General features: G+C 41.4%; 98 protein-coding genes and 1 tRNA gene (1 of these 99 running past the window's edge). 34 read left to right on the top strand and 65 right to left on the bottom strand.

Going from position 1 to position 115,343, the window contains the following annotated elements:
* From sufC to ACQK2H_RS15430, 3 genes are all read right to left on the bottom strand, one after another.
* Positions 1-418, bottom strand: the 5' portion of a protein-coding gene (sufC, locus tag ACQK2H_RS15440) for a Fe-S cluster assembly ATPase SufC (protein ID WP_425392275.1). The gene continues 338 nt to the left of window position 1, outside the view; 418 of the gene's 756 nt are visible here — the first part of the coding sequence; it begins with the start codon at positions 416-418; its stop codon lies beyond the left edge, outside the window.
* Positions 419-435: 17 nt separating this feature from the next.
* Positions 436-1,881, bottom strand: a complete 1,446-nt coding sequence (sufB, locus tag ACQK2H_RS15435) for a Fe-S cluster assembly protein SufB (RefSeq protein ID WP_425392274.1) — start codon at positions 1,879-1,881, stop codon at positions 436-438.
* Between the two features lie 104 nt (positions 1,882-1,985).
* Positions 1,986-2,465: an Lrp/AsnC ligand binding domain-containing protein gene (locus ACQK2H_RS15430; RefSeq protein WP_425392273.1), complete on the bottom strand. Its 480-nt coding sequence runs from the start codon at positions 2,463-2,465 to the stop codon at positions 1,986-1,988.
* A 131-nt stretch (positions 2,466-2,596) separates the two neighbouring features.
* Here ACQK2H_RS15430 and ACQK2H_RS15425 point away from each other — a divergent pair.
* The 4 genes from ACQK2H_RS15425 (at position 2,597) to ACQK2H_RS15410 (ending at position 6,597) form a co-directional block, all read left to right on the top strand.
* Positions 2,597-2,743, top strand: a tRNA-OTHER gene (locus ACQK2H_RS15425).
* A gap of 127 nt (positions 2,744-2,870) precedes the next feature.
* Complete coding sequence (locus ACQK2H_RS15420) at positions 2,871-4,559, top strand: AMP-binding protein (protein ID WP_425392272.1); 1,689 nt, start codon at positions 2,871-2,873, stop codon at positions 4,557-4,559.
* Positions 4,560-5,507 (top strand): DUF3078 domain-containing protein, encoded by a 948-nt coding sequence (locus ACQK2H_RS15415; RefSeq protein ID WP_425392271.1) that lies wholly within the window; start codon positions 4,560-4,562, stop codon positions 5,505-5,507. It begins immediately after the preceding gene.
* 88 nt (positions 5,508-5,595) lie between these two features.
* Positions 5,596-6,597 (top strand): sterol desaturase family protein, encoded by a 1,002-nt coding sequence (locus tag ACQK2H_RS15410; protein WP_425392270.1) that lies wholly within the window; start codon positions 5,596-5,598, stop codon positions 6,595-6,597.
* Between the two features lie 96 nt (positions 6,598-6,693).
* Here the strand turns inward: ACQK2H_RS15410 and ACQK2H_RS15405 are convergent, their stop codons facing one another.
* From ACQK2H_RS15405 to ACQK2H_RS15395, 3 genes are read right to left on the bottom strand one after another with little or no spacing between them, the layout of a single operon-like run.
* Entirely contained in the window at positions 6,694-7,596 is a 903-nt protein-coding gene (locus ACQK2H_RS15405; protein ID WP_425392269.1) for a mechanosensitive ion channel family protein, read from the bottom strand.
* Between the two features lie 53 nt (positions 7,597-7,649).
* A complete protein-coding gene (locus tag ACQK2H_RS15400) occupies positions 7,650-9,746 on the bottom strand; it encodes a ComEA family DNA-binding protein (RefSeq protein WP_425392268.1) in 2,097 nt (698 codons plus the stop codon).
* Positions 9,743-10,552 (bottom strand): hypothetical protein, encoded by an 810-nt coding sequence (locus tag ACQK2H_RS15395; RefSeq protein WP_425392267.1) that lies wholly within the window; start codon positions 10,550-10,552, stop codon positions 9,743-9,745. Before ACQK2H_RS15395 ends, ACQK2H_RS15400 begins: the two co-directional genes overlap by 4 nt.
* Before the next feature lie 55 nt (positions 10,553-10,607).
* Here ACQK2H_RS15395 and ACQK2H_RS15390 point away from each other — a divergent pair, with 55 nt between their 5' ends.
* Positions 10,608-11,228, top strand: coding sequence for a toxin-antitoxin system YwqK family antitoxin (locus tag ACQK2H_RS15390; protein ID WP_425392266.1), 621 nt, complete (start codon positions 10,608-10,610; stop codon positions 11,226-11,228).
* On the opposite strand, the gene ACQK2H_RS15385 is transcribed toward ACQK2H_RS15390, so the two are convergent.
* Together ACQK2H_RS15385 and ACQK2H_RS15380 are read right to left on the bottom strand one after the other, a co-directional pair.
* Positions 11,225-12,457 carry a M48 family metallopeptidase gene (locus ACQK2H_RS15385; protein ID WP_425392265.1) on the bottom strand — a complete coding sequence of 411 codons (1,233 nt, stop codon included), beginning with the start codon at positions 12,455-12,457 and terminating at the stop codon, positions 11,225-11,227. The two genes, ACQK2H_RS15390 and ACQK2H_RS15385, sit on opposite strands and share 4 nt — an antisense overlap.
* 25 nt (positions 12,458-12,482) lie before the next feature.
* Positions 12,483-13,511, bottom strand: coding sequence for a PorP/SprF family type IX secretion system membrane protein (locus tag ACQK2H_RS15380; protein ID WP_425392264.1), 1,029 nt, complete (start codon positions 13,509-13,511; stop codon positions 12,483-12,485).
* A gap of 228 nt (positions 13,512-13,739) precedes the next feature.
* Here ACQK2H_RS15380 and ACQK2H_RS15375 point away from each other — a divergent pair, with 228 nt between their 5' ends.
* Genes ACQK2H_RS15375 through ACQK2H_RS15360 form a run of 4 tightly spaced genes read left to right on the top strand, consistent with a single transcriptional unit; the run spans position 13,740 to position 22,637 of the window.
* On the top strand, positions 13,740-18,896 hold the full coding sequence (locus ACQK2H_RS15375) for a PKD domain-containing protein (protein WP_425392263.1): 5,157 nt from the start codon (positions 13,740-13,742) through the stop codon (positions 18,894-18,896).
* Positions 18,897-19,487 (top strand): hypothetical protein, encoded by a 591-nt coding sequence (locus tag ACQK2H_RS15370; RefSeq protein ID WP_425392262.1) that lies wholly within the window; start codon positions 18,897-18,899, stop codon positions 19,485-19,487. It abuts the gene before it with no gap.
* Positions 19,488-19,501: 14 nt separating this feature from the next.
* The gene (locus ACQK2H_RS15365; RefSeq protein WP_425392261.1) at positions 19,502-19,855 is read left to right on the top strand and encodes a carboxypeptidase regulatory-like domain-containing protein; all 354 of its coding nucleotides are present in this window, start codon (positions 19,502-19,504) and stop codon (positions 19,853-19,855) included.
* Between the two features lies 1 nt (position 19,856).
* Positions 19,857-22,637, top strand: a complete 2,781-nt coding sequence (locus ACQK2H_RS15360; RefSeq protein WP_425392260.1) for a FlgD immunoglobulin-like domain containing protein — start codon at positions 19,857-19,859, stop codon at positions 22,635-22,637.
* Here ACQK2H_RS15360 and ACQK2H_RS15355 read toward each other — a convergent pair.
* A complete protein-coding gene (locus tag ACQK2H_RS15355) occupies positions 22,634-22,789 on the bottom strand; it encodes a hypothetical protein (RefSeq protein ID WP_425392259.1) in 156 nt (51 codons plus the stop codon). The genes ACQK2H_RS15360 and ACQK2H_RS15355 overlap by 4 nt on opposite strands.
* A gap of 88 nt (positions 22,790-22,877) precedes the next feature.
* Here ACQK2H_RS15355 and ACQK2H_RS15350 point away from each other — a divergent pair, with 88 nt between their 5' ends.
* Positions 22,878-23,828 (top strand): L-threonylcarbamoyladenylate synthase, encoded by a 951-nt coding sequence (locus ACQK2H_RS15350; RefSeq protein WP_425392258.1) that lies wholly within the window; start codon positions 22,878-22,880, stop codon positions 23,826-23,828.
* Position 23,829: 1 nt separating this feature from the next.
* Here the strand turns inward: ACQK2H_RS15350 and ACQK2H_RS15345 are convergent, their stop codons facing one another.
* From ACQK2H_RS15345 to ACQK2H_RS15335, 3 genes are all read right to left on the bottom strand, one after another.
* On the bottom strand, positions 23,830-24,993 hold the full coding sequence (locus tag ACQK2H_RS15345; RefSeq protein ID WP_425392257.1) for a hypothetical protein: 1,164 nt from the start codon (positions 24,991-24,993) through the stop codon (positions 23,830-23,832).
* Positions 24,994-25,033: 40 nt separating this feature from the next.
* Positions 25,034-26,521 carry a S10 family peptidase gene (locus ACQK2H_RS15340; RefSeq protein ID WP_425392256.1) on the bottom strand — a complete coding sequence of 496 codons (1,488 nt, stop codon included), beginning with the start codon at positions 26,519-26,521 and terminating at the stop codon, positions 25,034-25,036.
* Positions 26,522-26,634: 113 nt separating this feature from the next.
* Positions 26,635-28,074, bottom strand: coding sequence for a BamA/TamA family outer membrane protein (locus tag ACQK2H_RS15335; protein WP_425392255.1), 1,440 nt, complete (start codon positions 28,072-28,074; stop codon positions 26,635-26,637).
* A 71-nt stretch (positions 28,075-28,145) separates the two neighbouring features.
* On the opposite strand from ACQK2H_RS15335, the gene yidD reads away from it, so the two are divergent.
* Positions 28,146-28,364 carry a membrane protein insertion efficiency factor YidD gene (yidD, locus tag ACQK2H_RS15330; RefSeq protein ID WP_425392254.1) on the top strand — a complete coding sequence of 73 codons (219 nt, stop codon included), beginning with the start codon at positions 28,146-28,148 and terminating at the stop codon, positions 28,362-28,364.
* Positions 28,365-28,852: 488 nt separating this feature from the next.
* On the opposite strand, the gene ACQK2H_RS15325 is transcribed toward yidD, so the two are convergent.
* On the bottom strand, positions 28,853-29,134 hold the full coding sequence (locus ACQK2H_RS15325; RefSeq protein WP_425392253.1) for a hypothetical protein: 282 nt from the start codon (positions 29,132-29,134) through the stop codon (positions 28,853-28,855).
* 72 nt (positions 29,135-29,206) lie between these two features.
* Here ACQK2H_RS15325 and ACQK2H_RS15320 point away from each other — a divergent pair, with 72 nt between their 5' ends.
* Entirely contained in the window at positions 29,207-30,031 is an 825-nt protein-coding gene (locus ACQK2H_RS15320) for a hypothetical protein (RefSeq protein ID WP_425392252.1), read from the top strand.
* A gap of 104 nt (positions 30,032-30,135) precedes the next feature.
* Here the strand turns inward: ACQK2H_RS15320 and nadE are convergent, their stop codons facing one another.
* From nadE to ACQK2H_RS15300, 4 genes are read right to left on the bottom strand one after another with little or no spacing between them, the layout of a single operon-like run.
* A complete protein-coding gene (gene nadE / locus ACQK2H_RS15315) occupies positions 30,136-31,962 on the bottom strand; it encodes an NAD(+) synthase (protein WP_425392251.1) in 1,827 nt (608 codons plus the stop codon).
* Positions 31,959-32,684 (bottom strand): ribonuclease III, encoded by a 726-nt coding sequence (gene rnc, locus ACQK2H_RS15310; RefSeq protein WP_425392250.1) that lies wholly within the window; start codon positions 32,682-32,684, stop codon positions 31,959-31,961. Before rnc ends, nadE begins: the two co-directional genes overlap by 4 nt.
* Entirely contained in the window at positions 32,684-33,937 is a 1,254-nt protein-coding gene (gene fabF, locus ACQK2H_RS15305; RefSeq protein ID WP_425392249.1) for a beta-ketoacyl-ACP synthase II, read from the bottom strand. The genes rnc and fabF overlap by 1 nt, the downstream gene beginning before the upstream one ends.
* A gap of 25 nt (positions 33,938-33,962) precedes the next feature.
* Positions 33,963-34,199 (bottom strand): acyl carrier protein, encoded by a 237-nt coding sequence (locus tag ACQK2H_RS15300; RefSeq protein WP_089358163.1) that lies wholly within the window; start codon positions 34,197-34,199, stop codon positions 33,963-33,965.
* A gap of 113 nt (positions 34,200-34,312) precedes the next feature.
* Here ACQK2H_RS15300 and ACQK2H_RS15295 point away from each other — a divergent pair, with 113 nt between their 5' ends.
* Both ACQK2H_RS15295 and pyk read left to right on the top strand, forming a co-directional pair.
* Entirely contained in the window at positions 34,313-34,741 is a 429-nt protein-coding gene (locus ACQK2H_RS15295; RefSeq protein WP_425392248.1) for an IPExxxVDY family protein, read from the top strand.
* A gap of 14 nt (positions 34,742-34,755) precedes the next feature.
* Positions 34,756-36,186, top strand: coding sequence for a pyruvate kinase (gene pyk / locus ACQK2H_RS15290; protein ID WP_425392247.1), 1,431 nt, complete (start codon positions 34,756-34,758; stop codon positions 36,184-36,186).
* A gap of 100 nt (positions 36,187-36,286) precedes the next feature.
* On the opposite strand, the gene ACQK2H_RS15285 is transcribed toward pyk, so the two are convergent.
* The 11 genes from ACQK2H_RS15285 to ACQK2H_RS15235 form a co-directional block, all read right to left on the bottom strand.
* Positions 36,287-36,628, bottom strand: coding sequence for a DUF5615 family PIN-like protein (locus ACQK2H_RS15285; protein WP_425392246.1), 342 nt, complete (start codon positions 36,626-36,628; stop codon positions 36,287-36,289).
* A complete protein-coding gene (locus tag ACQK2H_RS15280; protein ID WP_425392245.1) occupies positions 36,625-36,846 on the bottom strand; it encodes a DUF433 domain-containing protein in 222 nt (73 codons plus the stop codon). Before ACQK2H_RS15280 ends, ACQK2H_RS15285 begins: the two co-directional genes overlap by 4 nt.
* A 323-nt stretch (positions 36,847-37,169) precedes the next feature.
* Positions 37,170-38,354 carry an adenylate/guanylate cyclase domain-containing protein gene (locus ACQK2H_RS15275; RefSeq protein ID WP_425392244.1) on the bottom strand — a complete coding sequence of 395 codons (1,185 nt, stop codon included), beginning with the start codon at positions 38,352-38,354 and terminating at the stop codon, positions 37,170-37,172.
* Positions 38,355-38,565: 211 nt separating this feature from the next.
* A complete protein-coding gene (locus tag ACQK2H_RS15270) occupies positions 38,566-38,724 on the bottom strand; it encodes a zinc ribbon domain-containing protein (protein WP_425392243.1) in 159 nt (52 codons plus the stop codon).
* A 65-nt stretch (positions 38,725-38,789) separates the two neighbouring features.
* Complete coding sequence (locus ACQK2H_RS15265) at positions 38,790-39,164, bottom strand: DUF423 domain-containing protein (protein WP_425392242.1); 375 nt, start codon at positions 39,162-39,164, stop codon at positions 38,790-38,792.
* On the bottom strand, positions 39,164-39,778 hold the full coding sequence (locus ACQK2H_RS15260; protein WP_425392241.1) for a hypothetical protein: 615 nt from the start codon (positions 39,776-39,778) through the stop codon (positions 39,164-39,166). Before ACQK2H_RS15260 ends, ACQK2H_RS15265 begins: the two co-directional genes overlap by 1 nt.
* 98 nt (positions 39,779-39,876) lie before the next feature.
* Positions 39,877-40,068, bottom strand: a complete 192-nt coding sequence (locus ACQK2H_RS15255) for a hypothetical protein (RefSeq protein ID WP_425392240.1) — start codon at positions 40,066-40,068, stop codon at positions 39,877-39,879.
* A gap of 94 nt (positions 40,069-40,162) precedes the next feature.
* The gene (locus ACQK2H_RS15250; protein WP_425392239.1) at positions 40,163-43,114 is read right to left on the bottom strand and encodes a response regulator; all 2,952 of its coding nucleotides are present in this window, start codon (positions 43,112-43,114) and stop codon (positions 40,163-40,165) included.
* A gap of 178 nt (positions 43,115-43,292) precedes the next feature.
* Positions 43,293-44,288 carry a hypothetical protein gene (locus tag ACQK2H_RS15245; RefSeq protein ID WP_425392238.1) on the bottom strand — a complete coding sequence of 332 codons (996 nt, stop codon included), beginning with the start codon at positions 44,286-44,288 and terminating at the stop codon, positions 43,293-43,295.
* 25 nt (positions 44,289-44,313) lie between these two features.
* Complete coding sequence (locus ACQK2H_RS15240) at positions 44,314-44,994, bottom strand: nitroreductase family protein (RefSeq protein WP_425392237.1); 681 nt, start codon at positions 44,992-44,994, stop codon at positions 44,314-44,316.
* Positions 44,994-46,631, bottom strand: coding sequence for a dipeptidyl-peptidase 3 family protein (locus ACQK2H_RS15235; RefSeq protein WP_425392236.1), 1,638 nt, complete (start codon positions 46,629-46,631; stop codon positions 44,994-44,996). The genes ACQK2H_RS15240 and ACQK2H_RS15235 overlap by 1 nt, the downstream gene beginning before the upstream one ends.
* A gap of 97 nt (positions 46,632-46,728) precedes the next feature.
* Here ACQK2H_RS15235 and ACQK2H_RS15230 point away from each other — a divergent pair, with 97 nt between their 5' ends.
* The 4 genes from ACQK2H_RS15230 (at position 46,729) to ACQK2H_RS15215 (ending at position 50,760) form a co-directional block, all read left to right on the top strand.
* The gene (locus tag ACQK2H_RS15230; RefSeq protein WP_425392235.1) at positions 46,729-48,363 is read left to right on the top strand and encodes a M28 family metallopeptidase; all 1,635 of its coding nucleotides are present in this window, start codon (positions 46,729-46,731) and stop codon (positions 48,361-48,363) included.
* Between the two features lie 72 nt (positions 48,364-48,435).
* Positions 48,436-49,008 (top strand): RidA family protein, encoded by a 573-nt coding sequence (locus tag ACQK2H_RS15225; RefSeq protein WP_425392234.1) that lies wholly within the window; start codon positions 48,436-48,438, stop codon positions 49,006-49,008.
* Positions 49,009-49,050: 42 nt separating this feature from the next.
* Entirely contained in the window at positions 49,051-49,671 is a 621-nt protein-coding gene (locus tag ACQK2H_RS15220) for an FISUMP domain-containing protein (RefSeq protein WP_425392233.1), read from the top strand.
* 9 nt (positions 49,672-49,680) lie between these two features.
* On the top strand, positions 49,681-50,760 hold the full coding sequence (locus ACQK2H_RS15215; protein WP_425392232.1) for a BamA/TamA family outer membrane protein: 1,080 nt from the start codon (positions 49,681-49,683) through the stop codon (positions 50,758-50,760).
* Here ACQK2H_RS15215 and ACQK2H_RS15210 read toward each other — a convergent pair.
* From ACQK2H_RS15210 to ACQK2H_RS15200, 3 genes are all read right to left on the bottom strand, one after another.
* Positions 50,757-52,919, bottom strand: coding sequence for a B12-binding domain-containing radical SAM protein (locus ACQK2H_RS15210; protein ID WP_425392231.1), 2,163 nt, complete (start codon positions 52,917-52,919; stop codon positions 50,757-50,759). The two genes, ACQK2H_RS15215 and ACQK2H_RS15210, sit on opposite strands and share 4 nt — an antisense overlap.
* Positions 52,920-53,121: 202 nt before the next feature.
* The gene (locus ACQK2H_RS15205) at positions 53,122-54,552 is read right to left on the bottom strand and encodes a pyridoxal phosphate-dependent decarboxylase family protein (protein ID WP_425392230.1); all 1,431 of its coding nucleotides are present in this window, start codon (positions 54,550-54,552) and stop codon (positions 53,122-53,124) included.
* 38 nt (positions 54,553-54,590) lie between these two features.
* Positions 54,591-55,370: a carboxypeptidase-like regulatory domain-containing protein gene (locus tag ACQK2H_RS15200; RefSeq protein WP_425392229.1), complete on the bottom strand. Its 780-nt coding sequence runs from the start codon at positions 55,368-55,370 to the stop codon at positions 54,591-54,593.
* 145 nt (positions 55,371-55,515) lie between these two features.
* Here ACQK2H_RS15200 and ACQK2H_RS15195 point away from each other — a divergent pair, with 145 nt between their 5' ends.
* Complete coding sequence (locus ACQK2H_RS15195; RefSeq protein WP_425392228.1) at positions 55,516-55,872, top strand: hypothetical protein; 357 nt, start codon at positions 55,516-55,518, stop codon at positions 55,870-55,872.
* A gap of 71 nt (positions 55,873-55,943) precedes the next feature.
* Here ACQK2H_RS15195 and ACQK2H_RS15190 read toward each other — a convergent pair whose 3' ends face one another.
* Positions 55,944-58,775: a M16 family metallopeptidase gene (locus tag ACQK2H_RS15190; RefSeq protein ID WP_425392227.1), complete on the bottom strand. Its 2,832-nt coding sequence runs from the start codon at positions 58,773-58,775 to the stop codon at positions 55,944-55,946.
* Between the two features lie 242 nt (positions 58,776-59,017).
* On the opposite strand from ACQK2H_RS15190, the gene ACQK2H_RS15185 reads away from it, so the two are divergent.
* Complete coding sequence (locus tag ACQK2H_RS15185) at positions 59,018-59,674, top strand: peptidoglycan DD-metalloendopeptidase family protein (protein ID WP_425392226.1); 657 nt, start codon at positions 59,018-59,020, stop codon at positions 59,672-59,674.
* A gap of 143 nt (positions 59,675-59,817) precedes the next feature.
* Here the strand turns inward: ACQK2H_RS15185 and ACQK2H_RS15180 are convergent, their stop codons facing one another.
* The 6 genes from ACQK2H_RS15180 to ACQK2H_RS15155 all read right to left on the bottom strand — a co-directional run bounded on the left by ACQK2H_RS15180 (position 59,818) and on the right by ACQK2H_RS15155 (position 63,941).
* Positions 59,818-60,117, bottom strand: a complete 300-nt coding sequence (locus tag ACQK2H_RS15180) for a type II toxin-antitoxin system RelE/ParE family toxin (protein WP_425392225.1) — start codon at positions 60,115-60,117, stop codon at positions 59,818-59,820.
* On the bottom strand, positions 60,117-60,344 hold the full coding sequence (locus ACQK2H_RS15175; protein ID WP_425392224.1) for a ribbon-helix-helix domain-containing protein: 228 nt from the start codon (positions 60,342-60,344) through the stop codon (positions 60,117-60,119). The genes ACQK2H_RS15180 and ACQK2H_RS15175 overlap by 1 nt, the downstream gene beginning before the upstream one ends.
* Positions 60,345-60,707: 363 nt before the next feature.
* Positions 60,708-61,679, bottom strand: a complete 972-nt coding sequence (locus tag ACQK2H_RS15170; protein ID WP_425392223.1) for a zinc-binding alcohol dehydrogenase family protein — start codon at positions 61,677-61,679, stop codon at positions 60,708-60,710.
* On the bottom strand, positions 61,679-62,167 hold the full coding sequence (locus tag ACQK2H_RS15165) for a YybH family protein (protein ID WP_425392222.1): 489 nt from the start codon (positions 62,165-62,167) through the stop codon (positions 61,679-61,681). Before ACQK2H_RS15165 ends, ACQK2H_RS15170 begins: the two co-directional genes overlap by 1 nt.
* 85 nt (positions 62,168-62,252) lie before the next feature.
* A complete protein-coding gene (locus ACQK2H_RS15160; protein ID WP_425392221.1) occupies positions 62,253-62,834 on the bottom strand; it encodes a Crp/Fnr family transcriptional regulator in 582 nt (193 codons plus the stop codon).
* Positions 62,835-63,089: 255 nt separating this feature from the next.
* A complete protein-coding gene (locus tag ACQK2H_RS15155) occupies positions 63,090-63,941 on the bottom strand; it encodes a hypothetical protein (protein ID WP_425392220.1) in 852 nt (283 codons plus the stop codon).
* A 237-nt stretch (positions 63,942-64,178) separates the two neighbouring features.
* Between ACQK2H_RS15155 and ACQK2H_RS15150 the strand changes: the two genes are divergently transcribed.
* A complete protein-coding gene (locus tag ACQK2H_RS15150; protein WP_425392219.1) occupies positions 64,179-66,290 on the top strand; it encodes a M1 family metallopeptidase in 2,112 nt (703 codons plus the stop codon).
* A gap of 60 nt (positions 66,291-66,350) precedes the next feature.
* Here the strand turns inward: ACQK2H_RS15150 and ACQK2H_RS15145 are convergent, their stop codons facing one another.
* The 16 genes from ACQK2H_RS15145 to ACQK2H_RS15070 form a co-directional block, all read right to left on the bottom strand.
* Positions 66,351-66,701 (bottom strand): SiaC family regulatory phosphoprotein, encoded by a 351-nt coding sequence (locus ACQK2H_RS15145; protein WP_425392218.1) that lies wholly within the window; start codon positions 66,699-66,701, stop codon positions 66,351-66,353.
* A 26-nt stretch (positions 66,702-66,727) separates the two neighbouring features.
* A complete protein-coding gene (locus tag ACQK2H_RS15140) occupies positions 66,728-68,944 on the bottom strand; it encodes a M1 family metallopeptidase (RefSeq protein ID WP_425392217.1) in 2,217 nt (738 codons plus the stop codon).
* A gap of 109 nt (positions 68,945-69,053) precedes the next feature.
* Positions 69,054-69,458, bottom strand: a complete 405-nt coding sequence (locus tag ACQK2H_RS15135; RefSeq protein ID WP_425392216.1) for a hypothetical protein — start codon at positions 69,456-69,458, stop codon at positions 69,054-69,056.
* Between the two features lie 52 nt (positions 69,459-69,510).
* Positions 69,511-71,451: an alpha/beta fold hydrolase gene (locus tag ACQK2H_RS15130; protein ID WP_425392215.1), complete on the bottom strand. Its 1,941-nt coding sequence runs from the start codon at positions 71,449-71,451 to the stop codon at positions 69,511-69,513.
* Between the two features lie 46 nt (positions 71,452-71,497).
* Positions 71,498-72,055, bottom strand: a complete 558-nt coding sequence (locus ACQK2H_RS15125; RefSeq protein ID WP_425392214.1) for a GNAT family N-acetyltransferase — start codon at positions 72,053-72,055, stop codon at positions 71,498-71,500.
* Between the two features lie 15 nt (positions 72,056-72,070).
* A complete protein-coding gene (locus ACQK2H_RS15120) occupies positions 72,071-75,685 on the bottom strand; it encodes a M1 family aminopeptidase (RefSeq protein ID WP_425392213.1) in 3,615 nt (1,204 codons plus the stop codon).
* Between the two features lie 23 nt (positions 75,686-75,708).
* Positions 75,709-76,602: an ABC transporter ATP-binding protein gene (locus ACQK2H_RS15115; protein WP_425392212.1), complete on the bottom strand. Its 894-nt coding sequence runs from the start codon at positions 76,600-76,602 to the stop codon at positions 75,709-75,711.
* A gap of 295 nt (positions 76,603-76,897) precedes the next feature.
* A complete protein-coding gene (locus ACQK2H_RS15110) occupies positions 76,898-77,509 on the bottom strand; it encodes a rhomboid family intramembrane serine protease (protein ID WP_425392211.1) in 612 nt (203 codons plus the stop codon).
* Complete coding sequence (locus ACQK2H_RS15105) at positions 77,506-79,548, bottom strand: penicillin acylase family protein (protein WP_425392210.1); 2,043 nt, start codon at positions 79,546-79,548, stop codon at positions 77,506-77,508. Before ACQK2H_RS15105 ends, ACQK2H_RS15110 begins: the two co-directional genes overlap by 4 nt.
* Positions 79,549-79,867: 319 nt before the next feature.
* Positions 79,868-83,002 (bottom strand): VPS10 domain-containing protein, encoded by a 3,135-nt coding sequence (locus ACQK2H_RS15100; RefSeq protein WP_425392209.1) that lies wholly within the window; start codon positions 83,000-83,002, stop codon positions 79,868-79,870.
* Between the two features lie 32 nt (positions 83,003-83,034).
* Entirely contained in the window at positions 83,035-85,674 is a 2,640-nt protein-coding gene (locus ACQK2H_RS15095; RefSeq protein WP_425392208.1) for a M14 family zinc carboxypeptidase, read from the bottom strand.
* A 97-nt stretch (positions 85,675-85,771) separates the two neighbouring features.
* Positions 85,772-86,191 carry a CBS domain-containing protein gene (locus tag ACQK2H_RS15090; RefSeq protein WP_425392207.1) on the bottom strand — a complete coding sequence of 140 codons (420 nt, stop codon included), beginning with the start codon at positions 86,189-86,191 and terminating at the stop codon, positions 85,772-85,774.
* Between the two features lie 18 nt (positions 86,192-86,209).
* Positions 86,210-87,082, bottom strand: coding sequence for a polyphosphate kinase 2 (gene ppk2 / locus ACQK2H_RS15085; protein WP_425392206.1), 873 nt, complete (start codon positions 87,080-87,082; stop codon positions 86,210-86,212).
* Positions 87,083-87,313: 231 nt separating this feature from the next.
* Complete coding sequence (locus ACQK2H_RS15080; RefSeq protein ID WP_425392205.1) at positions 87,314-89,917, bottom strand: ABC transporter permease; 2,604 nt, start codon at positions 89,915-89,917, stop codon at positions 87,314-87,316.
* Positions 89,914-90,255: a PadR family transcriptional regulator gene (locus tag ACQK2H_RS15075; protein WP_425392204.1), complete on the bottom strand. Its 342-nt coding sequence runs from the start codon at positions 90,253-90,255 to the stop codon at positions 89,914-89,916. The genes ACQK2H_RS15080 and ACQK2H_RS15075 overlap by 4 nt, the downstream gene beginning before the upstream one ends.
* A gap of 351 nt (positions 90,256-90,606) precedes the next feature.
* Complete coding sequence (locus tag ACQK2H_RS15070; protein WP_425392203.1) at positions 90,607-91,107, bottom strand: metallophosphoesterase family protein; 501 nt, start codon at positions 91,105-91,107, stop codon at positions 90,607-90,609.
* A gap of 51 nt (positions 91,108-91,158) precedes the next feature.
* Here ACQK2H_RS15070 and ACQK2H_RS15065 point away from each other — a divergent pair, with 51 nt between their 5' ends.
* From ACQK2H_RS15065 to ACQK2H_RS15055, 3 genes are all read left to right on the top strand, one after another.
* Positions 91,159-91,689 carry a thioredoxin family protein gene (locus tag ACQK2H_RS15065; protein WP_425392202.1) on the top strand — a complete coding sequence of 177 codons (531 nt, stop codon included), beginning with the start codon at positions 91,159-91,161 and terminating at the stop codon, positions 91,687-91,689.
* An 81-nt stretch (positions 91,690-91,770) separates the two neighbouring features.
* On the top strand, positions 91,771-92,517 hold the full coding sequence (locus tag ACQK2H_RS15060; RefSeq protein WP_425392201.1) for a head GIN domain-containing protein: 747 nt from the start codon (positions 91,771-91,773) through the stop codon (positions 92,515-92,517).
* Between the two features lie 63 nt (positions 92,518-92,580).
* Positions 92,581-93,594, top strand: coding sequence for a tetratricopeptide repeat protein (locus tag ACQK2H_RS15055; protein ID WP_425392200.1), 1,014 nt, complete (start codon positions 92,581-92,583; stop codon positions 93,592-93,594).
* On the opposite strand, the gene ACQK2H_RS15050 is transcribed toward ACQK2H_RS15055, so the two are convergent.
* Positions 93,579-94,292 carry a hypothetical protein gene (locus tag ACQK2H_RS15050; protein ID WP_425392199.1) on the bottom strand — a complete coding sequence of 238 codons (714 nt, stop codon included), beginning with the start codon at positions 94,290-94,292 and terminating at the stop codon, positions 93,579-93,581. The two genes, ACQK2H_RS15055 and ACQK2H_RS15050, sit on opposite strands and share 16 nt — an antisense overlap.
* A 73-nt stretch (positions 94,293-94,365) precedes the next feature.
* Here ACQK2H_RS15050 and ACQK2H_RS15045 point away from each other — a divergent pair, with 73 nt between their 5' ends.
* From ACQK2H_RS15045 to ACQK2H_RS15015, 7 genes are all read left to right on the top strand, one after another.
* Positions 94,366-95,007, top strand: a complete 642-nt coding sequence (locus ACQK2H_RS15045; protein ID WP_425392198.1) for an NUDIX hydrolase — start codon at positions 94,366-94,368, stop codon at positions 95,005-95,007.
* 67 nt (positions 95,008-95,074) lie between these two features.
* Positions 95,075-95,224: a hypothetical protein gene (locus tag ACQK2H_RS15040; protein ID WP_425392197.1), complete on the top strand. Its 150-nt coding sequence runs from the start codon at positions 95,075-95,077 to the stop codon at positions 95,222-95,224.
* Between the two features lie 175 nt (positions 95,225-95,399).
* On the top strand, positions 95,400-96,056 hold the full coding sequence (gene fsa / locus ACQK2H_RS15035; RefSeq protein WP_425392196.1) for a fructose-6-phosphate aldolase: 657 nt from the start codon (positions 95,400-95,402) through the stop codon (positions 96,054-96,056).
* A 51-nt stretch (positions 96,057-96,107) separates the two neighbouring features.
* Complete coding sequence (locus tag ACQK2H_RS15030) at positions 96,108-96,311, top strand: fructose-6-phosphate aldolase (RefSeq protein WP_425393141.1); 204 nt, start codon at positions 96,108-96,110, stop codon at positions 96,309-96,311.
* Positions 96,312-96,319: 8 nt separating this feature from the next.
* Positions 96,320-97,030 (top strand): cell division ATP-binding protein FtsE, encoded by a 711-nt coding sequence (locus tag ACQK2H_RS15025; protein ID WP_425392195.1) that lies wholly within the window; start codon positions 96,320-96,322, stop codon positions 97,028-97,030.
* Positions 97,031-97,105: 75 nt separating this feature from the next.
* Positions 97,106-98,347, top strand: a complete 1,242-nt coding sequence (locus ACQK2H_RS15020; protein ID WP_425392194.1) for a DEAD/DEAH box helicase — start codon at positions 97,106-97,108, stop codon at positions 98,345-98,347.
* Between the two features lie 3 nt (positions 98,348-98,350).
* The gene (locus ACQK2H_RS15015) at positions 98,351-99,397 is read left to right on the top strand and encodes a saccharopine dehydrogenase family protein (RefSeq protein ID WP_425392193.1); all 1,047 of its coding nucleotides are present in this window, start codon (positions 98,351-98,353) and stop codon (positions 99,395-99,397) included.
* Positions 99,398-99,410: 13 nt separating this feature from the next.
* Here ACQK2H_RS15015 and dinB read toward each other — a convergent pair whose 3' ends face one another.
* The 8 genes from dinB to ACQK2H_RS14975 form a co-directional block, all read right to left on the bottom strand.
* A complete protein-coding gene (gene dinB / locus ACQK2H_RS15010; protein WP_425392192.1) occupies positions 99,411-100,457 on the bottom strand; it encodes a DNA polymerase IV in 1,047 nt (348 codons plus the stop codon).
* Positions 100,458-100,577: 120 nt separating this feature from the next.
* A complete protein-coding gene (locus ACQK2H_RS15005) occupies positions 100,578-101,873 on the bottom strand; it encodes a TolC family protein (protein ID WP_425392191.1) in 1,296 nt (431 codons plus the stop codon).
* Positions 101,870-104,929, bottom strand: coding sequence for an efflux RND transporter permease subunit (locus ACQK2H_RS15000; RefSeq protein ID WP_425392190.1), 3,060 nt, complete (start codon positions 104,927-104,929; stop codon positions 101,870-101,872). Before ACQK2H_RS15000 ends, ACQK2H_RS15005 begins: the two co-directional genes overlap by 4 nt.
* A gap of 1 nt (position 104,930) precedes the next feature.
* Positions 104,931-106,001 carry an efflux RND transporter periplasmic adaptor subunit gene (locus tag ACQK2H_RS14995; RefSeq protein ID WP_425392189.1) on the bottom strand — a complete coding sequence of 357 codons (1,071 nt, stop codon included), beginning with the start codon at positions 105,999-106,001 and terminating at the stop codon, positions 104,931-104,933.
* 499 nt (positions 106,002-106,500) lie between these two features.
* A complete protein-coding gene (locus ACQK2H_RS14990) occupies positions 106,501-107,085 on the bottom strand; it encodes a hypothetical protein (RefSeq protein WP_425392188.1) in 585 nt (194 codons plus the stop codon).
* 101 nt (positions 107,086-107,186) lie between these two features.
* The gene (locus ACQK2H_RS14985) at positions 107,187-108,545 is read right to left on the bottom strand and encodes a M20/M25/M40 family metallo-hydrolase (protein ID WP_425392187.1); all 1,359 of its coding nucleotides are present in this window, start codon (positions 108,543-108,545) and stop codon (positions 107,187-107,189) included.
* Positions 108,546-108,600: 55 nt separating this feature from the next.
* Complete coding sequence (locus ACQK2H_RS14980; RefSeq protein WP_425392186.1) at positions 108,601-109,263, bottom strand: alpha/beta hydrolase; 663 nt, start codon at positions 109,261-109,263, stop codon at positions 108,601-108,603.
* On the bottom strand, positions 109,230-110,471 hold the full coding sequence (locus ACQK2H_RS14975) for a DUF819 domain-containing protein (protein ID WP_425392185.1): 1,242 nt from the start codon (positions 110,469-110,471) through the stop codon (positions 109,230-109,232). Before ACQK2H_RS14975 ends, ACQK2H_RS14980 begins: the two co-directional genes overlap by 34 nt.
* Positions 110,472-110,552: 81 nt before the next feature.
* Here ACQK2H_RS14975 and ACQK2H_RS14970 point away from each other — a divergent pair, with 81 nt between their 5' ends.
* From ACQK2H_RS14970 to ACQK2H_RS14960, 3 genes are read left to right on the top strand one after another with little or no spacing between them, the layout of a single operon-like run.
* Positions 110,553-110,681 carry a 30S ribosomal protein THX gene (locus ACQK2H_RS14970; protein ID WP_425392184.1) on the top strand — a complete coding sequence of 43 codons (129 nt, stop codon included), beginning with the start codon at positions 110,553-110,555 and terminating at the stop codon, positions 110,679-110,681.
* 51 nt (positions 110,682-110,732) lie between these two features.
* Positions 110,733-111,371 (top strand): outer membrane beta-barrel protein, encoded by a 639-nt coding sequence (locus ACQK2H_RS14965; protein ID WP_425392183.1) that lies wholly within the window; start codon positions 110,733-110,735, stop codon positions 111,369-111,371.
* Entirely contained in the window at positions 111,364-112,434 is a 1,071-nt protein-coding gene (locus ACQK2H_RS14960; RefSeq protein WP_425392182.1) for an alkane 1-monooxygenase, read from the top strand. Before ACQK2H_RS14965 ends, ACQK2H_RS14960 begins: the two co-directional genes overlap by 8 nt.
* Position 112,435: 1 nt before the next feature.
* Here ACQK2H_RS14960 and ACQK2H_RS14955 read toward each other — a convergent pair whose 3' ends face one another.
* Both ACQK2H_RS14955 and ACQK2H_RS14950 read right to left on the bottom strand, forming a co-directional pair.
* Positions 112,436-114,712, bottom strand: coding sequence for a DUF5916 domain-containing protein (locus ACQK2H_RS14955; protein WP_425392181.1), 2,277 nt, complete (start codon positions 114,710-114,712; stop codon positions 112,436-112,438).
* On the bottom strand, positions 114,699-115,115 hold the full coding sequence (locus ACQK2H_RS14950; RefSeq protein WP_425392180.1) for a TerB family tellurite resistance protein: 417 nt from the start codon (positions 115,113-115,115) through the stop codon (positions 114,699-114,701). The genes ACQK2H_RS14955 and ACQK2H_RS14950 overlap by 14 nt, the downstream gene beginning before the upstream one ends.
* Positions 115,116-115,343: the final 228 nt, after the last annotated feature.

Here is a 115,343-nt window from a genome sequence, read left to right as displayed (position 1 = left end):
GACTTAGAAGCGCTTGGTCCATATCGACAAGCTTCATCTTTTCTTTCATCAACTTAAGGAAGTTGACCGCATCCAGGGCTTTTTCACCTCTAGCTTCACGTACCTGATTGATTGCAGTTTTTAAGAAATTGGTCGTAGATACACCCGGAATTTCAACAGGATATTGAAAAGCAAGGAAAATTCCTTTTTGAGCGCGCTCTTCCGGACTCAGTTCTAAAAGATCTTCATTTTGAAAAGTTACAGATCCTTCTGTTATATCGTAATCTTCACGACCGGCTAGAACTGAAGCTAAAGTACTTTTCCCTGATCCATTGGGACCCATTATAGCATGTACTTCGCCTGCTTTTACTTCCAGGTCTATTCCCTTCAATATCTCCTTGTCCTCAATCGAGGCATGTAAATTTTTAATGCTTATCATACGTATGTTGAATTGACTTATCCTACGCTACCTTCAAGGGTAAGCGCTAATAATTTTTGAGCTTCTACTGCAAACTCCATTGGGAGCTTATTCATTACTTCTTTTGCGAAACCATTCACAATCAGTGCGACAGCTGTTTCCTCATCTATACCTCTTTGCTGGCAATAGAAGATTTGATCTTCTCCAATTTTAGAGGTAGTCGCCTCATGCTCTATCTGAGCAGATTTGTTTTTGATGTCAATGTACGGAAATGTGTGCGCGCCACATTTATCGCCCATCAGCAGCGAATCGCATTGTGAGAAATTACGTGCATTTTCTGCACGTTTCATGATCTCTACCTGTCCACGGTAGCTGTTTTGTGATTTTCCTGCTGAAATACCTTTAGATACAATTCGAGAACGGGTGTTTTTACCCAAGTGAATCATTTTAGTGCCAGTATCCGCTTGTTGGTGATTGTTTGTTACAGCCACCGAATAAAATTCGCCTACAGAGTGATCACCTTTCAATATGCATGAAGGGTATTTCCAGGTAACTGCAGATCCGGTCTCTACTTGTGTCCATGAAATTTTAGCATGGTCTCCTGCGCAGATTCCTCTCTTAGTTACGAAATTGTAGATTCCGCCTTTACCATTCTTATCTCCCGGGTACCAGTTTTGTACCGTTGAATATTTTACTTCTGCTTTTTTAGCGGCATAAATTTCTACTACCGCAGCATGAAGTTGGTTTTCATCTCTCTGTGGAGCCGTGCAACCTTCGAGATACGAAACATAACTTTCATCTTCAGCCACAATTAATGTTCGTTCAAACTGGCCGGTGTTTGCTGCATTGATTCGGAAATAAGTGGATAGCTCCATCGGGCATCTCACCCCTTTTGGGATATAACAGAAAGATCCGTCAGTAAATACTGCTGAATTGAGTGCGGCAAAGTAATTATCGTTTACAGGCACAACAGAGCCTAAATATTTCTTTACTAATTCGGGGTGTTCCTGAACTGCTTCACTGAATGAACAGAAGATTACACCAAGCTCTGATAACTTATCTTTAAAAGTAGTAGCTACTGAAACCGAATCAATAACCGCATCTACAGCTACTCCTGTCAATCGCTTTTGCTCCTGCAATGAAATGCCCAATCTTTCAAATGTCTTTAGCAATTCCGGATCTACCTCATCCAGATTTTTTGGCTTTTTATCTTGTTTTGGGGCAGAATAGTATCGAATACCCTGATAGTCTACTTTTGGATATTTGACATTGGCCCAGTTCGGCTCGGTCATTTTCTCCCATTGACGGAAAGCTTTCAGCCTCCAGTCCAGTAGCCATTCCGGTTCTTCTTTTTTAGCCGAAATGAAACGAATGATATCTTCATTGATCCCCAAAGGAGCCTCATCTGCCTCAAAATCAACAGACCATCCGTGCTCATATTCTTTGGAGGTAAACTCTTCTAATATTTGTTCGTCAGTGCTCATTTATTACGCCTTCGTTTCAAGATGCAAAGGTACACCTTATTTATAGTAATTCTAAATAAGAACAATGAACTTGATAGAAGGTTCAGCTTTCGAATAAGAATCTCTTATTGTTCCATAAAATTTTCAAATACAAGGTGCTTATTTACACTTTCTTCGAGTGAGATAAAGGTTTCTGTGCTTTCAATCCCATCCACTTTTTGAATTTTGTCATGAAGAACATCTCTAAGGTGCTGCGTGTCTTTACAGTAGATTTTACAAAAGATGTTATAGTTACCTGTAGTATATCGGATAGTAGCGATTTCCGGTATTTCTTTTAGCTCCGAAACCACTCGATCGTATAAGGAGCTTTTTTCAAGATATATTCCCAGAAAGCATGTGATGTCGTATCCAAGTTTAGCATAATCGATTTTGAGGGTAGTGCCTTTCACAATACCCATCTCCTCAAGTTTTTTCATGCGTACATGTACTGTGCCTCCTGAAACGAATACTTTTTTGGCAACTTCAGTGTAGGGGATCTTGGCATCTTCTGATAGGATGTTTAAAATTTTCAGATCCACATTATCAATATCATAATTTTTGCTCATATCGACCGGGTGTATTTTGGGAATTTTTATTTAAAACGATTTAAATTGAATGAAATGTATTTATTCATCTAAAATATTGAATTAATTTCAATAAAAGTAGCAATCTACTAAATTTGAGTCATCAAACACACTGTAGAGTGGTGAAACTGGCAGACATGCCCTCCTCTCTCGGGGGTGGAGATAAGGGATAAATCCCGGTAAGTTCTCTCTCGGTCATGAATCGGGAGAGAACGCTCGGGGCTAACCGCTCCGTGGAGGTTCGAATCCTCCCTCTACAGCTTTGGGTTAATGTTGTTTATTTTGAGGTCTTGGTAGGGGTGCCAAGGCCTTTTTTTATCTTCAATTCTTTTCCAGTAAAACGCATCCTTTATCTTTATCAGCTTTAAAAAACAACTAAGCCTTAAAATGAAAAAACAACCTTGGCACGATAGTTACCCTGAAGGAGTTCAGACAGCAATAAACCCCGACAAATATTCATCTCTTCCTGAAATGGTGGATGAGAAAATTCAGGAGTATAAGGATTTGGTAGCGTTCGAGAATATGGGTAAGGAAATGACCTTTTCTGAGCTTGGTCAAGCCATTGATCAGTTCGCCTCATATCTGCAGAATCATACAAATCTTAAACAGGGAGATCGTGTTGCGATTCAAATGCCTAATCTTTTGCAATATCCCATTGCCCTGTATGGTGTGCTGAAGGCAGGGATGGTTGTTGTAAATACCAATCCATTATACACGCCAAGTGAAATGTTGCATCAGTTCAATGACTCAGGAGCCAAAGCGGTGGTGATTGTAGAAAATTTTGCCAGCAACCTTGAAGAAGTATTAAAGGAGACACAAATAGAAACGGTGATTCTTACTAAGATCGGTGATATGATTGGTGGTTTGAAGGGTGGCATTGTGAATTTCGTTGTTAAGAATATTAAAAAAATGGTGCCATCCTACAGCCTTCCTGATGCAATTGGTTTTAAGGATGCATTAAAACTGGGAGCTCAAAAACCTGCTACTAAAGTGGCGATTGAGCAATCTGAACTTGCCTTTTTACAATACACAGGTGGTACAACAGGAGTATCAAAAGGAGCGATGCTTACTCATAGAAATGTAGTAGCCAACATTGAGCAGGTATGTGAGTGGATGTTGCATGGAGGATTGGAAGAACGCAAAGAAATATTTATCACTGCCCTTCCAATGTATCACATTTTTGCGCTTACATGTAATGCCCTGATGACTGTGCGTATTGGTGCACGTAATGTGTTGGTCACAAATCCACGGGATATGAAAGCATTCTTGAAAGACTTGGGCAGGCATCAATGGTCTATTTTGACAGGGGTGAATACATTGTTTAATGGCTTGCTGAATCAACCAAAGTTTAAGGAGCTTGATTTCTCTAAAGTGAAATTCTCTTTTGCAGGTGGAATGGCATTACAAAAATTCGTTGCAGATAAATGGTTTGAAGTTACCGGAACACCAGTTTCTGAAGGGTATGGTCTTACTGAAACTTCGCCAGTATTGACTGCTAATCCATTGAGACGAGATGCAGAAACGGGGTTCATTGGTATGCCAATACCTAGTACAGAGATAGTGATACTTGATGATGACGGAAAAGAATTGCCTACCGGTGAACGAGGTGAGCTTTGTGCAAGAGGGCCTCAGATTTTTCAGGGTTATTGGAACCGACCCGAAGAAACGAAAAACTGTTTCCATGATGATTGGTTTAAAACCGGAGATATTGCGGTAATGAACGAACAAGGCTTCTTTAAAATAGTTGATCGAAAGAAGGAAATGATTTTGGTTTCAGGATTCAATGTTTATCCTAATGAAATTGAAGATTGTATCGCACTTCATGATAAAGTATTGGAGGTAGGTGCCATTGGAGTGCCAGATGCAAAATCAACTGAGGCAGTCAAAGTTTACATTGTAAAAGCAGATGAAAGTTTAACAGAAGAAGAAGTGAGGGAGCATTGTGCTGAACACCTGACTGGTTACAAACGGCCGAAATACATTGCTTTCATTGATGAACTTCCAAAATCTAATGTAGGAAAAATCCTGAGAAGAATTCTAAAAGAAAACGATCTGAAAACTAACTCATACAACTAAATGAAATTCAAATTACTCGTCTTATCATTATTTATTTCAACCGCACTCTTTTCTCAAAATACAGCACCTTTAGACACCACTTATTGGAGGATGGGGGGGACCAGTTCACTTACTTTTTCTCAGGTATCTTTAACCAATTGGGCTGCCGGTGGTCAGAATTCCATTGCCATCAATGGAAATTTTAGTGCTTTTGCTAATCGTGTGAAGGGCAGAGGAAAATGGGAAAATTCAATTGATCTGGCATATGGGTTAATAAAGCAAGGAGAATTTGATTTCAGTAAATCAGACGACTTAATTAACGTGGCAACAAAATATAGCTATAAGGTAAATAAGGATAACGGAAAATGGTTTTATACCGCTTTATTAGACTTCAGAACACAGTTTGATGAGGGTTTTGAGACGCCTCTAGAGCTTAATAAAATATCCAACTTCATGGCTCCAGGATACCTTACCGTCGGTACTGGTATCGCATATGATCCAAGCGAGAAGCTAAGTTTCGCACTTCAACCGTTGACAGGGAAATTCACTTTTGTATTGGATCAGGAACTTTCTGATGCAGGTAGGTATGGTGTCGATCCTATTGTTTACAATGCAGATAGCTCAGAAGTGATTTCTGAGGGAAGCAATGTACTTGCAGAGTTTGGTGCATTTTTTAGAGCTAAGTACAAAAACGATGTGTTTGAAAGTAAACTTGAGTTGTTTACTGGTTACACCCATAGCCAGGGAGATATCGATGTGAACTGGCAAAATGCATTAGTGCTGAATGTTACTAAAGCCTTATCCATGAATGCGTTTACGCATCTTATTTATGACAAGGATATTTTAATCGGAGTTGATGATGATGGAGATGGAGAGATTGATGAAGGAACTGAAAAACCGCGGGTGCAGTTCAAAAGTGTCTTGGGCGTAGGGCTCACGTATAAATTTGGAAAACAGAAAAAACAATAATCATTTAATTGTATTGTAAATGGTAAGACCAATATTTTTGTCTTAACCTTGCTATTTATTTTAATTATAACTAAAAGAATCTATAGATATGCCTGAATTTAATGTCGGCGACAAAATGGTTTACATCTTTCCTATTCTTCTACTTTTTATGATAGTAGAATACAAAGTTGCCAAACACGATTATGAATTAAAAGACTCATTAGCAGGGTTTGGAATAGCCTTAGGTGCTGCATTCATTTCCTTTTTTACAAAGGCGTTTACCGTAGTAGTTATATTTCAGGGTGTATTCAATTTGTTTGAACCCTTGAGAGCTGAATACCTTGGATATACAACCATCGGTTGGGCATGGTGGGCTTGGGTGCTAGCAATACTAGCTGATGATTTTAATTTCTACTGGCATCATAGATGGAGTCATACGGTCCGTTTGCTATGGGCAGCTCACGTACCTCATCATTCATCTAAGAATTTCAATCTTGCGGTAAGTATTAGAAACGGGTGGTTCATCTCGTTATACAAGCCTATTTTCTGGTTATGGATGGCTGCAATTGGTTTTGAACCAATTATGATCGGATCGGCATTGATCATAAATGCTACTTATCAATATTTCTTGCATACCAAGCATATTGGTTCTCTTGGCTTATTTGGGAAGATTTTCAACAACCCACATGTTCATGCAGTTCACCATTCCAGCAATATTCAGTATCTGGATAAGAATCACGGAGGAATTTTGCTTATTTGGGATCATTTATTTGGCACTTGGCAAAATACGATTAAGGACGTTAAACCACATTACGGTATTTTGAAAAGCCCAGACACCTACAATCCGATAAAGTTGAACACGCATATTTTCGTAGATATTTTTAATGACGTGAGAAAAGCGAAGAGCTTTAAGGAAGCCTTTATGTACATCTTTGGTCCTCCGGGATGGAGTCCGGACAATAGCTCACTTACAGCAAAGCAAATACAAGAACTGTATTATGCAGGAAAGATTAGCGCAGATATGCAGTTTGAAGGTGTTAGTCTTGAAAAAGAACTTAGCTCGATCAAAGAAGTTAAAAATGATGAGGCAAGTGCTGAGAAAGCAGCTTGATTTATAGTCAATGATATAACAAAGGGGACTTAAGGTCCCCTTTTTTTGTTTTTATCCTATAGTTCTCAATGGCAATGAACTTTCGAACAAAGGCTTTCATTCTTCCATTTTGGTGATTACCGGTTGAGTCTTTAAGTGAATATCTCTTTGAGGGAATGGGATTTCTATTCCTTTCTCTTTAAACAATTCGAAAATGGCAAAGTAAAGCTCCGTTTTTAATCGACGAGGCTTGTCCGTATGCGTGGCAGTCCATACCGCGAGTGTAAAATTCAATGAGCTGTCTCCAAATTCATCAAAAAAAACAGTCGGTTCGGGAAATTTAAGCACGTGATCGTTTTTTTCTGCGACCTTCAAAAGCACATCTTTCACCTCGGCAGGATCTTCTGAATAGCTAACTCCAACCGGAATATCAAACCGGATGTTTCTGTCATTGTGACTCCAGTTTATGACACGTGAGGAGATGAACTCTGAGTTTGGAACAATGATGGATACATTTTCATTGGTGAGAATGGTAGTTGCCCTGACCGAAATGTTAATCACATCACCCTCAATATCCCCAACTACAATTCGATCTCCCACTTTAATTGGCTTTTCAAATAGGATAATAATACCTGAGATGAAATTATCTGTAATATTTTGAAGACCAAAGCCAATACCAACCCCTAAGGCACCTGCAAGGAGGCTGAGTGAGCTCATATCAATACCCGCGCTTTGCACAATGAAGATTGCTCCAATGAAAATGAGCATAACCTTTGCAATGAGCCCAATAGAGTTTCGGGCCCCTTGCTCCATGCCTGCCTTGGCTAGTATTTTATTAACAAGTAAGTTTCTGAATCGCTTGGAAAGCCAGATGAGAATCACAAAGCTGATGATGAAGTAAAGGATGGTACCCATACTTATTTCGCTCTTACCCAGGCTGAATAGCGTAGTAGTGAATATTTCACCCACCTTGGTAAGAAAATCAAACATGCTTTGCCAAATATCTTCTACTGACTCCATTTACATTTTTTGAATCTGAAACTTGAATATAGCAATAAAAATAAAGGCTTTGCTTAGAATTTTACTCGTAGCATAGCCTTTACCTCGGATGAAGTATTACCGATGGCCTCTTCTAAACCTGAACCAACACTATCCCTGTCTCTAAATGAGAAACGGGCATATCTTAACCATAGGGAAATGTTTCTGACTGGGTCATATCGCACCATTGCATAGCTCCTCACTCCAGTTCCGTTGTAGGCGGGTATTGAAAAAGCATAAAGCACATCGCTTTCGTACACATATTGAGCATTATCAAAATTGTCTGTATCAAAAAGCGCCATTCGGGTATTGAATTTTAGTTTCCACCAATCAAAGTTGACATCTTGAATAATCGCAAATCCTTTGGTGAATTCCTCTCCTTCATTCTGAGTACTGCTTTGAACTTTTGTTTTGAGTTTAAGCCATGGTTTCAATTCATAATCCACGTTAAAGATGTAGTTGTACTTCACCTGATCCACTAGAAGGTTCAGGTTTTCATTGGAAATGGTTACCTGCCGTGTTTGCTGTCTTACCTGAGCGTAAAGGGTAATTTGCCTACTTGGGAAGTGTGAGTATCTAGCCAGCCATTCATTACCGATAGAGGGCGCCTCTGTTTGAAATTTAAGCCAGGGAAATTTAAACCTGTCATAATACACATTGAATTTATGTCGCCTGTTGGGCTTGATTGATAGCCCCCAGTAAGTGCCTCTTTCATTGATATTCCTGGAATTCTCCGAAAACGCATTGCCATAAAATGAGTGAAAATCTCTATCGTAATTGCGAAAGATCATTGCCATATCCACGAATCGTGAAAGACTAGCAACTAATCCTCCTACAGCCCCAACGCCTCCACTTTTTGACCGGGCGGTTTCTGTGAAGAACGTAAAGTTCTGCCAGGTGTAGTTTGCAAAAACGGAAGTGATGTAGTTATGATCTCCCTTGAATTCAAACTGGTTGTAGTTATTCGGTCTTCGCTGAAGAGGTCGGCTATATTGACTGTTAAGTCCTGATACTCCGATGGTAAATCTTCGGTTTGGACTATATTGAATCGCAGCACCTATTGATTCTTCAGTGATTTGATCTTTAGCTGCCAGTTCAGAAGGGGTTCTGTGGAAACCCGTGTTCTGAATGGAATTGATGAATTCCTCAAAATCAGAGAAGGTAGTGTCAGTTTGGATATTCCCATCCTGGTTTAGCTTAGAATAGAAAAGTGTCATTTCAAAGTCACCGAATGACTTAGTTAACCCTACCCCTCGAAAAAACCCGGATTCTAAGACGGATGTATAAGGCCTCAGTCCCAGGCTGTTTCTTTTGGTGGTGTTTACCGTTTCGGCACCTTTTCCGGCATTGAAACCTGCTCCAAAAACGATTCCCTGACCAATCTGTGCCTGGAAATCACCCAGCATAATTTTATCAAATCCATATTTATTTTCAAGTAATAAATGATAGGAGTAGAAATCAAACCCTTTCTGTTTTTCTGAAAAAGTAAATGCTTCGCCATTGTCTTTTTCGAAAGTAAAACCCAAGCTAAAGTCATTTCTGTGGCTTGTTCTGAATCTACCGTATATTTTATTAGGTGAGCCGGCATAGCGTGTAGGAGCCGAAGTAAGCGTGTCCATGATTTCACCGCTTTCGCTTCTTACAAACGTTGTGTCCAGAGGAAGGGCAGGGGTGTAGCCTTTCTGTTCTTCTAATCTTTTGGAGTATCTGAGCAATAGGTAGTTATTCTCCTCTTCAATTATTCGTTTGATAAGAGGTCTGTTATCGGTGACTGATTCTTCGACAGTTACAAATGGAAGCAATAGACGTATAGTTTCAAGATCCATTGTAGGAATTGCCTGAAGTTCGTGGATGGATAGAAAATCACCTAATTGATCCCGATACGTAAAAAAATTAGATACTTGAGCCGGATTTAAGATGTACAGGGATGCCAACTCATCAGGTTCTACCGTATTTAGATTCAGTTTATTACTATAAAAAAGGAGAAGAGATTCATAGATGTCTTCATACGCTATGTCCTCATCCTGCACCTGAAATAATCGCTCAGCAAATGCCTCAAGGTCTATTTCTTCATTTTGCGCAATCCCATGGAAGCCGAAGCATATAAGTGCTATGGAAATCCATTTTTTCATCTATCCAGACTGTATGAAACGGAAAGCTCATGAATACTACCAAGTCTTGAGTCATTGGAGAATCCATAATCAAACTTCAGGTTTTTGGGGTGAAACCCTACACCAAAGGCACCCAGAAAAGGCTCGGTACTGATACCGGTTCTTACAAACACATCTTCAATGATCCGATATTCTAAACCTGCCTTAAATACTTCATCAAATTCCAGGTCTTTCTCTACTTCTATGTTGAGCATAAGTTCTTCTGAAGGTTGATATGACATTCCGGCCTTCATGACGGTAGGCGCTTTCTCTCCCGTTTCATTGTTTATCTCCGCTTGATTTAGGTTGAAAATATGTGCTCCAAAACGCAATTGAGAACTTATTTCTGCAATACCACCAAATTGAATTGCCAATGATCGATTGGTTCCTACAGTAGCAATGTTGTATTGCAGTAAATCTATTCCTACCCCCAGGCTTACCATTTGGATCTTGTTGCCAAAAGCTAAATGAATGCGTTGTTCGCTGTATAGGTCATCTCCAAACTTAAAGAAGCCCACTCCGGCATTTCCTATGCCTCCTGCATAGACTGCTCCTGCTCCAATCACCTGAAATTCTTTTACTCCATACCTGTTTTGATAAGCAGCAAAAGCCGCATGTTTATCGTATCTTCCCAGGCCTCCTATGTTATTGAAAAGACTAAATTCATCTCCTAAGGTGAGTGATGCTCCGGCCATTCCTGCGCTCCTTCCTCCCAGATTAAATGAGCTGGTTTGTCCGAAAATTGAGGAATACGCAAATAGTAATGTTAGGAAGGCGATTGGCTTCATGTATGCAAAGTATCAATTTGGCGCATTTAAATCAATAATTGTAAATTAAGTACTAATGAAGATCTTGGCTATTTTACTATTCTCATTATCTATTTCGACTCTAAGCGGGCAAACAAATGATACCTTGTTTTATCAAAATGGGCAGGTTAAGGCAGTTGGGCAAATAGGTAATGATGGTAAAGTAGGTATTTGGAGATATTATTACCCCAACAAAGCGCTCAATGCTTTATTGACCTATAAAAATGGGCAACTAGCTGGCATTCAAAAATATTATTCTTTCAAAGGGAAACTGATAGCACGTGAGCATTATGAAAACGGTCTGTTGGAAGACTCTGCGGCATATTTCTACCCATCCGGTCAACTAGAAAAAGAAGGAAAGTATGAAAATGGCCTATACCAGGGAAAGTGGATGTTTTTTTATGAAAACGGGAACATTAAGAGAATTGGTAACTACGAACAAGGCAAGCCGGAAGGACCGTGGGAATTCTATTTTGAAAACGGTGAACTCAACCAGAAAGGAATCTTAAAAAATGGACTGGAGGATGGTTTTTGGGTGTACTTTGACGAAGGAGGAGATCAGCTTTATGAGGGAAGCTGGGATAAAGGTGAGAAAGTAGGTCAGTGGTACTTTTTCAAAAAGGGCAAAAAGAAGAAATGGAAGAGCTTTGACAATTAAGATTCTAAGGCTTTTACCCTTTCCTTTAATGGTGGATGAGAGTAGTGAACAAAAACATACGCCGGGTGTGGCGTGAGATTTGATAAATGATCGGCAGACATCTTCTTCAACCCTGTGATTAGAGGTGTGGCTGCATACGTTTCTTTCGCGTATGCATCTGCCTGATACTCATTCTTTCTGGAAATGATATTTCCGATGATTCCAAGTATAGTTGAAATAGGGGAGTATAAAATGAAAAAGGCAAGCAGGTTTAAGTGCAAGGCTGATGTCTGCCCACCCATTGCCCAACTTACTTCTCCACTGTAAGCCATTCTGGAGAACAGATAAAGCATAATGCCCATCATAGCTATGCTAAAAATAGTGCTGAATAGGATATGCTTCTTTTTATAGTGTCCTACTTCATGTGCAAATACAGCAGTTAATTCCTGGGTTGAATGTTTTTCGACAAGCGTATCAAATAGCACTACTTTTTTCTTCTTTCCTAATCCACTGAAAAATGCATTGCCTTTGCTGGATCTTTTGGACCCATCCATAATGAAGATGTTCTTTAGCGGAAAGTTCACTTTTTCACAATATGTCTCAATCGATGACTTAAGCTCTCCTTCAGCCATAGGAGTGAGCTTGTTAAACAAAGGCAAAATGAGAGAGGTATAAAATAAGTTAGCAAACAACACAAAGGCTGTCATCACCGCCCAGAAATAATACCAGAAATCACTACCAATGGCATTCACAAAATAAATAAGGACAGCCAGCAATAAACCACCGATGATAATGGTCAGGATATAACCTTTGATTTTATCCAAAATAAAGGTCTTAGCTGTCATTTTGTTAAAACCATACTTTTCTTCAATCACGAAGTTTCGATAGATCGAAAAAGGCATACTAATGATGTCAGAAATAATAAACAGAATGCCAAAAAAGATTAGAGGTGAAAGCAGACTTAACGGGGAAAATGTCCGTATCCATTCATCGAGCATGCCAAACCATCCATTATATATTGCCAGAACGAGGAGCACAAAACTGAAAGTTGCTGAGAAGTTGCTGAACTGTGACACTTCCCTGTTATACGCCTGTGACTTAGTATATTTCTCTTTGTCATAAATTCCTTCAAGCTCCTTCGGAATAGGTTTTTTAGCGCTTTGCCGATTCAGGTAGCTGAGTATGCGTTCAAGCGTAAAGTCGAACGTAATAATCACCAAAAGAATCGTAAAGATGGTTTGCTCAGTCATTCGGCAAATATAGCTTGCCGATTTGCTAAAAAATAAACGGAATTGGACACTTAAGTCTTCTTACATCAGCGGCCGGCTTCAATGGATCTCCCAAACTAAATGAATAAGCAATGCTGATTTCATGAGCACCACCGGTTCCGATTCCCAGATCTGATATCGTATAGTCAAAACTATATCCAAACGTTGCTCGATTAGTCTGCATTCCGATCATGAAAATGATGGCTTCATTGTTTACAACCCCGTCCAGATTTTTAATGGGAATACCTCTATACCACAGTCCCACTAAAATTGGATCTAGTGTAAAGTATGCCCCAAGGTCTAGCTGATCAAAATCTCCTTGTGTTCGGTAATTGAAACTGGGTGTGATACTTCGTTCACCTAAACCGGTCCTTGTACTTCCAGGGTTCAGTGGAATGCGATATCCGCCATGAAGCGAGAATCGCTTTGGAAGGGGGGCGTTTCCGCCTGCTATGCTTTGATTAGGTTCTAATACATGATGAAGTGCCGCTCCTAACCACAAATCCGGATTGTAGAGCACCCCTCCAAAGGAAAGGTCAAAAAACTGTGCATTGAGGCCTGTATTAAACGTTTCACCTGTAGTAGGTCGTACCAGTCCTGTGTTATCAAATTGATCACCAAACGTTAATTTATCAAAATTCAAATCTCGTATGTAATAGGCTGCCTGAACTCCGGGCCGAAATGTCCATTTGTAGTTAAGCTGGAGCTGATAGGCGTATTGCAGACCGATCGATGTAGAATTAAGTCCTGCGATTCCTTCCTGATCCCTTGTGAAGATAATGCCGGCACTGCTGTAGTAGTCTTCAAAATGATAGTCGAAATAAGCAGAGAAGGTTTCAAAATTCGCATCCAGGTTTGGCCATTGCGATCGATAGTTTACCCCCATTCGACCTTTTTGATTGATGCCCACAAGCCCCGGATTCAGATATAAAGGGGCAGCATAATATTGAGAAAACTGAGGGTCTTGTGCCTGCAAGGTGTTTTCCTGAAAGAGAGCAAATGCGAATGTTGAGAGTAAAATAATCTTCCTGACCATTGAAAAACGTAGATTATTAATCGTTGAGCAAATTATACAATAAATACAAATCGGTTTAAGTTTTGTTGAGTTTACTACGTAATGTAACGGCCACTCTAACGTTGGTATTTTGATATGCTTGCATATTGCGATTTAAAATCTTTCGCATAATGTTCAAGTGTCTTTACATTGTTGTTGAATATATCCTGAATTAATTCGGGTTAACCCTATTTTTACAAAGTGTTGTGTATGAACCAGGACATCTCTATGATTCGTTTCCCTTACAGGACTGCATTAGTCAGTTGTTTGCTCATTATCCTTTCACTGGTATCATCATCTTCGCTTTGGGCTCAAAACGTAACAGAGACGCGGTGGTATTTTGGCAACTCATCTGAAAATCTGGTTTTTGACAGAAATGGCAGGGATGTTTATTTACAAACTGATCAGGCCACTCCGTTTGGCAATGCAGGAGCGGTCACCATTACAGATCAATTTACCGGAAACCTACTGTTTTACACAGATGGAGTAAATGTGTATGATGTTTCTCATACAATTGTTCCCAATGGCGCTGGCCTGGCAGGTAATTCAGCTATTAATGTTCCGGCTGTTTCATGTCCGGTGACTGATAGTCCCGGCCAATATTACATTTTTACAAATTCAGGTACTAGTGGCGTCAATGAGATCAGGTATTCCATTGTGGATGCAACTGCTCAGGGAAATGGTTCTGCGCAGTTTCCATATGGAGATGTAACATCTGCAGATAATCCAACCGGATTGGTTAATCCATCGGAAGGCATGCTGATCGTGCCGGCAGGAGATGGAGAGCTGTTTTGGATGATTTCACAGAACAGTGCCAATTTTGAAATTCAGGTTACACAGATTGATGCAGGAGGAGTGGGAGCTACCACCAATAATGATTTTACGGATGGGTCTACTCCCGGTTTTGAAGCATCACATTTTGCATTTAACAGAGACTCATCACAGTTAATCATGGTGCCGAGAAGAGCCAATAGAAATATATGGCTAATGAATTTTGATCCGGCTTCCGGAACTTTGTCTTTTGATAGAACTTTGACTGGTACCGGCTTCAATGATGATCAGGGAGAGTCAATTTATGATATCGAGTGGTCACCCGATGGATCTAAAATCTACTTTTCTCGATTCGGAAGTAGTGGAACAACCGGACAGCTGTATCAACTTGATTTTAATGATTCCACTGAGTCTGTAAACCCAATCTTGCCAGCTCCCATTTTCAGAAGTTACGGGTTGAAACGTGCGCCGGATGACCGAATTTATCATTTATATCAGTCTACCAATGGCGGAAACGTGAATTTAGGGAGAATCTACCGTCCGGATAGTATTTTAGATTCTATTCAATATCAGGCTGTGGTTTTTCCCGAAGACTTTAACTCCAGGCAGTTTTCTGAGCATACACCGGCCTACAATTTCACTTTTGATACACTGAATTTTTACTACATAGACAGTTGTGAAACCAATGTGACCAAATTTTTCCCGATAGTGGAGCCAGTTCCCAACAGCCTCACCTGGGATTTTGGTGATGGAACAATTTCGAATGCCTGGATACCAAACTATCAATACCAATCGGCAGGTGCTTACACAGTAACATTGACGGCTGAGGTTAATGGAATTACACAACAAATTGTAGATTTTGTAGATATTCGAACAAACCCACTGGAGGTAGACCTGGGGAATGACACCACCATTTGTGTGGATGAGATTCTAATGTTGGATGCCGGAACCGGTCAATCTTTTGTTTGGAATACTGGTGAAATCACTCAAACCATAGAAGTAGATACTACAGGTACCTACTGGGTGGAGGTGACTGATGCTTCAGGCTGTACAGACTTTGATGATATAGAAGTATTGGAATATGGTGTTTCTAATCAAACTTCTAATCAATGGTATTTTGGTGAGCAAGCCGGCATTGAATTTACAGGTGGAGCCACTGCAATTCTGGATGGAAATCAACAAGATGCGCTGGAAGGATGCGCTACAATTTCAGATGTAAACGGTGACTTACTTTTCTATACCAATGGATTTACTGTTTGGAACAGAGATCATGATGTGATGGTAAATGGAGACACGATTGGTGGTGAACAGCTATCAGCCCAAAATTCCTTGATCATGCCTTTTGGAGGTGATCAAACCATGTTTTACATCTTCACTACAGAAAGAGTTTATGGTGACGATGAATATGCATTGCGTTATTCCATTGTCGATATGAAAGAAGATGAAGCACGTGGCAAAGTCATTGTAAAGAATGTGAAGTTGATGGAGAATAGCACGGAACGAATTACAGGATCCGGGTTTACAGGTAATGACCTCATCATGGCTCATGAGTTTGGCAATAATTCATTCAGAGCGTTCCAGACCAGTGCTGCGGGATTAAGTGGAGCCATATTTTCTCCTACCGGGGCAGTACACGAATTCATGCAGGAACTAAGTGCTACCGGCTACATGAAAATATCACCAACACTGAATCAGATTGCGGTAAATATACCGGGCACCAACCAGGTGGAAATTCTGGATCTGGATCAAGGTGAAGTATCCAACCCAAGACTAATTGATACCGGAGAGAGTGATCTGTATGGAATGGAGTTCTCACCTGGAGGACTAAAACTCTATTTGACCACCTCATCGGGTGCATCCAAGCTGATTCAATATGACTTAGATAGTTTGAACTCTGCAGACCCAGTGACAGACATCTCTAATACCAAATTTGATGGTTACCCACAAGGTGTTGACTATGGTGCACTCCAGATCGGCCCTGACGGAATTATTTATATGGCAGTTGATAACTCCACCACATTAGGAACGATAAATGCACCGGATGGTGACGATGCTGGTGCTAGCTTCAACAGTACCGGATTTGACCTTGCAGGAAGGATCAGTCGATTAGGACTACCGAACTTTGCTCAGAATAACACGCCCCCTGCACAAGAACCAAGCATGACCGTGACGGAGGGGTGTGCGGGACAACCTTCTACTTTTAGTGGAGTTGGAAGGGATCCAAATAATTCAATCGAAAACTATTTGTGGATATTCGGAGATGGAACCAGTGCAGCGGTTCAGGATACCACACACACGTATGACAGCCCGGGTACCTATACCGTACAGCTTGTTTTAAGTAATCGATGCGATACAGACACCACATTGTCTCAAACCATTACAATCAATAATATTCCGGAAAGCCCGACTGTGCCAACAGATACAGCAATTTGTGATCAACCGATTGTGCTGACTGCATGGCCTACTGATAACCCTGATTTTTCCTATTACTGGAGTACTGGTGAGACTACCAGAGAAATCACTGTTTCAGAACCAGCCGTAATAGATGTAGCTATTATTAATATCGTGACTGGATGTACATCTGATACCCTTCAGGTTTTCCTAGCTGATGCACGTCCTGATGTAGATCTTGGTGGAGATAGGCTGCTGTGTCAAAATGATCCGAGCATAACACTAGATGCACAAGTACCACGAGGTACTTTCTCTTGGGCAATCGATGGGGTAGTTATGGGAAATAACCGAACATTTGATATAGATACTACTACTGCAGGAGTGTTTGAATATACTGTTTCTGTGACCAATTCATTTGGGTGTATTGGACGAGACACCATTCAGGTAAACATTCAGCCTGCTCCTGATGTAACTACAAATCCAGGCAATACATCAGGGTGTGGAAATGATGATGGTACACTTGATATCACCTTTAATGCGTCAGGGAGTTTCTCTTATCGGTTAGCAGGTCCTTCCAATTTTGGACCAGCCAATTTTGATGGACCGGGTAATGCACCCACAATTACCAATCTAGCGCCAGGTATCTATAACCTTACGGTGACTAATCTTGTAACTGACTGTGATTATATAGAATTATTGCAAATTGAAGATCCAGGTACTTTTAATCTGGCAGTATCAAGAACGGGAAATTGTGATGGAAATGTGGAACTTTCAATTACTGGAACAACTCCATCACTGCCGGCAAGTTATAATTATGAGGTTCAGGATGCTTTAGGAAATATTGTAGCTAGTGGAACTGATAATGTTGACCCATTGGTTATTTCTGGTTTAAATACCGGAACACTTTCTGTTCAAGTAACTGATGACAATGCACCGGGCTGTGTTGAAACTGAACAAGTTAGCATACCTCCCGGTCCAGAACCAGTATTTACTTTTGATGCGATTCAAGAGATATGCGCTACCTCGGGTCTGGTGGGAATATCTGACGGTGTTACCGCCGGTGTTACTTATTCATGGTCCACTACTGATGGCAGTATTATTGGATCAAATATTGGGGATTCAATTACAGTTGATCAATCAGGTACCTATACCGTTTTGGCGACTGCTCCAGGTTTTTGTGATCGCAGTGAAGACATTCAGGTAAATCTCAATACACCTCCGACTGTGAATGTCACTGTACAAGGAGATCCATGTGAAGGTGAGCAGACACTTGTAGCTAATGTAACAGGTGGGAGCGGATCATACATCTACAACTGGAATGATGGGGGTCAGGCTATGCAAAATACGGTAACCACATCAGGCACGTATAATGTCTCTGTATTGGATCAATTCACTGGTTGTGAAATTACTTCTGGAGATACAGATGTTACTATTGAAGCTGAATTTACGCTTACACTTAATCTTGAGTGTGACAATAGAGGAAGTGTATTGATAATTGCTACCACCAATTACTTTAATCCTTCAGTCACATATGAATGGCAAGATCCTAGCGGTAGTACCTTAAGTGAAACGGATTCCACTTTAAGAGTTAGCCAATCGGGTAATTATACGGTGATAGCTACTAATGAGACAGGCACATGTATGGCTACAGAATCATTGGATGTAGCAGTGGTTCCAATAAATCCTGAGGATATACTGTTGCCTGAAAGAGCAGCATTTTGTCCAGGGAATCCAACTAACCCTACTGTGGACTTAGATCCGGGTGTTTTTAATACTTATGAGTGGAGGTTAGTGCCGGATAATACCATTATTTCCACCAATCCCGTACTGACCGTATCCACCGTAGGAACCTATCAAGTTACTTTATACAATGGATTTACCTGTGCCACTGCAAATGTGGAAGTGGTTCAGGATTGTCGTCCGGTAATATTTGCGCCGAATGCATTTTCCCCTAATGGAAATGGAGTTAATGATGAATTTTTCGTCTTCCCAAATGACTTTATCGAGGAATTTGAAATATTGATTTATACTCGTTGGGGTGAATTGGTTTACAGATCTACAAATCAGGATTTTCGATGGAATGGTATTTACAGGGGCGCTCTGTTGCCGCCAGGAACATACGCTTACGTTCTTAAATTCTCAAGCTCATTAGCTCCGGATTTAGGAACAATCGAACAATATGGGTCGGTTACGCTTATTAGATAGATGAGTTACTTCGATGACATATATTCCAGAATTTTCGGAAAGCAGGACAAAACCCCTGCTGGCATTTTTGTTAACGAATTAATCAAAAGAAGTCAGTCATTTATTAATCGATTTCAAGAGTGGAAGAATTCTGATTATTCTGCAGAGCTAATCAATGACCTTTGGCAGTCGTATTTCTGGCGAAAACAAGGAGTAGATAAAGACCCTCACATATTGATTTTAGAGTCAACATATAGTAATGGGTTTGCGATCTCATATGAGCCTAAGTATGGTAAAAACAACTTTCATTACCTTTTCGATTATCTTGCTGACCAGGTAAAAAAATTGGATTACAGATTAGTTGTAAGTAGGCATACTATGCAAGAGAAGGGAGATATAGTTGAATCTAAAGAGATGCACTATCTGAAACCAAAAACAGGGTTTGTTGAACCAATTGATCAAAAGTTTGGTAATGTACAGATAGAATATATTGAAGAAAATGATGAGCCAACACGCATCAAACTAATTGCAAATTCGTATCCGGACAGGAAATACAAGCAGGCAGATAGTTTTGAGGATTTGGCCAAGCATATTTTTTCAATTAAAAAATGAAACTAAAAATAAGCATGAGAGTATTAGCACTATTTACACTACTAATGATAAGTACAGGAGTTCATCAGACTGCTGATGCACAATTATTTCCTACAAAACTTAGAGTAACCGTGATTGATGGATTGGGGAATTTTGTAGAAGGTGCAACTGTATCTATATATGATAATGAAGCTGATTATCTGGCAAGTAAAAGCCCAATTGCGACTATGAAAACTGACAGTAAAGGACGTGTTACGTTCAAGGAGGTCAAACCAATCGCATATTTCATAGAAGCCAAATTTGAAGATAAAAACAACAACGGTGAAGGGGTGAAAACGGGTGAACTTTCAGAAGGTCGCATTAATAAAGTCAATACTGTAATCGAGTAGTTTGAAAAAGCTTCTTTGGGCCTTTATACTGTCAGTTTTGCTTAGTAAAACTGACTTTTCTCCATCATATAATATAATTGTCAATGATACCCCTTCGGAAATAGAAGGCAGGGAAGATTTGATGGGCAGGTTGGAGTATTTAAACCTGCTCAGCCAAGACCCAAAGACTGGTGAAGTGCCCCAGAATATTCGCCAGTTAGAGTTGCAATTTGATAAACAGCTTTTACAGGATACAAGAAACCTACGAACTCAACAATTAAGCGTATCATCATTGGGTCCCAACAATGTTGGAGGAAGAACGCGTGCTGTTGCCTTTGATGTCAGAAATGAAAATATCATTCTGGCAGGGGGTGTGAGTGGGGGTATTTGGAAGAGCACAGATGGGGGAAATTCCTGGGTAAGAAAATCTGATCCCGAGAATCGTAACAGTGTCACGTGCATCGCTCAGGATACACGACCAGGCATGGAGGATGTTTGGTATCATGGAACAGGTGAGATTGTAGGAAATTCCACCAGTGGCGGTGCGGCACCTTTCCGAGGAAATGGAATATATAAGTCAGTAGATAATGGTGAGTCATGGCAGCCAATTGCTTCCACTCAAAATGAAACTCCTCAATTTTTCAACAGTCATTTTCAATATATCTGGGATATTGAAATCAATCCTGCAAACGAATTACAAGATGAGATTTTAGTTGCAGCATTTGGTGGTATTCTCAGATCAGTTGATGGTGGTGAGAGCTGGGAAGTTGTTTTAGGGAGAAGCTTACTCGATGAAGTAGACACTGCAGATTTTAATCAAGCCAATGCATCTTATTACACCTCATTGGAGCGATCCGGGAATAACGTTTTTTATGCAGGATTGTCCACAGAGACACCTTTGGGAGATACCTTGGAAGTACCTCCTCCGGATGCAGGAATATTTTACTCAATCAATGGAAACGACTGGTCTGAAATAACACCAGTGACAGATGAGTCAAGGTACCAAAGGATTGTTATTGGTTCTAGTCCATCCAATCCTGATATTACTTATTTTATGATTGATTCCAGTCCAATACTAATTCTGGAACACCGGCTTTCATTATTAGCAGATCCACAGAGAGTTAACGGATTTGATCCTGAGCCTCGCAAAATTCCCAAATTTGATGAAAACCTCGGGATCTTAAATACTCAGAGGTCATACAATATGATGATTCGCGTACATCCTGATGATCCCAACATTGTTTATGTGGGTGGCACCAATCTATTCAGATCTACAGATGCATTTAGAACGGAAGAAAACATTGACTGGATAGGAGGGTACAACCCGGAAGGGGGATCCAGCGTTTACCCCAACCACCATCCGGATCAGCACGATCTGTTGTTCTTGCCTAGTAATTCAAATGTTGCTTTATCCGCGAGTGATGGAGGGCTAAGGTTAACGAGTAACATTGTGGCAGATTCTGTGATGTGGCAGAGTAGCAATAACGGATTTGTAACGTCACAATTCTTCACGATTGCTCAGTCGAAGACCAGCGGTAATCCTACTGTATTGGGAGGAATGCAAGATAATGGTACTGATCTGTCTTCCGGCGATTTAAATTGGGAGGGCATTATTGGTGGTGATGGCAGCTATACCGCTACTACCAAAGATGATGTACTTTGGTTTGCTGCTTTTCAAAGAGGGCAGACACTTCGGTTAACACTCAATGACGAAAATGATATTACTTCATTTGCACGAGTAGATCCGGGGGGTCTGGTTGCGCAGCAAGGCTCCATTTATTTATTCATTAATCCTTTTGCATTAGATCCAACCAACCAAAATCGGATGTTTTTTGCAGGAGGTAGTCAATTGTATTACCATCCGAACGTCTCACAGATCCCCGGGGGTTCTCAAACACCGACAAGTCTGGGATGGAGAAATGTGTATAGTATCCCTCTAGCCAATGGATTGATTAGTGCCATTGAGGTTTCTGCAGACGGACAAAAGGTATACTTTGGTACAAGTGATGGAAAATTATTTCGATTAGATAATGCACTATTTGAACCTGATTTTCAGGTGACTTCCATTCAGTCAAATGTATTTCCTGAAAATGGTTATGTATCTTCAATAGCGGTTAATCCGGAGGATAATGAGCACCTAGTAGTTGCGTTTTCTAACTACAATGTCCCATCCATATTTGAAAGTCACGATGGGGGAGCGTCATTTACTGATATCAGTGGAAATTTGGAGGAAAATGCAGATGGTACCGGAAATGGACCAAGTATTAGATGGGTAGAAATAATCCCGAAAACAAGTACTGATTTGATTTTGGCAGGAAGTAGTGTGGGACTGTTTTCAACAGAAACTACGGCAGGCACAGGGACGCAGTGGGTGAAGGAATCTTCGGATCTAATCGGTAGTGCAGTGGTCACCATGATGGACTACCGCTCATCTGATGGTCGATTAGTAATTGCCACACATGGTAATGGCGTTTATGAAACGTTTATCGATGACTTTAAACCAATCAGTTTTCAGCCGGAGATGGCAAATTTTAATGTATTGTCTACCTATCCAAATCCATTTGTAGAAAATGCAAATATCCAATATTCGATTCCTGAAGCAGGGGAAGTAAGAGTGGATATCCTAAGCACGTCTGGTAAACTTATAAATACCATTTTGTGGGGCCCTCAATTTGCCGGAACAAACACAGTAACATGGGATGGAACAACTCCATCCGGAACTTCACTAACCAATGGAATCTATTTATACCGAATCAGGTACAATGGACAGCAGCAATCAGGAAGACTTTTGCTAAGACGTTAACGGATGCTGAGCACCAGCAAGAAGTAGGCAATTACCATCACCCAAAAGTGATAATTCACAATATTTGGAATAATACCCAAGTCCATCAGGATAACAAGGATGGCTAGCACAATTGAGATTATTCTTAAGGTATTTCTGGTTCTTGATGTCATGGTTACTGTTTTAGACTAAAATAAGTATTTCATTGGCACATGGCAAATTGATCTTGTTCAATCATCTTTGCACATCAAATAATTGATAGTGGCAGAAATTGGATCAGATATCGTTAAAGCCAAAGCGTTTTTGGAGCAAGGGGAGGTAGTAGGTATCCCAACAGAGACGGTATATGGTCTGGCTGGAAATGCATTGAACGAAGATGCAATTCTGAAAATTTATGCTGTTAAAAATCGTCCCAAGTTTGACCCACTCATTGCCCACACCAATTCGATTGAGAAGATCGGTGATTTGGTCATGGATATTCCAGACAAGGCGATGAAGTTGGCAGATAGATTCTGGCCGGGACCATTGACGATATTATTGAAGAAAAATAAACATGTGCCGGATCTGTTAACATCCGGACTTGATCGGATAGCGATTAGAATCCCTAAACATCCATTGAGTATGGATCTATTGGGTAGTATTGATTTCCCTTTAGCAGCTCCTAGTGCCAACCCTTTTGGCTATGTCTCTCCGACTACTGCTCAACATGTAAATGATCAACTCGGAGCAAGCATTCCTTATGTTTTGGATGGTGGTCCTTGTAATATTGGGCTTGAGTCCACCATTGTAGGTTTCGAAAATGATGAGGTGGTTATTTATCGCCTTGGAGGAACGAAAGTGGAGTCCATTGAAGAGGTTGTTGGTGCGGTCAAAATACAAGTAAACGAGAGTTCCAACCCGGCAGCTCCAGGGATGCTCAAATCACACTACTCTCCAGGTAGAAAGATGATCATAGGAGACATAGCAAGCAATTTAAATGAGCTTGCTAAAGAGTCAACCGGAGTACTTTCATTTAGTAAACCATTCGACGTACCCGATAAAAATCTTGCTGTTCTATCACCTTCAGGTGACATAGATGAGGCAGCCCGGAATATTTTTTCTGCCCTTCGGAAAATGGATCAGGAACACATTAAAGTTATTCTAACGGAATTTGTACCAAAAGTAGGATTGGGCAAGGCGATTAATGATCGTTTAAGAAGAGCAGCTGTTTAAATCAGTCTCGATATTCTCTTTTATATACATTCTCAAACGGAGTGAGTTCTCCTGAACGGTTAATGAAAAGCGTATAATCAAAATCTTTACTGGATTTTAACGCTGCATCATCATCGGTGTGCTTAATAAGTGTGGCAGGGTTGACTTTCAAATGTTTTGGGTAGTTAAAATTGAAGTGCTTCAAATCTGTTGAGGTGATCGCTTTATTTAGAAGGGCAGAGATTTTTATGATGCAAACTTTTTTGTAAAGCGGAGAGGATTTCAGATTATTCAATTGATAGATGGAGGAGTTTTTGGTGGCATGACGCATACCTATCACACATAAAATTCCTTTGTCAGGATATTCGTCTGTAAGCGAGATGAATTTATCGTATATCAGACGGTCACGAAACTTGTAGTTTTGGTTTGGGTTTGTATAGTCGAAGGTCAATCCATCATCCATATCTAAAATCATCGTCGCAAACTGGATGAAGTCATCTCCAAAAAAATTGGTATAAGCCTCACTCTTTTGTTCCATCTCATCGATGGTCAATAACACTAAACTTTGGATGACCTCACGATCATAATAGTGCATGACAGATAGTCCTTGAAAACTTTCACGATGTGCTCGGGTATCCTCAAAAATCTGCTTGAAAGATCCAACAGTTTTTTCGAGTGGTTCAGGAATTTCTTTTTCTCCGATGAGTTCGTTGATTACGAATATCGCAGATGCCATTTTGTATTCAATATCGATGCTTTTGACAAACACGCGATCTTCGAATGGGAGAGAAAGGTTAAATGCCCTCAAGTCTTCGAAGAATTTCCAGTTCTCCTTACCCCAAAAAAGAGTATTTCGTGCGATTTGTCTTAGTTTGACAGTATCACCTGATTCCAGATAGGAGTTGATCATATAAGCAGCACTTGCACCCTGCTCGATTGCCAGTATCCTTACACTCGCATGTTTGTGTAAGTACCTGATCATTTTTAAAGTTGCCTCTGGTACTGATTGAATATTGTGCCAATGTTCAGCTAGAACGAAAAGCTGATTTCTATCAATTTCTATCAGATCGTACCCCTCGAAATTACCATCTGCTTCAATGCTAACAGATTGAATATTAGGAGAGGTCTGAGCTTGCACCACCCAAACCGACCATGCAGAAAAAACTAAAATTAAGTACCGGATCATTTCATCCAACAACGTTTATCTCCCCTTCACAATTTTCAGTTTAATACTTTGCGGGCTTAGTTCCCGGCAATGATTTCTGAATAAACTCTCGTAAATGATCATTGCTGCTAATGAGATCTTCATTGCGTAAGTACATCATATGACCACTTCTATACCCTCTAAATGAAAGGCGGTCTTTCATTTTACCACTTGGGTCAATTTGCCACATCGTATACTTTGCATCAAAATATTTAGTAGCTCCATCGTAATAACCACTTTGAATCATGGTATGTAAATATGGATTCTGTGCCATGGCTTGTCTCAGATTTTCACCTGTGTTATTACCATCTCTATTCCAGGGATGAACCGGCCCAAACATGTTGTATTTGATGTCAGTATCATAGTCGAGTACGTTCTTAAAATAATAATTGATCGCTGGGGTAAAGGCATGTAACCAGCTGGTAAGCTCTGAATTGAAATCAGGGCGATCACCTCCATCTGTTCGGTCTATTCCTTTATATCGGGAATCCAGTCTTCCAATCGTATACCCTTCATCTCTCAGCAGTTCTTTCCAGAAAAAGGAGGTTGGCACGTCAAGGTTGTATTGAAGAATTACTTTTTCAGAAATTCCTGAATATCTGGCCATTACCCGTGCAGCTTCTTTCTTTTCCTCTTCGCTGACAAAACCTCCTTTTGCTATTGTTGGCATTAGTTCCTGAATCGAGTAAGTCTCGATTTCATCCAATACCTCAAGTAAGTCTATATTCTGCAAGTCTGCAGGGAGCTTTTCGTGATACCATGCTGCAGCCGTAAAATATGGTACTCTTAGAGCAGCTCCTAATGGACCATCTCTGCGTCCCTGTCCACTGTGAATTCCTAATTCTGTAGGAGAAACCAGAATCACACCATTCAAATACATCCATTGTCGATTCTGAAGCTCTAGGGCTAGTCCGGAAACACGTGTGGTACCATAGCTTTCCCCAATCAGATATTTAGGAGATTCCCAACGATTCATTCGATGTACAAATGTGTTGATCCACTCTGCCAGATAGGAGATATCCTCATTTACTCCGAAAAAGAATTCTCTACTGATATTCTCTTTATCTAATATCCGTGAATAGCCGGTATTGACAGGGTTTACAAAAACAATATCAGCCATATCCAATACTGAATTTGGATTGTCTTTGACACCATACGGCTGAATCGGGAATCCCTCATCATCCACTTTGAGGATTTTCGGTCCGGTATAAGCCAGATGCATCCATACCGAGGCAGAACCAGGACCTCCATTGAAGGAGATAAGTAATGGTCGGCTTGCTTTGTTTTTGACATCCGTCCGTTCATAATAAGTGAAATGAACAGCTGCAACAGCCTTTCCTTCATCGTTCCAAACTGGTTGAGTTCCTGTAGTAGCTTTATAAGGCACAGACTTTCCTTTGATTGTGACCTCATGATTTGTGACTATAGTTTCATCTGCAGGAATTGTTCGTTCCTGGGCAAAACTGTAGGTATAAATAAGAATCGTGAAAATGGTGAGTACACGTCTCATAATCTGATTTTTAGGATTAGTTTAAATGAAAAGTACCAAATAATCTTTAAATCAGTAAATAAAAAGATGTACTCGGTAGGATAAGGTGTTTTGTGGTTCGTCAATACTGAGGCTCAAAAAAGAGACAGTAAGTTGATGAAGAAATGAGTTTCGTCCTCTGCGTTTTTTGAGAGTTCAAACCTGAAAGTGATATCGTTGACAAGTACCAGGTCCAGTCCGGTTCCGAAGCTGTATAAATATTTATCAGTAAGCGGAGCACTTCCATCATAGTTCGGATATCCCATACCATACCCCTGATCAAAATAGATTTTACCATAAATGGTTATCGGGAATGTCTGAAACTGCCGGAGCGGCATTGCTCTACTAATGTCATACTTTCTTCCAAAGAGCTGATGTTTAAATTCATTCCGCTGCAATACGTATGAGCTGGCTTCTATCAGTCGGAGATCATATCCACGTATCACCTCTTTCAAAAAGCCAATGGAGTGATAATTAAAGTAGCTGCGATCATTCGCAGGAAATGTACTCATCGTGGATAGGTTGTTTACCATGAAAAAGTTGTCCTTGAACTCCCAGTATTTAGTTAAGCGAACTCTCGCAATCCAATAGTCGACTCCATCGTCATATAATCCCAAACCAACTTTACTTATGCCACCTCTGTACCATGAACCTTTCGTTGGGTAGTTCACATTATTGCGCTTATCCCAGGTGTAGCTATAGCCCAATGAGAAGTATTGTTGTTGGGTTCGGCTGTCACCAAGGTAGTTTGGGTTTAACTGTGAGATGGTGTCAGCAACATCTACGCGAAGGTGACTGAGACTCGTGCGATGAAAGGAGTAAAACGAACTTCTATACGAATGCACAACAGAGTTGGTATAAGCTCGTCTCAATACATGCTGTCGGGAAGAGGCAAACCTACGAATGTTATCTGAAGTCGTAAATGGAACATTTTTAGCTTCGAAGTAGCTGGAGCTAATCAGCAATCCGTTTCTTTGCTGCTTATCGATATAGGGAATTTGGTAGTAAAGATTCAGTACAGTTTCGAATCCTGTCTGAAGCCATAACCTGAGAACTTCATTTCTTCCTCTGAAATTGTATTGAGTTAGCTTCAGTCCATAATTGACCCGACTCAGGTCTCGATCTCTATTAACCCACCAGTCGTTAAAGTTTCGGTCCGTGAGTCGAAAAATTGGGAAGGGGTATAGGTACCAACGCTCATCCAGGGTGATCTTAACATCTGTCTGACCTTCTGCAATATTTTCAAGCGTCAATGTGACCTCATTGAATAGGTTAGTGTTGTAAATACGGTTACGATCCCATACAAACATGCTATCCAGTTGATATCGCTTATAGCTTTGACCTTTCTCGAAAGAAAGCTCCCGAGTAATGATACGCTCTTTGGTTTTATAGTTGCCTTCAATGATTATCCGATTGATTCTCAATACCTCTGTAGAGTCTGTCTGAGCCAAACAACGAAGGCTTGATAGCATAAATAGCAGAATGAAAGTGAGTCTGTTCGAATGCTTCAACGATATGCTTAATCCTTCAATCATATTTAATCAGAACCGACAAACAGAATGATTTTTTGGTGGGCGTGCAAGTTTTGAGTGATACTTTTGTTTGCGTGAATCGCATCCTTAAGAAGATCTTGATTTTTCCGGTATTGGTGTACCAATACTCGATCTCACCACTGTTTCCTAATAGTTGCAGGTATACACCTACTTGCTCTCAATATACCAAAGAAGCGATTCAGAAACATGGACTCAAAGGGGTTTGGATGGGTATTAAGCGAATTGGCAGATGCCATCCATGGGGTGGCAGTGGCTATGATCCGGTACCATGAATCTTTAAAAAATAAGAGGCAGTCTCCAGGGGTTTATTAATATTCGAATGTCACTCTGACGAAGGGCTCCTCATCATTCTAGGAGCTAGAAATCCATCATAAACCTGCCTGCGGAAGGCAGGTTCAATGTGACTGATCTTATTGAGACAACCTCCTATGTTTATTTTGGAATGATATTTTCTTTTGTCCAATCGCGCAAGGTGTTTCCTTCATGTTCGGAAAGAATCAATCTGAATTTTTTGTATTCTTTCCTAAACAGGTAACGATTAAACGCTACTTTTTGAAGAATTATCTTGCCGTATTCCAGCATTGACGTCTTCATATCAAGCACTAAAAGCTGTTGATATAAAAGCAATTACAAAAACACTAATTGCTATGTACCACATAATTCTAAGTTGAGTATAAATGTGGCTATTTGAATCTTCCTGATATTTCATTTCACTAAAGTTTTAATTTAAAAAAATTGAATGGTGAGCTTTAGTGTTGGTCTAAAGAAGAAAGGCTTGCACCCATACATATATTCTAATAGTATGGACGAAGGAATAAATAGAGCTTAATGGTTCTGTTACCTTATGTATAGAAACCGGGTGATGTTTTTCTGCTTTCCTAACGATTTTAACCTGTCGTGATTCTACAGTTATTACTTCTACTTTCTCTTCGACTTCACTTTCAAATGCGGAAGGGGTTATCGTAGGATCTCCTAGTGTGAAAGCTGTCAATAAGCCAATCAGCAGAAGGTTAGTATTACATTTATATGATGTAGTAATCATACTATACATGATAGTATTACTATACGATTGAGTCCTCTCAAGGTTGCTGATTAATAGAAATAGTTTCAGGTGATGAACATCTTTAGTAGATATGACCGGTTTGGTATAATAATTGGATTTGTGGGTAAAAAATCACTCACCATGATCCAACGAATAATCTATCTTTTATTGATTAGTGTATTACTATTATCAAATGGCTACTCACAAATAAGGGAAGTAACATCCAGAGCTGAGGCATTTAAAAATTACAATGATGGAAGTAGTCACATCTCAGATTATTCCGGATCTGATGATGGTGTGGGCAGCTTATTTTTAATTGACTTATTTGTTGGAATGATGCGCCCCATGGTGAAAGGGATCCATTTAGCACAGCAAGCCCAACTGCAAAATAGCCCAACAGAATTATGGAGAACTGGTCTGGAACTGAAGCTTGATGGGGGAATAAATTTTTCAGAGGCGGAGTTCTTCGATAGCCAGATGATAAGAGGAAACTACGGCTTGTTCTCCACGCAGCTTAGAAGGTTCAATGTCAATGATGTTTCCGGGGCGTTCACAACTATCGATTGGCAGGTAGTCCAGCTAAATCTAATCAATACGGAGCGTGTAAGGTGGCTTTTTGGAGGAGGTGTTTCGCATGAGTATCAGGTGGATCAGTCGCATTTTGAGTGGGGAACAGAATTCTACGCATCATTTTATCAAAATAAGCTTATGCCCTCTGTATCATATCGTAAGTCAGGTGATGGGTACCCAAGAGAGGAGTTTTCGACGCAGCTGGAATATCGTCCATTCAGGGATAGATCGTCTGAGTTTGCCTTTCGGTCAGGGTATGTGCATCAGATGTTGTATGATGTACGCTTTGATTTTTTTAGTATGGGCATGAGTTTTTATTTGAAGTGAAGGCTCAATCAACTGTCGCAAAATCTGTTTTATTCTTAAAGTGAGGCGAAGGAATTTCTAATTCAGCAAATAGTTGGGTTATTAAACAGGTTTTAAGATTTAAATCATAATTTCTCCAACTCCTCCCGATATCCACCGCTTAGAATTGGGAAGCGATACCAGGAACGAGGATCGATGTTGAAATCATCGAAATGGAAACTTGGAGCATAGCGCTCACGCTTCCACTGGTTGCGAGACCAGAGCTGATAAAATTTCTTGATCCACTCTTTGAGGTGACCATGGTTAAAATCGCTTTTTAATATATCAAAAACCTGCATCGGTGATCGGCCATTCAGTATTGCCTCTCGCTCAATACGCATGAGTGCTTCATACGGCATCAGGTCATCTTCATCTGTTTGATGCTGATCTTCCGGTCGGAGTTCTGCGGTAGGGGTAAGGGCATTGACATGTTTTAAACCATCAAACCCAAGTTCGCTTTCTGCATACTTCAGCCATTGGAGGATGAAATGTTTGTCTACCCCTGCAATTGGAGAAATACTTCCACTGGTGTCACCATCCATGGTGGCATAGCCTACATCACCTTCGCTTCGGTTAGAAGTAGCCATGAGTAACTTATTCTCAAGATTGGCCAGCATCCAAATGATGGGTGCACGTGTACGCGCCTGAATGTTTTGGAGAGTGATATCGTCCTGTTCCCAGGTCAGCTTTCTTCCGATAGCTTTTTCGATCGTAGATCGGTATTCATTTACCTCCGTATCAATGTGCCAGTTGTAAAAAGTTGCACCGAGGCTTTCGGCCAGGTTCTTAGCGGAATTGAAAGTGGCTTCCGATGAGTTTTTGGTGGCCTGGTAGGCGGTTGTTAGCAATTGTTTGGTGATTTCTTCAGGAGTGTCTCCTGTAAGTTGGAATCCTAGAACTTCTTCCAGACCAGACTTGCCTCGTTGCTCTAAGGCTGTTCTCACCGCAAATCCTATCAATGTAGCAATAGTACTGGAATCTGCGCCACCACTAAGCGACAACACAAATCCTTTGCTTCTACTTTTTCTGCAATAGTCGAATAAAGCTAATCCTGCAGCATGCGAAAACTCTTCGTTACGGTTGCTATAATGTGGCTTGATGTTTTCCGTTGCAGTATTTTTTTCAAAATCTACCTCTACCGTTAGCAATCGATAATCGTGATACCACAGTCGGTGGTTTCTGCCAATTAGCTTCCCTTTTTGAGCGATCAGTACATCTCCATCATAGATCATCCGTCCGGCCTCATTGCCGAGAAGATTCGAATAAAGATATACGCAATTGAATTGCTTGGAACTCCTGATGACCAGTTCTTCTCTAAATTCAGACTTACCAAAAGCAAAATGGGACGCGCTAGGGTTTAAGACAAGATCTACTTTTGATTGTAAGTGTTCACATGGTCGATTGGGCTGCCAGGCATCCTCGCATATTTCAAACCCGATACTAAGGTCAAGGTGCTCTACTATGATATGTCCAAAGGGAATGTTTATCCCTTGAAATTCGAACGAATCTTCTTTGCCGGAAGGCCAGGGGGTAAACCAGCGTGACTCGTAATGCACGCCATCATTGGCCAGCTTTTGTTTGGCGTAAATGCCTTTAATTCTACCATTAGCAACGAATGCAGTTGTGTTGTAATTTTTTCCTTCAATTCGGATGGGTAAACCAACACTAACGGCAATATCTTCTGTAAGTGGGACGATTTCAGATAGTTTTTCAAGTGCAGTAGTTGGCAACCATTGACTCAGGAAAAGGTCTTCACACCCATATCCAGTGATGCAGAGTTCAGGTAGGCAAAGAATATTCACGCCATCCTTCTTCGCATCATCAATGGCATTTTTGATGTTGCTGAGGTTGTTTGCCCAATCAATTGGTGTTTGATTAAGACATGCGCCTGCAAGTTTCAGCTTGTGACTCATTCCCCTAAATTAAGCTTCTCGTACGTTTTCTGAGCGGCATCTTGCTCTGCCTTCTTTTTACTGAAACCATATCCTTTTTCCATTGCATCATCATTAAGGAAGACCTGAGCTGTAAACTTTCGGTCTGCTTCTGATATAATCTCGAATCGCAGGTCTTTGTTTTCTTTTTGTGACCACTCCAGCAAGCGACTTTTGAAGTTGGTGGTTTTAGCAATCAGCTCCTCCAGGTCATAATGTGGCTTGATCAGCTTTTTGATGACAAACTGTTTGCAATATGGAAATCCGTGATCCAGATACACTGCACCTATCAGCGCTTCCATACAGTCGCCATAGACAGACCGATGAGCTCGTGAGTTGGTGTTGTATTTGACCAGTTCTTTGAGGCCTATTTTCTGTCCCAATCGATTCAACGATTCCCTGTTTACGATCTTGGCTCGAATTTCAGTGAGGAAGCCTTCTTCTTTGAAAGGATATGTTCGGTAAAGGTATTCTGCGATGATCATTCCGAGAATGGCATCACCGAGATACTCTAACCGTTCGTAGGAGTTTTTGATGCCTTGTTCATTAAGGGATGCGACACTGCTGTGTCGCATGGCTTGTTTGTATAGGGCAAGGTTAATCGGTGAGCGACCTGTAATGAGTCGAAAAGACTGTCGAAGATTTTTTTCAGATTTGAAAGAATTAAGAAACCGGCCCGATAGTCTTTTCGGAATCGAAGACACTAGCCTTTGTATTTTCCGATAATAATGGAGGTATTGTGACCTCCAAATCCGAAGGTATTGCTCATCGCGATATTTACTTCACGCTCCTGGGCCTTGTTGAATGTTAAATTCAGATTCGGATCGATTTCCGGATCGTCCGTGAAGTGATTAATCGTAGGTGGGACAATTCCTCTCTCTATCGCCATCAAGCACGCGATAAATTCAACTGCACCAGCTGCTCCCAGCAAGTGACCAGTCATTGATTTTGTTGAACTAATATTCATTTTTGCAGCGTTTCCACCAAAGACGCGTTGTGCTGCTTTGATTTCTCCTGCATCACCTAGCGGTGTAGATGTTCCATGCGTATTCAGGTAGTCTACCTGATCAGCATTGAGTCCCGCATCTTCCAATGCATTTCTCATCACCAACTCAATGCCTGTTCCTTCCGGATGTGGCTGAGTAATGTGATACGCATCTGCTGACATTCCACTACCTAATACTTCAGCATAGATTTTTGCTCCACGTGCTTTTGCGTGCTCAAGTTCTTCAAGCATGATAGCACCAGACCCTTCACCTAATACAAACCCATCTCTGTCTTTGTCATAAGGTCTAGAAGCAGTCTCAGGCGAATCATTTCTTTCAGACAGTGCCTTCATGGCATTGAACCCGCCTATGCCTGATTCAATAACGCCTGCTTCAGATCCTCCGGTAAGGATTGCATTCGCTTTTCCCAATTGGATATAAGCGTAAGCATCCGTAATGGCATTGTTAGAAGAAGCGCATGCTGAAACGGTAGCAAAGTTTGGACCCATAAATCCATATTTAATGGATAGGAGACCCGGTGTGATATCCGCAATCATCTTAGGAACAAAGAATGGATTGAATCTAGGAGTGCCGTCACCCTGAGCGAAGCTTACTACTTCGTCCTGGAACGTACTAAATCCACCAATACCTGATCCCCAAATAACTCCAACTTTGGATTTATCGATGGTATCCAGATCGATTCCTGAATCCTGGATAGCCTCTTCACCAGTAACCATACCGTACTGGGTGTTGGGATCCATTTTTCGGGCTTCCTTCCGGTCTAAGAAGTCAGTCGGATTGAAGTTTTTTACCTCACAAGCGAATTTTGTGCGGAATTTCTCAGTATCAAAACGAGTTATAGGAGCCGCGCCACTTACTCCTTTGGCCAAAGAATCCCAATATTCATCTTTAGTATTCCCCAAAGGGGTAAGGGCACCAATTCCGGTAACTACGACTCGCTTTAATTCCATAAATTATATAAGCTAAGTGGGTTAATTACTTAACGTTTTCTTCTAGATAAGAGATAGCATGACCTACAGTGGCAATGTTCTCTGCCTGGTCATCAGGAATAGAAATGTTGAACTCTTTTTCAAACTCCATGATCAACTCCACAGTGTCAAGAGAGTCAGCTCCTAGGTCGTTGGTGAAGCTAGCCTCTGGAGTAACCTCAGACTCTTCTACACCTAGTTTGTCAATAATGATTGACGTTACTTTTTGTGCTATTTCAGACATTTTTGTAATGTTTGGTTAAAAATGAGATGCAAAGAAATATATTATCAGACTAAAATCAAATTAGTTAGGTAATACATCTCTGTCGCTAATTTAAGTCCTAGCTTGCACAAAATATGAAGAAAAACAAATTAGATGGAGGCTACTCGTTAGATTTTGATTTGTTTGGGCTTGTTTGTAACAAAAAGGAGTACACACTGGCCTGGCATTTAAATCAGCAATTAGACATCTCACTGGTAAAACAGGATGATATTCGCATTGAATATGCGGATCGAACGGCCATTCTGATTTCTAATTATCTTTTCGAAACCGAGTATGTGCTTTTTGAGCTTCTTCAGAATAAACTGGTCGGAAGTGGTAATTCAAAATTGAAATTGTTAATGCCCGAATTGAAGCAATTTGACTACCTTCTGAAATTCAGAGATATGACGGACGAGTTGACTTCCGAAAACGTTAACGCAATTATCAAGCAGATTCCTATCATTGAGTATGCAATGCGCCTTAATTTTGATAACCTAAAATCAAAGGAAAATCTCCTCTATTAATATTTATCCATTCTATGAGATCTATAAGTAAACGAACGAAGATTGTAGCCACACTGGGACCTGCGAGTAACAATAAGGAAACCATTACCAAACTGATCGAAGCGGGAGCCAATGTACTCAGGCTTAACTTTTCTCATGGAACACATGAAGACCACAAGAAGGTGAAAAATATCATCCGTGAGATCAGCAAGGAAAAAGGCTATCACGTGGGTATTTTGCAGGATTTGCAAGGGCCAAAAATCCGGATTGGGTTGATGAAAGATGGAGGCGTGGAGATTAAAGACGGCCAGAAGCTAATCATCACCACAGAAGAAGTAGAAGGGAATGCAGAACGTGTGAGTACGGTCTATACCGAAATAGTCAACGATGTAAAATCCGGAGACACCATTCTGATTGATGACGGCAATATTGAGCTAAAAACCCTTTCCGTAAATGGCAAGGAGGTAGAGACTGAAGTGGTGCATGGAGGGTTGCTGAAATCCAGAAAGGGTATCAACCTGCCTGATACGATCGTATCGGCACCATCGCTCACAGAGAAAGACCTGGAAGATCTGGAGTTTGGTTTGGACCAAGACGTAGACTGGGTGGCACTCAGCTTTGTTAGAAAAGCGGAAGATATCCGACAATTAAAAGAGATTATCAATAAGTCAGGCAAAGCGACAAAGGTGGTAGCTAAGATTGAAAAGCCGGAGGCACTTGGAAACATCGATGATATTATTGAAGAAACCGATGCTATCATGGTAGCGAGGGGAGACCTTGGAGTAGAAATACCCATGCATGAGGTTCCGCTTTGGCAAAAGAAAATTGTGTTGAAATGCAATGAATTGGCTAAGCCAGTGATCATCGCTACACAAATGATGGAGAGCATGATCGAAAATCCACGACCAACCCGTGCGGAAACCAACGATGTGGCTAATGCGGTGATGGATGGGGCAGATGCGCTGATGCTATCAGCAGAATCTGCAGCCGGTAAATTTCCTGTGGAAGCCGTTCAGGCCATGTCAGAAACAATCATGGCCGTGGAAACTGAGGCGGATTCAATCTACAATAGATACTACGATAAACAGTTTGAGTCGTCTACTCGCATGAACGATTTATTGATTCGTGCAGCCTGTAGATTAGCGGAAAATACGTCAGCCCGGGCGCTGGTTTGCATGACTAAATCCGGCTATACCGGCTTTCGGACAGCCATGCATCGCAGTAGGTCTGAGATTTATTTGTTTACGAATAATGAAAAACTATTGCACCAGATGTGCCTGGTCTGGGGGGTGAAGACATTTTACTTCGATACGATGGATAACATTGATTCCACCCTGGAGCAGATTGAAAAGAAGCTTGTAAGCGAGGATCATCTAAAAAAAGGAGATATTTTCATTAATACAGCTTCAATGCCGCAGCATTGGCACGGACACACCAATATGATGAAGGTGCAGGTGGTGGAGTAACTCATCTCTTTCATGTCAGTCAGGGATTTAGCTTTTGGAAAGTTTCAAACTTTCCAAAAGATCAAGCACAGACAGTGTAGGATGAGAGGCTGAATACTGGTTATGGAGCTTTTAGCAGTTCCAGAATATCGTCAGTATTTGAGTTGAGATGGTGCTGAATTGATAGTAGGTTGTTAAGGATCAGTTCTGATATACTTTTTGTTGTCAGATTTCCTGTGTTGAGGTAAATGATCTTAGGAGGAGTTCCGCGAAGGGCATTCAGGTCTACGAAATCAGAGTCGAATGTTACCACTGCAAATCCATTTGCCTTTGCATATTCAAAAATTTCAAGATCAGTTGCATCTTCGAGTCCAACAAATCTTACTTGTTCACACTCCGAAAATTCTTTGGGAAGTCTATTGAGGATTTTCGGTGAGATATTTTGATCAAAGAGAAGTTTCACTGAACTGAAATCAATCGTCGTTCCTTGTCTGCTGCATACGCAAGACAAGCGTCAATCATTTTATCAGTTATTTCTTCAAAATCAGACTTGATATCTTCTCTACTCATGCCGTTAGAAAGCCAGTTGAGAACATCATAGACTGAAATTCTGGTTCCTTTAATAGTTGGTTTACCGAATCTCTTATCTGCTCTGATTTCTAAGATATCTTGATAATTCATATTGTAAAGATACGAAATCTGTTTTGAGACGGTTCTTTTAATTCAGATGAATATCATACATGGTTCTTAAGATGCGGTTCATTTTCTCAACTCTGCCGCCATGGTTTATGTCTTCACAAAGCAATGGGCATTTTGTCTCGTGAGGGCACGAACCGAGGCTGTTGAGGTGGGACCTTCAAGGTTCATTGAGACTATCTTTTGGAAAGTTTCAAACTTTCCAAAAGGTCAAGCACAGACAGTGTAGGATGAGATGGTTTAGGTATCCTCATTACAGACGAGGACGAGAGGAGGGGGTGCTATGCATACACCTTGTTATCTACAGTCTATTTTACAAAATACATTTCCAGTTCCCCTTTCCCTTTTGCAAAGATTTTTCCACGAGGAAGACATGTAAAGTTGTTTTTAATAATTTCATAAGTAGATGAAGATATATTGATTTTACCTGCCTCACCAGCGGATTCCATTCTACTGGTTGTATTTATCGTATCTCCAAAAAGGTCGTATGCAAATTTCTTTTTGCCTACAACACCTGCTACCACAGTTCCTGAATGTATCCCAACTCTCATTCTCCATGTTATTTCATGGCTTTTATTTCTCTCCTCAAGGTAGGATAGCATCATTTGTGCTGCACTAATACAGTTCGCAGCATGATTTGTCATTTCATCTTCAAGTCCACAGGCAGCCATATATGCATCACCAATGGTTTCAATTTTTTCAACCTCCGCTTCTTCCATTATTTCATCGAATCGACCAAAAATGTCATTGAGTTCATTGACCAAAGTGATTGCCGATATGGATGCTACAAGCTCCGTAAAGCCTTCAAAGTCAGTAAATAGGATTGTGACATTCTTATGTCTTTTAGGAATTGTGGTACCGCTTTCCTTTAAGTCCCTGATGATGTTTGCTGGTAGAATATTATGCAGAAGATCATCTGATTTTTTCTGTTCAGCCTTTAATGATTCCTCTGATTTATCAATTAGAACAGACATACTCGATATGAGTATGAGGCAAATGAATCCAGTAATGCTGATATTAACTATTTGTGATATGTAAGGATCTAATCCGTCAAAATGAGCTAGTATACTGGATTGAAATATTACAGAAGCAATCAATGTTAGGCAAGCTAGAATACTAAAGACATGAGCTAAATACCTTGCCTTTCGAGGGAAAGTCATGTATGGTAGGATAATAATCAGGAAACATACAGCTGCAACACCCGAGGAATACCCTAACAAATAAAGAAACAAGATAACGGACATGTAAGATGCCAGAATAAGCCATACGGAAGCCAGGACCCGCCACCCTTTCCTATTGAATAGTAGCGCCATTAGAAACATCAATCCCAACAAAGTATTGCTCCCATAAATCACTAATGCGTCTGTGAAAAAAATTGCAATTAGTATCCAAATTGCGTTATAAATTACTCCTAAAAAGGATGCGATATTCGTTACGCGCAAATACCTAATTTCGGTCAAGGAAGAGTTATAATTAGCACCAATGTCAACCATTCTTTGAAAGAATCTAGATTTGTTTTTATCATAGATTGACATAAGCTTTTCTCATCTTCTATGGATTATTAATTTTTTTCCTATTGTAGCTTACCATAATGTAGCGCGCACTGTGCGCTTATTTCTGTTATATATTTTGGAGTAAATGTTTGTTGCCGGATAAAACATGAACACAAAATATCTTAAAAAGCTATTTCAAATATATCGTTTTCTAAAACACAACGAGATACAGCAGCAACACCACGATCAGTAGAATGGCTATCCATTTATACCCGGTCTGTGTTTCTGCAAATTCATATTGGCAGATGGGGCATACTTTTGCGGTGGCATCTACTTCCATGGCGCAGGACGGACATTCTTTGGTTTTCATATTCCTAATAAAAATTAAAAGATTCTGAAACAAGTTCAGAATGACTTATCGAGGTATGATTTTGCTCAAAAGGACTTTAATGCTGTCAGCAATAAAAATACCCAGCCTGCAATGAATAGCAATCCGCCGATGGGCGTAATGGCTCCTAGCCATTTCATTCCGGTAAAGCATAAAATATAAAGTGATCCAGAAAATATCAGGATACCGAATACCATGCTGTAGCCGGCATAATTAAGCCACTGGCTTTGTGTCTTCATCATTAGTATGGCAATTCCAAAAAGCGCCAACGTGTGGTAAAACTGGTATTGCACGGCTGTTTGATAAGTATCTAGTGTTCCTTCTGATTGAAGCTTATCCTTAAGTGCATGCGCACCAAAAGCTCCAAATGCTACAGCCAGCATGCCGGATATCGATGAAAAAATGAGAAAAAATTTATGCATTAATTTTTTTGAGAATAATAGTCAGGAATGGAAAATAGTTCCTCCTCCGGAATTACATCCAGGTTAATTTCTGTTGCAGTTGTCTCAATGTTTCGATCTCCCAGTTTGGCTTTGCGCTTCAATACCAACCCATTCCATATCCATAACTCCTGAATGGCTTTTCCTTCAAACGACCATACCTGACATGCGCGGTTGAGTAATTGTTGGTTTTCTTGTTGAGAACCTCCCATCGAGAATAATATGGCCTCTGATACCTGATCCGGTGATTTGTATGAAGCTTGCTGACTCCACTTAAAGTCTTTTCGGGTAATGTATGTCGAATCATCCGGGTTTAAACGATGAACCAAATCTCCATTGGTGATCTCATAGACAGATTGTGTACTGGTAATCCCGTAAAGTTCAAAAGTCATGGTTTGCTGCCTGAGGCTGGTCCATCCAAAGTCGGTGAAGACCATTAGCTCTTCACCTTCAGCATCACCTGTGATTTCATATTTGATCTCTGCGTTGGATATAGCGTATTTTTTTAGATCCTGTGCGCGTAGTTCCTTAGCTGTTTGCGCCTGGGAAAATGCAATAATCGGAATCAGAAAATATAGGTAAAGGAGCTTTTTCATGATAGGGGTGTGGGTTAACCTGGGTTAAAGATAAAAAAATCCCTGACGCTAGCGCCAGGGATGTCAACCAGCTATAGTCAATCCCTCAGTCCCAGGGATTATCTTGAATGTCTTGGCCTGCACTTGTTTAGTTCCAGTACGATCTTTTTTAAGGTCATTTCAGAAGCATCATTGAAGCGCTCAAGAGGGAGTACATCCTGTGGACATCTTTCAACTGTTTGCTTAAAATCAGACCAGGTGCCAAACTGGTAGGTGCTGAGTGAATTGTTATACCAAAGTATTTGTGTCATGATCGTGGTGTGTTTAGAACTTTGATACCTCTAAGCTGCTATGGTTTAATTTTCAAATCCTGCCATGTCACTTTTATTTCCTGCCAACCTTCAATTATCCTTCCAAAATCTGTTTAAATGAATGCCCAAAGCGCTTTTCATATTGACTGGCAAATGAGGATACATTATTCATGCCTATTAGCTGAGCTGCTTCGGTGGCTGTTTGCACCTTATTGTGTTGAAGGTAGTTTTCTAAATATTGCCATCTGACTTCTTTTATCAATTCGTATGGTGTTAAACCGGAGATCTTTTTAATCATCCGGTACACTTTACGCTCACTGGCTGCCATTTCATCTGCCAGGTCAAGTACCGATAAGTGCGGATCATCAATACGCTTGATAATCAAAGACTCTAAGCGGTGCATGATGTTTTTCTCAAATTCCTGAGCGGTCTCGTTGTATAGTTTGGATAGGGCTGTATTGCTATCCCAATCTCTCTGAGTGATGTTTTGAATTTTTAGCATCAACTCCTCCTTGTCAAATGGTTTACTAATGACATCTTCTGCCCCTTTAGAAATAAGGTCTAGTTTTTCCTTTTTATCAGTACGGGCACTTACAATGACAACCGGAATCTTTTTGAGCTCCTTATCTTTTTTCAGATGATCTACCAACTCAAAACCATCCATATAAGGCATCATCAAATCGGTGATGATTAAATCGATTTTTTCTGCTTGCAAGATGTCCAGTGCACTGGATCCATTGGCCGAAAGGTAAACCCTGAATTCGGTACTAAGAATGCTCTGCAGGTAACTCCTGAGCTCTCGATGATCTTCCACGATTAAGATGGCTTTCGCATCTTCTTTTGCTGTCTTTATACCCGGAACCTGAATTCGCTCTTTCTCTTCCTGCAGGTCCATCCACAGTGAGTTTCTGGTAACCACATCCAGTGATCTTTCCGGAACAATAGCTTTTGATATCCAATCGCTTTTCTTGAATGGGAATCGAATGGTGAATACCGAACCATCTTTTCCACTTGCTGCTTTAATAGTGCCACCATGTAGCTCTACCAGTTCTTTTACGAGTGCCAATCCAATCCCAACTCCCGCTTGTGAAGTGGACGCATCGGCGGATTGGTAATAGCGATCAAAGATCAGAATGAGGCTTTCCTGTGGGATACCCGGACCGGAATCTGATATTGCAATTTCTAGGTGAGTCTTATCTGTGTTGAGCTGTACATCTACTACGCCATTTTCCGGTGTAAACTTTATCCCGTTTGAAAGTAGGTTGTAGATGATTTTCTCAAATTGGTGTGGATCTATTTGTAATGTGGTTTCGTCTTCTGCGTGAGAAGTAAATTTCAATTCGATGGATTTGATGTCTGCAGCACTACTAAACATTTTGGTGAGTAGGCGCAGGTACGGAACGATCTTAACGTATTGCAACTCCAATTGTACTTTACCTTCCTCTAGTCGTGTGAGGTCCATGATTTCATCTGCCAGGTAGAGCAGACGCTTACCGTTCTTGATGCCGGTCTCCAGCAGATCTCTGGATTCTTTATCCAGTATTTCATAATCCCTTTCTGTGATCTTGTCCAGCGATCCTAGTATAAGTGTGAGGGGTGACCTTAGATCATGGGAAATGTTTGCGAAAAATCGCGTTTTGGCCTGATCAAGTTCCTTAAGTTTGGCAGCCTGTCCTTTGATTTTATTCAGCAATTGTTTTCGCTCTTTGAGTTGCTTTCTTAAAAGGATGGCAAACACTAATAACAGTAGTACGATGATGATTGCTCCGGCTATTAATATGTTTTGTGTTTTGATTCGCTGCTCGCTAACGCTTGCTTCTTCCTTTAACAGCTGATTTTCCTTTTCTTTTAGTTGATTTTCATATAAACTTTTATTCAATTCAAATTGTGATTCTAACCGACCTATTTCTTGATTTTTTTCCTCATTAAATAAGCTGTCTTTAGCAGCAACATATTCCTTGAAGTAATAAAGTGCTTTAGAATCATTGTTCATCCTTTCATAAACTTCTGTTAGCTCTTTGGATATGCTCTTTACTTCATTTATAAACTTATTTTCATTGGATAATTCGTATCCTTTGAGACCATAGTAAAGTGCTAAGTCATTTTGATTCAGATCGTTATAAATCCTGCATAAGTTGTAATAGCATAGACAGATACCATAGTCATCACTTACGGTATTGAAGAACTTTAATACATCATTGAATATTTCTATCGATTTTTCATAGTCCTTTTTGCGATAAGCATTGAGCCCAAGGTTTAGTTTGGTTACAGCCTTTCCAAATTCGCTTCCAAGTTCTACAGCAATAGCATACCCTTTTTCAAAATAATATTTAGCGGAATCATATAAGTTCAGTCCATCGTAACCCAACCCGATGTTATTATAGATCTGAGCCATTTTTATAGTGGTACCTAGCAGGGCGTAAGTTTCTAAAGCTTCTTTATTGTATCTAATTGATTCTCGTTCTTTTTCAATTTTATCGTAAAAAATGGCCAATGAAAGCTGACTTAAGGCTATTAACTCAGGGTCGTTATACTTTTCAGCGATATCAAGTGCTTTAAAGTTATAGTCAAGTGTTTTTCCATAATCACCGAGAATCTCATAGAAACTAGCCTGCTCAACCAATGATGTAATCATGGCTGATGTATCTTGATATTGCTCTCCTAACTGGTACAGTTGAATTAGAATAGGTTTGACAGAGTCATATTCTTTTCTGAGATTGAAAACGTCAAACTTCATTTTCAATAAATGCAAGAATACTTTGCTATTCTCTGTGCTAATGGCCGTTTTTAAAGCCTCATTTGTAAGTTGATATAGTAAGTCTAGTTTAGATTGATATTGAAGTTCTACACAGTATTCATCATAAATTTCCAGTTTCTCTATTTCATCGTTTGTTTGATCAATTGCTTGATAAAATAATGAGATAGAACTAGCGGAATCCTCATCTACCAATTGAATTGCTTTCTGAAGCAAGGAATCTGGTTCTTGAGAAATAAGGGGGAGGTTAGATAAAAAAAGAAATACGGCTAGAAGAATATTTTTGGTCATGGTGGTACAGCTTGATGATAAAGATATAAAAAAAGCTCCCCTGAATAGATCAGAGGAGCCCTACTTCTACCCACGGTGTTATGCGCGATTAGGTGGATTTCAATGGTGAAGGTATAAGGTCAGCTATTATTAAATCTGCCATCTTACTTCATAATCCTGCCAATCGTTAAAATAATATTTATTCTGTGAATGAAACCATTGGAATATCTGACATGGTGCGAAGGCCGGGGCTACTTTTCAGTAGACTTCTTACCGCGTTAATGGTAATGGCGCATGTAGCGATATCACCATTTACTCCATCACTGATTCGTGATTTAATCGTTGGTGACCCTTCGATATGGACTTCATCATAAGATTCAGCCTCACCGATTGTGGCCTGGAAAACGAGTTCAATCTTTCGAGTACCATCGATGTATCCTGAGCCAATTTGGCAAACGCCCCTGGCATTTCCTTTCTCAACGGATACGCCGTTGCTGTTATATGCTGTTTCAGCAATGACCGGTGAGATTTCATCGGTGACTTTATCAAGTTTCCAACCCAATGCATTCGCTATCAATTGAATGGATTCTGTCAGTCCGACATGCCTCAATGTACCTTCTTGCTTTCTAGCTTCAAACTCCTTAATGGATAGCCCGGCTCCAATTTTCTTTTGAAAAGGAACTCTACGAAAGGAGGCATTTTGAAATCTGGAAACACGAACAGAAGAGACATCCTGGCAAATTCCTGTTAAAAATGCAGGCAAAGCATCCATTAAGAATCCTGGATTAACACCTGTGCCCAAAACAGCAACACCATGTTTGATCGCTTCGTCATTCAGTTCTTTTGCCAGTTCAGGGTTGGCTTCCCATGGAAAGCTCAGTTCTTCACACGTTGAAACCACAGGAATGCCATGCTCGATGATTTCCTTGATCTGCGGGACGATTCCTGTCATACTGGAAACAGTAGTGAGAATTACAGCATCCGGCTTTTGATCTTTCAAGACGGCACTGATGCTTTCTTTTATGATCACTTCAGAAGTCAGATTTTCTTTCAAATCCTGGAGAGCCTTTCCAATCAGTTCAGGGTTTTTATCAACCGCAGCGATGGTCTTTACACCTTTTCTCGACTGTATAAACTCAGCGATTTTAATTCCAAGTGGGCCCATGCCCACCTGACAAATTTTTATTTCATGCATAGTGATTGGTTAGTTTAGGTAAAAGCTATTCATAGAATTTAGCCACAGCTTCGAGTGGTTTCCTTTCCAGATCAGGTACAAACACCTCATCTTTTGGGTAGCCAATCGGCAATAGGAGGTAAGGCCTCTCATTATCCGGTCGGTTCAAAATTTTGGTCAGGAAATTCATTGGAGAGGGTGTGTGCGTCAATGTAACCAGGCCGGCTTTATGTATGGCAGAGATAATCATACCACAGGCTATGCCTACAGATTCATTGACATAATAGTTGTTGTTCTTTTCTCCATCTACCATTTCGAAAACTCGCTTGAAGATGACGATAAGCCAGGGAGCTTCCTCTAAGAATGGCTTGTTCCAGTCTGTGCCAATCGGCTCCAGGTCTTTCAACCATCGCTCACTCATTCGGCCATGATAGCTGTCATACTCTTCTTTCTCTGCCGCTTCGCGTATCGCCTTTTTAATTTCAGGATTGGAAATCGCACAAAATGTCCAGGGCTGCTTATGAGCCCCGGATGGTGCTGTAGATCCCGCCATTATCAAGCTTTCAATCAGCTCTTTACTCACCGGTTTGTCAGAAATGTCCCGGACTGTTCGTCTCGTATCCAGCCATTCGTAATACGTTTTTGCACGAGCCTCAGCCTCTTTCAAATCATACACGTCTCGCTGATAAGCAACATGCGGATGACCGTTGATTTCCCTTTTTTCCATTATAGTCCCAGTACTTCTACTCCTTGTTCAAAAACGATATCTACCGGGATGTTTTGCTCTGAGAGTCGATCCAATTCCGATTGCAATACATCCCCAATTTTTCCCTTTTCAGCTACAAGCTGAGCTACACCTTCATAATCCCCATTTCCCTGAAGTGTCAATATTTTTTCAGAAAGGGCATTCATCGCTTCCTTCATCTTATCAAAATCAACCATATAGGTTCCGGTAGCTTCATCTTTTGCAAATGCGCCATATTCATTAAAAAAGTTGAAGCGTATCATATTCGCTTTGCCATGAGAACTGGCAGCCCCAAATCGAACAGAACGGAAGATGCCTGCCATAAAGGTTACATAATAGTCATTTAGGTCTCCTTCGATTTCTCCTTTCTCGTGTAGCTGGGTGATCATGTAAAGGCCGAGAATATCAGCTTTTCCTTCCTCAAGAGCAGAGGAGTGTTCTTTTAGTGCATTTCGTACCGTACCTTTTCCATTGATGGTATTCTTGATACCCAATCCGTGAGCTACCTCATGAAACATGGTATTCCCAAAGAAAGCATCGAATGTGATGTGCTTGCGTTGGTCAGGGTGAATGAGTACATCAGCAATCGGCATCAAAATATGATCAAACTTGGCTTGCATCGCATTCTTAAGTTGTAGTCTTCTGGAGCCTTTTGCAAGCTGTACTTCTTCGTCGTTTGGTAAGTTGATAGCGATGGTTTTAGAACCCGAATTACAATCACCGGCATAATACACCACGTCATAAGCATTTAGGTCTGCATCTGTTCCCGGGGTTTCTGCTTTGTATTCATCAGCCACCGGTAATCCTACCTGGAGTTCCGGAAGGAAAGCAGCATATTTTGCCAGGCGATCACTCCAACTTTTGTCTTTAACCAACACATAAGCCTCATGTGCTGCTTTGTAATTGTAAAGCTTGTCTTCATAGTTTTCAATAGGGCCAACCACGAAATCCAATCCATTGGTTTTCATATCCATCCATGCCATGTCGCTTGGCTGGTAATCATCTGTTAGTAAGGCATCTGCTCTTAGAGTGAGGTACTTTTTCAGTCCTTCATCTTCTGCCAGCTCAGCACATTGCTTGATGAGGTCAGACACTCGCTGTACCTGCTCAGAAAACATTTCATTGTAAGGAATGGTCACAAGGTTTCCTTCCTCATCCCTTCTTATAAACGTGTATAAGCTGGTCTTTCCCTCAAGGTCTACTGCCTCAAACTCCTCTTTGCTCATATCAGTGGGGTAGAAGTTGGCGCCTTCCGGTTTTGGACCTACTCCATCTATGAAAGGCTCATTATCATCCAGTCGATCCCACGGACCATAATTGATGTAGACATACTTTTTAGTAGCCGGGTCAGTGAGTGTTGCTATCAGAGAATCCTTTTTACCATAGGCTTCATACCAGAACAACTCATCCATGATTTTAGAGGCTTCAATCATCAATGGGATCATTTGCTTCTCATTCTCGCTGAGCTGACTAATGTCTGTCGTCAGTTTTACGTTTTTATAAATGGATACTTTTTTCTGCATAGGAGTGAGCTCCTCGGTAACTGCTTCTTTTTTTTCCGGTGCAGTACATTGGCTAAATAGGAGTGTTATCAAGACAATATTTAAAAATGTTTTCATCATCGTAGTTTAAAGTCTGGTTAGTAACTCCGAAGTTAAGAATATTCTTGTGTTATTGAATTTGAATTAAATTGGTAGACTAGAAAAATACCTGACTATGAAGAAAAATTTAGCATTGCTTTCCATGGGAGCTGTACTTTTTGCATGCCAACCCGGAGAGAAAGCCTCAAAATCACAGATATCTGAAGAATCTCTTAAAGACCACATCGAGGTTTTATCCTCAGATGATTTTCAAGGTAGAAAGCCATTTACAGAGGGAGAGATTAAGACTGTTAATTACCTGGTTGATCAGTTTAAAAGCTATGGATTGGAGCCTGGAAATGGCGATTCGTATACCCAGGAAGTGCCGTTGGTGGAGTTAACAGCTATGCCTTCAGAGACTATGACTATAGAAGGAAATGGGCAGAAGGTGGAGCTTAGTGTGTTGGATGATTTTGTTGCTTATACTGAGCGTGTAGTGGAAAAAACATCGCTGGATGCTTCAGAGCTTGTTTTTGCAGGATATGGAGTTGTTGCGCCTGAATATGGATGGAATGATTACGAAGGATTGGATGTGAAAGGGAAAACAGTGGTCGTGCTTGTGAATGATCCGGGCTTTGCTTCAGGAGATTCCACCTTTTTTAAAGGCGAAACCATGACCTATTATGGTAGGTGGACTTATAAATATGAGGAAGCAGCCAGACAAGGTGCAGCAGGTTGTCTGATCATCCATGAAACTGTGCCTGCCGGTTATCCATGGTTAGTTGTTCGAAATTCCTGGTCTGGCGCCAGTTTGTACCTCGATCAATCTGGAGATAACTATCAGCCAAATGTGTTGGGATGGATCACACGAGATGCTGCTATCAAAATCTTTGAAGCTTCGGGAAAGGATATGAAAAACTATGCGGAGATGTCTCGGAGTGCTGAGTTTAAACCATTTAGCTTAGAGATGAATGCGTCTGTCACTGTTCAGAACGAAATCAAAAAAGATCAATCTCAGAATGTAATTGCGAAAATTACCGGGACTGAAAGACCGGATGAGTACGTCATTTACTCTGCACACTGGGATCATTTGGGTATCGGGCAAGAGATCGATGGAGATAGCATCTACAATGGCGCTCATGATAATGCCTCCGGCACAGCTACCATGCTAGGTATTGCTGAGGCTATGACTAACATGAGTAAGAAACCTAAAAGAACAGTGGTGTTTTTAGGGGTAACTGCCGAAGAACAAGGACTACTTGGATCTAAGCACTATGCACAAAACCCAATCTATGCCCCGGCTCAATCAGTTGCCAATATAAACATGGACGGTATCACTGCCTGGGGCCCAATGAAGGACCTGACCGTGGTAGGTTATGGCCAGTCGGAGCTGGAGGACATTGCCGAAGAAGTAGCTACGAAACAAGGTCGATATATATTGGCAGATCCTGATCCGGGGAAAGGGTATTTCTTCCGTTCCGATCATTTTCAGTTTGCCAAAGTTGGGATTCCGGCGCTTTATGCATCGGGAGGGTATGAACATATGACAAAAGGTGTTGGCTATGTGGATAGTCTGAATCAGGTTTACCTTACATCTCAATATCACCGCCCTCAGGATGAGTACAACCCGAATTACTGGACCTTTGATGGTATGGCTTTAGATGGAGTGCTCCTGATGGAGGTAGGGTTGAAAGTAGCTAACTCTGAAGATTGGCCTGAATGGAAAGAAGGATCTGAGTTTAAGGCTATTCGAGAAAATAGTATGAATTAAAATGATTTACTCTGAGCTTGAAGTGGACAATTACTTCTTCTGGCTCAGAGTTACATCTAAAAATAAGAGCACATGAAAAACCTAATCTTATCCCTATTAATTTTATTGTTTGCCTTTGGCTGCCAGAAAAGCAACGAACACACGCATGATGTACCTGAACAGGAAATTGAAGTGTTGTATGACTATGATGTGGAGGATAAAATTGCTTCGATGGGTATACAGCTGGTAGAGCCTGCTGCACCGGTAGCAAATTATGTGAATGCAGTAAGAACCGGTAATCTGATTTTTATGGCAGGTAAAGGACCAAGCCTTCCAGAAGGAGGGTATGTGACGGGAAAGGTAGGAGAGGATCTGACGATAGAAGAAGGATATGAAGCAGCTAAACTCGTAGCAGCTGCACAGCTATCAGCCTTGAAGGCTGAGATCGGAGATTTGAATAAAGTTGTCAGAATTGTGAAGGTGCTTGGAATGGTAAACTGCACATCTGATTTTGGCAATCAGCCTGAAGTAATCAATGGTTTTTCTGATACGATGGTGGAAGTTTTTGGTGAGCGAGGTAAACATGCACGTGCTGCTGTGGGGATGGGGTCACTTCCTCGAAGCATAGCCGTAGAGATCGAAATGATTGTAGAAGTACAGGATTAGTTTTAAAGGATTTGCTATTTTGCTTTTAAATCACCGGATGCCATGAAAATAAGACACATACTATTTCTTTCCATTGCCGTTTTAATGGGGCTTGACTCTATTGCTCAAAGCCGGGAAGCCAAAAACAAACACTTTTCTCATAAAATGGGAACCTACACGGACCCACGTGACGGAGAAGTTTATAAAACAATCACATTTATTCGAGAACATCACGGAGGCACAATCGAGCGTACATGGTTTGCGGAAAATATTCGCTTTAACGTACCGGGATCAAAAACCTATAATGGTGCACCTGAATATGCAAAAACATTCGGAAGGCTTTATAATTACGAACAAGCGAATCTCGCATGTCCGGAAGGTTGGCATGTTCCTACCATTCATGAGTGGAAACATTTATTCCATTTTTTCGGTGGATGGCATCATTCAGGTAAATACCTGATAGAAGGAAAAGAAAGCGATATGGATATGATGTTTGGTGGTTTTGGACAGCCTGATGGCTCGTTTAAAGGCATTGGCGTTCATGGAAATTGGTGGGATAATGAATTAAAGGATAGCAACTCAGCCGGTATTATCACACTAAAAAAAGGCGATGAAAACATTTACCACTCGAAGGTGGGAGACCGACACTATCTGAGCTGTAGATGTGTGAAATTTCATAATTAAAATTATTGAGTGCCAAAACTCTTAGCGCTACTTCTTTTAGTTCCTTCAATATTATTGGCTCAGGAAGCAGATACGACTAATGGTAAAGGGTCATTTGCTGCCTTTCCGGCAATTAGCTATGCTCCGGAAACTAGCTTACAAATAGGGGCAGTAGGTGTATGGGTCTTAAAAGACAATAGCACACTTCCGAGTGCCTTTCAAAGGCAATCGTCAATTACTCCCTATTTCGTTTATACACTGAAGAAACAGTCGATAGCAGTCGTTAATGTAGACTACTATTTCCCTAAAGGTCAGAATCTGAATACAGCGCTTAGGTATTATAATTTCCCTGATTCCTATTTTGGAATTGGAAATTCAAATGATCCAGAGATTTCAGAAATGTATACCAATCGATTTGTTCAGCTGGAAGGCCAATTTTTGCATCCGGTCAATGAAAAGCTATTCATTGGGATAGCTTACGATGCTCATTTTACCAGTATCAGAAAAGTTATTGATGGAGGCTTACTTGAATCAGATAATCCGGTTGGAGTAGATGGAGGAAATTTAGTTGGTGTGGGTCCGGCATTTCGATTTGACACACGGGATTATACCATTTACCCCAGGAAAGGGTACTTTATAAGTAGCCGATTGATGTACAATGGGTTTGGTGATTTTAATTATTCCGGATTGGTACTGGATGTTCGAAAATACCTATCTATAGTGAATGAACGTAACATCCTGGCTTTTCAATTCAGGTCTCAATTTACCAGTGGTACGGATGTTCCGTTTTACAAACTGCCACAACTGGGAGGGGATGAACGACTCAGAGGGATAGCCAATGCGAGTCTTTACCGGGACAGACAGATGATGTATACGCAAGTAGAGTATCGCAGGCCTTTGTTTTGGCGGTTTGGTATGACGGTTTTCGCTGGGTTAGGAGATGTTGCTCAAACAGTTGATGATTTTGCTTTTTCTGAACTAAAATACATTGTTGGAGTAGGCGGTAGACTTGCTATCATCCCGGAAAGACAATTAAACGCACGTCTCGATATTGGATTAGGTCCGAATGGACAAAATGGAATTTACATTGGAATTAGTGAAGCATTTTAGACGGTGATTAGTCCGTTCCACCGAAGTGTAATGACTCCTTTACTAAACCAAAAGGGTTCGAAATCTCCAAACTGATTCTCAAAAGATTCTTTTAATGCTTGCACAGATTTAATTGGCTGATCAATCGTTAGGTTTTTTAATTGATCTAACAGCCACTTCCCTTCCGGCTCCCGCAAAATGATTTGATGGACAGCAGTTTTTGAGTGGATTTCAGCTTTCAGTTTACCCTTTTTTATGGATCGAATCACTGGTTCATTGCCAAGCCATAAAACCCTGGCATTTGATTTAAGGCTAAAGCTTTCCGGTTGATTAATTGCATCTTCAATGAAATCAGGAGGAATGGTGGTTGGAGGCATTTCCTCTTCGAACCATTCGTGCACCGGCCAGTCAAAGCCAACTCCATGCATGAAGTTATAAAGTGATTTTTTCAACCCATAACTGAAGATGCTGTGATCGATACCTCTCTTATCTGCAAATGCAACATCATTGTTGGCGAAACTTATTTCGTTTAGTTCCGGAACTACTCCAAATGCATCCGGATCCAATCCAACAGGACTATGGGCAGTCATAGCAAACTGATGCCAGAACCCTGACTGGATCACTCCAAGCTCAAAAAGCTGCTTCACCATCTCCAGGCTATTGATGGTTTCCTGGATGGTTTGCGTTGGATACCCGTACATGAGATAAGCATGCACCATGATTCCGGATTGAGTAAAATGATCAGTGACTCTAGCTACTTGCTCTACGGTTACACCTTTATCTATCAGTTTTAGCAAACGATCGGAAGCCACTTCCAGTCCTCCTGAAACCGCAATACATCCACTGGCTTTCAAAAGGAAGCAAAGGTCACTCGTAAAACTTTTTTCAAATCGAATATTCGTCCACCAGGTCACCGACAACTCTCTTCTAAGAATCTCCAACGCCACCTCTTTCATCAAAGCAGGTGGGGCTGCCTCATCCACGAAATGAAATCCTGAAAATCCTGTTTGCTCAATAAGTTTCTCCATTCGATCGACCAGGGTTCGAGCTGCAATGGGTTCATAGACCTTGATATAGTCAAGTGATATATCACAGAAGGTGCATTTACCCCAGTAACATCCATGCGCCATAGTTAGCTTATTCCATCGCCCATCACTCCACAGGCTATGCATGGGGTTGGCTACCTCAATTACAGAGATATAATCATCCAATGGTAATCCTGAATAATCTGGTGTTCCTACCTCACTTTGCTTTACATCTGTTTCAGATGCGTTATTCACAAATTGAACCTCATTGTCTATTCGGCAGAAAGTTCGCTTTAAGTAAGGCGAAGGTTTTGAGGAATTGATGTGAGCCAATAACAGCTGCATGGGTCGTTCTCCATCATCTAAGGTGATGAAGTCAAAGTAGTCAAATACCCTTAGTTCCGATAAGTCTCGGAGCTCGGTATTTGGAAACCCACCACCCATTGTGATTTTAATATCAGGATAGTTGTTTTTTAGATACTGAGCGCAACGGAAAGCACTGTAAAGATTACCGGGAAATGGAACAGAAAACCCAACCACTGTAGGAGTGATGTCTTTGACTTTTTTGTCAAGTAATCGTAATGTTACTTCATCAATAAACGTTGGTGGCTTTTGAAGCTCCACATGCAATTCATCAAATGTATTGGCACTGCGTCCGAGACGTTCAGCATATCTGCTAAAGCCAAAATGTGGATCCACACATTCAATGATCAAATCCGAAAGGTCTTCCAGGTAAAGCGTGGCGAAGTGTTTGGCTCGATCTTGCATACCCATGGAGCCAAATGCCCATTCCATTTCTTCTAATTGATCAAATCTGGATGCCTGCGGCAGATAAGGATCTGAACAAATTTGCCTGGCAAGCGCCGGGTTTTTGCCTTGCAAAAAGGCAATGACAGGATCTATGGTATTTAGGTAATCGCTTTTAAGGTTTAATATCCTTGCTGCATTTTCTGAAGGGTCTAAGTGTTCTTTGGCACTATCGAAAAGTTTTGATAGACCTTCTTTCGAAAAGATTTCCAGAATCACTTCTATGCCTAAATCCTGCTGACTTACGTCAATATCCAGTGTATTGAAAAATCCTTTTAAATACGCTGTGGCAGGATAGGGGGTATTTAACTGAGTAAATGGGGGCGTGATGAGAAGCAGGTCTGCCAATACTTTTTTTGCAAAGATAGAGGTATGCTTTTATTGATTAAGGTTTGATTGGTATTAGTGCTACTTCGTCATGCTTAAAATCAATATTTATATACCTCGACTCTAAGGTTGTCAAAATTGATTTTTTCCGTCTTTCCCTTTAAGGATGACGGGGCAAAATGACGAAGTTTGGCAAAGTAGGATTAGTCTGGAATTAATAAACCTATGCTTGAAGCTGCTTTACTTTCTCCCGAATAATGTTGAGTAATAAATCAATCTTGGATTTATGCGTCCGGAAAACAACAATTGCCACTCTGATCCAAAACTTGTCGTGGATGGTAGTAGAAGATAAGAAAATACGACCATCATCCTGAATGGCTTTTATCAATCGTTCATTGAATGCGTTGGCATCTCCTTCAGCAGGGACGTATCTGAACATTGTAATGGAAAGATCAAGGTACGGGGCTACCTCAAACCCTTCAACGTTTTGTAACTGATTATTAAAATACCTGGCGAGCAGCATCTTTTCTTCCAGCGCAGCACGAAATGGCTTCAATCCAAAAAGTTTGAGTGAAAGCCACATACGCAACCCACGAAAATGCTTGGTTAGCTCAGGAGAAACATCCGCTGCATTTACTTCGCTATCTGAATCCACCAGATCCTGTAGGTAGTCAGCTGTGTATCTGTGTGCCTTATAGAGTGATTTTAAATCTTTTATTAAAACTGCTCCTGTTCCGAATGGGAGGAAAAGGCTCTTATGTGGATCCAGCGTTACTGAATCTGCATTTTCTATGCCTTTTGTTTTGGCCTGTACCTCTGGTACCAGTCGAAAAAATCCACCATATGCAGCATCCACATGAAACCAGATGTGATGTTTTGTCGCAATAATTCCCATCTCTTCAATAGGATCAATAGTGCCTGTATTAGTAGTGCCCAATGATGCATTGATGAAGAAAGGGATAAGACCGGAATCTTTATCCTTTTGTATGGTTTCATCCAGCGTGGAAATGTCTATTCTGAATTCATCATCTATGGGAAGGTACCTTAGCTGAGCCTCACCCAATCCTGCTATTCTAAGCGCCTTTTGCAAAGAGTGGTGCGCTTGATCGGATAAGTAAACGACGAGTTTATCAAAATCCTTTGCTTTCACATCAGCGGCTTCTCTGGCTGTCACCACTGCGATTAGGTTTGAGATGGAGCCTCCGGATGTTAGGTTACCTGTAGCATCCGAAGGGAATCCCATGAGCTCATTCATCCATCGGATGAGCATATTCTCCATGCGAGCCGCACCAGGTGCGGGGAAATAGATGCCTGCATATTTGTTGCTAATAGCAGCTAAGAAATCTCCCAGTGCCGATGGATAGAGCCCACCTCCGGGCACATATCCCATGTGACCTCCCGATGCGGCATTGATGCCATCATACTCCACCCGGGATCTAAGAAACCTAAGCAGTTCGTCGATCTGAGTAGGTTCTTCTGAAAGTTGATCAGTAGAGGCAGGTTCCGGATTTTGAAAGAATGCATGTTCATCTTCCAGTTGGGATAGGAAATGGTCCGTGTGGTTGATTACTTTTTGGGTGAGTTCCTTTTGAGTTTGCTCGTTGGGCTCCAGTTGCCGAGCAATTTCTTCCAGCTCTTTGATTTTGTCGGTCATTGGATTCAAAGGTAGCAACGAGTAAGGAAACCGCTACCCTATGCTCCTGGTGTGTAACGCTCTTTTTTGTTATCCGATTGCTCATTCATATATGCCTCGAAAAGGGTCATCATCCGCAGATGGATTTCAAAGAGTGAAGTATGAGCGAGATACTCAATGCTGAAATCACAAAATGATATGAAGTCAGTAAGGTCATCCCCTTTGAGTTTTGTTTGTTCTGCCACCCATTCCCGGTTGAACTTTCTGTATGCAATTTCTTCAAGCTCTTTTCTGGCAAGAATCTTTTTAAGTTTCCTCTTTTCTTTTCCTCGTTTGGTCAGCGGTTCAAGATCAAAACCTATCCCGATGCTCGGTCCAAAAAATGGCTGTTGAAGATCTTGCTCGGTTACTTCTTCCTGCGTGAAATATTCCATTGGGATGGCATCCATTCCGAATACAATCAAGGATGAATCCACTGGCTGTGTATCAATGATCATTTGTTTGAAATGTCGATATTCAGGGAAGGCCGAAACCTGCACTTCTTCAAGCAGTATTGAATCTTGTGAAAGCAATATCATTACAGGTTCTCCATCTGTAATAGCAATGAATTTCTTTTCATAACCTACATAGGTTATTTGCAGGGTGTCACCCTGCTGTGCAGGTATTGTAAACTTTCCTGACACATCAGAAATGGTAAACTTTTGAGTGCGAAGGTTCACAATATGAGCTCCATGTAATGCTTCATAGGATGAAGCATCAGAAACCAATCCTGTGATGTCGGTTTGTGCAGTGGCAAACGAAAAGGTAATAGCACCTATTATAGTAATCAGAGCTCTCACACTTCAAAAATGAACCGTCTATTTGAATTTTGCGAATATTTAAGATTCTTTAACATAACTGTTGGGGCATTCCGTATGAGCAACTCATTTGCAAGAATTTTAAAATTTTCTGATAATTATTATCTTATAATGAAATTTTTAGATCATGCCGGTAAGCTATGTAAATCATAAAGGGAGGGAGATTCTTTACGTGGATCTGACAGAGTCCAAAACAGAGAAGCGATCACTGGAGCTTCTTGAAGAAACAAAAGAAGCTTATTTAAATGCTTCCGATAAACTTTACGTTTTAGTGAATTCTGAAGGTGCTTTCGTGAATGCGGTGGTTAGTTCAAAAATGAAAGAGTACGGAAGAACCTATTTTAAAGACAGAGCAGAGAAAAGAGCTTTTGTTGGTATTCATGGATTAAAAAAGATGATCTTGAGAGCATATAGCAAAATGGTAGGGGGTAACATCAAAGTGTTCGATGATGTAGAAGAAGCCAAGGACTATTTAGCTAGTTAATCGTTTTTAAAGTAAAAAAAAAGCCTTCTCGATGTAGATCGAGAAGGCTTTCTATGGATTTTGAATTACAATTATTCTTCCGGCATCAACACAATCTCTATGAGATTATCCTCAACCAGAAATTTATTAGCTGCTTTTTGAAGGTCTTCAGCAGTCAGATTTTCAATCATTTCCTCATAGTTGTAGAAAGTAGAAATATCTCTGTCATTTGAATAGTAGCTAGAAAGTCTGTTTAACCAGTACCGGTTTTCTTTCAAACTTTCTTTACGATCGATCCGCTGTGCTTCTTTGATTTCATTCAAGTCTTCCTCAGTGATGCCTTCTTCCTGAATCTTACTAATCTCTCCATAAACGGCGCTCTTCAATTCTTCTACATTCTCAGGGCCACAAGGAAATGAAATTGTGAATGAGTAATTTTCATAGGGGCGTTCGCTCATATACCCTCTGGCACCTACACCGTATACGCCGCTTTTTTCTTCGCGGATGAGGTCAATCAATCGATTGGTCATCACCTCCCCAAGACTGCCTAATACATAAGCATCTTCTTCATTGTATGGAGCTTCTCCTTTATAATTGATAGATACCTGGCTTTTCGGGTCGGTACCTTTGTTGATCACTTTCTCAAGCTTCCCTTCGGGTGGTCGGATACCAAGGTCCTTCCATGTTTCCTCTCTGTCTTTAGAAGGAATACTCGCCAGGTAGGTTTCTAAAAGTGGCTTTATTTCATCCTCATTGAAGTTACCCACAAAGAAGAAGGTAAAGTTTGCAGGGTCAGCAAAACGCTCTCCATAGATTTCAAATGCCTTGTCCAGATCAATGTTCGCCAGCTGTTCGGCTGTTGGAAATCCAACACGAGGGTGGTTTTGACTCAAAATCTTGATGGACTCATTCTGGAAATAGAATTGAGGATTAGACATCAGGTTTTGGTACAACATGGTGTTCCTCATCTTATATGACTCAAAACTTTGTGGGTCTTTACGAGGAGATGTGAAGTACAAGTGTACCATTTGCATCAACGTTTCCAGATCTTTCGGAGCAGCATTTCCATTGAATCCTTCGCTGTAAGTGCCTACATAAGGACTTATACGTACAGTCTTACCTGAGAATAGCTTATCAAGGTCTGTTTTTGAGAAATCTGCCACGCCACTTTCTCCAACGATGTTGCCGGAATAAGTGGCACTTTCATAAAGCTCATCTTCATACAGTGAGTGACCGCCATGACTAAAGCCGGACATCAAAATTTCATCATTCTTAAAGTCAGTGGATTTCAGCACTACCTTCATTCCATTGGAAAGGGTTAACTCTGTTGCGTCAACAGCATCCAGCTTTGAAGTGCTTGAAATGGATCCTTTTGCAGGCTTAGAAGCCATCAGTTCAGATCCTGACATTTCATCCTCGTATGCTTCGATTTTAGCACTTTCTACTTCTTCTAAAAGTGCCAATACATTGTCTTCCGTCACATCCGGATTTTCTCTTTCAGGGCCGGTAATCACAACTACCCGATCGCTCGGCTTGATCCATTTTGGAGCGTATTGATTGATCTCTTCCACCGAGATGTTTTCAAACTGCTTTTTCGCAAACTCATATGCAAATGCAGAAGAAACAACGGTTGATCCGTTTAGGAAGGAAGAGACGTATTTGGATGCCAATCGTCTGCTTTCCGTTTTATCATCTTCTTTCATCTGCTGCTCTAGCTGATTTAGCATTCTTTTCTTGGCTCGCTCAAGTTCACCTTCTGTGAAACCATGTCTTCTTACACGTTCGTTTTCTTCAACCAGTGCTTTCAGGCCATTCATGATGCCATCTTCACCCACCATGGCAAAAGAAGAGTAGGTTTTTTTAGTTCGTACCATGCGTCCATATCCGGTGCTGGCAAAAACAAAAGGAGGCTCTGCCGACTGACGAAGCTCGTTTAGTCGCTGGTTCAGCATGCTATTGAAAAGGTCATACGTAAGCTCTCTTCGGTAGTCTTTCAATGTCTCTTCCTCTGATTGATCGTTTTGCTTGTATACCAGCTGCACCTGGGTGAATGGTGCTTCTTTATCTTGTTCTATTGCAACGTAGGTCTCTTCATGACTTGGTACTTCAAATAGTGTCCGCTCTTTTGGCTTTTCCGGATTGTTTAGCTTCCCAAATCGTTCCTTGATTTCACTCTCCATTTCATCCAGCTCAATATCGCCGACAGCAATGACTGCCATTAGGTCTGGTCGGTACCAATCTTCATAGAAGCTGCGAATGGTCTCATAACTAGCATTTTCAATTACTTCTTTTTTTCCGATAGGAAGCCGCTCAGCATACTGTGAGTTTTTGAACATTACTGGAAACCACTTGTCTCGCATTCGCTGGCTGGCACCCTGTCCCAGTCTCCACTCTTCAATGACCACTCCACGCTCTTTGTCGATCTCTTCCTCTGAGAAATCCAGCCCACTGGCCCAGTCCTCCAATACCTTAAGTCCGGTATCCATCACCTCAGGATCACCTGTTGGGATAGGAAGCATATAGACCGTTTCATCAAAGCTGGTGTAAGCGTTCAGGTCTGCTCCAAACTCTACTCCTATGGATTGTAGGTAATTGATCAGGTCGTTTTTTTTGAAGTTCTTACTACCATTAAAAGCCATATGCTCTACAAAGTGAGCCAGCCCTTGCTGATCTTCATTCTCCAAAATAGAACCTGCATTTACTACAAGTCTGAATTCTACTTTGTCTTCCGGTTTGCTGTTCTTTTTCAGGTAGTAGGTAAGTCCATTGTCCAGCTTACCGATTCGAACACTCTCATCTGAGGGGATGGGACTGTTAAGTGGCTTGTCAATTTCGCCCGAGATGTCTTTCTCTTGAGAGAAAGCACTCAGAACTAGCATAATGCATAGAAAGAAGCATGAAAGCTTCATGAGATTAGGTTTCATAATAAAAATTTAGTGTGATTGAATTAAGTACGATTTTTCAAAAAGAATTATAAGCAATAAATATTCCAAATAATTGAAAGGTTATGTTTTGATCTTAACGGATGACATTGTGATTTTGACAGATGAAACCGTAATGGGCTGTATTAATGAAATCAGAATCTTTAGTAGTATAAACGAGCGCTTGTTCAAGTTCTTACTTTGAATGTTGTACTTTTCAATTTTTATTCGAAAACCGGATCAGAATGTTAAAAGAATTATTGGATCAACATCAGATCAAACCTGGAAAAGTAGTTGAATACAGCAAATTTCAAACTGTTGAGCTAGATCTCAGTAAGAATAATGAGGCGTTAAACAAGGTGGATCTGAATAATGAACAGGAATTTACTCGGTTCATATTTGACCAGTTGCCTGAAGGTTTTATTGGCATTGGTGGCTATAAAGAGGAGCGAAGTTTTTACCGAAGAAGTGAGCTTTTTACTGAAGGTGAACCTAGAACCATTCATTTAGGCGTTGACCTTTGGGCCGAGGCAGGTACGCCTGTTTATGCCCCGATAGAAGCTAAAATACATTCATTTGATAATCGTGCGTTTTATGGAGATTATGGCCCGGTGATTATTTTGGAGCATAAATTGGGTTCTAAAAAATTGTTCAGTCTTTATGGACATTTATCATTGAATTCATTGGCGGGTAAGGAAGTTGGACAAACGATTAAACGAGGTGAACAATTTGCCTGGCTAGGAGACTATTCTGAGAATTTTCACTGGCCACCTCATCTTCATTTTCAGTTAATGTGGGACATGCAAGGTAATGAGGGAGACTATCCCGGCGTGTGCAGGGCTAGTGAGAAGGAGGTGTACCTTGCAAATTGTCCGGATCCGGGGATAGTATTGAATCCTTGATCCAATAACTAAAAGCCATTGCAAAGGAATGCGTTTTGAAAAATCAAATCCAGAAGCAAGTTACTAGGAGGGCTTTGAAGGTCAGATGAAGTTTGCCAATAGCACTCTGGTGCATTAGTGGCAACTGTTACCAACTAGTTAGATCAATCTAGTTTATGTAAGTTTTCCAGTCGGTCTTGTCGACCAATAATTGTCATAATTTCTACAACCTCGTTGTTAATGCGGTAAAATATGGTATCTACTCCGCACACACATTTTCTGTACCCTTCTTTTATGAAGTCAACAGATTCAAAAGCAAAAGGTCTTTCAGCAATTAGTTCAAATTTGTCAAAGAAAGCGTTAAAATATCTATCAGCCTGGTCCATACCGTATGTGGAGGTTCCGTATTGATGAATTCTAATCAAGTCAGCTTTGGCAATGTTGCTGATTCTGTATTTTGCCATTAAGATTTAGCTTGTTTCAGAATGTCAGCCTGAGAATCGCTGGTAAATCCAGATTGTTCAGCTTTTTCTAATTTCATGCGGATATAATCAATTCTCTGTTGCTGTTTTCTTGCCTGCCGTATCAAATCGTTTACGAGTTCGCTTTTACTTGAATATTCTCTGCTTTCAATTTGAGCCTTAAGCCATTCATCGTTAGGATCTGTGAATGATATACTTTGTCTTCCCATGTTTCTTTGTTTGGTGCAAATTTACACCAAAAAATATAAGAAGTTACGGTTAGAGTCCTTAAACTGTTTAAGGAAAGCATCATTGATAAAATCTCTGGTTTCATTTTTAACTGTGTATTGAAGATAAATTAAAAGGCCTGAGTTTATTACCCCAGACCTCACTTACACAGTTTTCTAGATACTACTAAACGAGGCTACCAATCCCTTAGTGAACACTACTAAAAAGTATCTCCATTCTTTAATGAACCGCTGATACGTGACCCGTACGTACGGTGGTGTGAGATCGGAAAGATGCTGTATCGATGCGTCAGCAGGCGCACCGTGGGCTTATGGCTCACGGCCGTCTACTCGATTGTATGGCGTTTAACCCACTTCCACAACAATCTTACCTTTTGCCTTGTTATCCTCCATGTATTGATGTGCTTCTGCAACTTGGTCAAGACTGAACACTCTGTCAATGTTTAATTTGATTGTTCCTCTCTCTACTTCATCAATAAACTCTTGAAGAAGCTCTTTAGATAAATTCTTCGATTCTCCCATGTAAATGGTTAGCCTTCCTAGTGAAGGAATGTCTCCCATTGGGGTAAACTCCTTCATGGTCCACTCGTTTCCGAGAATGCCAGTCATGCAAACCATCCCTTTTGGGGCAATGCACTTTAATGAATCCTTCAAAGTACGTGTTCCAATGAGCTCAAGCACTTTATTCACTCCATTAGGAAATATATCTTTGACCTGTTCTTTTACATTTCCAGCATCAATCACTACATGATCTGCTCCATTCTCAAACAATGCCTGTTTCTTGTCTGGATTTCTGGTTGTTGAGATGACAGTCAACCCCTTCGTTTTTGCGAGTTGACAAGCAAGCATGCCAATGGATGAAGTGCCACCTCGGATTAGAAGAGTTTCTCCTGATTCTATTTCAAGAGCCTGATTAAGAGAACCAGATACGGTTTGAAACATTTCTGGTATTGCCCCGAGAATGTCCCAAGTTAAATTACTTTCAAATGGAAAGATAATGTCAAATGGAACCAATGCATACTCCGCATAACCGCCATCGAAGAATCGTCCCATTCCTCCCATGATTGCTGCAACCTGTTGACCTTTAATATATGTTCCAGATGGATCTTCTTCAATAATTCCCACACATTCGATTCCCTGTATTCGTGGAAACTCAACACCAGGAGACTCACCTCTTCGGGTAAAAATTTCAGACCTGTTCAGTCCAAAAGCCTTTACTTTAATTAGTACCCAACCAGGTTTTACCTCTGGTCGGGATACTTCTTTTATCTCTATAACTTCTGGAACTCCTGCTTTTGTTGTTACTGCAGCTTTCATTAACCTTTTGGTTCTGTTTTGTTAAACATATATCGGGCGATTTTCCATTCACCATTCACCTTTTCAAATACAAATAGTTCTCTATTAGCTTCAGGGATAGTTTCTCCAGTTGCATGAATAAGAGTTGTTCCTTTTGAACTTGTAACTGCGAATGCAAAATCTCCTTCAACGGTAATTTCGTCAATATAGAATTCAATGTTCAATTGAATTTGAGTGAAGATATATTCATAGGATTTGAGGATATTTTCACTTCCAATTGCTGAAGGAGCTTCAGTTGGCATAAAAATCCCGTCTTTGGTGTAAAGGCTTTGGGCTAATTTGGCGTCTGAAGTGTTCAACGACTTTTTGTACGACTTCAGCAATTCTTCGATTGCTTCTTTGTCTTGCTTTTGCATAATGTCTAGGTTTTGATTTTTAAGATTAGATTTCGCTTCCGAGCTGACTACAGATAGAGCCAGTACCATCATCAATAGAGTTAACTTTTTCATTGTTCGTTTTTTTGTACAATGCAAAAGTCTGGATACTTCTGAGGAAAGACCTATAAGGAACTTTAAGAAGGAGTCTTAAACTATCTTAAGATTCACTCAGTTTCTTGCGGATATTGCTTAGGAATTCTGGGGTGATGCCAAGGTAGGACGCCACCTGAACGTTGGAAATCCGATTGAAAAGGTTTGGGTAAAGCTCTATAAATTCGAGGTAGCGCTGTTCGGCAGATGTGCTAATGGTCTGAAGCAACCGATTTTGTAAAAGCACAAATTCATTTTCTACGATAACTCGAAAAATCCGATTGAATTTGATACTGTGCTCATAGAAGTAAATCAAATCTTGCTTGGATATCTGTAAGATTCTAGAAGGTTCAATGGCTTCTATATACAATTGGCTAGGCTGTTCGGAATGAAAGCTCCCAATATCAGTGATCCACTGATTCTCAACAGCGAAATGCAGGTTGTGTTCTTTAGCATTTTCATCCACTTTGTACATTTTGAAGCACCCTTCCATAATGAAACTATAGTATTTGCAGACATCCCCAGATGATAAAATAAATTGCCTTCTCTTGACGGTTTTAGGTTTGACCCTCTTTTCAAGTTCAGCGGTCTCCTCTTCGGTTAAAGGGAGAAAGGTGTTAAAATATTCTATGAGGGATGAAATCTCCATTACATAGTGGCCTACAACGCTCAGCTAGCAGGCGGATGTCCCGAACTGAGCAATTTCTGATAAAACTAGCGAACCTGAACCACACGCGCAACGCTTTCTATGAAACACTGCGTTAACCCAGACATCCGCCAGAACTGCCTACAGTTCTTCAACGAGCAGAAAGTCACAGAAGGGAAGGGGAGCTGTAAGTTCCTGCAATTCTTAGCTAGTAGCAGTCTGACATCTGCATCGCTAGCGCATGTTATAGCCTTTTATTCAGTCGGAATGATTGTAGAGATAGAGTCGTTTTTCAACAATTTCTTCTGCTAACATCGGATTTTTCTCAGTTAAGAATACAATTTTATGTCCTCTAATAAGCTCACCAGATTGAAGGTTGTAAAAATCAAAGTCTCTTGAATGAACAAAGGCAAAGAGTTTGTCATTGTGATACATCAGTGAGATACGATCTCTTGGAGAAGGATCAACCAAAGTGCTCTGGTAAATTATATACTCGCTAACTCCTTCAGCTGAATTATTATTGAAAGGAGTAAAGCCAAAAACCTGGCGATATTGCTTTTGATCTTCAAAGCTCAGTCTGTTTTCAATAATTAGTGAGTTCAGTTGTGCCTCGGGTGTGCAGTTCGGTTCAATGTTATTTTTATATGTATATCCCCAAATAGAACCACTTAGTTTATCATAGGATGTGAATCTTAAAGTATCAAAGGAGTTACCTATCACTTCACCTTCCATGTTTCTCAGTTTCATATTTGGTAAAACGATACCGTTCTGGAGTTCAGTTGAGTCCAATTGAATATCAGTACTGACCATCAACCAATCATTTTCTATCGGACTTGTTTCTACTGACACTCCGTCAAAGAGTTCGAACATTAATTTGCCATTCGGAGAATATCGAACGTTTGCAGGACCGTCGATTTGTTCGTTACACAGAGAATCAATTATAGCATCCTCTGTTGATGTTTTAGGTTGTTCAGTTGGTTGAATCTTAGTTTGTTCTACAAGTTCAGTTGAATCTACTGCCGTTTCCGGTTGATTCACCTTCTTTTCGTTCTTGACAGAGCAGGAAGTTAAGAGTGCGATAGTGGCTAGGAAAATGTACCTCTTGTTCATGAATTAGCTCATAACAACATTGTAACAGGAATTCCTGTTATTAACCTTTCAAATATACCTTATATACCTCTTCGATGCTTTATTCAGGCATCTTAAAACATAAGATGTATTTCATTAGCCGTATTATTATTCGGATATAAACGTTTATATAGAATAAGTGATTACACCAATGGTATACGGCTTCCGGCTACAATTTATTTTCTTTACCATTCATCTTAATCAAATAACTAAATCACTATGAGAAAAATATTTTCACTGTTCGCAATGATGTGTTGTGTAGCCCTCATGGCACAGGAGACGAGCCTGTTTATTCCGAAAGAAATGAAGCAGGCATATGAAAAAGGTACCAGATCGTATGACGGAAAGCCGGGACCAAACTACTGGCACAATACGGTGGATTATGATATTAAAGCTTCTATCGATCCGGAAACTCGTGGAATTAGCGGGAAGTCTACCATTAAATATCAAAACAACAGCCCGGATGAGCTTTCGGCTATTGTCGTTCGTTTGTACAACGATGTTTATAAAAAAGGAAATGTCCGTCTTACTACTATCGATGATCGTGACGTGAATGATGGTATGTCACTGAATATGGTGCAGGTGAGAGGCGATTCAGTTGATCTTGAAGGCGGGTCAGTGACCCGTAATGGTACCAATCTTTTCATCCGATTGGAGGAGCCGGTAAAAAGCGGTGACCAAATCGACTTGACAATAGACTGGGAGACGGTTATCCCATACACGAATAGAAGAACAGGAGTTGCAGATAGTACTTCGTTTTTTGTGGCGTACTGGTATCCGCAGATCTCCGTTTACGACGATGTGTTTGGCTGGGACACCCAGAATTACACGTTTAGAACGGAGTTTTACAACAACCTGGCTAACTTCAATGTGGAGTTCACAGCACCTGAGGCTTTTACCATCTGGGCTACTGGCGTTTTGCAAAACCCGGATGAAGTCTTCAATGCTGATATTTTGGATCGATACAACAAAGCGCTCACAGCAACCGAGCCATTGGATATTATCAATGGGGATGATCTAAAGGACGGATTTGCACACAAATCCGGTACCTGGAAATTCAAAGCAGATGAAGTGCCTGATTTCGCTTTTGCGATGAGTGATCATTACGACTGGAATGCCGCTTCTCAAAAAGTAGATGGTGAGGATGTTTTGATCAGTTCGGTCTATCCAACCGGAAATCCACAGGCTTTTGCTGCTATGACCCCAAATCAGCAAAAGACCATGAAGCACTTCTCGGAGGATGTTCCGGGTGTTCCTTATCCATACCCTCGATTTACAACCTTCATCGGACTTGGAGGTGGCGGAATGGAGTTTCCAATGATGGCCTACAATGGAGGTCCCGGTTTAGGTGTAACTGTGCACGAAATGTTTCACATGTACTTCCCTATGTATGTCCGGGTAAACGAGCGACGATTTGCATGGATGGATGAAGGATGGGCCTCTTATATAACATCATTAGTTACTAACCGGTTTTTTCAAAATGATAGTTCAGACCTTTTCACCACTTTCAAAGGAAGCGTAGGGGGGATGCAAGGGCAATATGAAGACCTGCCACTGTTTGCTTCTTCTCAGTTTATGGATGGAACCAATTACGGCTACTCGGCATATCCGCTTCCTGCTTTTATATACTCTATGTTACATTTTCATCTGGGCGATGAAGTGTTCTTCAAAGCTTATAAAGAATACATCAACAGATGGGCGAAGAAATCTCCGATCCCTTACGATTTCTTCTTTACAATGGAAGATGTGAGTGGTGAGGATCTGAGCTGGCTATGGAAACCGTGGTTTTTTGAGTTTGGGGCTCCAGACGTAAAGATTGGAGAAATCAAAAAGGATAAATTGACCATTGTGAATGCAGGAAGCAGACCGGTACCGGTGAGGGTAGAAGTGAAATACAAGGATGGTACTGATTATGAAATCTCAAAGTCAGCTAAGGAAATCTCAGGTAAGAATGAGATCCAGGTAACTATCCCAGATTATAAGAATATAGAAACTATCTCTGTAAATGCTTCAGTTCCTGATCTGGATGATACCGATAATTTCTATCCATCGCTACAAGAACGTATGGCCGGAGTAGAGGTGCCTGATTACATTTTCGGGACGTATACCATCGCCAATTTCAACATCAATGCTCACATAGACAATGCAGATGGTCTTGTGAAAGTGAGGGTTCCTGCTGCAGGCATGAATATGGTGCTCTTACCTAAAGAAGATGCCTGGGTTTCAATGGATGGTCAGGTGGTGGCCAAGTTTGATGACAGTGGAGATAAAACGGCTATGACGTTGGAGTTGAAGCAGTTTGGAGTGACAGTGCAGGGCACGAAGGAATAATCGTTCACAACAGTTCTAAGATGTAAAAGAAAACCTCACCCGGTTACCGGGTGAGGTTTTTTATTTTGTTACGTAATTGAATTTCATCCCTGACTTGCTCTCCAGGTCTTCGCCCAATTCCTTGTGATCTTCATCACCTTCCTCACTAAACCAGCGCACCATCACCATGGCACCCATTGCTTGTTTTTCCTTTAGCTCTAGCATCATTTGGTATAGGCACTTCATAGTACCTGTATCAAAATGCTCCAGCTTAATTTCGACAATGAATGTAGGCACTGTCGTATTTTTTATCTGCTCGATGAAGGGTAAATAGAAGTCCTGCACATCGCGCATTGCTGATCTACCTTCAATTCGTATTAATCCGGTACTTGGATTGAACCTTATATTAGGTATGATATCTTCGTTTGACATAGGATGGTGGTTTTATTTAGATATTACTAGTCTTTCAGTTCCTCAAATTTATCAGATTGTTTTTCTCTTGGAAAAACATTGTTATCCATATTCACATCAGGAAGTTGTTGTTTTGGATCAATTGCAATATTGACGACTTCTTTGTCTTTAAGGAATGTCTTTGTCACTTGAGCTTCATTGAGTCTCCAGATTTCAGCTGGTAACTGTTGTACTTCTTTTGTTCCATCTGCATAGGTCCACTCAATTATCACTGGCATCACAAGACCTCCTTTGTTTTTGAAGGTCAGTTCGTAAATGTGTTTACCGGAAAGTTGTTTGCGCATTTTAGCCTCATCCAGTCTGCTAAGGAATTGCCCGTATGCGCCATCCGGAGTACTAGCCATTGCAAAAGGCTGAGGGCCATCCGAAAAGTCCATGCCTTTTTCTGATTTGCCTGAACCTGAGATCTTTTTTGTGTTTCCTTTTTGTTGCTTGTTTTCTACAGTGGCTTGGTCTTCCTTGAGTTGATACCACTTGACTTCTGCTAAATCTATATCCACCGTTTCTGTAGTGAAGAACCATCCTTTGAAAAACCAGTCAAGGTCAGTTGCAGTGCCATCCTCCAGGGTTCTAAAGAAGTCTGAAGGATTTGGATGTTTGTATTTCCATCGGTTCGCATATTCCTTGAATGCAATATCAAAAAGCTCTTTGCCAACGATCGTTTCTCGTAGCATCTGCAAGCCTACCGTCGGTTTCTGATAGAAATTGGCTCCCATCTGGAAAAGCAAATCATTGTCTGAATTGGTCATGATTGGACGGAGGGTCTTCTGGTTGCCCATCATGAAAGGAACAATATCTTTAGGGCGTGTACTGCTCCATTGTGGATATCGCTCTGCCAACGTTCGCTGATGCAGGAAAGTATTTAGTCCTTCATCCATCCACATCCACTTGCGCTCGTCTGAGCTCACAATCATAGGGAACCAATTGTGACCCACCTCATGAATGATGGTGCTGGTCATGCCCCTCCTGGCTGCTTCACTGATTTCGCCGTTGACAGGACGACCTCCATTAAAGGAAATCATGGGAAATTCCATGCCTATGTTGGAGGTATTAACCGATATCGCGACCGGATACGGATAATCAAAGGTTGCCTCAGAATATACCTCTAATGCCTGTTTTACTGCATTGGTAGACTCTTCTGTCCATACCGAAAGCCCTTCTTTTGGGTAGAATGACATGGCCATCACAGTGTTCGTTGGCAGCTTCACCGCCATTGCATCCCAAATGAATTTTCGTGAGCTGGCAAAAGCCACATCACGCACATTCTCTGCTTTAAACTTCCAGGTTTTTGTGTCAGAGGCCTTTTTAGATTCGTTTTCCTTTGCTTCCTCGGGAGTAATAATGAAAAGTTGTTCGTCAAAGGAGTTCCTTGCTTTGGCCAGTCGGTCTCTTTGAGTCGTGGTAAGCACTTCTGATTCATTGGTAAGCACACCTGTGCCAGCTACAATGTGGTCTGAAGGAACAGTAAGCTCTACCTCATAGTCTCCAAACTCAAGTGCAAACTCACCCAGCCTTCTGAACTGCTTGTTTTGCCAGCCTTCCGTGTCATTGTAAACGGCCATACGTGGGAACCAATGACCAAGGAGAAAAACTTTGTTGTCATCTTCCGGAAAGTATTCATAGCCTTCACGAGAAAGCAGAAACTTAGCACGATCGGTGATATAGTTTTTCCATTTAATTGAAAAGGTGATGTTCTCACCGGACTTTAAAGGTTCCGGCAAATTGATTCGTAAAAGGGTGTTGTTAATGATATAATCCAATGGCTTGCCGTTTGCATCTTTGATCCATTGAATGTCTGTGCCCGCAGGAAAGTCTATTGGTCGAAGCAGGTATTGCATCTGCAAAGAAGAGATGGAGTCTTTTACTCCACCTAAAACATCACCAAAGTCTTCGTTTCCTTTTTTATTTACATTTTGTTCAATGTTGAGCCAGAGGAATTTCAGGTCATGTGGGGAATTGTTGTAGTAGGTGATGGTTTCCTCACCAATTAGCTCATTGGTATTTTCATCAATGGAAGCTTTGATTTTATAATCGGCGCGCTGCTGCCAGTAGTCCTCTCCGGGAGCACCTGAGGCTGTTCGGTAGGGGCTGGGTGGTTCCAGCAAGCGATCGATTGCATTGAATTTACCGGAGTATCCCGGCACATCCTGACCGAATGATACCCCAACAAGTGATGAAAGGATTATCGCAATAACGAATCTCATGTGATTTAATTTTTGAATGAATAAAGGTAGTGCATGAGAAAGGTGATGAAAAAGAGGTTTACATGGATGGTCAGCATTTTTTCAGATAGCTTACCTTTAAAATTATGGTTTAGTCAGCGGTAGGCCCCTTCATCCAGACAATTGTAAATCCAAGAGTTAGTCCGATGAAAGAAAAGATGACATCATAGGGATCATACACATTGTTCCCTCCAAGATTGTGGAGTTTGACTTCTTGTGTGATTACGAAAATGGCAGCCAGAATGGTTGCTAAGATGTAAATGGTATGATTGCCTAGTTTGGATTTGTTCCATCTTTTGTTGATGTAGAGTCCCATAAAAGAAAGAACAAGCACACCCACTACTCCTTCATACAAATTTGGAAGGGACAGTACAGTGATATCTAAAAAAACCGGAGCATCCCGTTTCAGAACAAAAGGCCTTAACCAACTCTTTGAAAAAACAAATAAGATGATGATAATAATCTGAATTCGTCCAAACCAAATAGCGTTCTTCATATCGATCAAAAAAAGGCAGCCGGAAAAGCTGCCTTAAACTCGTTCGTTGATATTATAGTGAACCTGCCGTTGAATTCTCTTCAACTTCCTCTGCTTCCCCTTTAAGGTACTTGTCCAAAAATTCTTTGATCTGTCCGTATCCCTCAATGGCATTTTCATTCTTACGGAATCCATGACCCTCATCATCAAATACAATGTATTCCACGGGAACGCCACTGGCTCTGACTCCTTCTACAATTTCATCTGACTCTACTTGAAGCACACGTACGTCATTGGCGCCTTGCAATACCATCAGTGGTTTAGTCACATTTTCCGTATGGAAAAGAGGGGAGATTTCATATAGCCTCACTGAGTCTTCAGTGGTAGGATCACCTAGCTCATCATAAAGCGCCTTTCTAAAGCTCTCCCAATACGGAGGAATTGATTTCAATGTTCTCAACCAGTTGGTTACTCCAAAAATGTTCACGCCTACGTCGAAAGCTTCAGGTTCAAATGTAAGGGCTGCCATCACCATGTAACCTCCATAAGAACCTCCAATGATCCCCACTTTGTCCATGTCGATCACTCCTGTATTTGCCAGGTAATTCTTTCCGGCAACACAATCCTTTAAATCTTTGTCGCCATGATTCTTGTCATCCAGATGATTAAACTCTTTACCATACCCGCTACTACCACGGTTGTTTACAGCTAAAACGGCATAACCATGATTCACCAGGTATTGGACCAATGCAAAATAGCTCAACCTGGATTGTCCTCCGGGACCTCCGTGAACCCATACGAGAGCCGGTACTTTGTTGTCTTCAGATGCCCCTTTAGGTTGATAGTAGATGGCCGGAATTTCCAATCCATCAAATGATTCATAGCGAACCACTTTGCCTTCCACCAAATCATCTGCGTTGATTTCAGGGTTCAATGTGTCTGTTAGTTTTTTCAACTCTCCGGTTTCAAAGTTGTAGACATAAATGTTGCTTGGAGAAGCCGAAGTACTTACTGTTAATCGTGCGAGATTCTCACTTTTGGAGATGTTGACGGATGAAATACTGCCACCTTCAATCTCCGGTAGCTGCACTTCTTCCCCGGTTTCCTGATTGAAGATTTTTACAACCGTTTTTGCATCTTCATTGATGCCAATCACCCGGTATTTTTCATTCCAGGAATCGTATGCATACCATACATCCCAGTTGGTTTCAAAAACTTTTTCTACTTCTCCAGTTTCTAAATCTCGCTTGGCCAGATATACAAAGTCAGACCCTTCATCAGTGGTGTAGTACAGACTTTTATTATCCAGGCTAAAGAACTGAGGATTGTACGTTGCGTCTCCTTCATGTATAGATATATCCGTTTTTTCACCGGTTTCACGATCATAGAGATACATTTTACCATCCGCACTGGTGATAGCTTGTGTCAGCGCATAGAATCGTTCATTAGGAGAGATGGCACCTACATCCAGTCCATCATTGTTCTGATAAATGATCTCACTAACGGGCATTTCATCATCAACAGATGATATCTGCATTTCATAAATATCCATGTACCGTGGATCACGTTTGTTGGAGGTTAAGTACATGCTTTCTTCATCTCGGCTCCAACCCCAAAATCCGTTTCTTACGCTATCGCCGGGTGTCAGATCCTTGGGCTGTCCCTCCTGAGACATCATGAATACCTTGTAGTTTTCATTGCCTCCTTCATCAAAGGAAAAAATGAATCGATCGTCATTAGGGAAATATGACTGACCGAAATACGATTCCTCGGTAGAATTGGTCAATTGCGTTTTCTCGCCAGTGGCTATATCTATTTCATAGACATTAAAAATACCTGATTCGTTACTATTTATAAGCATTTTACTTTCGTCCGGTGAGAAGCTCCCGCCACCCACGCTTACATTTTCATAAAACTGAGCAATGGTGTACTTCTGCACCTCAGGAGTCTCCTCTTTGGGTGCTGAACATGCGGCCAAAACTGCGACCGCTATCATTTTGGTAAGTGATTTCATAGTGTTTGGTTGGTTTGTTTTCATACAATTTAAAGGATTTTATGCCTCAATCTGATTTCCACTGATTCTTTCTTAATGTGTATAATTTGATATTTTCCGGATTGTCGGGGAGTCGGATGTATCCCTGATGGGTAAAACCCAGCTTTTCAAGTATTCGGCAGGAGCCAACATTCTGATCTGTGGTAATTGCGTTTATGAATGACTGATTATAACTGTTAAAAGCCAGATTAATCATTGCTTTTGCACCTTCTTGGGCATACCCATAACCCTCATACGATGGGAGCAATGCATATCCAATGTCCATTCCTTCAACTCCTTCTCTATCGTGAAGGCTGCAGGTTCCCACTGCATTTCCGGTCTCTTTTTGAATCATTACGTGATTAACAAATCCCTTTTTGGATAAATCCGGATCCATTCTGTCCTGCATGTATTTCAGCGCATCTTTCTCTGTGTAAACCTTCCGATCTCCAATATTTAAGTGCCATTTATCCGTATTCATTAAGCGCAATAAAAAGCCTGCATCTTCCGGAGCGATAGGTTTTAGATATAGTCGTGATGTCTCCATACTGATAATAAAGAATGCAGCCGGTAGAGCCGGCCGCATTTGCTTTCATTGTCTTCAGGTCGACTCAGCTAAGGACATCTTCTTTGTATTATCATCCGGGTTTCGATCAATTAGTTTATTCAATGGATCTACACCTGCTGAAGATGGTTTTTGATCCACTTTTATTTGAATGGAAGTATCATCTCCGGTAAATTGATGCTTTTTGAGATAGATGAGTTTTTCATCTCCCTCATCATCTTTTGTGTAAACCCCTACATCAATCCAGTCATTGATCTCCACCTGCGTGGAGAATCCCAGGCTGTCAGATTCCATCTTCTTGGTGTTAAGCTCAAGATTCACCAGATACTTTTCGCCAACTTCCTGATAGGTAGCTTCATCCACTTTGTTTTCATAAAGAATGATCTTGTCAAAGAAATCTGTGATTACCCCTTGTAAGCTGTCTGGAGTGACCTCACGCAAATACCCGATCAAATCAATGGTTGTAGCATATCTACCATTTCGTTCGAGGCTTTCGTACCCCCATTCATTGATCAATCTTTGAAGCGCAACATTTACACTGTCTTCTCCAATGTAGTCTTGAAGTGCATACATGATGTTTGCACCTTTCCCATAGTGGATATAGGCCTGGTTTTCTGCCAATGCCAATGGCATCTCTTTTTTCTGCTCTGTGGTTCGTCCTCTCAAATACCTGTTTAGCTCTTCCTTAAGAAACTCTTTGAGGTGTTCCTGTGGATACTCTTGCTTCATCACCATCAATGCCGAGTATTGAGACAGTGTTTCTGATAGCACGGCACTACCCTGCACATTTGCCGGGAATAGCTGATGACCCCACCACTGGTGTGCTAGCTCGTGAGCCGTTACAAAATAGGTGACATCTACATCGTCTTCCTCCTCCACCTTCACCATGAACCCGATGGCTTCAGAAAATGGGACTGTGTTTGCAAATGACTGTGCAAATGACGCATATCGTGGAAACTCCAGAATCCGCATTTGACGATATTGATACGGACTGAAATTCTCTGAAAAGTACTTAAAAGAATGCTTCATGCCCTTCATCATGCTTTCCAGATTGTATTCATGTCCTTTGTGATGGTAAATGCCCAGATCGATTTCTCTATCTGTTGAGTCATTTAATGCAATCGTTGTTTTGTCTTTAACCACCTCATACCTGGCCGAAACGATATTGAAAAAAGGCATCATTTTTTGATCCATCTTGTAATGGAAATACCGTCTGCCGTTTTCTTCCCACTCACTCTGCAGGTAACCGGGAGCAATGGCAATCTGATCCGGTACGGTTCCCACCACAATTTCAAAATCAATGCCATGCGAATCATCACTAATGAAATTTTGACGTAACCCAATCGGGTTGTCACGCCTCATCATTCGATCTTTAGGCTCCAGATCATTATCCTTTCGATCATCATCCGTTCCTAATTCATTACCGGCATTGTAGCCAAGGCTCGGAAAGCTGCTGTTATTCAAAAAAGTACCATTAAACACTATACTGGTATTCGAACCGGACTCTTTGAATCCTTTGGTGTCAAATACATATTTGAAATCCATGGTAATCGAATCACCCGGCATCAATGGTTCATCCAGCTTATGAATGTAGTAGCGATACTCATCGTAACTTTCTACAATGGTAGTGGTTCTGCTAAACGTTACCGTCTCGTAGGTCAGATCCTCGTCTTGACCCAACTGCAAATGGATGCTATCAATTGGCTCATCTTCGAAATTTTTCAAGGTATAGGTGCCCTCCATGCTGTAATCCCGATCATACGGATAAAGCTCAGATTTCACATCCATCCGTGTGATTTTAGGCTGTTTTACAAACTCATATTTTTTAAGTATACGTTCATAATCGGCTTGTAACGCCTCCTGGTCGTCTGAATTTCGGTAGGTATTTTCAATATTGGTATTGTAGAAAATGTAGCACCCTGACATGACGAAGGTTAGGAATGTTGTGATGATGAGGGTAAGAATGGGTCTGGATAACCTCATTTTACCTATGTGCCACCTCCACTTCATGGCAGCTTCTGATCCCCTCACAGCAAAGACAACTGCTACGCCAAAAAGGAAGATGCTGAATGCAAGCCAATACAGATCAAACCAGGAAAAGCTTTTCACGAAATGACCATAACCGTTCATTTCAGAATAGGTGCCCAGGCTGGCGCTACCAAATTGGAAAAGACTGTGTTCCAGCCCAAGGAGATCTAGCACTCCTGTGGCAATGAAAAATACAATTACTACTGCATGTCCAAGAAACTTATTGTTGACCATCACCTGGACAAAGAATGCCAGCAGCGAGAATAAGATCACAAAAGAGAATGTCTCTGTGAATAGCGTGTAGAAATACACCGGCAGGTCAAACTTATAATATCCCTTGGCTGCCTGTATCACCACTCCAGACCCAATCAGAATTAGATTGAGTATTACAAAGACTAATATCAATCCTATGAATTTGCTAACAAGGCTTATAAAGTCAGGCATTGGTAAGGCATCCTGAATCAAGTTGATTTTAACATCTCGTTCCCTCCAAACCAGTTCTCCGGAATAGAAAACGAGAATTATCAGAAAGAATAGACTAAAGGAATTGGTTATCAATTCGATCATCAAATAGGTGGTAGGGTAGGTGTAGGTACCGAACACCCGACCAACGAAAAAGGAATTCACCACCATCAGGAACATACCAAAGACGATGATGGCCTGAAAAGGCACACTTTTAATCACTGACTTGAAGTAAAACCATGTTTGCTTTCTTAGCTGAAGTAAGTAGGTACTGAATCCAAAATTGAAGCTTACTGTTGGTATTGAAACACTTGTTTTGGAAGCACTTTCTGCTTTGGTGGTCTTTTTCTTAAACCATGACTTTCGAACTACATTGAAGCTAAATGAAAAATACCCAATGATGAGTGTAAGCAGACCTATTCCCATCCACATCAATCGATTCCACATGACAACTCCATCAAATGGGACGACCATGCTATTCTGCTCTGCTACCGTCCAATACTGGATTTTGTTTGCTATCGTTCGGATCGCGAACGGATCGATAAGTGCGGCTAGGTCCCGGTTGTCTACCTCCCTGGTTAGGATCAAAGCAATTTGATACACTGCAAAGAGCAAAATCCACTGCACATATACCGTGACCATTTTTCTGGAAAGCGCGCCTGTCACAAAGAATAGCGCACTGGTGAAAAACAGGTTGGCAAGTACGATGGTAATGAATGGGTGGATGTAGTGATAAAAGTTGAAAGGCAGCATTTTATCCTTATCCGGATTGAATAGCTCACCCAACATAAACCCTAGCATCATTCCCCCGAAAACAAACAATACGATGATGAAAGATCCCAGGAACCGACCTAGCAAATAATCAAACTTTGAAATGGGGGTCGTGAAGAGCATGGACTCTGTGTTGTGCTCAAAGTCTCTGAGAACCGCTACGCCCATTATGGCTGAGGTGATCATCATCATGATGCCCGAAAGAATGGCCATCATATTAGCTATAGTGGTAGGGGAGTTTTCTTTTACAAGACCCGATCCACCACCTACTTGTATGATATCTGTACTCATGGTCAAAACGGCCATGAGGAAGAGAATGGCAAAGTAGATATAGGTCGCCGGTCTCTTTTTACGATACTGAAGTTCGAATTTTAATATTTTAAACCACATGATTTTAAATTTAGGGTTGTGAATTAGGCCGGTACCGCTTCTTGTTGAGTGGAAGATAGAATGTGTGAGAAATACACATCTTCCAGGTCTGCTTCCACGGGCTCGAACGAACCATCAGGTTTAGTATCTGACAATACATGTATCTCCGGTTTCCCTGCAATCAAACGATCAGAGATGACCGTGAAATCATTCTGGTATTGCTCCAGCTCTGCTTTTTCAATCTTTTTCTTCCAAACCTTACCCTCAACTTCTTCAAGTGCTTTTGCAGGACTTCCCTGATAAAGCACTGTACCCAAATTGATAATGGCCATGCTCGTGCACAGCTCCTTCACGTCATCGACGATATGGGTGCTTAAGATCACCACCGTGTTTTCTCCAAGCTCACTAAGCAGGTTTAAGAATCGATTTCTTTCCGCCGGATCGAGACCTGCAGTAGGTTCATCCACAATGATCAGTTTCGGATTTGAAAGTAAAGCCTGAGCAATCCCGAATCGTTGTTTCATCCCACCCGAATAGCCACCCAGATTTTTCTTTCTGGATTGCCATAGGTTGGTTTTGTGCAAAAGGCTCTCTACCAGCTCTTTACGTTCTTTGTTGTTGGCCACTCCCTTTAGCACAGCTAAATGATCCAGGAGGACTTCTGCAGTTACTTTGGGGTAAACGCCAAATTCCTGGGGTAGGTATCCAAGAATCTTTCTTACCTCATCTTTCTCACGCAATACATCCAGCTCTCCGAGCATGATACTGCCTGTGTCTGGTTCTTGTAAAGTGGCGATCGTTCGCATGAGACTAGATTTACCGGCACCATTCGGTCCCAGTAAACCAAACATGCCTGTTGGAATGTCCAGAGAAACGTCGTTTAGCGCCTTCACGCCATTGGAATAAGTCTTTGATAGATTTCTGATAGTTAGATTCATAGTGATTGTCATTTACCTAATGATGCAGTTAGTGCATCTTAAGTATCAATTTATTTTATTTTATTGATCTCAGGTTATACGAAATGATAAATGGTTGATCCAGTATGTTGGATGACTAAAGTTTGGTGTTAAGCTGGGTGGTTGCATAACCCTATTCCCATGCGAATGACGAAAGGAGTGAGACTTGGGAGTCTTCCGCCAAGGTTTGTGTCTTCAGAAACCTTGTGGCAACATTCATTTCGATTTGTGAGGACAGGTGAGGGCACGAACCGAGGCTTGGGTATGACCTTATTTCTTAAGATTTTGGAATTTCCATCGAATCTTTCCAGGTGCTGTAAAGTGTAAAACCAATTAGGGTGGCACTGGCGTGAAATAGGTTTCCGTAGAAAAACGAGTGAAGGAGCGAATGATTAGGATTGAATAGGAGGGGTACAAATCCCATGAAAAGGGTAACAGCTCCCCACATCACGATCAAGATTCCTTTGGACCGGTCGGCTTTTTCCTGATATGCTCCATTTTCCTTCGCCCATTTGAAATGGATCAAAAGAAAGGGACTATACGCCCAAATGATCCCGGAAGAGCCGTTGATCCAAATCCCGGAAATCCATTGAGTGACTATAAAACCTATCCAAGCTACAAGAGATAGGATCAAAAATCGCTTTGTGCCAAGTATTGATTCTACTTCTTTCCCCACAATAGCAATGAGCACCAGGTTCAATCCGAGGTGTAATAAAATAGCCATTGGTTGTCCTGTCGCACCGTGCTGAAAGGCCATGGTGAAGTTTTGCCACCAGTACTCATGGTGAAGTTCGCCTGAAAAAAACTCGAAGTAATCCTGAGAGAACACCCCAGGCAGAGTAATTACCAAACATAATAAAATGAACGTCTTGGAAATGGGTGCTTTCATTCCGGATGATAAATACGCTTGGCGTTTTTCCTTATCTCATCAATATCCAGGGTCATTCGTTTTCTTTCACGATTTAAGAACATGGGTATTTGGTCATCATAGTGTGGACTTTCCGGACGATTCGATGCGCCGAAGACATTGACGGTTTCAATAATGGGTAGTCCATCCTCAGGATACCTTACCATCATGATATAAGACTCGCCCGAACTACCACGAACCTTTCCTTCACCCATGTAATTGTTATTCATTGCTGCAATAACATCTGGAAGACCACCCAGCGGGTACTCTTTATCGCCACGAATCAGCTTTTGATACTCACCGAGTGTTACATCAAGTTTGTTAAAGAAATGTAGTAAGTACCTCCTGACATATTTAACAGCGTTAATGTATTGCTCTTTAGAAATATTTTTAATGTCTATCTCACCGGATTTACTTGCAAGTCTTCGGTAAAGGATGTTTAGGTGAGCAGGACCGATCTTATCAACACGTGCACTTTTATCCCATCTCTGGATGATTTCCAGAACCTGGGCTGCTGAATCAGCATCCGCAGGATCCAAATTAAACACCGGATTCAGGTCAATCCAATATACTAGTGAGTCTGGTAGAGTCGCATCGTATTTGATGTCAAGAAAGTCTTTCCAGCTTAGTTGATCATACTGATCAATCAATTCCATGAACCGATAGCTTCGGTTGTTATCATAAGCACGGTATCCCATGGTTGAGTCAAAGTTTGTAGGGTTAAGATTGTCTGCTGCAGCAGTAGCATTAAACGCACCATTGTTAGTGTTGAATAAATAACCGGAGGAAGGGTTTGTGATTTGAGGGAGATCGGAAAACGGATGGTATCCCTGAGGAATTGTTTCTTCAGTGTTTCCGGGAAGGGTGGTGCTCCAGTCATACGCTGGATTCCTAAAAGGTATTTTGCCATTGCCTACATAAAACAAGCTGTCATACTTGTCAGCATACACGATATTGAAACTAGGAATAGCCGTCATGGAAAGTGCTTCTTTGAATTCTGCCAGGTTGGTGGCTTTATTCATTTTGTACCATTGCTCAATCGCCCGGATCTCATCAAAAACGGCCATATGGAAGGCAAAGAATCCTTTGTCATTTTTCACAACCGGACCATACACTGAGTAATAAGCATCTCTTTTCACTCCAATTTTGATTCCAAGGAAAACTTTGACTTTCAGTTTGATCTTTCGTTTTTCCAGCTCCAGCCACTCATTGTCTACCCGGTACAGGTTTTCTTCTTCCGGGTGCATTTCCAGTTGAAACACATCTCGTTTATCAAAATAATTGACCGTATGAGCCCAGCCCAGATGTTCGTTTGTGCCATGAAAAATCACCGGTCCACCTGGGAATAATCCTCCCAGCATGTTCCATCCTTCATCACTGACCAGGTGCGCTTCATACCATGCAGCTGGGCCTTCGAGTGGCTGATGAGAATTGACCGCCAGAAACACTTCATTACTGGTCGTTTTACTTCGGCTTATCGCAAAGGCATTGGACCCCTTTGTTTCAAAATCAACCGTATCCATGTTTCCATCAAAAAGATTCCGAATCAGGTTATCTGCTCCATCTTGAACGGCAAGTTGCAGCACATACGCTTTGAATATGTCATTAAGTGTAGCAGGAAAAGCCTTTTTTATTAGCACTTCATCCTTATGTGAATCCGCATACGCATTTAATCCTGCAATGTATCCTTCGGCGATTTTGATAAATGCAGGATCTACTTCATCTATGTGCTCCTTGACAATTTCTTCACATCTAAGTAGTCCCACCACGTAATCAATGGGTGCTCCATCAGGCCCCTGATAACGACCCATCATTTGCTTGGCTGCAAGCAGGATTTGCTGGATTGTTTCAAAATCATCTTCTGCATGGGCCCAGGCTAAACCATAGGAAACCTGAGCATCCGTTGGGGCAAAGATGTGTGGCACACCCCATTCATCACGGATGATTTCAATTTCAGACGGGTTGAACTGCCCCTTGCAAACGAACGCAGCAAGAAGCAATATCAGACTTAGTAATCGCATGGTTAATCCTCAGGTCTTTCTGCTGTTAATTTAAGATTTTATTTACGTGCTGTTTTTGGTTCTTAATTAAAAGTGGTCTCTATTTCAATCAGATTCCCATGACTCAAATGATTATCGTCATTTTCCCAAGGGAATAAGGTTGAGAAAGGAACCGAATCCTTTGCGAACGACGAAGGAGTAAGACTTGGGAATCTCGCCCCCCCCCAAATACTAATATTTATCTGCAAAGGTTTGTGTCTTCACAAACCTCTCTTACACCTATCGTTTCGATTCGTGAAGACACGAATCGAGGCACTAGAAGCAATAATAGTCGCATCAATTAATCCTCTAGTATTACCGCCGGTAAGTTAAGATTTTTGTAGAGGTCATTAAAAGCTTTCAATTCCACATTGATCAGCTCATCTCTGCGATCAGCATTCGATTCCCACGCTGTTTTCAGGTCGTCAAAGCGTTCTTTGGCTCCTTGCGTCAAGCGTGGATCAGCTACATCTATGAATGATTTCAAACTCATCATCTGACTGTTCAATTGATTTTGGAAATTGATCACATCCTGAAATGTTTCTTGTTTGGGTTGGATGAGTTCATTTTCCCAATCTTCTATTTTCTGAACCAGTGCCTTTGCAGTGTCAAGCAAGTCCTTGGCTTCTTCATTGCCTTTCAGCCTTTTCTGATAGGCCTGAAGTTGTGCCTTTCCTGAGCGCACGGTATTCACACTTTCGTGCATGTCACGGATCATGTCTTCAATCGCCGTAAGCATGTTTTGCTGTGCCGTCCATGCAGCTTTGGTATATTCTTGCCCAGGTACTTCCAGAATATTTACTTGAATAGCAGAAGTGTCTGTTTCAGTCATCAACTTGATTGTGTATGCTCCGGGTGCAACTCTCGATCCGGTGTAATCACCAAAAGAGAAAACCCCATCTACTGCAGGAAGTGTCTCTCGCTTGAAATCCCAGGTAAATCGGTTGATGCCTTTTTTTGCTGGAAGTACTTGTGGGGCTGGTGGGCCACCTTGCCAGGTTTTGAAAGACTCGTCTTTTTGGTTTGAGTAGCTTAGGATGACCTCTTCTCCGTCTAGTATTTCTACTTTCAATGCTACACTATCCGGTACTTCTTCATTGAGGTAATAATCAAAGGTCACTCCGGAAGGAGGGTTTTTCCCTGCTTCAACCGGTGCACTTCCTCCCAGGATTCGATACTGATTTTCCTTGGCAAACAGCGCACCGTTTTTCTTTTCTTTTCCAAGTGTTCCTTGAATGGCACTCAAATCATCCAATATCCAGAATGATCGTCCGGCGGTAGCTGCCACCAGGTCGTTTTGTCGGATGGTGAGGTCATTGATTGGCACTACAGGCAGATTTAACTGAAGCTTTGACCAGTTTGCTCCATCGTCAGGAGATACATAAAGACCGGTTTCTGTCCCTGCATACAACAGTCCTTTCACTTTAGGATCTTCTCTCACTACTCGAACAAATCCATTCGGATCATTGAATCCGTTGGTGATCTTAGTCCATGATGCACCGTAATCGTTTGTTTTGAAAACCAGCGGCGTAAGGTCATTGAATTTATATCGCATTACGGTGATATAGGCGGTAGCTGCATCATGGGGTGACACCTCAATCGAGTTGATAATGCCTTCCTGAAGTCCTTTTGGTGTCACATTGGTCCAATTGGCTCCCTCATCTTTCGTTACATGAACCAGCCCATCATCTGATCCAACCCAGATCACATCTTTTTCATGAGGAGATGCGGCTAGGTACATGATCGTGTTGTAATTCTCACCTCCGGCAGCTTCGTTGGTGTAGGGTCGGCCACCCGGTCCTTGCTTTGTAGTGTCATTTCTGGTCAGGTCCGGAGAAATGGTGTCCCATGTTAGGCCTCCATCCGTGGTTTTAAAAACCACATTACCTGCATGGTAAATGGTATTTGGATCATGTGGAGAAGCGACTATCGGGGCGTTCCAGTTGAATCGATGACTGAAGTCTTTTGGTATGCCACTCAAGCGTTGTTCTAGGTATTGCATCACCGGCTTTCCTTCTCCGGTCGATTTCTCCCATCGCTCGATTATGCCTTGGTAACAGCCACCATAGACCACCTCTGGATTTTTTGGATCAAAAGCGAGGTAGGCACTTTCACACCCGGCCACTGAATACCAGTCCTTCCAGCCAATGCCCCAGCCATTGGTTCGACTTGGAATGGCTATCGCAGAATTGTCCTGCTGACCGCCGTACACATTGTAAGGAACCAAATCATCGGTGATCACTCGGTAAAACTGAGCGGTCGGTTGATTCTCTTGCGTTGACCAGCTATTGCCCCCATTAAACGAGACATTCGCTCCACCGTCATTGGAGTTGATCATGAGCTGATTATTCGTTGGGTTAATCCACAGGTGGTGGTTGTCACCATGAGGAACAGAGACATTGGAAAAGCTTCTGCCTCCGTCAATGGATTTCATAACAGGTGCATTTAGCACAAAGACTTTATTTTCATCTTGCGGGTCCGCAAATACTTCCATATAGTACCATGAGCGCGTGATTAATACCCTGCTTTTGTTTATTTGGCTCCACTTTTTCCCTGCATCATCCGATCGGTATAAACCGGATTTGGATCCTTCTGCTTCGATGATTGCAAAGACACGGTCAGGGTTTGCTCTGGAAACAGAGACACCTGCTTTACCAAACTCCTCAGGCAACCCTTCTTCCATCTTATCCCAGGTTTCACCACTATCCACTGACTTATAAAGTCCAGATCCCGGGCCACCCGATCTGACCGTCCATGGGTATCGCTGATGATCCCACATGGCTGCATAGAGGATACGTGGGTTGGTCATGTCCATGGATAGGGAAGAAGCACCCGTGTTGTTGTCTACAAACAATACTTTGCGCCAATTGGCACCTCCATCGATGGATTTATAAATCCCTCGTTCACTCGAGGGACCGTACAATGCACCTTGAACCGAAACATAAACAATGTCCGGATTGGTAGGGTGGATGATTACATCTGAAATATGCATAGACTTGTCTAATCCAATATGTTTCCAGGTTTTTCCCGCATCGGTGCTTTTGTACACGCCATCACCATTAGAGGTCATGACCCCACGTACGGCATGTTCGCCCATTCCCACATATATGACATTCGGATCAGATTCAGAAACAGATATTGCTCCGACAGTTCCGGTCTTCAGTTGGCCGTCTGAGATGTTTTTCCAGTTGATGCCTCCATCGATGGTTTTCCAGATGCCACCGCCGGTTGTTCCCATGTAGTAGGTCATAGGGTCATTCAATACACCGCACGAAGCGACGCTGCGACCACCTCTGGTCGGGCCGATGTTTCGCCACTGGAGACCTTCATAGAGGGAAGCGTCTATTTTGTTGGAATCGTTTGATTTGTTTTTTTTCTGAGCATCGACCACCGTAAAAAGGAGTAATGCTGATAGAATGAATACGTATTTTTTCATGGTATTATAGGTAAGGTTTGGTGGGTTTAGTTTTAAAATCCGGGTAAAATCATGACAGCATTTTGCATCATGCGTGATGGTCCCAGCCAGAACATACGATACTGCGTATTATCTCCCAAGAAAACAATTTTGCCTTCACCTATGGAAGTAACACCGGCGAATGCAAGTCCTGCAACATGTTCAAGGTTTTCTTTCGAGGCATAGCCTGCTACCAATAATTTGGATGGATCTTTATGATAGTAGCCCACCGTATGAATTTTATCTGATGGTAAGATTCCATTATTTCCGAATTTCAGTGCATACAAGTCTTTCTTCAGGCCAAATGCAAGTGGGTGAGTCGTGTCAATTTTAGCATTCAAGGCAGATCCCGGAACCCTCCGTTTTCCAAAGTAATCTTCTCGATCAGCATACTTTAAGTAATGACGTGCCTCGCTGCTATCCTTTGGGCTCTTTTTCAGTTCAACTTCAGTGATTTTGGAGTTTTCTTTGGTAAAAAAAACTGCGGCACTTTCGGTTGCAATCAACGTTCCGCCATCATTTACCCACGCTTTTATTTCTTCTTGCTGCTCTTCTCCAAACAATGCTTTTAGTGTGCTTCCACCTCCTGGGAGGATCAGCACATCATAATCTTTGAGGTCAGCACCTCCAAATCGGAATCCCTGCTTCGGAAGGCTGGTTTGCTCCAGAGCAGTCGTCCGGATGCGTTCGATTGGAAGTTGTGTCACCCAATCAAAAAGGAAGTAAATCTGTCCACCCGTATAGGAGCTAAAAGGCGGATCCACCATCATGGCAATTTTCGGTTGCTTAACCGGTCGATTGCCAGTGTTTGCTAAATCCATTCCGGTAAGCATCCTTCCCGAATTAAAGCCTACGATCTTCACACCAGAAGCAATCGCAATTTGTTTGATATCCTCATTAATCGTTTTTGATTTTTCGCGGTTACGACCTTTCAAAATGATTAATGATCCGGCCGGAAATTGATAATTACCATCACTAAAAGGCTTTTCGGCAGCTCTCACATTATACTTCTTGGCCCAAAGCATTGCCAGCGCCTGTGGTGCATTACGCTGCGACCAGTCAATCACATAGGCGTAACCAGCCTCATTATTAATCACCTCTCCTTTACTTTCAGGCATCTCCACCACTTCTTGCATGTCAACGGAATAGCTTCCGGATGTGGACCATGCGTCAATGTTGTAAGCGATAGGTGCAGACCAGGTGGCCATGTCGTACATCACCGAGTCTTCGATGGCCATGTTTCGCTCCATGATGCTGTTTATGAATAGCGCTCGTGACTGATCCGTAGGAACGATGTAAGTACCATCTGGTAGCGATCTTCTTCCGGTTGAGCCCGTTCGGTAGTCTTTTGCTGAAGCTACTTGAAAGCTATTTTTCGCCCGGTATACAGAAACACCATTTCGTTTTAAGACACGCACCAGTTCATCCGCGTACATGTCATTATTCGCAAAGAAGTAAGCTTTAGTGCTTGTTTTACTATTGGCTGGCTTCCATGCATTATAGCTGTATTGTAGTAAGACTTTTCGATTATTAGCAGACGCTTTGATCGTTGCTATGGATGTGGTGTAGTGATCGAAAATGCGTTGACGTAACGTCAGGTGATAGCCATCATCGGTTTCTACGATACGCCCACCGGCAGAGTGACCGCCCTGTTCAGTGAGCATACCAATGGCGCCCATGACACTTGGCCAGCTGGAGCCATAGCCCGGGTAGAAAAAGTCAAAAGCATCTCGTGTGAAGTAGTTGATTTGATGCTTGTCAAACTCAGCAACATTCGCATCACCAAAGACTTTGGACCATGGTTCGTACGCATCCGGAAGCAGCTTATTTCTAGGGGTTGTCCCAGGCATGGTGAAGTAGTTGGAGTTATAGCCTTGCTCATGGTAATCCACATGCACCTGCGGCATCCATTGTTGATATTCTCCGGTATGGCCTCTGGATTCAGGATGCACGCCCCATATCCAATCTCGGTTTAGGTCAAACCAATAATGATTGGTTCGTCCACCAGGCCAATTTTCGAAGTGCTCCACGTCTTTGGGTTCCACTCCGGGTCTGCCCAGTCGTTTCATTGATTTGTACCAATAAACGTACCGATCTCTGCCATCGGGATTGATGCAGATGTACATGATAATCACAGAGTTCTTAAGAATGTCCAGCGTTTCCTGATCCGTGGCAGCCGCCATTCGATAAGCCACCTGCATAGCTGCTTCAGATGAGGATGCCTCATTTCCGTGAATGTTGTAAGAGAAGGAGGTGAAAACCGGTTGATTTTCAATGATGGATTGAGCTTCTGCATCAGATGCTGTTAGCAACTGTAAATGTGTTTCTTTGATCGCATCAATTTTGTTGATATTCTCCTGTGAGGAGATCACCAGATTGATGAGTGGTCTACCTTCATAAGTTGCTCCATATTCATTGTAAAGTACTCGAGGCGAGGCTGAGGCTAATTCCTTGTAGTACTGAACAATATGTGCATAGCCTGTAAAGTTTTCACCCAAAGGATAGCTCAAAAATTGCTCTGGTGAGGGAACGTCTGGATTAACAGAAAGATCGGGCTCAAACGAAAAACGTTCCTGATCTACGACCTGTGGTTGTGCATAGCTAGTAATAACGGCAATTCCTAAAGTCAGGAATGCGAATAAAATTCTCTTCATAATCTAATAGGTTAGGGCTATGAAGATACAAAGAGCTGATCACTTTGCCTTAGGTAAAGTGATCAGCTGAAATTATTCTATTCAAATGGTAAGGGCTTTAGTATTGCTCAAGAAAATATTTGATGATATCTGTGGTGGTAATGATGCCGACCAGCTTTGCTCCATCAACAACAGGCAGAGCGTGAAATTCGCGTTCCGCCAATATTTCTGCTGCTTGTTTTAGTGTGTCTTCTGAGCCTACTGTTTCAGGACTGTGTTTCATTACCTGATTGATAGACAGCATATCGAAGATGGCTTGATCTGAGCCGGATTGTTCATCACCGAAGGTATTCCCAAAACTTATTCGGAGGATATCGGTCTTACTGATAATACCTATCAGATTATCACCGGAAACAACTGGGATGTGCCTGATATTATGTTTGTTAAATAGCGCATTCGCTTCTTTAAGTGAATTATTCACATTTATTGTTAGAACATCTTTCGTCATAACGTTGGATACTTTCTCTCTCTTTTTCATGTTACGGTTGTTTATAAGTTAGTCACTAGAAATTGATGCTCGGTGATAGCGCATGGCTACTTCAGGGTCAGGGTTTAGCGAAATATTTGCTTCTTCTTTTCCTTCATATTCCAAATGGTTTAAAACATATCGAATGGTCTCCAGCCGGGCTTTTTTTTTATTATTTGCTTCTATGATGATCCAGGGGCTATACGACATGTGCGTTCGTGAAAACATCACCTGTTTGTAATGTGTATAAGCATCCCAATGCTCCTGAGCTTTTTCGTCAATGGGGCTAAGTTTCCATTGCTTCAGTGGATCACCTTTTCTTGAATCAAAGCGTTTCTTTTGCTCTGTTTTTGATATGGAAAGCCAGAATTTGATAATCTCCACACCATCTTCATAAAGCATGTGTTCAAACTCAGGTACTTGGAGTAAGAACTTTTTATATTCTTTCTCGGTGCAAAATCCCATAACCGGTTCAACAACCGCACGATTGTACCAACTGCGATCATAGAAAGCAATTTCTCCGGGGTTTGGTAGTGTATTGACATACCGTTGAAAATACCATTGGCCTTTCTCTACTTCGGATGGCTTACTTAGAGCTACTACTCGCATGGAACGAGGATTGAGGTGTTCGATGAAGCGTCTGATATTGCCACCTTTACCAGCAGCATCTCTTCCTTCGAAGATGATCGCTACTCGTCGGTTGTTCATATAAATATCGCGCTGAAGCTTGACAAGTTCCACTTGCAATTGCTTAAGTTCATGCTGGTAATTCAGTCCAAACATCAACTTCTCGATATCATGATTTTTCTCTCGAAGAATTTTCTGAATCCCCTCTTTTGAGTTGATCAGTGCCAGATCCTCCTTCGTAAGTTCAAGTCGTTTATCATTCTGTCCGTTCGACATCCCCATTTTATTGATTCAAGCCCAAGGTAAATTCGACGGACTTTTCGGAATAGGAGGATGGTCAGGCTTACTTATGACTATCATCAGGAGTAGGTTTAGAATGAAAATATTCATGATCCAGGAACACTAACGACCATGAAAGTCGTCCTACCACTTTGAGTGGTGGGACGACTAGACTTTAAGGAAAATAAGCAGTCCTTTGAGCTGCTTTGAAATCATATTTTTTTAATGCTATTCTTCTTTCAATGCATTGGCTGGGTTGGCTACAGCTGCACGATATGACTTTGCACTCACGACCACCCATGTTAGTACTAGTATTAGAATGATCGGAAGCACCAATAGATACCAACTCAGCTCGATCCGGTAGCTATATCCTTCCAGCCAGTCATTTAGCCAGTAAAATGCCGCACCAATCCCTACGATCCCTCCAATTACCACAAGGCGTGTGAAATCTTTGATCATCATGCGAAGGAGGGAAGGAACGGTGGCTCCAAGTACTTTTCTAACTGCTATTTCTTTGTATCGCTTTTGAAGTACGAAGGTGGTTAATGCGAATAAGCCCAGGAATGCAATGATGATTGCAAGAAGAGAGAATGTGGTAAATACCTGACCAAATTTCAATTCACTCTCGTATTGCTTTTGGTAGGAATCATCCAGGAAATTGGCATCAAATGGGTAATCCTGCACATATTGATTCCATTTTTGTTCGACCTGATTGAGAGTAGCCAAAATATCGGATGTCTTCACTTTAGCTAGAATGTAGGCTTGATGAAACATGCCTACCTCATTGTTGATTGGTCCATATCTAAAAATTAAAGGTTTGATTTCACTCTTTAGAGAAGTGTAATTAAAATCTTTCATCACACCGATCACACGGTATGTATGGCCCCCTGGTCGTTGTAGCTCTTTATTGATAGGATCGTCCCATCCCAGTTCCTTCGCTAGCGACTCATTGATTACAACAGAAGCACTGTCCGACACTCTATTCTTTGCGAAGAATCGACCTTTTATCATTTCAATGCCCAGTACTTTTTCCATATCGGGAGAAGCAAATCCGTTATTAGGTGAAACTCTTCGGTTGTCCTCATTTGGAACCTGGTACGTCCAATCACTAGAGCCATGGAAGGGTAGGTGACTCGTTTTAGACATGATCTCTATATCAGCAATACCTTCTAATTCATTTTTAAAGACCTGATACTTTTCTCCAAGTTGTCTACCATTGTTGATCACTAATGTTTGTTCCAAGTTGATGCCCAGGTCTTGCGACTGCATGAACATTACCTGTTTGTAGATGACCGCAGTAGCAGCTACCAAAAAGATGGAAATGGCAAATTGGAAGGCCACCAGCCCACTTCGGAGGCTCTTTTTACCTGCTTGCTGCAGCTGACCTCTCAGTGCTTTTAGAGGAGTGAAATTAGAAATAATGTATGCAGGGTAGCCACCTGCAAGCAGCCCCACTATAATGAGGATTGCTCCAATAGATAACAGGTTTGTGAAAGAGAATAAGTCGCCGAATTCAAATGAGCGACCTGTAAGTTGATTGAAATAAGGAAGTGCAATTGCTGAAATCCCAACAGCGAGAATGACTGCTATAAAGGTGATTAGAATTGATTCAATCAGAAACTGTGCTATAATATTCTGTCTATAAGATCCCAGCGCTTTCCTGATACCCACTTCCTTGGATCGAATGGCTGATCTTGCAGTGGCCATGTTAATGTAATTCACACAAGCTATTAATAGGATGAATAGAGCTACCAATGAAAATACGATTACGTTCTTTTTATCCCCTTGAGCACCCATGGAAAAGTGCGGGCTTTCTAAATGAATTTCGGTTAATGGATGAAGCGTAAATCCATAAAATCGATCAGGATAATCGGACATTAGGTCCTCAAAAGTCGCGTGACCAGAATGTCTGATGAGTTGTGGGCCGACATATTTTTTGTAGAGATTGACCAATTTGCCATTTACTTCTTCTTTAGCAACACCTTCCTGGATTTTGGCATAGGTCCAAAAGTTGTTACCTGTCCAGTTTTCGTTTGCAGATACATTATCCCAAACCCGACCAATAAACTTGAATGGAAAGTGAGTGTTTTTAGGTGGGTCTTCCACCACTGCTGTTACCTGCATATTATTTCCGTCAACAACAATTGTTTTGCCGATGGCAGATTCATTTGGAAAGAATTTTTCCGCCAGCGACTCTGTCAACACCAGGTCTTCCGGATCTTTAATTGCACTCTTTGGATCTCCCTCGATGAAGTTGACCTGAAATACCTCAAATATATTTTCATCAGCCCAGGCCGCTCCATCCTGAAAGAAACTTTGATTACCGACTTTGAAATGAGATTCCCATAGCCCGGATATTCGGGTTGCTTTTTCAACCTGCGGATATTCAGCCATCATGGTTTCTGCGAGAAGCTCTGGTGTCCATCTTCCGCGCTCACCATTGGCTACCCGGTAGATTCTCTCACTATTGGGGTAGAAGTGGTCATAGCTACGTTCGTGAAAAACATACATCATGATGAGCAGGCAAGAAGCCAAGCCGATCGCGAGACCAAGAATGTTGATTCCGGCATATGATTTTTGTCTGAGTAAGGTTCTAATGGCAACCTTTAAGTAGTTTTTGATCATGGCAAGTGTGGTTAATTGTTCAAAATCATCTAGTCCTTTTAAATATCTCAATCGAAAGAATCGGAGGGTATTCCAGGCAAATCTTCTGCGTGAATGGTTCCGTTCAAATAGCTCAAATAGATCTCCTTCGATTTGCTCGAGGTAGTGATCCTTGCAGAAAAAGTGAAGGAAGCGTAACGCCCATTTTGGTGGAGATTTTTTTTTCATTGTGTAAACCCTAAACTGGCTTTTGGAATTTGCTGATACAACGCATTTCTGGTTTGATGCACAAAATCTATGGCTTTACTTCCTTCTGACGTGACTCTGAAAAGCCGTTTTCTTCTGCCACCTCGTTCAGCACTTGCACCACCCATGTAGGAAGAAACAAAGCCTTTTTTCTCCAATCTATCCAGGGTCGTGTGCACAGCACTGATATTCACCTTTCGGTTGATCTGGCTTTCGATTTCATCCATCACTTTCACGCCATAGGCTTCCTCGTTGAGAATAGCCACAATCATCAAGACCAGTTCTTCCAATTCTCCCAGTTGATATGACTTGTTTTTCATATTTATTTCATAAATGTCAATCAAATATAAGCTTGAATAACATCATTACATTCATGATTGTAAATGAAATACAGTTGAAAAATGGAAAGGTTGCATATGGGAAGTTTATTTTAAGTATTCCCTTGCGAAAGACAGGGGAGTGAGGCTTGCGAATCGCCTTCCTTTTCTCTAGAAGGTTCCCATGACTCGGCTTCCTGCTAGTCAGCCTTCCAAGGGAATTGGGTATCTCAAAAAACTGTCATATTGAATGCAATGAAATATCTTTCATTTTTTTAGTTAACCCTTTAAAAGTGATTCTAATCAACCTTTTTTAAAGATTTCTCCTATCGTCGAAAAGACAGTTTTTTTAATTCATTGTTTTGCCCTCGGCCCCATCTCTACCACCTCCAAATTCTTAACCTCACCATTTTCCAGATCAAAGCGTAACAGAGTCTTTACTTTATGAAATCCATGCTTTCCTGCAGCACCGGGATTCATGAAGAGGAGGTTGTTGGTTTTATCCGGCATTACCTTCAAAATATGTGAATGCCCACACACGAGCACTTTTGGTTTGTACTGCTTTACATACCCCAGCACTTTGGAATTATATTTTGGAGGTTTGCCTGCTATGTGTGTTATGAGGACTCTCACACCCTCACGTTCGAAAATCTCACCCTCTTTACACTCCTGTCTAAGTTTACCGCCATCAATATTTCCCCACACAGCAATCGTAGGTTTAAATTTCTGTAACTCCTCAAGCACCTCCATAGTGCCAATATCACCGGCATGCCAGATTTCATCTACGTTTTCAAAGTATTTGAAAACCTTAGGATCCAGGTATCCGTGTGTGTCTGATAGCAGACCTATTTTCATTGAATTATCTTTGTTTGAAACTAAAACCGGTTACATATCCGTTTTATAACCATGCAAGTGCTAAAGTATTTATTTGTGAGTGTAATCCTTATTGGAGTCTCCTCATTTCGTCCATTAGAAAATGAAAAGGTAAACTGGCTCACCTTTGAGGAAGCCATAGCCTTACATGAAAAACAACCTAAAAAACTACTTATTGACCTTTATACTGATTGGTGTGGGTGGTGCAAAGTGATGGACAGGAATACATATAGTCAAGATGATATCGCTACTTACATTAATGAGAACTTCTATCCGGTAAAATTTGATGCCGAGCAGAAAGAACCAGTTGAGTTTAGGGGACATACTTTTAAGTTTATAGCCCAGGGCAGGAGGGGAGTTCACGAACTGGCTGCCGCTTTGACTAGAAATAAGTTAAGTTATCCGACCACTGTATTTATGGACGAAGAGTTGCGAATCATTCAGCCCATCGCCGGATATCTAAAACCTGAGCAGATGGAGCCAATATTACTATTTATTGGAGGCGACCATTTCAAGACTACAGCTTTTGAAGATTTCAAGAAAAATCACAAATCTTCACTCTGATCTGCAACCTTTCGATTTTTTCATAATCTATAGAGTAAATACCGAGCCCAAAGCTCATCCTAACTCTTAAATAAAAAGACCATGAAGAAATCGTTTTTAATAACCATACTCAGCATCCTGATTGCAGGAGTCACATTTGCTCAATCAGAAGAGACCAGAGATTTATCCTCTTTTTCTGAAATTTCAGCTCATGAAGGAATTGATGTTTACATAAAAAGGGGTGACAAAGAAGAAGCACGGATTGTTTCAGACAGCCATGATCTTGATGAAGTGCTTACGGAGGTGAGCGGAGACAGACTAAAGATTCATTTAGAAGGAAACAACCATCGAAATATTGATGTGGAAGTTTATGTGACTTACAGATCGATCAACGGTATTTCATCATCATCGGCTTCATCATTAACCTCTGAAGGCACTATTGATGCCAATGGTTCAGACTTTGATGTGGATGTGAGCAGTGCTGGTGATGTTGAAGTAAGTATTGATAATGCAGATGAATTAACCATCGATGCTTCAAGTGCCGGTGATGCAAGATTGAAGGTATCATGTAATGAAATCGAGGCAGATATTTCGAGCGCAGGTGAAATCGAAATAGAGGGTTCAGCAAGAAAGCAAGATGTTGAGGCTAGCAGTTCAGGAGATTATGATGGATATGAACTGGAAAGTGAAGAAGCTGATGTTAGTGCCAGTAGCGGAGGAGGAATTAAGGTAAATGTTAGCAAGAAATTAGATGCTCGTGCCAGTAGCGGTGGTTCTGTCAGATATAAAGGATCGCCTGCCTATCTTGATGCCAGCTCCAGTAGCGGAGGTTCTGTCAAGAAATCTTAAGACTCATTCAAAAAACACTTCTAAGCCTGCATACATTTGTGCAGGCTTTTTTGTTATGAATAAATGAAGAAATACATTTTTATCCTTTTTGCAATCTGCTTCTCATGTGAATCTTCGGAAGAACGCACAGAACGATTCTTTCAAATGGGTAATAGGGCATTGAATGATGGCGATTATGAGCAAGCCATAGAGCTTTATAATCAATCCTTAAAAGAAACACCTGACTTTGCACCGGCAATAAATAACAGGGGTGTGGCGAGGATTGAATCGGATCATCCGTATGAAGCGATTTTGGACTACAATCAGGCCATTCAAATAAATCCGAATTACCTGGATGCGTTATTCAACCGAGCATATGCGTATGAAGAGATCGGGCAATATCAGAACGCACTAAGCGATGTAGAGACCATTCAAACACTAACCTCAGATTCAGCATTCGTTTATTTTTATCAGGGCCTGGTACAGACTAAAATGAGAAAATATGATGAGGCACTTGAAAGCTTTGCAACAGCAGATAGCCTAAATCCATTAAACCCTGAAACACTGATCAATATTGCGACTATCTTTTATTTCAAAGAGGCATATGACACTGCGGTTTCATTAGTCAATCGGGCACTAGAGTTAAATACTGAGGATGCCAATGCATTTAGCTTGTTAAGTTTGATTGAGTTAGAAAAAGGAAACTATGAATCTGCCTTGGCTGAGGTGAACAGGGCAATGGATGTTGTGCCCGGTGAACCTTATTTTTTGAATAACAGGGGCTACATTTTTTTGCAAATGGATAGTCTTTCAGCAGCAATCGAAGACATCAACAGAAGCATCGTGTTGAACCCTAAAAATGGTTGGGCCTATCGGAATAAAGGCATCTACATGCTGAAAACCGGTAAATATCAGGAGGCAGTGAGTTTGTTTGAACGAGCTGTAAAAACAGGTGAGTTCATTGATGAGCTCTACTATTATTTGGGCCAAGCATACAAAGAAGCCGGAGATGGAGACAAAGCTTGTGAAGCATGGCAAAAAGGAAAAGAATTAAATGAATCCGCTAGCCAGGCAATGCTTAATCAAAATTGCGGTTGATCTTTTTTGAAGATCAACTGATACAGTGCCACCACGTGACTAAAGAATACTGCAGGCACTATAAATGTGGGTAGCAGCACGTATGGAAAGTAGAAAACACCAAGGTTTCCTACTTCACCACCAGTCGGAGTATAAAAATAGGGTAAATAGCCTATTGCTATTGAAACAATATTGACCAAAAGTCCCAGCGCAATCAGGTTCCAGATAATTGCTCCTATCTTACTTTGACTTCTTGCTCCAACCATGAAAACTGCGGCAAAAGGTGCAGATATTCCTGAAATAATGTCCAGGTTCGAACCTTCAAAGGTCATATCCATGGGAATGGCACGTGAAACAGCCAGCCACCAAAGCACCATTTCCACCGGTACACGTACGATGTGGAGATAGTGGAGCGTTGTAATCGGCATGTCCATTAAAATGGCTCTGGTTCTGGGCCATATAAAAAGCAATAGAATACCAACAATAGTAAACCCAACAAATAGAGGAAGTTTTGGAATGCCTGATAAATTGGTGAAGTAACCATTAAACGTTAACACACTTATTAAGAAAATCCACCCGATAAGAATCGTTATTACAAATGACGGAGTAAGATTCTTCCTTCCTGGCGCAGCGGTATTGACCGCATAATATATAAAACCAAGAACAGCTATTACGATGGCGATAAAAGTGCCGGGTACGTATCCGGGAATGTCTTCCATTTTGCGATTAGGGTGTGTTGTTCAATTTAATTATAAAAATGAAATGATTGATACATGCTTTATTTGCAGGTAAATGAATTTCGATGAACTGACCAGATTCTTGGAGAAGCGTGTGCAAAAATCCATGCCGGGGGATGCCGCGCATCAGAAAATGAAGCCCAAACTTCCAAATGGCGCTCCAATTAAGATGACACATGCTACACCTCCGCGTAAAGGAGGCGTATTGATTTTGCTTTATGAGGATGAGGGTGTTGTTCGATTCCCCTTGATTGAGCGGCCCAGTTATGAAGGCATTCATAGTGGACAAATGGCCCTGCCGGGTGGAAGATATGAGGAGGAAGACATGGATCAATATCAGACAGCTTTGAGAGAGTCAGAAGAAGAAATAGGAGTTGACCAAAAGGAGGTTAAAATAATAGGCAGTTTATCAGAGTTTTTTGTTTCTGCAAGTAATTACATGGTTTTGCCTGTCATAGGAAAAATAGAAAGAAAGCCAGCGTTTGTTCCTGAACCACGGGAAGTAGCCGACATTGTGATGCCACCGGTCACTCATTTGATTGATTCGGGACGGTTGAAAGAAAAAGAAATGACGGTCAGAAATGACTTTAAAATGGTATGTCCTTATTTTGACTTGGAAGATCGGGTGGTATGGGGTGCTACTGCTATGATGCTTGCTGAGTTTGTAGAGATCATGAAAGAATACCCGGTTAGGTAACATAACAGTCAAGAAACCATAACGTGATTAAGATCTTTTTACTAAGGTGTAAAGCTAGTTTTGGGGTATGGACGCAATGGAAAGAGACTATCACGATTATTCTTCTGATTTTAATGATCGAATAGAGGATTTAGAGGAGCTTTTTTTCGAAGAAAAAGAAGAATCCCAACCAATAGAATTCGAAGAAGAATTTTACCGTCACCTGGAAGAATACTAATCTTAAATAATCCTTAGTTACTAGTAATCTATTTACTAATTTTGCAGCGGCAAACGGGTACGACCAGCTCCTGCTGAATCCCCCAGGACCTGACGGTAGCAAGGGTAGGCGGTCGTAGCGGTGCGATGCTTCGTTTGCCATTTTTCTTTCCTTACTTCACATTAACCCTTACCAGATGAAATTTTTCATTGACACAGCAAACCTTGACGAGATCAGAGAGGCGCAAGATTTAGGCGTGCTTGATGGCGTAACCACCAATCCTTCACTGATGGCCAAAGAAGGCATTACAGGAGAAGCGAATATCCTGAAACACTACAAAGACATTTGCGACATTGTAGATGATAATGTTAGTGCAGAGGTGATTGCAACGGATTTTGATAAAATGGTTGCTGAAGGGAAAGAGCTTGCAAAAATCGATGATAAGATTGTGGTGAAGATCCCAATGATCAAAGATGGAGTGAAGGCGATTTCAGCACTAACTGCTGAAGGTATCAGAACGAACTGCACGCTGATTTTCAATGCAGGTCAGGCAATTTTGGCTGCCAAAGCGGGAGCAAGCTATGTCTCTCCATTTATTGGACGACTGGACGATATATCCATGGATGGATTAGCGTTGATAGAGCAGATTGTAGGAATATATGATAATTACGGATTTGAGACAGAGGTACTCGCTGCTTCAATTCGTCATAATATGCACTTAATTCAATGTGCCGAAATAGGTGCAGATGTGGCGACTTGTCCATTAAGTGTAATTACAGGATTGCTTAAGCATCCGTTGACAGACAGTGGACTTGAGAAGTTTTTGGCTGATTATAAAAAATCAAACAAATAAGTTAAACCTTAGTTGATGATGGAAGCATTAGATTTACTTAATTTAGAAGAAATGTACATCATCAAGGTGAAAGGGAAAGCTAAAATCCCTGACTATATCCAAATCAGGGACCAGAATTTTGTTTTGGTAGCATATTTTAGAACAGATCGTCCATTAAAAAGAATGGATAAGTTTGGCCTTGAGGGTAAAGATCAGGAACTTAAAAACCTGATTCAGGAGCTACCGTATGGTAAGCTTCAAAAACTTGAGCTTTAAGTAAACAAATGTCTTTTTCTGAAGAACCAGTTGTACGGGTTTCAAACGCATCAGTTTTCCAGGAAGACCACACGGTCTTAAGTGATATCAATTTCACTATTGATAAGGGCGAGTTTGTATACCTCATCGGTCGTACCGGTAGCGGAAAATCATCATTGCTAAAAACGCTTTACGCGGATTTACCATTACGGTTAGGACATGCTGAAGTGGTTGGTTATCCTATAGGTAGTGTTAAATCTAAGGACGTTCCTTTTTTGCGTAGAAAAATCGGCATTATTTTTCAGGATTTTGAATTATTCTATGATCGCTCAGTAGCCGAAAATTTAACCTTTGTGATGAAAGCAACCGGGTGGAAAGATCCGGCAAAGATGAAGAACCGGATCGCTGAAGTATTGATGCGAGTTGGGTTAGGAGCTATTTCTGCTAAGATGCCTCATCAGCTATCAGGAGGAGAGCAACAACGGGTGGTAATCGCGCGTGCAATGATCAATGAGCCTCAAATTCTTTTTGCAGATGAGCCTACCGGTAACCTTGATCCGGATGTGAGTGATGGGATTCTCAAGCTGTTTGAGGAAATTAATAATAGCGGAACAGCTGTTTTGATGGCAACCCACAATCATAAATTCATAGAGAAATTCCCACATCGTGTGCTCAAATGTGAAAAGGGAAGGATTCTCGATTCATCGAAAGAAAAGTTCGAATTGAGCGGCTGGTATTAAGCACCATTTTTTTAGTCGTACCTTTGCAATCAATAGGATTGGCATAACGTACAGTCAATCCATCAAATAATTTTTATGACATTTAATTCATTGGGCCTATCCGAGCCCCTGCTGAGAGCGATCAGCAAAAAAGGATATTCTGAACCTTCGCCCATTCAGTCAAAGGTTATCCCTGTTATTTTAGAAAAAAATGATGTCTTGGCTTCCGCACAAACCGGAACAGGGAAGACAGCAGGGTTTACATTACCCATCTTACAGCTTTTAGGAAACGAAAGACAATTAAGTAATAGACCTGTCAGGGCACTTATTTTGACACCTACACGAGAGTTGGCTGCACAGATTTATGATAACGTTCGTGCTTATTCCGCTTATATGGATATCAAATCAGCGGTGATATTTGGTGGAGTAAAAGCAAACCCTCAAATAGCAGCACTTAAAAAAGGAGTAGATATTCTGATAGCTACACCGGGACGATTATTGGACCTTCATAATCAGCATTTTCTATCATTACATAAAATAGAAGTGCTTGTACTGGATGAAGCAGATCGTATGCTGGACATGGGCTTTCAGCGAGATATCAATCGAATCCTGAACTTGCTCCCACCAAGAAGACAAAATTTGTTGTTTTCAGCTACTTTTTCAAAGGAGATCAAAAGACTTGCTCATGGATTTATGGATAGACCAAAACTGATAGAGGCTACTCCTGAAAACACCACAGTAGAGAAAATAAACCAAAAAGTATATCGGGTTGATAAAAAGAAAAAAACAGATCTAATTCTTGATTTGATTGCCGGTGGCAGATGGCAGCAAGTGCTGGTGTTCACACGAACAAAGCATGGTGCAAATAGGCTCACTGAAAAAATGGTGAAAGCAGACATCAGTGCCGCGGCAATTCATGGAAATAAAAGTCAGGGAGCCAGAACGAAGGCTCTTGATGGATTTAAGAAAGGAAATGTAAGAGTTTTAGTCGCAACTGACATTGCGGCACGGGGTTTGGATATACCTTTATTACCACATGTCATCAATTATGAGTTACCGAATGTCCCTGAGGATTATGTGCATCGGATTGGAAGAACAGGTAGAGCAGGTGCTAGTGGGATAGCACTATCATTGGTAAGTCTGGATGAGGTGGAATATTTAAGAGATATAGAGAAGCTAATTGATATTAAGATACCAAAAGAAACAATAGATGGTTTTGAACCGACTGAAAAAGAAAGTGATTTGCCACCATCACCAAAAAAGAAGAACTTTAATCGGTCACAATCGAAATCATCGTCCAAACAATACCGAAGGAACAAAAAACCTAAACGCAAATAAACAATGAATAACCTCCTTATTTATGGTGCATATGGCTATACCGGCCGATTGATTGTGGAAGAATGCCTGAAACACGACATTAAACCAATCATTGCTGGAAGAAATCCTGAGAAAGCCATGACCTATGCAAATAAAATGGGGTTAGAGTATGATGTGTTTGAAGTTTCTGAGCGTGACAAGCTCGAAAAGTGGTTAAGTAGGGGCGAGGTAGTCATTCATTGTGGAGGGCCGTTTGTACATACGGCAAAGAATATGGTCCATGGATGTTTATCGACCAATACACATTACCTGGATATTACCGGAGAGTTTCAAGTATTTGACCTGGTCAAAGAATATGGCGAAAAGGCTAAAGAAAAAGGGCTCATGTTGCTTCCGGGAGCCGGATTTGATGTGGTTCCTTCTGATTGTTTGGCAAAGCACTTACACAAAAAACTACCTACAGCCACAGATCTAAAGCTGGCTTTTGTAAGCAAAGGAGGAAAGCTGTCCAGAGGTACTGCCAAAACAATGATCGAAAATCTGGGAGAGCCTCAGACCCGACGCAGGGATGGAGATTATGAAGGAGTACCAATGGGTAAATCTGTACTGGAAGTTGATTACGGTGATTTTAAACAAATATCGATGGGAATATCCTGGGGAGACATTTCCACAGCATATCATAGCACTGGTATTCCAAACATTGAAGTTTTTAGCGGCACCACCGAACAGCAGCTGGCCAAAGTGAGAAAAGCTCTGCGACTTTCTTTTATGCTGAGATCCAGCATGATTCGGAATTTTTTAATGCGTCAGATGGATAAACGCCCGGACGGACCAAAAGAAAAGCGACGGAAAGAGTCTGATATGTATCTCTGGGGACAAGTTAGTGATGAAGAAAAATCCATTGAGGCTCGATTGAAAACACCCAATGGCTATACGCTCACTGCTAAGGCATCTGTACTGATCGCTAAAAAAATATTTTCCGGTGACTTTAAACCAGGCTTCCAAACACCATCATCAGCGTATGGAGAAAAGCTGATTTTGGAGATTGATGGGTGTGAGTTTTCATCATAATGGGGATAGGAAACTAAAATTCCAATGTTAGCTGGCTTTGTTGTTCAGGCTCCTCATCTTTCCTGAAATTAGAAATACCAACTCCAATTAATCTAACACCGTGCTCATCCAGTAAGTCCTCTGTCATCAGCTGTCTGGCTATTGCCACAAATTCTGATTCATTATTTATCGCCTGCTCCAGGGTTTTGCTTCGAGTGATTTGTCTAAAGTCACCGTATTTTAGTTTGATGGTGATGGTGTGACCATCAGATGCTTTGCTACGCTGATACCGATCAAACGAAATATGAGCGATGCGATCAACTTCTTCGATGGCATCTTCCAATTCGTAGATATTGTCTTCAAACGTGCGTTCTGCACTAACCGATTTTGTTTCTCTGGTTGGTTGTACCATGCGGTGATCAATCGCCCGGCAGATGTTGTAGTAGTATTGCCCAGACTTTCCATAGCGTAGTTTTAGGTCTTCCAGCGACTTCTTTTTAAGGTCTTTGCCGGTAAAAATGCCAGCTTTCACCATCTTTTCTGCGGTGACTTTACCTATTCCATGAAAGCGATGGACCGGAAGCTTCGAAACAAAATCTTCTGCTTCATCCGGGAGGATGACGTACAGTCCATCAGGTTTATCCATGTCTGATGCAGTCTTTGCCAAAAATTTATTGTAGGAGATTCCCGCTGAGGCAATGAGTCCGGTACGCGCTTGGATTTTCTGTTTGATCTCTTTAGCTATGAGTGTTGCCGAGTTTAAACCAATCTTGTTTTCTGTAACATCCAGGTATGCTTCGTCGAGTGAAAGTGGCTCTACCAGATCCGTATATTCAAAAAACACTTCGCGTATTTGACTTGAAAGCTCCTTATATCTTGGAAATCGAGGCTTTACGAATATGAGGTTAGGGCATTGCTTTGCGGCTTTAGCTGAAGGCATGGCGGACTTCACACCAAACTTTCGCGCCTCATAGCTGGCTGCTGCTACAACTCCTCGCTGAGAGTTTCCACCTACAGCTACAGGCTTACCTTTAAGCTTCGGATTATCCAACTGCTCTACCGATGCATAGAATGCATCCATGTCGATATGTATGATCTTACGATGATCCACGCAACTTCTCTATAGCTGTAAAAATAGAGAGGAATATGTGCCATTGAAGGATATATGCAGAATGGCATTGAACGACTCAGCCAAAAGCAATTATTCTTTAAGGAGATTTCCTGTTAATCGCAATAGTTCAATCTCTGCAATCTTCGCGGTATTGAGTGCTTCGATGTATCTAATCTGAGCATCCACCGCATTGTTTTGTGCTTCCCTGATTTCAATTGGGTTTGATTTTCCAACGCGATAACGTTCCAAAGCAATGGTTACATTTTCTTCAGCTACGGCCAGGTTTTTTTCCTCTAACGCTGCAAGGGTTTGGGCGTTTTGTAAAGTCAGTATTCCTGATTTAACAGCGGTGCGTAATTGAGCCTCTCCCTGCTCATATGCGGTATATGATTGCTCACTTAGAATCTTTGCGTTTTGTATGGTTCTTGTTCTGTTCAGTCCATCAAAAAGAGTCATGGTGGCTGTAAGACCATAGGTGAGGCCACTAGAAACATTACTTTGTAGAAAGCCTGCTTCCGCGCTTAAGTTCGAATAATTGTAGCCCAGGTTAAAGTCCAGCGTAGGCAGCCTGTCACTTTCGTTTTCCTTTATTGTTAGCAGACTTACTTCTTGCTGACTTTTGAGCTGCTTCAAAAATGGATTTTGCTGAATTGCTTCGGTCTCAATGTTAGCAAGATCTGTCAGGTATTCGGATTTTTCATGCGTATAGGACAACTCAAAAGAATCATAACCTTCCTGTATGCCAATGAGTTGCAGTAACTGCAGTTTTTGAATGGCTATGATTTCCTTTTGGCGTACCAGGGCCGATTGATCGGAGTTATAGTCTACCTGTGCTTGTAAATATTCCAGTTTACTTGCTTTACCAACTTCGTATTTTTCTTTGCTAATCGCTACCCGTTCTTCAGATAGCTTCAGCGTGCTCTCCAGCAAAGCCAATCTTTCCTGCTCCAGTGCTGTATTATAGAATGCTTTCAATACATCAGACATGGCATTCTGTACCTGACTTTTAAAAGCCATTTCGTTTAATTGACTGATCTCTTCTAACCTATCCTTGGTTGCGAACATGCGGAAACCATCAAATAACGTCCAACCCAGACTAGCTCCTGCATTGTAAACCGTTGTTTTTGCCCCATCTCGGTTTTGACTATCTCCGTTTACAAATTCAAGTTCGGTATCCTGAATGGTCTTGCTTCCATTGGCGTTTAGCCCAACGGTTGGTAGCATACCTGCATTCCCAACAGTATTATTGTTTTTAGCAATCTCCAGGTTGTACTTCTCCAGTCTGATGGCGAAATTATTCTCTAGCGCAAGTTCGATCGCTTTCTCTTCAGTTAGAATGGTGTCACCCGGTTGAAAAAGTGTGAATATTAAAAGAAGCTTTATCATACCCTTGCCAGTCTTTTTTCTTTACTCGTTAGAAATGAATAAATCGCCGGGATCACAAACAAACTCAGGAAGGTGGCTATGATCATTCCCCCGATAACTGCTATTCCCATTGATACCCTGCTTTCAGATCCTGCACCCAATGCCAGAGCAATAGGAAGAATACCTAAAATGGTAGAAAGACTCGTCATAAGAATTGGTCGGAAACGCATTTTTGCTGCTTTTTTAATTGATTCCATGATATCCAGCCCGGCAGCTTTCTGCTGATTAGCAAATTCTACAATCAGAATTCCATTTTTGGTAATCAGGCCAATTAGCATGATCATCCCGATTTGAGAGAAAATATTAAGTGTTTCATTGAAGTACCACAAGCTGAACATAGCACCTAAAAGCGCCAGCGGTACCGTAAACATGATGATGAGTGGGTCTCTGAAGCTTTCAAATTGTGCAGCCAGTACCAGGTAAATAAGGATTAGCGCTAAAGCAAAAGCAAAGTAAAGGTTGCTGGAGCTTTGTTGGAATTCCAAAGACGATCCGGAAAGTGCCGTTTGAAAACGGTCATCCAATACTTGATTGGCGATGACATCCATTTGTTCGAGCCCTTCACCTAACGATACGCCTTCGCTTAGTTGTGCACTCACTGTGGCAGAGGTAAATCGGTTGTAATGAAATAGCTGAGGAGGGGTGGAGCGCTCTTCAAGGGATACCAAATTGTCTAACTGTACCAGATCTCCATTACGTGATTTCACATAAATGGATTTTAGGTCAAGCGGCTCATTTCGATTATATCGATCCAGCTGACCGATGACATAATACTGCTTTCCATTCATGATGAAATACCCAAATCGGTTTCCACTCAGACTAAGCTGAAGGGTTTGTGCTACATCCCTTACCGAAACACCCATTGATTGTGCCTTCTCCCGATCAATACGGACACCCAGTTCCGGCTTATTAAATTTTAGATTGAGGTCTATGAAGCTGAATGCATCATTAGATCGTGCTTGTTCTAAAAACTCAGGAAGTACTTCTTTTAACTGCTCCAACGTACGCGCCTGAATTACAAAACTCACAGGCAGTCCTCCAAAGCTTCTACCTATGGATTCAGGTTCTGAAATAAATGCGCGTGCCATCGTGTTTTCAGCCACTTTAGGACGAATCGCTTGTACGATCTCATGTTGGGAGCGCTCTCTATCCTTACTGTCCTTCAGTTTTACGATGACAAATGCTGCATTGGTAGCCGCTGATGATGAAAATCCCGGACTGGTAATAGATATGATGGATTGAGCTTCGGGGATGCTTTCTAAAAGCATGCTCGTCATCTCTGTGGCATACTCATCCATGTAATCGAAAGTCGCTCCTTCGGGTCCGGTAGCAAAGATTCGAAACTGTCCACGGTCTTCAAGCGGGGAAAGCTCGGTAGGAAGCACCAGACTAAATACATAGATCAATCCGGCAGCAACAAGGACGATAACACCCGATATCCAGCGATTGCCCATGAATTTATCCAGCGCCTGATTATATCCTTTATTGAGCCATACGAAGAAGGGCTCGGTTACTTCATAAATCCACTGCCTTTTTTCTCGTTTTTTCAGCATTCTGCTGGAAAGCATTGGGGTAAGCGTGAGAGCAACAAACGAAGAAATGATAACCGCCACTGCAACGGTAATTCCAAATTCTCTGAAAAGACGACCAGTAAGTCCCTGAAGAAATATGATCGGAAAGAATACGGATGTTAATGCCACTGTAGTTGAGATTACAGCAAAGAATATCTCTTTTGTACCTTTTTTACCGGCTTTTTCCGGATCCATCCCATCTTCAATTTTTGTGTAGATGTTTTCGAGTACCACAATGGCATCATCCACTACCAGTCCAATGGCAAGCACGATTCCCAACAATGTCAAAACATTAATGCTGAAGTTCAGCAAGTACATCACAAAGAAGGAACCAATCAGTGCAATTGGAACGGTTATGACCGGAATAAAAGTGGTACGCCAGTCACGTAAGAATGCGAAAATGATTAGGACCACTAGGCCGAAGGCAATGAAGATGGTTTGTTTTACTTCGGCTATAGACTCTTTAATGTATTCGGTATTGTCAAAAGCGATCTCTGTCTGGATATCCTCCGGGATATTTTTCTTAAGTGATTCTAGCCGTTTATAAAATTCCTCTGCTATATCAAGGTTGTTGGATCCCGGTTGTGGTACTATGGCGTTTAATACCAATGGGATTCCATTGTTTCGCAAAGCTGTTCGCTCGTTTTCGGGATAAAATTCAGCTCGGCCAATGTCTCTGAACCGTACAATGTCATTTTCAGATTCTCGAATGATCAGGTCGTTGAATTCTTCGGGAGAGGAGAGGCGGCCAAATGTTCTAACAGTCAATTCAGTGGCACTCCCTTCAATTCTTCCGGACGGTAGTTCAATGTTTTGATCTCCAACCGCATTTAGAATGTCTAAAGGAGTGAGTTTATAAGCGGCAAGCTTGTCAGGATCCATCCACAACCGAATGGAATATTTCTTTTCACCCCAGATCCGTACCTCACTAACCCCGGGAATCGTCTGAAATGTTTCTTTGAAGAGGTTATCCGCAATCTCAGACATTTCCAGCAAGTTTCTTTGCTCGCTGTATATTCTCAATGCGATAATTGGGCTACTATCCGCATCTGCTTTGGTCACAATCGGTGGGTCAGCATCAGGAGGAAGGTTTCGAATAGCTCTGGAAACCTTATCACGTACGTCATTCGCAGCGGTCTCCAGGTTTATTTCCAGATTAAATTCAACAGTAATTGTGCTGCGACCATCTGCAGATATGGAAGAAAGTGTTTTGATGCCGTCAATCCCGTTGATCGATTCTTCAAGTGGTTCTGTGATTTGCGTTTCTATGACATCAGCACTTGCACCTGTATAGCTGGTGGATACAGTAATTACAGGTGGATCCACACTGGGATATTCTCTGACACCCAGGTAGTTGAAGCCGATCACTCCAAAGAGGATAATGACAATCGACATGACGATTGCCAGAACCGGACGATCAATGCTGATATTGGAAAGACTTGCCATATTACTTGATCGTTACATTTATTGACATTTCAGGTCTTACCTGCAAAATACCTGTTGTAATTACTGTGTCGCCTTCATTTAAACCAGACGTTACCTGTATACGGTCTTCTGTGCGGATGCCGGTGGTAATTTGCGCCGTACTTACCTTTCCATTTTTATATAGAAAGGTCTTTTTACCATTCAATTCCGGAATGACAGCTTCAGTAGGTATCATCAAGGCATTGGGAATGGTCTCGAGTGTTAGACTGACCCGTGCAAACTGACCGGGATATAATTTATTCTCGTCGTTTGATGCTTTTGCTCGAATGCTGATGCTTCGGGTTTGCGGATCAATCAAAGGCTCCACAGCATAAATCTTACCGGTAAACTGTTCTTCATATCCATCAACCTCGAAAGTTAATTGATCACCATTATTTACTAAGCTGATGTATTTACTAGGAATTTTAAACTCGAGTTTAATCGGGTTGACTTTATACAACTCCGTGATGCGAGCTCCGGGATTCAGGTAGCTGCCTTCAGCAACATCCCGAAATCCAGTGATACCTGAGAATGGCGCTTTGATGTAATGCTTGGAAAGTCGTGCCTGCAGGACTTTAATTTCGGATTTCACCGTATTAAGGGTGGTCAGTGCGGTTTCATATTCTTCCCGACTGATTGCCTCCTTTTCAAGGAGGATCTTTTGTCGGTATTCATTGTCTTCATTGAGTTTCTTCGTAAACTGAAGCTTCTCGATCTCTGCCAGTATCTCATCATCATTGAGTGTTACGATGATATCGCCTTTCTTCACTTTCTCACCTTCCCTGAAGGAAATCTTCTCTACTTTGCCAGATAGTTCTGAATTCAAAACAACAGATTCATCTGCGATGAGCGAACCCGTTACGTTCACTTTGTTTTCCAGGGATTCTGTGCCAACTACCATGGCATTAACGGTAAGCTCCTGACTCTGAGGTGAAGCAGCCTGTGAATTTTCTGTCTCACTGTCGGTACTCATGGGGAGCTTAGGGTAAGCGATGAGGCCAATAATAACCAGTACGATAACGATATATAGAATTCTTTTTACTGATTTGTTCATTGCAGGACTTGATTACCATGTAGACCCAATTCAGCGTTGATTGTTTTAACAACGAGGTAGTTCTACAACTTTTAATTGAAAGCAAAGGTCAATAAATTTCTTTTAGAAGTACATACATGAAATCTTCATTTTGATGAATGGTATAAAGGGAATGTGAGTTCACTGATGCATGATTTATCACAATTCCTTGAGTATTTTATTTAAAGATGCTTGTTGCGATTTCATCCCAACATTTAAAGTGACCTTTTGGAAAGTTTTAAACTTTCCAATACTTGATGCCTAACCTTAGTGTCGCTGGAAGTAAAAAAGACCTTTTCGTAGTTCCCACGACATGGTTGTGTCTTCACAAACCACTTACCTTTCTTTCTTGTGGACACGAAACCGAGGCATTAACACCAACGAGGGCTGAATCTAGTCGTCACGCCACTCAAAGTGTTAGGACGACTTTCATGATATAGGTGTACTTGGATCATGAATGTTTGTTTACCCTAGATATTAACTAGTCATTATCCTTTTGTCTTGCTTCCTCAGCTTTTAGTTGCAATTGTCTGTTTTCTGGGTTCTTAGCTGCCTTTTCATAAGCCTTTATGTATTCAGGATTATCTCTGAAAAATACTTTGACCAGGGTTGTTCCAGGAGTTGCCATTAAAACTCCGGACAGTGCTATGACTATGGTGGATCGAACGATCATATTCTTAAGGAATCTACTTCCACCCTGAGAGAAATATTTAATTAGAATTATTATTAAATAAAATACTCCTGCAGTTAGACCAACAGTTAACATAAGACCTGAACCTGGGAGTTGCAATAGTTTAAAAAGTGAGCCAATAGCTAGAATAGAGAAAATCATCCCCCCTCCAAAAGCGCCTAAACCGCGCACGAGCGTTATTCCTTTATAAGATTCTTTTTTGAATATTTCCCTCATGGGGATTGAATTAAAGTAGAAGAATCCGATAGGGTAATAAAGAATGGCTAATGCTGTCATCGAAATTCCCAGTATCATCGATCCTCCAGGCATAAGTAAGAGCATCATAAGAATTCCGATGGCGGTTATAGCTGCAGCGATTAGTTCAATTTTTTTCATTTAATAGATAAAATAGATGTTAACTATAGAATAAACACGATGTAGTGTTCACTGACCATTCAAATATAGGACACAGCTATATGTGAGCTTAACGTCCTTCTCTATTTTATACCCTCTCGGTCCAGTAAATACACCATTGCACTCATGCTGGCAGCACCCAGTTCCAACTCACGTTGGTCTACTGCTTCAAACACATCAGCTGGGGTATGGTGGTAGATGAAGTATTTCTGCGTGCTGGGTCTTAAACCAATCAGTAATGTTCCTTGTGAACGAAGAGGTCCTATATCAGCGCCTCCGCCATTTTGATCAAAGTCCCAGACACGATAGGGAAGGAAGTAGCCCCTCCAGGCTTTGATCTTCGCACGCTGTTCCTCAGTTCCTGAAGTGGAAAAGCCCAATGGTTGGAATCCACCGGAATCCGACTCCAAAGCAGCAATGTGCTTTTCTCCTTTTTCTTTGGCTACTCGTGCATACTCTCGACCACCCCTCAATCCATTTTCTTCATTCATCCACATGACTGCTCGAATGGTTCGTTTCGGAGTAATGTCTAATGCCTTTATAAGCCTCACAGCCTCAATGGCTTGCATGCAGCCTGAGCCATCATCATGTGCGCCTTCACCTACATCCCAGGAGTCCAGGTGTCCTCCCACCGCGATAATTTCATCAGGGAACTCAGTACCTCTCAGCTCACCGATAACATTATAAGAAAGCACATCGGGTAGCTGCTTACAATGGGTTTCTATGTAAACCTTCAGCTTCTGTTCTTTCAAAATCTTGCTGAGTTTATCAGCATCGTTTGTGCTGATAGCCACCGCAGGTATTTGATTGATGAGTGCTTTATATCGGAGTGATCCCGTGTGTGGAATGTCATCCTGTCGGTTAGTGACTGAACGAATAATGATGGCTTTTGCACCAAACTTTGCTGCTTCTGAAGCACCCGAAGATCGCTGAATAACCGCACCTCCGTACGCACCAAAGGTGTTGATGATGGTAGGATCCATCGCTCCATTATAGAACACGATTTTGCCTTCTACTTTTTTGCCTAGCTCATTCACCTCATCAATGCCACTTACTTCCACTACTTCCGCCAGTACTCCCTCAGATCCAGTGCCAACAGAGTTTCCAAGGGCTAAGGCATTCATTTCAAATGTTCCATGTTTGTTGGAATCGATAGCCCGAACGATTTCTTTCTTGCCACGCACCCAGTGAGGCACCATGACCGGTTGCAGATAAACCGTATCAAATCCATATGATTCCATTAGCTGCTTGGTGTATTCTACAGCAGCAGCTGCTTCCGGAGACCCGGAAAGTCTATTCCCAATTTCTTTACAAAGTACACGTAAGTCTTCGTATACACGTCCATTGGTCAACGCTTCATCATAGATTTCTTTGATGGTTTTCTCGTGTTGTGCTAATGAAAGAATCGGAATGAGTAATAGGATAGTAGCTAATTTCTTCATGGGAATGAAGTTAATTCAGGTATTTTATATCTGAAAAAGTTAATTGATGAGTGGCTTAAATTTTGGTCAGGAGTTCGGGAATCACCCGATGACCCCCATCATACCAGTGAAGTTCCGGTTCTCTTTCTAAGGCTGTTTTTACTACTTCATTTTGTTTAGGAATCATTTCGTCTTTGAAGTAGATGTCTTCTTTGCTGGTATAATAATGAATTCCTTCTTTTCCGGTTAAGTATCTCCAGTCCTGAGGATCCGTGTCTGGAGGAAACGTACCTGCCCAGATGATCATTTTGCTGAATGGAATTTTGGCGTGAGCAGCGTATCTGCCCATGGTGGCTGTACCTTGTGAGAAGCCGAAGTAAATCAGCTCTTTGTCCGAAAAATCGAATTGCTTAAGTACCGCATCAATGTACGCGTATTGGTTTTCAATTTCAGTCAGCCGATCTTCTTTGGTCATCCAGGAAGCACCCACTCTCCCATAGACGCCATCCAGGTAGTATTTAGACAGACCTTGCGGAGCAATGATGAAATTCTTTTTTGGATCCAGCCCCTCAAATTTCTTAATGAAGTATTCAGCAAGTTGGCCATACCCATGAAATACCAACCAGACACGCTCAGTATCCTCAGTAAGTTTATTGAGTGTATAGTAGGAGGCCTTGATTGATATAGGAATGTGATGCTGTACACTCATCCCGCCACCATCTGCATCATCAATCCACACAAGTAAGCACCATATGTTCCTAAAACATATCCGAGCACGGCCATCAATACTCCAACAGGGGCAAGTGATGGATGAAACTCTGAAGCAATAACAGGTGCAGAAGCGGCACCACCCACATTTGCAGTGCTGCCTACAGCTATGAAGAAATAGGGTGCTTTGATCAACTTAGCTACGATAGCCAGCAGTAGCACATGGAACAGTATCCACGTAATGCCTAAAAAAAAGTATCCCGGATTTGAGAATATGGCCAGAATGTCCATTTTCATCCCAATGGTTGCTACCAAAATGTAAATAAAGGCTCTCCCTATACGAGAGGCGCCTACTCCCTCAAGTTTTCTAACTTTTGTAAAAGATAATATTACGCCTAAAGTAGTTGCAATTACTACGAGCCAGAAAAATCCGGAGGTGAGGCTGTATTGCTCCAGCGCAGGGAATTGCTCTAAGTAAGGAACGATTAGATCCGAACAGAAATGGCCAACCCCTGTGCAGGCGAATCCAACCATTAATACTTTCATCAGGTCTGTGAGATTCGGAATTTTAGCTACGCTCGCCTGATAGTTTTCCATTTTTACTTTTAGCGATTCAATAGCAGAGGAGTCAGCTTTTAATTTTCTATCAATCAATTTTGTGACAGCTACTCCGGCAATAAGTACACCAAGCCAGGCATTGCCAACGATGATGTCAACAGTGACCATTTTTGAAAATAACTCATCACTTACCTCAAATACTTCCTTCATTGAAGCTTGATTGGCTCCTCCACCGATCCATGAACCGGCAATGGTTGTCATGCCTCGCCATACTTCATTTGGAGCTACACCTCCCACCAAATCAGGCGCTAGATAAGAAAAAATGATAATTGTAAGTGGACCTCCGATCATGATGCCCACTGTACCAGTCACAAACATGATTACAGCCTTAGAGCCAAGCTTTGCAATTTCTTTAAGGTCAACGCTGATCGTTAATAGCACTAAACTCGCTGGTAATAGGTATCGAGAGGCAACAAAATAGAGGTTAGATTGCGAAGGGTCTATAAGTCCGAAAGCCTGTAGCAGTGAGGGGAGGAAGTAGCACACTAAAAGAGCTGGAACATATGAGTAGAATTTTTTCCAAAATGGGTGGTCTAGTGAAGAAGTGTAAAAAACCCCACCGAGCATTAGCATAAGGATGCCAAAAATTACGGCATCATTTGTGATAAGAGGTTGATCCATAATGTTGTGAATTAGCTTCAAGGATAATCATTTCCCTTGAGCATATCCATGATTATTTTATTTTTGGGAAAAAATATAATTATGGGAAAAGGAGATAAGAAAACCAGAAGAGGTAAGATTTCTAAAGGTACTTACGGTGCATCCAGACCCAGAAGTGCCAATAAGAAGTCCAACTCTGAAGCTGGTAAGAAATCATCAAAAAAGAAGTAGTTAATGAGGTTTATTTGGCTTGTCTGCTTCGCATTGTTATTCAATGTGGGGATGGCACAAAAGACATATGTAGGAGTGAAGGCAGGCGGCCATGCTTCATCGGTGTTCATTGAGCATACGATTTTCAATTTGAATGTAAATACCACCTTTCTACCGGGTGCAAACGGAGGGGTATTTTTAAAATACTTACCCAAACCGGGTGATTCATTCCTCAATTCTGGCATCCAACTTGGCGTTAACTATGTCCAGAAAGGCTGGAAGCAGACGTTTTTAACCGATGAGCCATCGTATACCGCGAGGATGAACTATTTAGAAATACCTCTAGAAGGGATAGGGTACTTTGGAGGAAAGAATAAATACTTCATTTCAGCGGGGTTTTACACGGAGTTTTTAATTGATACTGACCTGGATAGAACACCAAACGTAGATAATTTGGGTGGATCAGACTTCTATACTTATGATCCGGCCAGAGACAATCAATTTGGTTATGGGGGTAGAATTGGAGGTGGTACATTCAGAGATTTATCGATAGGTACTTTTCAATTAGAAGGTTTTTTTAGCTACAGTTTCAGTAATTTTATAGACCCTGGTGATCTCACTACTGAAACCCCCGACCTTTCCAATCATTGGGTTGTTGGTTTTACAGTGGGGTATATGGTCTCACTTGGAGGAAATAGAGACAATGAATAGAAAAAAATTAAATGCCCTGCGCTATATGAACGTGCTGATACTTCCTGTATTGGCATGGGTAAGCTTTAACTCCAAAGGGTGGCTTACATATCTTCCTTTGATCGAATCTTTCATGTTCATTCCACTTATGGAATTGGCATACAAGCCTAATCCAACCAACCTGACTCCCGAGAAGGAGAAGCAGAGAAAGGATGATCCTATTTATGACTGGCAGTTGTACATCATGGTTCCGATTCAATTCGGTTTATTAATTGTATTTCTGTTCTCCATGCAAGAAACAGGGCTCGCCCTTGTGGATAAGATCGGTAGAATATCAGGAATGGGATTGCTGTGTGGTGTTATTGGTATCAATGTAGCTCATGAGTTGGGTCACCGAAGCAAGAAATACGAGCAGTTTTTGGCCAAGGCATTATTGCTTACTTCCTTGTATATGCATTTTTTTATAGAGCACAATCGGGGACATCATAAAAACGTAAGTACCAAAGAGGATCCATCGTCGGCAAGATATGGCGAAATGTTATACTCTTTTTGGATTCGATCTGTGGTTTTTGCATACCTCTCTGCCTGGAAGCTGGAAGCAAAACGTTTAAAGAAAAAGGGAATTTCTCCATTATCCTTTCAAAATGAAATGATTCAATTTCAGTTGATTCAGGCGGCCTTTACATTGGCTATTGGTTGGTATTTTGGATGGGTGGTAATGGGATATTTTGTTATCGCAGCGGTGATTGGATTCCTCTTACTGGAGACTGTTAACTACATTGAGCATTATGGCTTGGAGAGAGACAAAAAGGGAGATGTATATGAGCGTGTGATGCCTCATCACTCCTGGAATTCAGACCATAAACTGGGACGTATAATTCTGTTTGAACTATCCAGGCATTCGGATCATCATTACATTGCGAGCAGGAAGTACCAAATACTGAGACATATAGATGAAAGTCCTCAAATGCCTACTGGTTACCCGGGGATGATGATTTTAGCAACTATTCCTCCACTTTGGTTCGCCATTATGCATCCTCGTATTAAACGAATGAGGGAGCAGGGACTCGCTCAGGCTGCATAAATCATAGGTTTAACCAATAATTTACTTTGAACACGATTGCTCTGTTACGGGTTTGGAATCCGTCAGTTATGTAATTGTCTGTGTAGACCAGGAAAATATCTGAAACAGGTTTGAATCGCCACTGAAACCGTGAATTATGGCCAAGATTCTCTCGTTGAGAATTGTATTGGATAAAGGTGGTAAAAAAGACATTATTGCTCAACGTCAAATCTATTCTTGGACCAATGAGGTATAAATCAGCGTCATTGAAAGGATCAGGTAAATTCACCCGATTGTACTCGCCGTTCAGCTCAATTTGAAGTGTAGGTGGTAGCCTGAATACAAGTCCTAATTCCGCATTGAATCGTCTACCATTGAAGAAACCTCCGTTGCTCACTGAAGATCTGACTATAAAATTTTTCCGACGATCTGATCGATAGAATATCCGGTACCGATACCATTCATGTGTAGTGTTCTCCTGCAGTTCTCGTCCATCTGTACCTGAGGGATCAAATGGAGATGTGAGAGATACGAAGTTCCACCCGGACCCAACTTCGAGGTAGGAGGTATTAAGGAAGGAAATTCGATATTCCATGCCGGCATCATTATCCAGTCGATCCCATTCGTTGGTGAGCACACCACCAAAATTGATTGCAGGTCCGTGACGCTGAATAATATTTCCATCGGAAGGGAAAATATTAAATTCAGTCCCTAGTCCATAATTGGTAACTCCCGGTCTTGGCACAAAACCTACTTCTGCATTATGATTTTCACCAATGCGCTGAAAATTTACACGAGCGCCAAATGTTGGTTTTTGATACCTTAAGAATGCACCTGTTGCATATTTTTCGTCTGAACTTATCTCTGGATCTAACGAGCGATGATAAAAGAAGTCTCCCTCCCAGCTATTGTCTATGTTGGCAAGATTGTAGTCAAGTCCGAACACATAATTATACTCACTGAGGGTGATTAAGGTATCTTCCGCATTAAGTTCATTACCGAAATTATCTCTCAGCTCCCCGGTTTGTGCCAGCCTGGTGGAATCATAAGTCACTGCGGCATTACCAAGATTATTCCGGCCTACGAAAATGGCACTCAATCGTGAACGGCTGAAGATTTGTCTTTCAAGAACTGCCACCGAATAGTTCTGTGCAGGCGATATTTCTTCCGATGTTTCATCACGATTGGTGGTCATATTCAAAGCACCGATACGCCATTTACTGCCAATTTTACCACTCAGACGAGCTCCTGCAATAATTGGCACATTTCTTCGGGTATCACCGGATCCCTGAATGCCTATCCTTCTGGAGAAAAACGGTCTGGATCTTCCAAATCCACCATCAGCAAACAGGTCTTGATTTTCAAGGAAAAATTGACGCCTTTCGGGAAAAAATAATTCGAAACGTTGAAGATTAGTCACCTGTTGGTCTACTTCCACTTGAGAAAAATCCGGATTGAAAGTGAGATCCAGATTCAACGAGCTCGACAATGCCACTTTAGCATCAAATCCTGCATCCAATTTATAATCAGTAGGTGTTCCTTCCTCTTGATTTTTACCGGCACTCGAAGCAACATAAGGGATCACCGTCATATTAGGGCCTGCCGGTTTAGGGGGCGTATCCCAGTTAAGTCTCCCGGAAAAAGTCATATTACTCATTCGGTAACCCTGTGGCACCTGGATCCATGCCGTGCGTTCGTTTCTTTTCAGGTTGTTTCTTAAAACCTGTATGTTCCACTGGCCTACATTGTTATATCGGATGGTCTTGAATGGAATTGATATTTCAACAGACCAGAAATCATCTTCCTGATATACTGCGCTAAACCACTTGTTATCCCAATCGTCTCGTACGTCTCCTCCAAGCAATACCAATCCCTCTCGTTGCACATTATTAGGAGTAACCTGAAATGAAAATCCGTTAGTCTTATCATTATAAGGATCAATGTAAATAGCTACATTGTCATTATTGCTCCATCCAAAATCTCTCCTTCGGGTAGTGGCTATATAGTCTCCGTCCAGGTAATCATAACAAATCACACCAATAATGATGGACTTATCCGTGTAAGTAACCATGAACTGTGTGCTGTCTAGCGCTGGCTTATAATCCGTGGGAAAGGTTTGATAAAACCCACCTGCCCTAGGCAGTTCATTCCAGATACTTTCATCCAACCGGCCATCAAGTCTTATATACTCGTCGGTGGGTTGAATATTATAATCCACTTGATCAGGTAAATTCTGAGCAACCCCACTAACACCAGCCAATAAAAAGAATAATATGAAGGTGTTTTTAATTCTGTTCATTCAATGGGATTAGGTGCTGATCTGCAATGGATCGCAAGAAGTTCTTGTTAGAATTGATACTTGGATCTTTGTAGATGTAGGCAGAAAGGTCTGCGATAACACCCGGCTTATATCCCAAATTAATAGCCAGTTTTTCACAGAACTTAATCTCATTAGAGTGGACTTTACCATCGGCTTTCATCATCCGAATGATATTAAATAGGTAATTGAACTTTTCATCAGGCGGTAAATCCTTCAGCTTAGGAATAGGTCGTGGATTATTTACTATTTCTGCTGTTTTTTCTTCAGAAATCCCAAGCCCATCGGCGATAAACATGATCAGACGGTATTCCTCTTCTGCCACCACATTGTCGGCTTTTGAGAGGTGAGCGAGTATGCTAATTTGTTCTTCATTAGATAACATGGCGGAAATTTAGTTTAAAAACCTCAATAGCTCTAAATCTTATATCAGTAGTAGTAAAAATTTTTAACAATTTTAGACGAGTGCTTGTTTTTTAAAACCAAATGCAATTAGCTTAGCGGCTATAATGATTACGACAAAGAAATATTGGTGGTGGCATATCGACAATCCTGATTGTTGACGAGTCACTGCTGTGTTTAAAAATATATAAACCCTGACAGTTATCGTCAG

The sequence above is a fragment of the Ekhidna sp. genome, from assembly GCF_965228795.1.
Classification (GTDB): Bacteria; Bacteroidota; Bacteroidia; order Cytophagales; family Cyclobacteriaceae; genus Ekhidna.
Note: the sequence above shows the minus strand (reverse complement) of the source record. Positions and strands in the feature narration are given on the sequence as shown.

What these genes read in the sequence shown, in the direction of transcription:
- sufB (WP_425392274.1), bottom strand. Translation starts at nt 1,881, where the DNA reads ATGAGCACTGACGAACAAATATTAGAAGAGTTTACCTCCAAAGAATAT.
- ACQK2H_RS15430 (WP_425392273.1), bottom strand. Translation starts at nt 2,465, where the DNA reads ATGAGCAAAAATTATGATATTGATAATGTGGATCTGAAAATTTTAAAC.
- ACQK2H_RS15420 (WP_425392272.1), top strand. Translation starts at nt 2,871, where the DNA reads ATGAAAAAACAACCTTGGCACGATAGTTACCCTGAAGGAGTTCAGACA.
- ACQK2H_RS15415 (WP_425392271.1), top strand. Translation starts at nt 4,560, where the DNA reads ATGAAATTCAAATTACTCGTCTTATCATTATTTATTTCAACCGCACTC.
- ACQK2H_RS15410 (WP_425392270.1), top strand. Translation starts at nt 5,596, where the DNA reads ATGCCTGAATTTAATGTCGGCGACAAAATGGTTTACATCTTTCCTATT.
- ACQK2H_RS15405 (WP_425392269.1), bottom strand. Translation starts at nt 7,596, where the DNA reads ATGGAGTCAGTAGAAGATATTTGGCAAAGCATGTTTGATTTTCTTACC.
- ACQK2H_RS15400 (WP_425392268.1), bottom strand. Translation starts at nt 9,746, where the DNA reads ATGAAAAAATGGATTTCCATAGCACTTATATGCTTCGGCTTCCATGGG.
- ACQK2H_RS15395 (WP_425392267.1), bottom strand. Translation starts at nt 10,552, where the DNA reads ATGAAGCCAATCGCCTTCCTAACATTACTATTTGCGTATTCCTCAATT.
- ACQK2H_RS15390 (WP_425392266.1), top strand. Translation starts at nt 10,608, where the DNA reads ATGAAGATCTTGGCTATTTTACTATTCTCATTATCTATTTCGACTCTA.
- ACQK2H_RS15385 (WP_425392265.1), bottom strand. Translation starts at nt 12,457, where the DNA reads ATGACTGAGCAAACCATCTTTACGATTCTTTTGGTGATTATTACGTTC.
- ACQK2H_RS15380 (WP_425392264.1), bottom strand. Translation starts at nt 13,511, where the DNA reads ATGGTCAGGAAGATTATTTTACTCTCAACATTCGCATTTGCTCTCTTT.
- ACQK2H_RS15375 (WP_425392263.1), top strand. Translation starts at nt 13,740, where the DNA reads ATGAACCAGGACATCTCTATGATTCGTTTCCCTTACAGGACTGCATTA.
- ACQK2H_RS15370 (WP_425392262.1), top strand. Translation starts at nt 18,897, where the DNA reads ATGAGTTACTTCGATGACATATATTCCAGAATTTTCGGAAAGCAGGAC.
- ACQK2H_RS15365 (WP_425392261.1), top strand. Translation starts at nt 19,502, where the DNA reads ATGAGAGTATTAGCACTATTTACACTACTAATGATAAGTACAGGAGTT.
- ACQK2H_RS15355 (WP_425392259.1), bottom strand. Translation starts at nt 22,789, where the DNA reads ATGACATCAAGAACCAGAAATACCTTAAGAATAATCTCAATTGTGCTA.
- ACQK2H_RS15345 (WP_425392257.1), bottom strand. Translation starts at nt 24,993, where the DNA reads ATGATCCGGTACTTAATTTTAGTTTTTTCTGCATGGTCGGTTTGGGTG.
- ACQK2H_RS15340 (WP_425392256.1), bottom strand. Translation starts at nt 26,521, where the DNA reads ATGAGACGTGTACTCACCATTTTCACGATTCTTATTTATACCTACAGT.
- ACQK2H_RS15335 (WP_425392255.1), bottom strand. Translation starts at nt 28,074, where the DNA reads ATGATTGAAGGATTAAGCATATCGTTGAAGCATTCGAACAGACTCACT.
- ACQK2H_RS15325 (WP_425392253.1), bottom strand. Translation starts at nt 29,134, where the DNA reads ATGATTACTACATCATATAAATGTAATACTAACCTTCTGCTGATTGGC.
- ACQK2H_RS15320 (WP_425392252.1), top strand. Translation starts at nt 29,207, where the DNA reads ATGAACATCTTTAGTAGATATGACCGGTTTGGTATAATAATTGGATTT.
- nadE (WP_425392251.1), bottom strand. Translation starts at nt 31,962, where the DNA reads ATGAGTCACAAGCTGAAACTTGCAGGCGCATGTCTTAATCAAACACCA.
- fabF (WP_425392249.1), bottom strand. Translation starts at nt 33,937, where the DNA reads ATGGAATTAAAGCGAGTCGTAGTTACCGGAATTGGTGCCCTTACCCCT.
- ACQK2H_RS15300 (WP_089358163.1), bottom strand. Translation starts at nt 34,199, where the DNA reads ATGTCTGAAATAGCACAAAAAGTAACGTCAATCATTATTGACAAACTA.
- ACQK2H_RS15295 (WP_425392248.1), top strand. Translation starts at nt 34,313, where the DNA reads ATGAAGAAAAACAAATTAGATGGAGGCTACTCGTTAGATTTTGATTTG.
- pyk (WP_425392247.1), top strand. Translation starts at nt 34,756, where the DNA reads ATGAGATCTATAAGTAAACGAACGAAGATTGTAGCCACACTGGGACCT.
- ACQK2H_RS15280 (WP_425392245.1), bottom strand. Translation starts at nt 36,846, where the DNA reads ATGAATTATCAAGATATCTTAGAAATCAGAGCAGATAAGAGATTCGGT.
- ACQK2H_RS15275 (WP_425392244.1), bottom strand. Translation starts at nt 38,354, where the DNA reads ATGGTTGACATTGGTGCTAATTATAACTCTTCCTTGACCGAAATTAGG.
- ACQK2H_RS15270 (WP_425392243.1), bottom strand. Translation starts at nt 38,724, where the DNA reads ATGAAAACCAAAGAATGTCCGTCCTGCGCCATGGAAGTAGATGCCACC.
- ACQK2H_RS15265 (WP_425392242.1), bottom strand. Translation starts at nt 39,164, where the DNA reads ATGCATAAATTTTTTCTCATTTTTTCATCGATATCCGGCATGCTGGCT.
- ACQK2H_RS15260 (WP_425392241.1), bottom strand. Translation starts at nt 39,778, where the DNA reads ATGAAAAAGCTCCTTTACCTATATTTTCTGATTCCGATTATTGCATTT.
- ACQK2H_RS15255 (WP_425392240.1), bottom strand. Translation starts at nt 40,068, where the DNA reads ATGACACAAATACTTTGGTATAACAATTCACTCAGCACCTACCAGTTT.
- ACQK2H_RS15250 (WP_425392239.1), bottom strand. Translation starts at nt 43,114, where the DNA reads ATGACCAAAAATATTCTTCTAGCCGTATTTCTTTTTTTATCTAACCTC.
- ACQK2H_RS15245 (WP_425392238.1), bottom strand. Translation starts at nt 44,288, where the DNA reads ATGCATGAAATAAAAATTTGTCAGGTGGGCATGGGCCCACTTGGAATT.
- ACQK2H_RS15240 (WP_425392237.1), bottom strand. Translation starts at nt 44,994, where the DNA reads ATGGAAAAAAGGGAAATCAACGGTCATCCGCATGTTGCTTATCAGCGA.
- ACQK2H_RS15235 (WP_425392236.1), bottom strand. Translation starts at nt 46,631, where the DNA reads ATGAAAACATTTTTAAATATTGTCTTGATAACACTCCTATTTAGCCAA.
- ACQK2H_RS15230 (WP_425392235.1), top strand. Translation starts at nt 46,729, where the DNA reads ATGAAGAAAAATTTAGCATTGCTTTCCATGGGAGCTGTACTTTTTGCA.
- ACQK2H_RS15225 (WP_425392234.1), top strand. Translation starts at nt 48,436, where the DNA reads ATGAAAAACCTAATCTTATCCCTATTAATTTTATTGTTTGCCTTTGGC.
- ACQK2H_RS15220 (WP_425392233.1), top strand. Translation starts at nt 49,051, where the DNA reads ATGAAAATAAGACACATACTATTTCTTTCCATTGCCGTTTTAATGGGG.
- ACQK2H_RS15205 (WP_425392230.1), bottom strand. Translation starts at nt 54,552, where the DNA reads ATGACCGACAAAATCAAAGAGCTGGAAGAAATTGCTCGGCAACTGGAG.
- ACQK2H_RS15195 (WP_425392228.1), top strand. Translation starts at nt 55,516, where the DNA reads ATGCCGGTAAGCTATGTAAATCATAAAGGGAGGGAGATTCTTTACGTG.
- ACQK2H_RS15190 (WP_425392227.1), bottom strand. Translation starts at nt 58,775, where the DNA reads ATGAAACCTAATCTCATGAAGCTTTCATGCTTCTTTCTATGCATTATG.
- ACQK2H_RS15185 (WP_425392226.1), top strand. Translation starts at nt 59,018, where the DNA reads ATGTTAAAAGAATTATTGGATCAACATCAGATCAAACCTGGAAAAGTA.
- ACQK2H_RS15180 (WP_425392225.1), bottom strand. Translation starts at nt 60,117, where the DNA reads ATGGCAAAATACAGAATCAGCAACATTGCCAAAGCTGACTTGATTAGA.
- ACQK2H_RS15175 (WP_425392224.1), bottom strand. Translation starts at nt 60,344, where the DNA reads ATGGGAAGACAAAGTATATCATTCACAGATCCTAACGATGAATGGCTT.
- ACQK2H_RS15170 (WP_425392223.1), bottom strand. Translation starts at nt 61,679, where the DNA reads ATGAAAGCTGCAGTAACAACAAAAGCAGGAGTTCCAGAAGTTATAGAG.
- ACQK2H_RS15165 (WP_425392222.1), bottom strand. Translation starts at nt 62,167, where the DNA reads ATGAAAAAGTTAACTCTATTGATGATGGTACTGGCTCTATCTGTAGTC.
- ACQK2H_RS15160 (WP_425392221.1), bottom strand. Translation starts at nt 62,834, where the DNA reads ATGGAGATTTCATCCCTCATAGAATATTTTAACACCTTTCTCCCTTTA.
- ACQK2H_RS15155 (WP_425392220.1), bottom strand. Translation starts at nt 63,941, where the DNA reads ATGAACAAGAGGTACATTTTCCTAGCCACTATCGCACTCTTAACTTCC.
- ACQK2H_RS15150 (WP_425392219.1), top strand. Translation starts at nt 64,179, where the DNA reads ATGAGAAAAATATTTTCACTGTTCGCAATGATGTGTTGTGTAGCCCTC.
- ACQK2H_RS15145 (WP_425392218.1), bottom strand. Translation starts at nt 66,701, where the DNA reads ATGTCAAACGAAGATATCATACCTAATATAAGGTTCAATCCAAGTACC.
- ACQK2H_RS15140 (WP_425392217.1), bottom strand. Translation starts at nt 68,944, where the DNA reads ATGAGATTCGTTATTGCGATAATCCTTTCATCACTTGTTGGGGTATCA.
- ACQK2H_RS15135 (WP_425392216.1), bottom strand. Translation starts at nt 69,458, where the DNA reads ATGAAGAACGCTATTTGGTTTGGACGAATTCAGATTATTATCATCATC.
- ACQK2H_RS15130 (WP_425392215.1), bottom strand. Translation starts at nt 71,451, where the DNA reads ATGAAATCACTTACCAAAATGATAGCGGTCGCAGTTTTGGCCGCATGT.
- ACQK2H_RS15125 (WP_425392214.1), bottom strand. Translation starts at nt 72,055, where the DNA reads ATGCGGCCGGCTCTACCGGCTGCATTCTTTATTATCAGTATGGAGACA.
- ACQK2H_RS15120 (WP_425392213.1), bottom strand. Translation starts at nt 75,685, where the DNA reads ATGTGGTTTAAAATATTAAAATTCGAACTTCAGTATCGTAAAAAGAGA.
- ACQK2H_RS15115 (WP_425392212.1), bottom strand. Translation starts at nt 76,602, where the DNA reads ATGAATCTAACTATCAGAAATCTATCAAAGACTTATTCCAATGGCGTG.
- ACQK2H_RS15110 (WP_425392211.1), bottom strand. Translation starts at nt 77,509, where the DNA reads ATGAAAGCACCCATTTCCAAGACGTTCATTTTATTATGTTTGGTAATT.
- ACQK2H_RS15105 (WP_425392210.1), bottom strand. Translation starts at nt 79,548, where the DNA reads ATGCGATTACTAAGTCTGATATTGCTTCTTGCTGCGTTCGTTTGCAAG.
- ACQK2H_RS15100 (WP_425392209.1), bottom strand. Translation starts at nt 83,002, where the DNA reads ATGAAAAAATACGTATTCATTCTATCAGCATTACTCCTTTTTACGGTG.
- ACQK2H_RS15095 (WP_425392208.1), bottom strand. Translation starts at nt 85,674, where the DNA reads ATGAAGAGAATTTTATTCGCATTCCTGACTTTAGGAATTGCCGTTATT.
- ACQK2H_RS15090 (WP_425392207.1), bottom strand. Translation starts at nt 86,191, where the DNA reads ATGAAAAAGAGAGAGAAAGTATCCAACGTTATGACGAAAGATGTTCTA.
- ppk2 (WP_425392206.1), bottom strand. Translation starts at nt 87,082, where the DNA reads ATGTCGAACGGACAGAATGATAAACGACTTGAACTTACGAAGGAGGAT.
- ACQK2H_RS15080 (WP_425392205.1), bottom strand. Translation starts at nt 89,917, where the DNA reads ATGAAAAAAAAATCTCCACCAAAATGGGCGTTACGCTTCCTTCACTTT.
- ACQK2H_RS15075 (WP_425392204.1), bottom strand. Translation starts at nt 90,255, where the DNA reads ATGAAAAACAAGTCATATCAACTGGGAGAATTGGAAGAACTGGTCTTG.
- ACQK2H_RS15070 (WP_425392203.1), bottom strand. Translation starts at nt 91,107, where the DNA reads ATGAAAATAGGTCTGCTATCAGACACACACGGATACCTGGATCCTAAG.
- ACQK2H_RS15065 (WP_425392202.1), top strand. Translation starts at nt 91,159, where the DNA reads ATGCAAGTGCTAAAGTATTTATTTGTGAGTGTAATCCTTATTGGAGTC.
- ACQK2H_RS15060 (WP_425392201.1), top strand. Translation starts at nt 91,771, where the DNA reads ATGAAGAAATCGTTTTTAATAACCATACTCAGCATCCTGATTGCAGGA.
- ACQK2H_RS15055 (WP_425392200.1), top strand. Translation starts at nt 92,581, where the DNA reads ATGAAGAAATACATTTTTATCCTTTTTGCAATCTGCTTCTCATGTGAA.
- ACQK2H_RS15050 (WP_425392199.1), bottom strand. Translation starts at nt 94,292, where the DNA reads ATGGAAGACATTCCCGGATACGTACCCGGCACTTTTATCGCCATCGTA.
- ACQK2H_RS15045 (WP_425392198.1), top strand. Translation starts at nt 94,366, where the DNA reads ATGAATTTCGATGAACTGACCAGATTCTTGGAGAAGCGTGTGCAAAAA.
- ACQK2H_RS15040 (WP_425392197.1), top strand. Translation starts at nt 95,075, where the DNA reads ATGGACGCAATGGAAAGAGACTATCACGATTATTCTTCTGATTTTAAT.
- fsa (WP_425392196.1), top strand. Translation starts at nt 95,400, where the DNA reads ATGAAATTTTTCATTGACACAGCAAACCTTGACGAGATCAGAGAGGCG.
- ACQK2H_RS15030 (WP_425393141.1), top strand. Translation starts at nt 96,108, where the DNA reads ATGTACATCATCAAGGTGAAAGGGAAAGCTAAAATCCCTGACTATATC.
- ACQK2H_RS15025 (WP_425392195.1), top strand. Translation starts at nt 96,320, where the DNA reads ATGTCTTTTTCTGAAGAACCAGTTGTACGGGTTTCAAACGCATCAGTT.
- ACQK2H_RS15020 (WP_425392194.1), top strand. Translation starts at nt 97,106, where the DNA reads ATGACATTTAATTCATTGGGCCTATCCGAGCCCCTGCTGAGAGCGATC.
- ACQK2H_RS15015 (WP_425392193.1), top strand. Translation starts at nt 98,351, where the DNA reads ATGAATAACCTCCTTATTTATGGTGCATATGGCTATACCGGCCGATTG.
- dinB (WP_425392192.1), bottom strand. Translation starts at nt 100,457, where the DNA reads ATGGATGCATTCTATGCATCGGTAGAGCAGTTGGATAATCCGAAGCTT.
- ACQK2H_RS15005 (WP_425392191.1), bottom strand. Translation starts at nt 101,873, where the DNA reads ATGATAAAGCTTCTTTTAATATTCACACTTTTTCAACCGGGTGACACC.
- ACQK2H_RS15000 (WP_425392190.1), bottom strand. Translation starts at nt 104,929, where the DNA reads ATGGCAAGTCTTTCCAATATCAGCATTGATCGTCCGGTTCTGGCAATC.
- ACQK2H_RS14995 (WP_425392189.1), bottom strand. Translation starts at nt 106,001, where the DNA reads ATGAACAAATCAGTAAAAAGAATTCTATATATCGTTATCGTACTGGTT.
- ACQK2H_RS14990 (WP_425392188.1), bottom strand. Translation starts at nt 107,085, where the DNA reads ATGAAAAAAATTGAACTAATCGCTGCAGCTATAACCGCCATCGGAATT.
- ACQK2H_RS14985 (WP_425392187.1), bottom strand. Translation starts at nt 108,545, where the DNA reads ATGAAGAAATTAGCTACTATCCTATTACTCATTCCGATTCTTTCATTA.
- ACQK2H_RS14975 (WP_425392185.1), bottom strand. Translation starts at nt 110,471, where the DNA reads ATGGATCAACCTCTTATCACAAATGATGCCGTAATTTTTGGCATCCTT.
- ACQK2H_RS14970 (WP_425392184.1), top strand. Translation starts at nt 110,553, where the DNA reads ATGGGAAAAGGAGATAAGAAAACCAGAAGAGGTAAGATTTCTAAAGGT.
- ACQK2H_RS14965 (WP_425392183.1), top strand. Translation starts at nt 110,733, where the DNA reads ATGGCACAAAAGACATATGTAGGAGTGAAGGCAGGCGGCCATGCTTCA.
- ACQK2H_RS14960 (WP_425392182.1), top strand. Translation starts at nt 111,364, where the DNA reads ATGAATAGAAAAAAATTAAATGCCCTGCGCTATATGAACGTGCTGATA.
- ACQK2H_RS14955 (WP_425392181.1), bottom strand. Translation starts at nt 114,712, where the DNA reads ATGAACAGAATTAAAAACACCTTCATATTATTCTTTTTATTGGCTGGT.
- ACQK2H_RS14950 (WP_425392180.1), bottom strand. Translation starts at nt 115,115, where the DNA reads ATGTTATCTAATGAAGAACAAATTAGCATACTCGCTCACCTCTCAAAA.